Below are 84,445 nucleotides of genomic sequence, written 5' to 3'. Positions count from 1 at the left end.
TACGCATTCACTGCATGCAGCATTGGTACAACCTGAGCGATGGCGCGATGGAAGATGCTCTGTACGAAATCGCCTCCATGCGTCTGTTTGCCCGGTTATCCCTGGATAGCGCCTTGCCGGACCGCACCACCATCATGAATTTCCGCCACCTGCTGGAGCAGCATCAACTGGCCCGCCAATTGTTCAAGACCATCAATCGCTGGCTGGCCGAAGCAGGCGTCATGATGACTCAAGGCACCTTGGTCGATGCCACCATCATTGAGGCACCCAGCTCGACCAAGAACAAAGAGCAGCAACGCGATCCGCAGATGCATCAGACCAAGAAAGGCAATCAGTGGCACTTTGGCATGAAGGCCCACATTGGTGTCGATGCCAAGAGTGGCCTGACCCACAGCCTAGTCACCACCGCGGCCAACGAGCATGACCTCAATCAGCTGGGTAATCTGCTGCATGGAGAGGAGCAATTTGTCTCAGCCGATGCCGGCTACCAAGGGGCGCCACAGCGCGAGGAGCTGGCCGAGGTGGATGTGGACTGGCTGATCGCCGAGCGCCCCGGCAAGGTAAGAACCTTGAAACAGCATCCACGCAAGAACAAAACGGCCATCAACATCGAATACATGAAAGCCAGCATCCGGGCCAAGGTGGAGCACCCATTTCGCATCATCAAGCGACAGTTCGGCTTCGTGAAAGCCAGATACAAGGGGTTGCTGAAAAACGATAACCAACTGGCGATGTTATTCACGCTGGCCAACCTGTTTCGGGCGGACCAAATGATACGTCAGTGGGAGAGATCTCACTAAAAACTGGGAATAACGCCTTAAATGGCGAAGAAACGGTCTAAATAGGCTGATTCAAGGCATTTACGGGAGAAAAGATCGGCTCAAACTGAAAAAATGAAATGACTGAGTCAGCCGAGAAGAATTTCCCCGCTTATTCGCACCTTCCCTTATGGGCTAATGTGGCATAGACATAACACAACATTTAAGAGTGACTCCCAATACTTTGCATTTTTCATTCAATTGTTGAGCTTCATACTGATCAATAGAAAAATAGGCCCGCCACCTTATTGAACAAGCCTCTGCCCAAGGCAGAGGAGTACGGCGGCGTGAGTGACTATGGTGGGCATATCGTAAAGCTCCAACTGAAAACGTTGGCCTACCTTATCCCCGCTCGGTGAAGTGAAGGTGAAGTTGCGGGTCGCCAGCCTTGAGCCCATGACGGGCATTGCCTACAATGACCCACTTTTTATCACACTCAGGTCTATAAAATGAGCGACAACAAACCTGCACTGCCCGACCGTCTGGCGGCCAACCCGCGCAGCCCGCACCATGTGGCAGAGTGCTTCGAGCACGAGATCGGCATTCGCGTGAACGGCAAGGAGCGCACCAATGTCGAGGAGTACTGCATCAGCGAAGGTTGGGTGAAGATCCCCTCCCCCAAGGCCAAGGATCGCTACGGCAACCCCATGCTGATCACCGTCAAGGGCACCGTCGAGGCTTTCTACGCCTAAGCGGCCCTGACCGCGCGCCCCGCCGGGCCCGCCGCCATGCTGTTCAGAACACCGGCCTTGCGCCGGTGTTCTGCTGTTGAGGGCGGCCCAGGGTTACAGGCAGCCTCTCTTTCTTTGCTCTCTTTTGCCTTCCTGTTTCTTCCTTTCCTTCCCTTTCTTTCGCCTTTTCCTTTTCATCTGGGCCCTGATCCGGCTGGCGAGCCGCCTTTGGCATCCAGGCAGGGCGATGCTCTTGTCATCCCTGCCGGTTTACCCAGGCCATCACCGCATCACTCACCCTCGGGAGCGCGACTTGCCGCCCTGCCAGCGTTGCAGCGCAGCCCCGCCAGCACCAGCAGGATGCCGAGCAGATCGCTCGCGGCCAGCCGTCCGGCCAGGGCATCGAGCAGGGCCCCCCCCGCCAGCTGGCCCGTGACGATGAGCAGGGCGCAGGCCAGGGCGCCGATCCGGCCGATGGCCCAACTGCTGATGGCGACGAACAGCGCCCCCAGCACCCCGCCGAGCAGCAGCCAGGGATCGAGCCCGGCGAGCCGCTCCCAGGGTGCCCCCTTGAGGATGAGCAGGGCGCCGAGCAGCCCGAAGCCGAGCAGGTGGTTGGCAAGGGACGCCGTCATGGCGCCCCGGGCGCTGGCGAGGCGGCCATTGAGGGTGCGCGACAGGCTCACCGCCACGCCGTTCAGCAGTCCCAGCAGGATCAAGAGGGTCATGGTGTCTCTCCTAATGCAGCACGATAAGCAGGGCGCCGGCCATCACCAGCAGGGCGGCGAGCGCGTCCTTTCCCGAGGGGCGGCGGCGAGCCAGTCCGAGCCAGCCGAGGCCATCGCACAGGGCACCAAACAGCAGCTGGCCGAGCAGCAGCAAGGCCAGGGTGCCTGCCATGCCGAGGGGCGAGTTGAGGCACAGGGCCGCCAGCACCACGGTGAGCGCCCCCGGCAGACCACCGAGCCAGGCCCAGGGCGGGGCCGCCTCCGGCGTCGGGGGCCCTGGGGAGAGCCACCACAGGAGCCCGGCCACCAGGCTGCCGACCCCGTGGGCCAGCCAGCTCGCGAGCCAGGGGTCGGTGGCGCGGGACAGGGCGCCGTTCTGGGCGATCATCAGCGCCAGCAGCAGGCCGGCGGCGAAGGCGGCCAGGGCGCCCAGGGTCTGGCCAAGTGTCTGTCCGAGGGCGGGGCGGCCGGGGCCGCGGTCAACAAGCGGGGGGATCATGGGGTTGCTCCTTGGTTGAACTGACGAGCAGGGTAAATTGTTTTTGATTTGGGGATAATCTACCCTCATGGAACAACATTGTTTCCATAACGAGAACAACATGAACCAGGAAGCCTTCGCCCTGCTCCCCGCCTTCGTCGCCGTGGTGGAGTCGGGCACCTTCTCCGGCGCCGCCCGTCAGCTCGGTCTCAGCAAGTCGGTGCTGAGCAAGAAGGTGAGCCAGCTCGAGCAGGCCCTCGGCTGCCAGCTCCTCTATCGCACCACCCGCTCCCTCACCCTCACCGAGGCGGGGGAGCGCTACTTCGAGACGGTGCGCCATGCAGTACGCCTGGCCAGCGACGGGGAAGATGCCATCGGCGCCCTGCAATCGGCCCCCCGCGGCCTGCTGCGGGTGACGGTGCCCATGGTCTATGGCCGGCGCCACATCGCCCCCCTTGTCCCCGAGTTTCTCGCCCTTCACCCCGAGGTGCAGTTGCAGCTGGAGATGAGCGACGCCCGGCAGGATCTGGTGGCCGAGGGGTTCGACGTGGCGGTGCGCATCGGCGAGCTGGAGGATTCGAGCCTGGTCGCCCGCCGCCTCGCCCCCTGTCTCAGCACCCTGTGCGCCGCCCCCGCCTACCTGGCGCAGGCCGGCACGCCCCGCACCCCGGCAGATCTCGAGCGCCACAACTGCCTCTTCTACTCCCTGTTTCGCGGCGGCACCCAGTGGCGGCTGCACGGGCCCGAAGGAGAGGTGGCCATCACCCCCAGGGGCAATTTCGAGGTCAACAACAGCGATGCCATTCACACCGCGCTGCTGGCGGGGCTTGGCATCGGCAACATGCCGGACTTCATCGTGGCGCGGGATCTCGCCATCGGGCGGCTGGTGCCCGTCCTGCCAGACCATGCCCTGCCCGAGCACGGCATCTGGTGCGTCTATCCCAAGCGCCGCCACCTGCCCGCCAAGGTGGAGGCCTGGCTGGCCTTCCTGCAGGAGCGTCTGGGGCTGCGATGAGGGTGGCCATCGGGATAACCGGAACGGTTCACGTTTTTTTCATCGGGAAGGGAGTAGAGTAGGCAGCAAACCAAACATCTGTTTTTATTGGAAAAGCATTCAGGGGACGAGCCAAGGCATCGCGCCCCGCACCCCACAGGGAGCCCCATGATGAAGAAAACCGCGATTGCCCTGACCCTCACCAGCCTGCTGACGCTGCCGCTCGTTGTCTCATCCGATGCCTGGGCCGCCCCGGTGCGCTCCCTGCAAAAGGAGCAGAATTACGAGCAGTTCATCAGCAAGCGCCAGGTGGTGGATCAGCTGCTGGCAGACGCCGCCCGCATCTTCCACTCCCCTGCCCGGGTCTCCGATGCGGGCTTCACCGCCAAGATGCCGAGCAACATGGAGCAGGTGACCACCCTGCTGCTGGAGGCCCACCAGCTCGAGCCCTATCGCACCGATCTGCTCATCTCGGCGGCCAACGCCCAGATCTACAACGGCAACGTGGACAGGGCCATCGCCCTGTTCGAGCAGGCCCTCACCGCCGCCCCGGACGATCTGGACATCAACACCTATCTGGCCACCTGGCAGCGCTTCAAGGGCAACCAGGCCAAATCCGATGGCTATCTCAAGCGGGTCGGCGAGCTCAATGCCGGTCGCGCCGCCGACTTGCAGCGACTGTTCGCCACCGTGGACAGAGTGGTCGCCACCCCCCTCAAGGAGCGTCAGGGACGGGGCGAGAAGAAGGGGCGCCGCGCCATCGTCACCCTGGGCTATGCCCTCAATCCCGACGGCTCCATGCACGACATCCTGCTGGGACGCCTCGAGACCACCCGCGCCCTGGCCCAGGCCGATCCGGCGGCCCTCGTCATCCTCACCGGCGGCGTGCCCCAGAACCGCCAGACCGAGGGCAAGCTGATGGCGGACTGGCTGGCGAAAAAGGGCATCGACCGCTCCCGTATCATCGAGGAGAACTACGCCACCAGCACGGTGGAGAACGCCCTCTACAGCGGCTATGCCCTCGCCCGCCACGAGATTGAGTTCGCCACCCTGGTGAGCTCGGCGAGCCATGTGCGCCGGGGCCAGACCCTGCTGGAAATCGCCTGTTGGCAGAGCGGCCCGGCGAACATCCGCATCGACAGCGTCGCCTACCCGGACAAGCCCCTCTCGGCCCTGGCCAAGGCAAGCCCGGAGGAGCTGCTTGGCATCTACCGGGACGCCCTGCGCACCTATGGCCTGTGGAGCTACCGCTCGGCCCCGCTGGTGGAGCGCTGATCCCCCGGCATGGCGCCCAGCAAAAAGCCCGCCGGCTGGCGGGCTTTTTCATCATCTGACGGGCCTGGGTGTTGCCATCGGCCCTTGCGCTCCGGCCACCAGGGTGAAGCCCCGATGGCCGGTCTCAGCCCTTGAGCTCCAGCACGGTGGTGAAGCCTCCGAAGATCATGCGGGCGCCGTCAAACGGCATGGTCTGGTGCAGGGGATTGGCGGGGTCCATCCTGGGGTCCTGCATCATCTTGCCCATGGCGTCGTCCCGCACCGCCTTGCTCGGCCATTCCACCCAGGAGAAGACCACGGTTTCATCCTCCCTGGCCGCCACCGCCCGATAAAAGTCGGTCTGCTTGCCGTGGGGCACGTCGTCCCCCCAGCACTCCAGCACCCGGGTGGCGCCGTATTCGAGGAAGATGGGGTCAAACTGCCCCGCATGATCGATCAGGGCCTGCTTGTTGGCCGTCGGCACGGCGAGCACGAATCCGTCCACGTATGACATCAGAGGTTCCTCCTGTGAGTGAGGATCTCAGCATAGCAGCCGCCCTTCAGCCCGCGCTCTGCGCCGCCAGCCATCAAAAAGAGACCAGCCGCTCCAGATCGCTGCGGGTCAGGCGCTTGCTGTCCACCTTCACGTAGAGGGAGTGCTCCTCGCGTACCAGCAGCACGTCGCTCACCCCCTCGCAGGCGCGGATCCGCTGCTCCAGGGCCGGGGTGGCCTCGACCCCTTCCGGCAGCACGATGCGCAGGCTGCTCACATAGGGGGGCTCGGCCATGGTGAGGCTCACCCCGAGCCAGGCAAGGGCCAGGGCGGCGCAACCGCCAAACACCAGGGGGCCGCCCCCCAGGCTGTAGAGCAGGCCGCCGAGACTGCCGCCGATGGCGACCCCGAGGAACTGACTGGTGGAGTAGACCCCCATGGCGGTGCCCTTGTAGCCCGGCGGGGACTCCTTGCTGATGAGAGACGGCAGCAGCGCCTCCATCACGTTGAAGCCGATGAAGAAGAGCTGCAACCCGGCGAGCAGACCCCACAGCTGTTGGCCGCTCTGCCAGAGCACCAGCTCGGCGGCCAGCATCACCACCACGCAGCCGAGGAAGACCCGCTTCATCTGGCGGTGCTTCTCGGCATAGATGATGAAGGGCACCACGCTCACGAAGGCGATCAGCATGGTGACCAGATAGGCCTGCCACTGGCTGTCACGGGGCAGGCCCGCACGCTCCAGCAGGGGCGGCAGGGCCACGAAGCTCGACATCAGCAGGGTGTGGACGCAGAGGATGCCGAGGTTGAGCTTGAGCAGGCGAGGGTTGGTGAGCACGGTACGAAAGCTACCTCGCACCATGGCGGACTCGCGATTTTGCAGGTGGGCCGCCGGGGTCGGCACCACCCAGAGCACCATGGCGATGGCGGCCAGGGCCAGCAGGGCGATGAGCCAAAAGAGGCCGGACAAGCCCAGGGCATGGGTGATGAGGGGGCCGGTCACCATGGCGATGGCGAAGGTGATGCCAAAGCTCACCCCGATGAAGGCCATGGCCTTGGTGCGGTTCTGCTCGCGGGTGAGATCCGACAGGAGCGCCATCACGGCGGCGGAGATGGCGCCGCTGCCCTGCAGGGCGCGCCCGACGATGACCCCCCAGATGGCGTCGCTCAGGGCGGCGATGACGCTGCCAAGGGCAAACATCAGCAGGCCGCCGACGATGAGGGGCTTGCGCCCCACCTTGTCGGAGAGCAGGCCGAAGGGGATCTGGAACAGGGCCTGGGTCATGCCGTAGATGCCGATGGCAAGCCCGATGAGCGCCTCGGAGGCGCCCGCCAGGGACATGCCGTAGGTGGTCAGCACCGGCAGCACCATAAACATGCCGAGCATGCGCAGCGAGAAGACGGAGCCGAGCGCCCAGGTCGCGCGTCGCTCGCCCCTCGTCATGGTGAAATCATTCATGAGGGCCTCGATGAGTCAAAAAGAAGAGGAAAAGAAAGGGGTGACAGGCGCCCGGCCGCCCCGAAAAATCGGCGATGCCCCTCGCAGGGCGGCGCCCATAATAGCAGAGCCGGGAAGATTCCCGGCTCTGGATTTCATGCATTTCAGGGGTGCAGTTCACACTATCAGGGCAGCATGCTCACCAGCACCGGCGCTGCGTCCGGCTGGAAGTCCACCGACATCATTACGCTCAGGCAAGTAATGGTGACGATGGAGAACATGAACAGCTTGCGCGCCCAGAGGGAGTCGTCCACCGCCGCCTTGTAGCCCGACAGCGCCATCCCCAGCCACCAGACGCTCACCGCGGTGGCCACCACCAGATACTTGTAACCGGCGTAGCCGCCGAGGAACAGCATCAGGGTCGGCACCATGAACGCCAGGATGTAGAGGGTGATGTGGAGCTTGGCCACCGGGATCCCCTTCACCACCGGCAGCACCGGGATGTTGGCGGCCTGGTAGTCCTTGAAGCGGAAGATGGCGATCGCATAGGAGTGCGGCATCTGCCACAGGCTGAAGATCGCCAGCAGGATCAGGGCCCCCGAGTCGAACTGCCCGCTCACCGCGCAGTAGCCGATGACCGGCGGCGCGGCGCCGGAGAGGCTGCCGACCAGGGTGCCATAGACCGAGTGGCGCTTCATGTAGAGGCTGTAGACCCCCACATAAACCAGGAAGCCCAGCACCGCCAGCAAGGCGGCCAACGGATTGGCCGCAAAGTAGAGCAGTGCAATGCCCGCAACGCCCAGCGCCGTCGCATACCAGAGGGAGACACCGGGGGCGATGAGCCCCCGCACCAGGGCGCGGTTCTTGGTGCGCTCCATGATGCAGTCGATGTCCCGGTCGATGTAGTTGTTGAACACGCAACCGGAGGCCACCACCAGTGACACCCCCACCATGGTCAGGATGAACAGGGGCACATCCAGGCTCCCCTTCGAGGCCAGCAGGAATCCCCCGATAACCGAGATGAGGTTGCCAAAGATGATGCCCGGCTTGGTCACTTGCAGGTATTGCTTCATCATCATCAACCCGCTCAGTGAACCATCATGTTGATGTTGAGGTTGTACATGATCCACAGGGAACCCACGACCACGATGGCGATGATGAGCACGGTAAAGACCAGTGCCACCAGGTTCCAGCGCTCCTCGGAGGAGGTGTTCATGTGCAGGAAGTAGACCAGGTGTACGAAGATCTGCACCACCGCCATGGCCACCACGGTGCCGAGCACCACGGCGTGGGAGGCGGAGCCATCCATCACCATCCAGAACGGCACGGCGGTCAGGATGAGTGACAGCACGAAACCGATCATGTAGGACTTGACGCTGCCGTGGCTGGCGCCGTGATTGTCAACGGAATGACTCATTTACATGACCCCCATCAGATAGACCACGGTGAAGACGCAGATCCATACCACGTCGAGGAAGTGCCAGAACAGGCTCAGGCACATCAGGCGAGTGCGGTTGCGCTCGGTCAGCCCCTTCTTGGTGATCGACACCATCATCACGATGATCCAGACCAGGCCGCTGGTCACGTGGATACCGTGGGTCCCCACCAGGGTGAAGAAGGCAGAGAGGAAGCCGCTGCGATCCGGGCCCGCCTCGTGCACGATCAGGTGATGGAACTCGTAGATTTCCATCGCGATGAAGCCGGCACCCAGCAGGAAGGTGACGAACAGCCAGGTGTTGACTGCCGCGACCTTGTTCTTGTTCATGGCCAGCATGCCGAACCCGAAGGTGATGGAGCTCAGCAGCAGCAGCATGGTTTCGGCGAACACGAACGGCAGTTCGAAGATGTCCTTGCCGGTGGGGCCGCCGGCAGTGCCGTTGACCAGGACCGCATAGGTCGCGAACAGGGTCGCGAACAGGATGCAGTCACTCATCAGGTAGATCCAGAAACCGAATACCTTGGTGGCACCGGCATCGTGGTGCCCATCCTCATGGGCACCGTGAGAGTGATGTAGTACGTCAGTCGCCATGGAATTAAGCCACCTTGTTGATGTTGTCGAAATGCTGACCTTCGATGCGCTCGATCTCGTCAACCTGTACGTAGTAGTCCACATCGTCGTTGAAGCTGTGGATGATCCAGGTGGCGATCATGCCGATGAAGCCGGCGATGGCCATCCACCAGATGTGCCAGATCATGGCAAAGCCGAACACCACGCTGAAGGCGGCGATGATGACACCGGCACCGGAGTTCTTCGGCATGTGGATGGGGGCATACTGGGCAGGCTTCTTGTAAGCGCTGCCGTCAGCCTTGGCTTCCCAGAAGGCGTCCAGACCGGTGACCTTCGGCTCGATGGCGAAGTTGTAGAACGGCGGCGGAGAAGACGTCGCCCACTCCAGGGTACGGCCACCCCAGGGATCGCCGGTCAGGTCGCGGTTCTTCTCGCGGTCGCGAATACTGACCACGATCTGGATGACTTGGCACAGCACGCCCAGGGCAATCAGACCGGCGCCGCAGGCGGCGACCACCAGCCAGCCGTGGAACTCGGGATCGATGTTCTGGCTGACACGACGGGTCATGCCCATGAAGCCCAGCACGTAGAGCGGCATGAAGGCCACGAAGAAGCCGGTGATCCAGCACCAGAAGGCACGCTTGCCCCAGACGTCATCCAGCTTGAAGCCGAACGCTTTCGGGAACCAGTAGGTGATACCGGCGAAGCAGCCGAACACCACGCCGCCGATGATGACGTTGTGGAAGTGGGCGATGAGGAACAGGCTGTTGTGCAGCACGAAGTTGGCGGCCGGCACGGAGAGCAGTACCCCGGTCATGCCACCCACGGTGAAGGTGATGATGAAGCCGACGGTCCACAGCATGGGCGAGGTGAACTCGATGCGACCGCGATACATGGTGAACAGCCAGTTGAAGATCTTCACCCCGGTCGGGATGGAGATGATCATGGTGGTGATGCCGAAGAAGGCATTCACGTTGGCGCCGGACCCCATGGTGAAGAAGTGGTGCAGCCAGACGATGAACGACAGCACGGTGATCGCCACGGTCGCCCACACCAGGGAGGTGTAACCGAACAGCTTCTTCTTGCAGAAGGTCGCCACCACTTCGGAGAAGATCCCGAACACCGGCAGCACCAGGATGTACACCTCGGGGTGACCCCAGGCCCAGATCAGGTTGATGTACATCATCATGTTGCCACCCATGTCATTGGTAAAGAAATGGGTACCCAGGTAGCGGTCTGCGGTGAGCAGGGCGATGGTGACGGTCAGGATCGGGAAGGAGGCGATGATCAGGATGTTGGCACACAGGGCGGTCCAGGTGAAGACCGGCAGGCGCATCATGGTCATGCCAGGGGCACGCATGCGGATGATGGTGGCGAAGAAGTTCACGCCGGTCAGCAGGGTCCCCAGACCCGAAATCTGCAGACTCCATATCCAGTAATCGACCCCGACCCCGGGACTGAACTCCAGCCCCGACAAGGGCGGATAGGCCAGCCAGCCGGTCTGGGCGAATTCACCGACCCCGAGGGAGACGTTGATCAGCACCACGGCCGCGGCGGTGAACCAGAAGCTCAGGTTGTTCAGGAAGGGGAAGGCCACGTCACGGGCACCGATTTGCAGCGGCACCACGATGTTCATCAGACCGATCACCAGCGGCATGGCCACGAAGAAGATCATGATGACGCCGTGGGCGGTGAAAATCTGGTCGTAGTGATGGGCATTCAGGTAGCCTTCGCCACCCCCGGAGGCGATGACCTGCTGGCCACGCATCAGCACGGCGTCGGCAAAGCCACGCAGCAGCATGACCATGCCCAGAATGAGATACATGATACCGAGGCGTTTGTGGTCGACCGAGGTCAGCCACTCTTTCCACAGATATTGCCACTTGCCGTAGTAAGTGATGAGACCGGCGATGGCCAGGCCCCCCAGAATGATACCGGCTATCGTGACCATGATGATAGGTTCATGGTACGGAATAGCCTCGAGTGTCAATTTTCCAAACATCGATTATTCCTCGGATCCTGCTTTCACACTCTTGTCGGCCGACATGGCCATGTGTCCGGCATGGGCGTCATGGTTCATGGCCTGGTTCTCCATGGCGTCCTCTTGCGAGGCCTCATGGTTCATCCCTTCGTGGTCCATGGCACCCGCTTTCGGGGCGGCGTCATGGTTCATGGCCTCGTGGTTCATGCCCTCGTGATCCGCGGAGCCCGCAGCCGGGGTAGCGTGACCACCATGGGACATGCCGCCCATGAACTTGTTGATGATGTTGACGAACAGCTTGGGATCGGCGCTGGCGAAGTACTCCACCGGGTGGTTTTCGCTCTTCTTGGCCAGGGCATTGAACTCATCCATGGTGCTCAGGGCCTTGGAAGAGGCCTTCACCTTGGCTACCCAGGCGTCGAAACCGGCTTGGTCCTGGGTCGCGATGGCCTTGAACTTCATGCCGGAGAAACCGGCACCGCTGTAACCGCCGGAGATGCCCTTGTACTCGCCCGCCTCGTTGGCAATCAGGTGCAGCTTGGTCTGCATGCCGGCCATGGCGTAGATCTGGCCGCCCAGTTGCGGGATGAAGAAGGAGTTCATCACGGTGTCGGAGGTCACCCGGAAGTTGACCGGGGTGTTGACCGGGAAGGCCAGCTCGTTGACCGACGCAATGCCCAGCTCCGGATAGACGAACAACCACTTCCAGTCCAGGGAAATGACATCCACCTGAACCGGTTTGACGTCCGATTCCAGCGGCTTGTAGGGGTCGAGGGAGTGGGAAGTTTTCCAGGTGATCACCGCCAGGATGACGATGATGATGACGGGTACAGTCCAGACGACTGCCTCAATCTTGTTGGAGTGGGCCCAGTCCGGCGCATAGGTGGCACTGGTGTTGGACGCCCGGTATTTGTAGGCAAACGCCACCACCATGACAATCACGGGCACCACCACGATCAGCATCAAGCCGAGTGCGGTGAGTATCAGTGACTTCTGCTCCATACCGACCTGCCCCTTGGGGCTCATCAGTGCCATGTCGCAGCCACTCAGCAAGCTGGCGGTCGCGAGCAGCAGCAAAGCGCCCAAGCCCCTCTTCACATCAAAGAGTCTCATGCAATGTCCTCATCTTTTGAAGGCTTATTGGTATAAAAAAATGCAGCATTTTATTGCATCAGACCGGCATGTGAACAACATGAAAAATTAATCCCAAAAATGTTCAAAAGGTGATGGAAAGCGGTATCAGATGTTAATCCCTTGACAATGACCAATTTATTCAAGTTACACCGCGGCAATTCATCTTCCGTTAATCTCTCGCGCCACCAAAAGTGACCACCAATTAACCAAAAAGATCCATCTGGTCTGTTTTTAACCCGCCATTGCGATCAAAAAAGAGCCATACAGCCCCTTTTCGACTCACAGGTCATTTTTCCACACCTTGATCTGGATGGGTATTTTTCGGGGAAGATTAAAAAAATAATTAATCAAACGAATGTATGATTAACTTCCCGCCCCCCGACAACGGTCGCAACCCCTGGCGCCAGAAGGCACACTTCGTAACAAAACGGGCCCTTGTGCGGGCCCGTTGACAATCGTTTTCTCTCCCTCCCTCGGAGTCGGAGTCAGGAGTGATCGTGTTCCATCCGGGTCGCCACGGCGATCCGGTTCCAGGCGTTGATGGTGACCACCTGCACCAGACACTGGGCCAGCAGGGTTTCTCCCAGTTGGGCCAGCGCCGCCTCATAGGTCTGCGTCGTGAGCCCCTTGTCGGCGATCAGGGTCACCTCGTCGGTCAGGGCCAGCACCGCCCGCTCCCGGGCGTCGAACAGCGGCGACTCCTGCCAGGCGGCCAGCGCCAGCAGACGCTGGGCGCTCTCCCCGTGCTTCATCGCCACGTCGGCGTGCATCTCGATGCAGTAGGCGCAGCCGTTGATCATGGAGGCGCGCAACTTGATGAGCTCCTTGAGCGACAGGGGAATGTCGGTGCCCCCGAGGTAGGACTCAAGGCCCATCATGGCCGAGACGGCGGCGGGCACCTGGTTGGCGAGCTGGATACGGTGTGACATGGCAAGACTCCTGTGATGGACCCCGGATGGGGCGGTGAGCTGATTGTTCACTTTTTCATTGTTGATTAGAATATCGTCATAACCTGCAACAGTTTTGCGTTTATCGCAAAGGTGAATCCATGCTGGATCGCATCCGCATCCTGGCCCAGGTGGTGGAATCGGGCAGTTTCTCCCGTGCCGCCCGCGCCCTCAACCAGGCCCCCTCCTCTGTGACCCGTGCCATCGACGCCCTGGAGCAGCAGCTCGGGATCCCGCTCTTCAAGCGCAGCACCCGCCAACTGGTGCTGACCGAGCAGGGCGCCTATTTTCTCGCCCGCTCCCTGCCCCTGCTGGAGGAGGCGGATCAGCTGGTGCAATCCCTGCAACCCCTCTCGGTGGCGCCAGAGGGGCCGCTGCGGGTCTCGGTGTTCGAGAGCTTCGGCGCGTCCTGGCTCTCTCCCCGCCTGCCCGACTTCCTCGCCCGCTACCCCGGGGTGCGCCTGGAGGTTGCGCTGGACAACCGCATGGTGGATCTCGATGCCGAGAACGTGGACGTGGCGGTGCGCATCGGCAAGCCCGCCGACAGCAGCCTGCACACTCGCCATCTGCTCACCAACCGCTCGCTGCTGGTCGCCTCCCCCGCCTATCTGGCCCGCCATGGCGAACCCGCCCACCCCGCCGAGCTGGCCCACCACAACTGCCTCATTCGCGGGCATGGGCGCCAACGCCAGCACTGGTATTTCCAGCAGGGCACGGAGCGCGAGAAGGTGGCGGTGCAGGGCAACCTTGCCTCGGTCGGGGGCACGCCCCTGCTCTGCGCCGCCCTCGCGGGGTGCGGCGTGCTGCTGTCGAGCTGGATGGTGCAGCAAAGCATCGACGAGGGCACCCTGCTGCCGCTGCTGCCGCTGCTGCCAGAGTGGCTCGCCTCCCCCTACGAGGATCGCCAGGACGAGATCCACGCGGTGTTTCGTGGCGGCCGCTTCCTCAAACCCCAGACCCGCGCCTTCATCGACTTTCTGGTCGAGGCGATCAGGCCCTTGCAAGGGCCGCGCTGACCGCAACAGGGCCTCCTGGCGAAACCCTGAAAACGCAGACGCCGGGCACAGGGCCCGGCGTCTGGAAATGAGGGTCGCCACGGCGACCGCTCAGCGTGATTTTCGCCCGTCAGGGCTCGGGGAGAGCCCCCGGTAATCCCCGTAGGGGAAGATGTTGCGCAGGCGCTGGGCCACGGGCTCGGGGATGGAGCGGGAGAAGACCAGCCTCACCCCGTTGCCGTCCCGCAGGCCCAGGATGCGCCCGCGCACCGGCTCATGGTGCAGGATCTGGGTCGCCTGGGTCACAAAGCGCGGCGGCACCGAGCCCCGCTTCACCACCACCTTGCCCGGCGCGAGCCGGACCTCGAACAGGGCGCCGCGCCCCAGCGTCATCAACCACCCGATCAGGGCTATCGCCACCAACAGAGACAACCAGGCCATTGCGTCTTCCTCCCGTCAACCCGATGTTCGCCAGTATAACCGGGGGCGCCTCACCATGACCCGGCCGCCATCACGCTTTCACTCACTGCCGTGCCTTATCGGCGCCCCTTGCCCCAGGCCACCAGGGTATCCCGATAGAGGGCGAGCAGGGCCTGATCCCGCACCGCGACCCCGACCTGCTGGGCCGGGCAGTGGGCCCACTCGTCATGGGGATGGCGGGTGTCGTCAAATTTTTGCAGGGTATGGCCGATGGCGGGCCCCTCGGTGATGACCCGCACCGGCCCCTTGCGCAGGGTGAACAGTGCAGGATCGATCACATAGGCGATGGCGGAGGGATCGTGCACATGGCACCCCGCCATGCCGATGCGCTCGGAATAGAAGCGCAGGTAGAAGCGGCTGACATCCCACAGGAAGCGGCCCGGCTCCCCCGCATCGTCCCGCAGGGCATCCAGATAGTCGGCGGTGAAGATACTCTGCTGGGTGACGTCAAGCCCGATGATCACCAGGGGCCAGGGGGCGGTGAAGACCCGGTCCGCCGCATCGGGATCGTCGTGGATATTGGCCTCGGCATAGGGGGTCACGTTGCCGCGATGGCCGTTGACGCCAAAGGCGCCGCCCATCACGACCACTTCTTTCACCAGGGCGGCTACCTCGGGGGCCGCCTCGAGCGCCAGCGCCAGGTTGGTGAGGGGCCCGATGGTCACCAGGGTGATCTCGCCGGGGTGGGCCTTCACCGTCTCGACGATGTATTGCCAGGCCGGACGGGGATCCGGGATGAGGGTCACCTCCCCCGCCTGGACGTCACCAAAGCCGCTCGGGCCGTGCACCACTGTCGTCGGCCCCACGGGCTCGCGCAGCAGCGGCGCGGCGGCGCCCCGGGCCACGTCCGCCTTCATGCCATATTTTTGTTTGAGCCAGAGGGCGTTGCGGGTGCCGTTTTCGATGGTGGCATTGCCAAACACCGTGGTGATGGCGAGCAGGTCAATGGCGGGGTGCGCCTCGGCAAACAGAATGGCCATGGCATCGTCGATGCCGGGATCGGTATCCAGAATGATCTTGTGGGTCATGGGTCCTCCGTGAAACGAGCTGCCAGTGTAGCGGGCCGTCGCCGCTTTGACAGCACCGGGATCACAACCTCGGGGTTTCCTTTGCATCAGGCATCCTGGCGGGACCACTCGCCCCTGGGGTCAGGGCTGGAGGTCACTCGGAAGGGGCGACCACGGCCTCCTCTCCCCTGGCGGTGCGTTTCAGTTGCCCCATGAATTGCTTGAAATGGGGGAGAAACCCCTTGAACAGCTCCTCTTTGCGATGCTGCATCATGACTTCGCCAAACAGCTTCAGCCCGACGATAAACGCCTGATGTTCCTGCTCCGACATGGTCAGCTTCCCCTTGCTGAGCACCAGGATGGCAAAGATGTCGTCGTGATTCTGGCAGTCGAACTGCAACGGGGGCACCTCGCGGTCCAGCGCCTGGACCTGTACACGATAGCTGTGTGGCATCTTTCATCTCCTCTCGGGCTGGGCTTTTGCCCACATGGTTGATAAAATCAATTAAACCCTTTCAAGTTGACTTTATCAACCATGAAGTTGTCAAACCGCCTCTTCCGGATCCTCGATCAGTACAAAATCGCCATGACCCAGCATTTCCGGGCACAGCAGATCGCCCTTAGCCCCCTCCATTACAAGGTGCTGCAACTGATCCATGCGCTGGATCCCGCCACGCCGCAGCTCATCGCACAGCGGTCGGGCCGCGACAAGGCGCAGGTGACGCGCCTGCTGCAGGAGATGGAGAAACAGGGGCTCATCGAGAAGCGGCCCCATCCCACTGACAGACGCAGCATCTGTCTGGCCTTGACCCCGCTGGCCTGCGAGCGGGTCAGCCAGGGAGAGCAGCAGGCCGCACGGCTCGACGAACGGCTGTGTTCCCTGCTGACGCCGGCGGAGATAGCGCAGTTGCAGCAACTGCTGGACAAGATAGAAAAAGGGCTTGAGTCGACCGATTAGGGTCAGCGTCAGGGGGGCCACTGCCTGATTTGTGGCCAACCAGCGCGGCCTGTGCTGGCGGCGCCTTGTGAGCCACTCCCGGAGATGGTATCACTGGCCCCACTCTCCCCTTCCCGCCGAGGCGCCATCGTGATCACCCTGATTAAAGAGTCCGACCAGTTGAAAATGCCCTGGAAGAACAGGCAGGGCACCACGGCCCAGATCCTGATCTCCCCCCCTGGTTCGACCCTGGACAAGCTCGACTTTGACTATCGGCTGAGCTCGGCCCCCATCAAGGAAGCGGGGAGTTTCTCCCGCTTTCCCGGCTACCAGCGCATCCTGCTGCCCGTCAGCGGTGCCGGTTTCGTGCTCAACGGCCACCCCTACGCCACCTTCGAGGCGGCCCACTTCAGCGGGGATGACGAGACCCGCTGCGAGCTGCTGAAAAAAGAGGTGACGGATCTCGGGCTCATCTACCACCCGGCGCGCATCAGCGCCAACGTGCGGGTGCTGAACCTGCCCTTCCCCCTCAGCCTCACCCTGGAGGCGGACAAGTGCTACCTCTGCCACCTGCTGGAGGGCCAGCTCACCGTGCAGGGGCAACAGGTCGCACCGGGCGAGACCCTGGTGGTGCAGGGAGAGGAGAGCATCCGCTTCGAGTGCGGGAAGAAGACCACCCTCGCCTTCTTTACCCTGCAGCCCAAGCAGGCCGCTGTTTAACGCCGGGGGGCAAGGCCCCCGCTGTCGAGGCAGGCCTGCATGGTGTCATAGGGGGTATAGTGCCTGGTGCGGCTGTAGTAGGTGCCGCCCTTGGGGTGACAGATGCCGCTCCGGCTCTTCTTCACCGGGGGCTCGGCGGCCAGCGCGATGGCGCAGACCAACAGCAGGCAACAGCCGAGCACCCATTTGATGGCGTTTCTCACGACAACCTGTTCCTCTTGGGGGGGCATCAGGCCCGAAAGGCGCCTATCTTACCCTCTTCCGTCCCCCACTCACCCCGCGCCGGATCATGAAACGGGGCACGCCATCCCCAGGCGGACGCCCAAAGCTTGGCATGCCACGGCAAGTGGGCACAAAAAAGCCGGGATACCCCGGCTTTTTCCTGTCAGGCCATGGCGGCCTAGCCGACCTTGAAGGCCCCCTTCATCAGGGCGAAGTGGCCCGGGAAGGAGCAGAAGAAGGTGAGATCCTTGCCCGCCAGGCCGTCGGTCTTGAAGGTAACGCTGGTGCTCTCGCCGCCCCCCACCAGCTTGGTGTGGGCCAGGATCCTGGGGTCATCCTTGGGCAGGTAGTCGTGATCGACCCCGGCGCTCATGCCGGCGGTGGCGATGGCCTGATAGTCGGCGGTGTTGGCCAGCACCCAGTTGTGGCCCATGTTGGCCACCGGCAGCTTGCCCGTGTGATTGAGGGTCACCGTCACCTCCTTGCAGGTGGCCGGCACGCTCATCGCCGTCTGGTTGAACTGCATGGCGTCATTGCCTTCGATCACCAGTGCGCACTCGTCGGCCAGGACCGGGGTGGCGAGGGAGCCAAGAAGCAGCAGGGTTAACACCTTTTTCATCACGTTCTCCTTTGATTGACGAAGGATGACAGCACAGGCATCTCGCCCCCGTGGGCGCGACCCGCAAAGATGCTGTCAGGATCGATCTTCATTGTATTCAAATGTCACCGAAGGACGACCGCTTTTGGGCCAGCCTGCGGGCCCGGTCACTTCTTTTCTCCCGACCCCGGGCCCAAAGCGGGTTGATCACATCCCCGTCCCGCTTAATTATTTGCGGCCTTCCCGCCCACGGCCACTCGCCAACACCGCAGCCGTTGGCTAAGCTGCTCCCCCGTCGATGACTCCCGCGAGAATGAGAGATGAAGTTCCCCTTTGCGCCTGCGCTGGCGCGCACCCTGCTGCTCTCCCTGATCCTGCTGCTTGGCGCCTGCCAGCCGGCCCCGACCCAGACCCGCATCCAGGGCAATACCATGGGCACCTATTATGCGGTGACCCTGAGCGACCCCTTCCCCGGCGGACAGGGGGCACTGCATCAGGAGGTGGAGGCGCTGCTGGCACGCCTGAACAAGGAGATCTCCACCTATGATCCGGGCTCCCTCATCTCCCGCTTCAATCAGGGAACGGGGCAGCCCCCCCAGGTCATCCCGGCCACCATGGCGAAGATTGTGCAACAGGGCATTGACGCCGGGCACCTCACCCGGGGGGTTCTCGATGTCACCGTGGGCCCCCTGGTCAATCTGTGGGGATTCGGGCCGGACAAGCGCCCGGTCAGGCGGCCCAGCTCAGAGCAGATCGCCAAGGCGCGGGAGCGGGTCGGCATCGACAAGCTCACCCTGACCCCCGAGGGGGATCACTTCCTGCTCGGCAAGGCCATCCCAGACCTCTATCTGGATCTCTCCACCCTGGGCGAGGGTGCGGCCTCCGACGAGATAGCCGGGCTGCTGGAGCAAAAAGGGGTCCACAACTACCTCATCGAGGTGGCGGGGGCGGTGCGCAGCAAGGGGCACAACGACAAGGGCAATCCCTGGCGGGTGGCCATCGTCGAGCCCTCTGACAGACCGGGCGCCATCGAGGACGTGGTGACCCCGAACGGCATGGCGGTGAGCACCGCCGGCAGCTATCGCAACTATTACGAGCTCGACGGCAAGCGCTACTCCCACATCATCGATCCTGCCACCGGCGAGCCCGTGACCCACAAGCTGGTCTCCGCCACCGTCATCACCCCCACGGCCCTGGAGGCCGATGCCCTCGACACCGCCCTCATGGTGATGGGCCCCGAGCGGGCGATGGCCTTTGCCAGGGAGCACAAGCTGGCGGTCTATCTCATCGAGAAGACCGCCACGGGCTTTGCCGCCAGCCACACCCCCGAGTTTGCCCCCTATCTGGTGCGCAAGCAGCCCTGAATGACGAGGCCCCGCAGTGCGGGGCCTCGTTCACTGACCGCCTATTCGATGGGGATGCGGTGGGGCGCTGGGCTGGCCGCCTGCTTGGGCAGGCGCAGGGTGAGGATGCCGTTGTCAAAGCGGGCGCTCACCTGCTCTGGCGACACCTCCACCGGCAGCTCGACGCTGCGCGACACGCTGCCATAGTAGCGCTCGCTGCGCAGGGCCCGTTCATCCTTGCTCTGGCTGTCAAACTGGCGGATCTCCGCCTTCAGGGTCACCAGCTTGCCGTGCACGTCCACGTGGATGTCCTCCTTCGCCACCCCGGGCAATTCCGCCAGCAGCAGGTAGTCATCCCCGCTCTCCCGCAGATCCAGCTTGATCTGGCCGGGCAACGGGTCCCCGTGCAGGGGGCGGATGTAGAAGCCGGAGGCCATGTCGTGGAACAGGTCATCAAACAGGCTGGTGCGACTCGGTAGCAAACTCATCTGATCCCTCCTTGTGAGCGGGCAAGGGAGCAGACGGGCACCCTGCCCTCTGCTGCCTCCCGCATGCTGACGCTCTTCAAGTCTAAAAACCGGGACAGCGCCTGCCAGTGCCAACTCACCTTCCCTTGACCGGGATCAAAGGCAAGACACCCTTTTTTCACCCAAGGTCTGCGGGAAAAACCGGGGCCCCTCCCCATGTGCAATTGCCTGCCTGCGGACTTTGGTGGCACACTTCTCCCACCAGCCCGTAGCGCCTTGATGCCAGACAGATGCAGACACCGGACTCCGTACCCGAGAAGAAACCCCAGCCCAAGCCCAAGCGCATCCTGCTGGTCAACGAACAGCGTTCCTTCCAGATGATGATGAAGGCGATGCTGATCAACATCGGCATCAACCGCATCACCTACACCAACTCCGCCGACGAGGCGCGCCGCCGCTGCCAGAAAGAGAGCTTCGACATCTATCTGCTCGACTATGAGCTGGGGGCGGGCGAGAACGGCCGCCAGTTGCTGGAAAGCCTGCGGGATCAGCAACTCATTCCGCCCCAGAGCGTGGTGATCATGGTCAGCAGCGACGGCTCCCGCGCCATGGTGCTGAGCGCGCTGGAAGCCGAGCCCGACGAATACCTGATGAAGCCCTTCTCCCAGGAGCAGTTCTCGTTTCGCCTCAAACGCGCCCTCGCCCGTCGCCAGGCACTGGAGAGCGTCTTCAGCGCCCTCACCCGGGACGATCTGCCCGCCCTGGTGGAGGCCTGTGCCAAACAGGCGGACGCGGTGCCCCGCTTTGCCAACTTCTGCCGCTGCCTGCAGGCCGACACCCAGCTCAAGCTGGGCCAGGCCAAAGAGGCCCGCAGCCTGATGCGCCAGCTGCTGGCGGGGCAGGAGAACAGCTGGGCTCGCCTCACCCTGGGCAAGGCGTGCCATACCCTGGGTCTGCACGAGGAGGCGGTAAGCCACCTGCAAGCCACCCTGAAACACACCCCCCTGATGGTGGAGGCCTACCTCTGGCTCGCGGAGTCCCTGCTGGCGCTGGGCAATGACGAGCAGGCCCAGCAGGAGCTGCGCCGGGCGGTGGACATCTCTCCCCAGTCGGTGCAGCTCTCCCGCCGTCTGGCGGAGGTGTGCCTGCAACGGCACGACTACGCCCAGGCCAAGGACGTGCTGCTCGCCCTCATCGACTTGTCGCGCAACTCGATCCACCGCACGCCGCATTATCTCGGGGCCTATATCCAGACCCTCACCTTGTACGCCCTCAACAGCAACGACGGCTACCACATCGCCAACCTGCAAAAGCAGGTGAACTCCGCCCTGTCGCGCATCCGCGACTCCCTGATGATGTCGGAGTTCAACTACCCGGTGTTCGAGCAGATCTGCCAGGCCCGGGTGCGCATCGCCCTGGGGGAGCTGCTCAAGGGCAAGAAGATGCTCTATCGCGCCAACCAGAACTGGCTGGACGAGCCCGCCACCATGCCTCCGGCTCTCCTTGGCGAGACCATACTCGCCCTCTATCAGCTCGGGGAGTTCGAGTACGCCGAGAGCCTGCAACCCCTGCTGGCGGAGGATGAGGATCGGCTGCTCACCACCTGCATCCAGGTAACCCGGGATGACAAGACGGTGCAGGAGCGGCGCCAGCGCTATCAGCAGCTCAACGATCTGGGTATCAAGGCCTATCAGGCCGGAGAGCTGGAGCAGGCCCTCGGCCACTTTCGCGAGGCCCTGCGCCGGGCGCCCGCCAATACCGGCGCCGCCCTCAACAAGATCCAGGTGCTGCTGCAACTCATGCAGAAGAACCGCAAGAGCCCGGAGTTTGGCGCCGAGTGCAAGGAGACCCTGGAGGTGCTGGAGGGCATCCCCCTCAACCCCGCCCAGCAGGAACGTTTTCGCAAGCTGCGCCAGGAATATCATCAGCACAGCTGAATCCCCCTCCTCCCCTCACCTATGCTGATACTGACTCAGGGAAGGGAGGGGCAACACCATGGCAATGTGCCGATACCTGGTGGCCGATGGCCGCCACTGCACCGAAGAGGCAGGGGATCATGATCTCTGCCGCTGGCACGACCCCGCTGCGGCCCACAACACCCCTGATACCGCCGAGGCGCTGGAGCGCTATGTGCGCCAGGGAGGCCTGTGCCACGGCCTGCAACTGGCCCGTGCCGAGCTGGCGGATCTCAACCTGGTGAACAGGCAGGGTCCGGAGGGATTCTTGCTGGAGCAGTGCAACCTCTATCGCGCCAACCTGCGAGGGGCACACCTCTACGGCATTCGCATCAAGGGCGGCAGCCTGATGAAGGCCGACCTGAGCGAAGCGAACCTCCATTGCGCCACCCTCGACGACGTCAACCTGCTCGGCATCCGCTGGAAGAACACCCGCCTCGACAACCTGGAGACGGGCAAGCGGCTGATGCAGGACAGAAAGGGGCGCCGCGAGCGGGACCCGGCGCAGGCCCGCGTCTGGTTCAAGGAGGCGGAGGAGACCTACCGGGATCTGCGCAAGGCCTCCGAGGCCCAGGGCATCTTCACCATGTCCGGTCGCTACATCCAGCAGGAGCTCACCATGCGCCGCCTGCAGATGCCGTTCTGGTCCTACCGCCGCTTCGCCTCCTGGATAGTGGATCTCTTCTGCGGCTACGGCGAGGCCCCCATGCGGGTGGTGCTCTTCTCCCTGCTGCTCATCGTCATCTGCAGCATTTTTTACTTCTTCTGCGGCCTCAACTTCGCGGGCACCCACCTCATCTATCGCCCGGACGCCCCTCTGGAGCAGAACGCCATCTTCCTGATGGAGTGCCTCTACTACAGCGTGGTGACCTTCACCACGCTGGGGTATGGGGACTTCACCCCGGTGGGGTTGTCGCGGATCTTCGCCGCCTTCGAAGCCTTTACCGGCAGCTTCACGCTGGCACTGTTCGTGGTGGTGTTTGTCAAGAAGATGACCCGCTAGAAACCTGTCCACGATCTTGCTGGGAGGCCACTTCCAAGGCTCATGTGCTGCTCGCTTATGTGTCGCCAGGCGCTCCCATGTATACATATGTACTCAGGTTCCTCTGCTGCGCGTCACCTTGCTGACAGACTCTCGCGACAGATCGTGAACAGATTCCCGAGCCGCTGCGCCAGTCACAGCCCCCGAACTTGCATCCATCGCGGATTCCTAGTCCAATAAGCGACGAACAAAAACGACATGAGCACCCCGAACATGAAGATCATCTCTTTCAATATCAATGGCCTGCGCGCCCGTCTTCATCAGTTGCAAGCCCTTATCGACAAGCACCAGCCGGACGTGATCGGCCTGCAGGAGATCAAGGTGCACGACGAAGCCTTCCCGGTCGCGGATGTGGAGGCCATGGGCTACCACGTGGTCTTCCACGGCCAGAAGGGGCACTACGGGGTCGCCATCATGAGCAAGCAGGCTCCCATCGAGGTGCAAAAGGGTTTCCCCACCGATCCGGAAGATGCCCAGCGCCGCATGATCATGGCCAGCTTCAAGCGGGAAGACGGCTCCGTCATCAAGGTGATGAACGGCTACTTCCCCCAGGGGGAGAGCCAGGATCACGAGACCAAGTTCCCGGCCAAGCAGAAGTTCTATGAAGACCTGCAGCACTACCTCGAGACCCACCACACCCCGGACGACCAGATAGCGCTGATCGGGGATATGAACATCTCCCCCACGGATCTCGACATCGGCATCGGCGAGGCGAACCGCAAGCGCTGGCTGCGGGATGGCAAGTGCTCCTTCCTGCCCATCGAGCGGGAATGGATGGAGCGCCTCAAGGGGTTCGGCCTCACCGACACCTTCCGCGCCGCCAACCCCACCGAGTGCGAGCGCTTCTCCTGGTTCGACTACCGCTCCAGGGGCTTTGACGAGAACCGGGGCCTGCGCATCGACCTCATCATGGCCTCCGACGCCCTCAAGGACAAAGTGACCGAGACCGGCATCGACTACGAGCTGCGCGGCATCGACAAGCCCTCGGATCACGCCCCCATCTGGACCTGCTTCGCCTGATCCCCACGCCAGGCTCGCCCTCGCCAAAAGCCCCGGCCCCCGCCCATGCGGGGGCTTTTTTTGTTCACTGCCCCGCCCTTTCTTAATCCATGTCAATTCCCAGGCAGACGGCGCTTGCCAGGCCTTGACCTTCTCCTTTCGGCAAGGTTTAGATTCGGCCCATCCGTCACAGGGAAACCACCCATGCTCTCATCGAGATTGCCCACCACGTTCATCGCCCGGCTGTTGCTGGGGCTGATGCTCGTCTGCAATCTCACCCTGTGCATCGGCTGGCATGGGGCGGCCACCGCCCTGCCAAGTGACGCATCCGCATCCATCCTGGCTCCGGCGCAGTCCCCCTTGTCTCATGGACTGCACCAGAGCGAGCCTGTGCAGCACTCCGCCATGCACCAGGCCGACACAGCCTCCCTCTCCTGCCACGGCGGCCCCCAGAGTGAGGCGGCCCCGCCCGGGGAGGAGTGCCAGATGCAGAGCGGCGCCTTCGGCGCCACCAGTGCGCCGCCCCTGCTCGGCCTGCTGCTGTCACTGCTGCTGCTTCCTTTGCTGTTGCTCCCTTCGTGGCGCCTCGCCCCCCTGCTGGACAACTGGTTGCGGGATCCCTTCCTCCGCTCCCGCGGCACCCACCCTCCCTCCTGGCCGCGCCGACACCTGATGTTGTCGGTGCTGCGCCACTAGAACGATCTTCTCTCGCGGCAACAGCAAGCCTCGGCTTGCCCGTTTTCTGCCGCCTTGCCTGACCCTGCGCCCAGGCCAAACAGACCCGCTCGCAGGGAGCCGTGCGCGCTGATGCAGCTGCGCCCCGTTTGCCGCCTCGTGGTGATGCCCTGCCCGCGCACACCACCACACTGGCGGCCTGACAGAAGAGAAGAGATATCATGTCATTCCCCCCCGTTACCCGGTCTGCCTGCACGCGGCCGTGCCAGTCCCCCCTTCGCCTCCCGTGCTTCGGAGGCTTGTCATGAACAAGACGCTGTTGATGTCCGCCCTGCTGCTCGCCCTCGGCGCCGGTGGCGGCTACTGGGCTGCCAAACAGACCACCGCTGGCACTGCAGCCAAGGAGAAGACGCCCCTCTACTGGGTCAACCCCATGGATCCGCGCGACAAGCGCGATGCCCCCGCCAAAGACAACATGGGGATGGACTTCATCCCCGTCTATGAGGAAAAACAGGGCGGCTCACCGGGCACAGTCACCATCAGCCCGGAGATCCAGCAGAACCTGGGGGTGCGGCTCGCCAAGGTGGAGAAGATCCCCATCCACCAGCAGATCGAGACGGTGGGCTATGTCGGCTATGACGAGGACAAGCTGGAGGCGGTCAACGCCCGCATGGCGGGCTGGATCCGCACCCTCGCCATCAAGAGCGAGGGGCAGCAGGTGAGCAAGGGGAGCCTTATTTACGAGCTCTACGCCCCGGATCTGGTCAACGCCCAGCACGAGTATCTGCTCGCCCTCAACACCGCCAACCCGCTGCTGCTGCGCGCCGCCGAGGGCAAGCTCAAGTCCTTGCAGGTGCCGGCAGATCAAATCGCCACTCTCAAGCGCAGCCGTCAGGTGCAGGAGACGGTGCGCATCTATGCCCCCAGCAGCGGCTATGTCTCCGAGCTGAAAGTGCGCGAGGGCCAGTATGTGGAGCCCGCCGCAGCCCTCTTTAACATCAGCACCCTCCAGCAGGTGTGGGTCAGCGCCGAGGTGTTCGAGCGTCAGGCGGCCCAGCTGAAGGTGGGCGATCCGGTCACCATGACCCTCGACTATGCCCCCGGTCGCAGTTGGCAAGGTAAGGTGGATTACCTCTATCCGACCCTGGATGCCGCTACTCGCACCCTCAAGGTGCGGCTGCGCTTTGACAACCCGGACGAGTTTTTGAAACCCAATATGTTTGCCAAGGTGAGCATTCGCACCGGGCAGGGCGAACCCCGGCTGGTGGTACCGAGCGAAGCGGTGATCCGTACCGGCAGCCAGGACCGGCTGGTGCTAGCGCTGGGGGATGGCAGCTTCAAGTCGGTCGCCGTCACTCTGGGTCCCCAGTTTGGTGACAAGGTTGCCATCAAAGAAGGAGTTGAAGCGGGGGACAGCATAGTCCGCTCGGCCCAGTTCCTGCTCGACTCCGAATCGGCCATCGATTCGGACTTCCAGCGTATGACGGCGGTGCGCCCCGCCCAAGTGTGGACCCAGGGAGAGGTTGAAAGCATCGATCTGGCCAACCGCACCCTGATGGTGGCCCACCAGCCCATCCCCGAGTGGCAGTGGCCTGCCATGGAGATGGAGTTCACCGTCGCCGACAGGGTCGACATCAGCAAGCTGGCCGAGGGGCAGACCCTGCATCTGCAAGTGATGCAGGAGGGGGATGAGTACCGCATCACCACCATCCATCAGGAGCAAGCGCCGGCAAGCGGCGACGCAGCCAAGCCCGCAACGGATGAGATGGGCAAGATGGAAGGCATGGACCATAGCCAGCATCAGATGGCGATGCCCGAGATGGAGAAGAAGTCATGATCCCTGCCATCATTCGTTGCCTGACAGGCAACCGCTCTCGGCTCTCTGCACCAAATAAGCAAGGAGCCCAATCATGATCCCGTCGATTATTCGCTGGTCCGTGGGCAACCGCTTTCTGGTGCTGCTGTTGACCCTCATGCTCACCGCCTGGGGGCTCTGGTCGGTCAAACAGACCCCGGTGGACGCCCTGCCGGATCTCTCCGACGTGCAGGTGATCATCAAGACGGCCTATCCGGGCCAGGCGCCTCAGGTGGTGGAGGATCAGGTCACCTACCCGCTCACCACTGCCATGCTGGCGGTGCCAGGGGCGACCACGGTGCGCGGCTACTCCTTCTTCGGCGACTCCTTCGTCTATGTGCTCTTTGACGACAACACCGACCTCTACTGGGCCCGTGCCCGGGTGCTGGAGTACCTGAGCCAGGTCGCGCCCAACCTGCCCGCCTCCGCCCGCCCCCAGCTCGGCCCCGATGCCACCGGGGTGGGCTGGGTCTACCAGTACGCACTGGTGGACAGAACCGGCAAGCATGACCTGAGCGAGCTCACCTCCCTGCAGAACTGGTTCCTCAAGTACGAGTTGCAGACGGTGGATGGGGTCTCCGAAGTCGCCACCGTCGGCGGCATGGTGCGCCAGTATCAGGTGCGGGTCGACCCGGACAAGCTGCGCGCCTACGGCATTCCGCTCTCCCTAATCGAGACCGCCATCAAGCAGGGCAATCAGGAGACCGGCGCTTCCGTCATCGAGATGGGGGAAGCGGAGTACATGGTGCGCTCCAACGGCTATCTGAAAAGCGTGGAGGATCTGAAGCAGATCCCGCTCGGCACCACTGTGCGCGGCGCCCCGCTGCTGCTGGGCGACGTGGCGGATGTGGTCACCGGGCCCCAGAGCCGGCGCGGCTTGGCCGAGCTCAACGGTGAAGGGGAGGTGGTGGGCGGCATTATCGTCATGCGCTACGGCGAGAATGCCCAGCACACCATCGACGGGGTCAAGGCGCGGCTCGCCCAGCTGAAGAGCAGCCTGCCGGAGGGGGTGGAGGTGGTCACCGTGTACGATCGCTCCGACCTTATCCAGCGCGCCATCGACAACCTCTCCGGCAAGCTGGTGGAGGAGTTCGCGGTGGTGGTGCTGGTCTGCCTCGCCTTCCTGTTCCACCTGCGCTCATCCCTGGTGGTGGTCATCACCTTGCCCATCGCCATCCTGACCGCCTTTATCGTGATGCACCTGCAGGGGATCAACGCCAACATCATGTCGCTGGGCGGCATCGCCATCGCCATCGGCGCCATGGTGGATGGCGCCATCGTGATGATCGAGAACGTCCACAAACACATGGAGCGGGAGGCGCTCACCGACAAGAACCGCTGGCGCATCATCACCGAGGCGAGCATCGAGGTGGGGCCCGCCATCTTCTTCTCGCTGCTCATCATCACCATCAGCTTCCTGCCGGTGTTCGCGCTGGAGGCGCAGGAGGGGCGGATGTTCCACCCGCTCGCCTACACCAAAACCTACGCCATGGCCGCCGCGGCCGGGCTCGCCATCACGCTGGTGCCGGTGATCATGGGTTACTTCATCCGTGGCAAGGTGCTGGCGGAGCAGGCCAACCCGCTCAACCGCTGGCTGAGCCAGGGCTATGTGCCACTGCTCAAGGCCGTCCTGGCCCGCCCGAAAACCACCCTGGCCATCGCCGCCATGGTGACGGTGGCGGGCTTCTGGCCGCTCAAGTACCTGGGCTCCGAGTTCATACCGCCGCTGGATGAGGGGGACATCATGTATATGCCCACCACAGCGGCCAATATCTCGGTGGGCAAGGCGCGGGAGATTTTGCAGCAGACCGACAAGCTCATTCGTACCGTGCCCGAGGTGCAAAACGTGTTCGGCAAGGCGGGGCGCGCCGAATCGGCCACCGACCCTGCAGACCTGGTGATGATGGAGACCAGCATCCAGCTCAAGCCACGCGATCAATGGCGCCCCGGCATGACCCCGGAGAAGCTCAAAGAGGAGCTCGACTCCCTCATCCGCTTCCCCGGCCTCACCAACGCCTGGGTGCCCCCCATCAAGACCCGCATCGACATGCTGGCCACCGGCATCAAAACCCCGGTCGGCATCAAGATAGCGGGGCCCGATCTCAAGGTGATCCAGCAGCTCGGCCAAAAGCTTGAGCAGATCGTTGGCAAGGTGGAGGGCGCCTCATCGGTCTACGCCGAGCGGGTGGCCGGTGGCCGCTATGTGAAGGTGGATATCGACCGGCTGAAAGCGGCCCGCTACGGCCTCAATATCGCTGACGTACAGGCGGTGCTCGCCACCGCGGTGGGCGGCATGGAAGTGGGCCAGACCATCGAGGGGCGCGAGCGTTACCCCATCAACCTGCGCTACCCCCAGAGCTATCGCGACTCGGTGGCGAGCCTCGAGCTGCTGCCGGTAGTCACTCCGAGCGGCGCCCGCATCGCGCTGGCGGATGTGGCACGGGTTTACATCAGCGACGAGGCGCCCATGCTGCGCAGTGAAAACGCGCGCCTCAACGGTTGGGTCTACGTCGATATTCGCGGCCGCGACATCGGCTCTTTTGTGGCAGAGGCCAAGGCCGAAGTGGGCAAGCAGCTGGTGCTGCCGGCGGGCTACTCCCTCACCTGGTCCGGCCAATACGAGTACATGGAGAGGGCCAAGGCGCGCCTCGCCTACGTGGTGCCGCTCACCGTCGCCATTATCGTGCTGCTGCTCTATCTGGCGTTTCGCCGCTTCCAGGAGGTGTTGCTCATTCTCACCACCCTGCCGCTGGCGGTAGTGGGCGGGATCTGGACCCTCTGGCTGCTCGACTTCAACCTCTCGGTGGCGGTCGGGGTGGGCTTTATCGCCCTGGCGGGGGTGGCGGTGGAGACCGGCGTCTTGATGCTGGTCTACCTCAACCACGCCTGGGATGACCTCGTGGCCTGCGGCAAGCCGGACCAGGCGGGCCTGCACCGGGCGGTGATCCACGGCGCCGCCCTGCGCCTGCGCCCCAAGATGATGACGGTGGTGACCATCATCGCGGGCCTGCTGCCCATCATGTGGAGCCACGGTACCGGCTCCGAGGTGATGCAGCGCATCGCCGCCCCCATGATTGGCGGCATGGTGAGCGCGCTGGTGCTGACCCTCTTGGTGCTGCCCGCCGCCTACTACCTGTGGCGTAGCCGCAGCCTTGGCAAGACCGAACCCCGGCAAGCCGATTGACCCGACTTCACCACCGACTTTGAATAAACGACGAGGAAAAGATCATGAATTACAAGACGTTGACCCTGACATTGCTGCTCGGCCTTGCCACCAACACCAGCCTGCAGGCAGAGGAGATGATGAACCACCAGGGGCACGACATGGCGCAAATGGAGGGGATGAACCATGAGGGCCACGACATGGCCGCCATGCAAACCGAGCAGACCCTGATCAAGGGGACCATCACCCGCCTCGATGCCGCGAGCGGCAAGGTCGGGATCAGGCACGAGGCGATCACCAACCTCAAGATGCCTCCCATGACCATGGTCTTTCGGGTGGCCGATACGGACCTGCTCAAGGATCTGAAGGTGGGGGATGCGGTGCGCTTTCACGCCGAGAACCCGGCCGGCAAGCTCACCGTGACCGCCATCCAGAAACGGTAACCACTGCCTTGAGCCATAAAAACGGCGGGATTATCCCGCCGTTTTTATTTATGACATCACAAGATGTGGCTCTGTCAGCCGCGAATATGCGCGATAAAGGCGTCGATCTGTTCGCGGCCGCAGGCGGGGTTCATGAAGACCGCCTTCTCCCCGGCGATATAGGAGTACTTGCCGCGCTCGTCGTATTCCGAGTGTGCCACCGCCTCCACCCAGTTGGTGTAGAGCCCTACCTTGCCGCGTCCCTTGAACAGGCTGCGGTGATACTCGGTGTTGCGGGCCAGCCGCGCCTTGTAGGCCGCATCCGGGCTGCGGGCCAGCTCGAAGGCGAACTCCGCCTCGGGGTCCTGTACCCACTCGGGGTTGTAGATCTTGAAGCCGACACTGGGCCCCTGGTTCTCCTGGGCCACCAGCTTGACGTTGCCGAGCTGGCTTAACCGGAAGCGGAAGTAGTTGGCGTTTTGCAGGCAGTGGGCCAGCACGGTGCGATAGCCCTCCACCCCCAGGTAGTTGAGGGCCGCATAGGCACCGAACAGGCCGCTCGCCCCGCGGGAGCACTCGATGGTGGACTGCAGGTGGGTCTGACCCTGAATGTCCCGCTCAAAGTAGGAGAAGTTCTCCGGGTCGTTCTCCATCGCCTTGAGATCGCTCTGCTCCTTGATCATCACCAGGCTGGAGGTGTAGGGCACATAGCCCCACTTCTGGAAGTCGACGGTGAAGGAGTCGGCATATCTGAGCTCGGCGAAGCGGCTCACGTTGCGCTCGATCCCCGCCAGGGTGGCGGCGTTGATGGCCAGCGGGTTGGCGGCAAAGTCGTAGTCCAGGAAGAAGATCATCGACCAGCCGATGGCGGCGTCGACGTGGATGTGGGGCCTGACCGCCACCTCGAACCGCTCGCAGAGGCGATCCCGCAGCTCGACCACGGGTTTGACCCTATCCACCCCGAAGGTGTCGGTGGTGCCCATGGTGAGCATGATGGTGGGCACCACGTGTTTCAGGGCGAAGCAGGCGGTCAGGGTACGCTCGAGGTGGTCGAGATCGATGTCGTTGTTCTCGCCCACCTGGATGCGGATGGTCTTGTTCTCGATGTCCACCCCGAGCAGGGAGAGGTTGGTGATGTTGGAGTAGTGGCCGCCCTGGGAGTTGATGATGCGGTAATCCTGATAGTGGCCTAGCCCCTTGTGCTTGGCCTGTGGCAGGCTCTTGCGGATGCCGAGCAGGTAGCCGTAGAGGTTACAAAACGTCCCCCCCTGGGTGAAGATGCCGGTGGCGCGGGCCGGGTCGTAACCCGCCAGCAGCGCTATCTGGCGCACCACCTTCTTCTCCAGCTCCTCGGCCACCCCGGCGTATTCGGAGTAGACCAGGTTGGGATTGGCCAGAATACCCATCTGGGCGCCATAGATGGCGGGATCCGCCGACATGGTGATGACGTTCTCGACGCTGGAGGGGTTCTCCCAATCCTTTGACAGGGCGCCGGCAAACAGCAGCTCCGCCATGGGCTCCCCCGGCGTGCGCATGGTGGCCGGCACCGGCATGGTTTCGCAGAGATCCGCCAGACGGGCGCGGCCATCGGGCCAGGCATTGAGCCGCGCATCCGGCGCCAGTCCACGGGCGCGAAACTCGTTGAGGGTGGCAAAGCCGGGCTCGCGAAAGACCGGCCAGAGGTCGGGGTTGCGTGAGAAAAAGTGGGCTTTGACGGTGGCAAAACGGCGGGCGAATTCGGGGGAGACGGCGTTGACGCCCTCATCTTTCAGATAGACCAAGTGATTCATTTTTATACCATTGATACTGCTGAGGTGCGGTTTTTATACTCCAGTGACACCTCTATCAACAGAGACAATAACTAATGGTCTGCCCTACTTTTTGTCATGTTGGCGCCCTGACGGGCGCCGCGCCCTCTCTCCCCTCTTTTCCCCTGTTCATCTTGTGATCCTGGCCATGGGCAAGGTCAGCGCAGGGCGGTCAGCAGCCATGCCGAAAACCCTTCCAGCTCGGGGTTGGCCGAAAACGTCGCCCGCCACTGACGCAGCAACTCGTCGATGGCCTCGGGACGATAGGCCACCCCGGGCAGGCGTGCGGCCAGGTCATCCAGGGGCGCAGGGTCCAGGGTGTCGCTGAAGATCTGTGCCCGTCCTATCACCCCCTTCTCCACGTCGAAATGAAGCTCGACCCCGCCCCAGGGGAAGCGCTCGTCCAGTTGATGGCTGAACGCAGGCGCATGGCCGAAGTTCCACTCCCAGCTGCGCTGGCGGGCGAAGGTCTCGGCAAAGCCCGGCAGATCGGGCATCTGCTCAGGGGAGATGTGCTCGGGCTGCACCACCTCACCGTGATGGGCAAAGAAGGCGTCGCACAGGGCCTGCACCACCTGCTCATGACCCAGGCCAGGCAACAGCTCGCCAAGGTTCGCCACCCGGCTTCTCACCGAGCTGATACCCTTGGCCGCCAGCTTCTTGGGGTCGGGATTGAGGTAGTGGGCGAGGCGGCCGAGGTCAGCGTCCAGCAGCAGGGTACCGTGGTGAAAGCCGCGATCATGGGTCTCCCGGTAGGCCGAACCCGACACCTTGCGATCCCCGTCCGGGGTCGCCACCAGCAAGTCGTTGCGCCCGGAGGCAAAAGCACTCACACCGAGCCTGGCGAGGGCATCGATGACGATGGTGGTGGAGACGCTCTTGTCATAGCCGGGCTTGCCCGCCATGAAGGTGAAACAGCTGTTGCCAAGGTCGTGGAACACGGCGCCACCCCCGCTGCTGCGCCGGGCCAGGGTCACCCCGTCCTCTTCCATGCGGCGGGTATTGCACTCCTTCCAGGGGTTCTGGGCCCGGCCGATCACTACGGTATTGGCGTTGCGCCACAGGAACAGCACCCGCTGGTTCGGATCCATCTGACGGAAGATGCACTCCTCCACCGCCAGGTTGAACAGGGGATCGTGGGAGTCGGAGAGCAGCAGGCGCAAGGAAGACATGACAGGACCTTCTCGGGAAACAGGAAACGGATGACTACCATACCACCCTGAACGAAGGAAGGCGTCCCCCGACCGCCACAGGTCGACACCCGATACGGACAAGAGCATCAACTTCTGATACGACAGGAGAAGATAAGAGGGAATTGCCGAAAACACGCAATCTGTCATTAACAGGCGAGAAGAGAGGCGGCAGCCATCCCTCCTGGAATGACACCTAATGCCCTTGTCACCGGGCCGGTGACGGGTTGACAAGGTTTCAAAATGAGCCGTGACGCCCATTGACGTGATGAATGACACAAAAATGACTTTTAATGCCTCCCGCGCCCCATCTTATTGGGGCCTGCTCCCCTTGCGAATAACAGGAAATTGTTTGACTCTAGCCAGAAGAGCACCTCCCGAGAGAACAGCGGTATGACGGAGTCCGATGCATCTCGCCAGCCTGTACGCTGGCTTCTGCCCTTCTGGGTGATGATTGCCACCCTGACCACGGCTCCCCTCAGGGCGGATGAGCGCGTGATCCTGCAACTTCCCTGGCAGCACCAGTTCCAGTTTGCCGGTTACTACGCCGCCATCGCCAAGGGGTTCTACCGGGAGGCCGGTCTGCAGGTCACCCTGCGGGAGGCGGGGCCGGGCACCGACGTCATCAATGAAGTCACCACGGGTCGCGCCCAGTTCGGCATCCGCGGCAGCGATCTGCTGCTGGCCCGGGCAGCAGGTCGCCCTGTGGTGGTGCTCGCCGCCATGTTGCAGCACTCCCCCCTGATGCTCATCACCCTGGAGCGGCCGGATATCCAGACTCCGGGCGATCTGGCCAACAAGCGGCTGATGCTCGAACCCGGCTCCAACGAGCTGCTCACCTACCTGCATCGCTACACTCGCAGCCGGCAGTGGGAGACCCTGCCCTACGAGCGGGGGGTACAGGCACTGCTGAGGGGCCAGGCGGACGCCATCAGCGCCTACAGCACAACCGAGCCCTTCACCCTGCAGCAACAGGGCATTCCCTACCGGGTGTTCAGCCCCCGCGACATCGGGTACGACTTCTACGGAGACAACCTCTTCACCTCGGAGAGTGAGGTCATCAACCAGCAGGAGCGGGTCCAGCGCTTCTTGCAGGCCAGCCTCAAGGGGTGGCGCTATGCCATGGATCATCCCGAAGAGATGATCAACCTGATCCTGGAGCACTACCCCAGCGGGGCCGGGCGCGAGGCGCTCGCCTTCGAGGCCCGTGAAACCCGGGCCCTGATGCAGCCCGACATCATCGAGCCCGGCTACATGCAGCAGGATCGCTGGCAGCAGATCGCCCGCACCTACCAGGAGGCCGGGATGATCAAGGCGGTGCCCAACCTCACCCCCTTCCTCTACAACAGTACCCAGGCGAGCCTTCGCCAGCAGCGCCAACTGCTCGACAGGAGCGTGGCCATCGCCATGCTGATCTCCTTCTCCCTGCTGGCCCTGCTCGGCGTCTTCCTGCACCTCTATCTGCGTCTGCGGGAAGAGGCCAGTGACCGACAGCGGCTCACCCGGGAACTGGCCCAGCGCGAGCAGCACTACCGTTTCGTGGCGGAGAACAGCGGCGACGTGATCTGGACCATGGACACCGACAGCCTGCGTTTTCGTTACATCAGCCCCGCCATCGCGTCCCTGAGCGGCTATGAGCCCGCCGAACTCTTTGCCCTCTCCCTGCGCCAGCTGCTCCCCGATGAGTCCTGGAAACAGCTTCGCGACGGCATCACCGCCTCCCTCGAGGCCTGGCAACGGGGGGATCATGGGCAGACCCGGTGCGTCATCCACTCCCAGCTGCGCCACAAGCAGGGTCATCTGGTGGCCATCGAGACGGTAACCACCTTGCATGGCAGCGCCAGCACAAGACCGGACGCCATTTTGGGGGTGACCCGGGATGTCACCGAACGTTCGGCCCGGGAGGAGATGATGCGCCGCCTCGCCTTCTATGACCCCCTCACCGGCCTGGCCAACCGCCGCCTGCTGCAACAGCGGCTCAAGGAGACCCTGGAGCAGGCTCCCCAGCAGCCCCTGGCCCTGGTCTTCATCGATCTCGACCACTTCAAGCCCATCAATGACACCTTCGGCCACGAAACCGGCGACCTGCTGCTCAAGCTGGTGGCCGAGCGCATGGGGGAGTGCGTCAGGGAAGAAGATCTGGTGGCACGCCTTGGGGGGGACGAATTCGTCATCATGCTGCCCGATACGGATGCCTCGGCCCTCGCGGTCGCCGACAAGCTGCACCACTGCCTGCATCACCCCTTCCAGCTTGAGCAGCAGGCGCTGCGCATCTCCGGCAGCATAGGGGTCGCCCTCTATCCGGATCACGGCACCGACCCCAAGACCCTGATGCACCACGCCGATCAGGCCATGTATCAGGCCAAGCACCATGGCCGGGGCAGGGTCTGCCTGTTTTCCACCGGGCAGGATCCTCTCCCCGGCACCCTGCAATGGCAGCCCGCCCACGCATGCGGCCACCCCCGCATCGATACGGACCACCGCCAGCTCTACCTGCTGGCCAACCGCTTGCTCGAGCACATGCAGGATCCCGGCATCCATCCCGATGCCTTGCTGGCAGACATGGCGCAGATATTCGAGATGGCGCGCCAGCACTTCCTCCTCGAAGAGCAAGTCCTCGCGCAATATGGCTATGAGGAGCTGGCGGCCCATCGCCAGGAGCACCAGCATCTGCTGAAAAAAGCCGGTCAGCTGATGGCGGCCGCACAGGCGGGCACCCTTGGCAACGACGCCCTGCTCAACTTCATCATCCAGGAGCTGGTCGTGGGTCACATGAGCCAGGCGGATCGCCGTTATTTCCCCCTGATGAAAACCTGCGATGCCCGCGAGGCGGTGTGATGCCAGAAAACAGGGGGCACGTGCCCCCTGTGTTTACCTCTGACTTCGGCGAACGAGCAGGCTGTAGTAGAGCAGCGGGATCACCACCAGGGTGAGCAGGGTGGAAACCAGGATCCCGAAGATCAGGCTGATGGCGAGGCCATTGAAGATGGGGTCATCCAGGATGAAAAGCGCCCCTATCATGGCCGCCAGCGCCGTCAGCATGATGGGTTTGGCTCGCACCTGCGCCGCCGCAATCACCGCCTGCTCGAACGCCATGCCACTCGCCCGCTGCTGCTCGATGAAATCCACCAGCAGGATGCTGTTGCGCACGATGATCCCGGCCAGCGCAATCATCCCGATCATCGAGGTGGCGGTGAACTGGGCCCCCAGCAGGGCGTGACCCGGCATCACCCCGATGAGGGTGAGCGGAATGGGGGCCATGATGATGAGCGGCACCAGATAGGAGCGGAACTGGGCCACCACCAGCAGGTAGATGAGGATCATCCCCACCCCGTAGGCCAGCCCCATGTCGCGGAAGGTCTCGTAGGTTATCTTCCACTCCCCGTCCCACAAGAGGGCCACCTCCCCCAGCTTGTCGGGCTGATGCACGTAATACTGTGGCAGCGAGATGTCGGCACCGGCGGCAAACATGCCGTAGAGCGGGCTGTCGGCATGGCCGCCCATGTCAGCCACCACCATCACCATGGGCTGCATGTTCTTGTGCATGAGGTAACTGGGGGCGACCTCGTCACGACGGCTCACCAGCTCGGAGACCCGCACCAGCTGGCCGCTCTGGCTGCGCACCTTGAGAGCCAGGATGCCGGTCAGATCCCGCTTGTCACCGGGGGCGAGCTCGATGCGGATCGGCACCGGATACTTGGCGCCTTGCCCTTGCAGCCAGCTCACATCCTGATAGCCCACGCCCCCGTTGAGGGTCGCCACCAGATCCCCGAGATCGACCCCGAGCAGGGCCGCCTGGGCGCGATCCACCACCAGCCGCCACTTGGGCTGGGGGTCGGTCAGATAGATGTCCACGTCCACCAGATCCGCCGTGGCCACAAAGCGGGCCTGTACGGCGCGGGCAGCGGCTTCACGGGCGGCCTGCGTCGGGCCATACACTTCCGCGACAATGGGCGACCAGACAGGCGGTCCCGGGGGCACCTCCACCACCTTGAGGTTGCCCCCTGCCGCACTGGCGATGGCCTGCAAGGGCGCACGCACCGACCGAGCAATCTCGTGACTGCTGCGATCCCGTTCATGCTTGTCCACCAGATTGACCTGAATATCACCCACGTTGGCGCCGCTGCGGATGAAGTAGTGGCGCACCAGCCCGTTGAAGTTGATGGGGGCGGCGGTGCCGGCGTAGATCTGGTAATCCTTCACCTCGGGCACCCTGGCAAGCTCCCGACCCACCGCCAGCAGGGTGCGCTCGGTCTGCTCCAGGGTCGCCCCCTCCGGCATGTCGAGCACCAGCTGGAATTCCGACTTGTTGTCGAAGGGGAGCATCTTGAGCACTACCCACTGCACCATGGGCATGGCGGCGGCAGCCCCGACCAGCAGCAACACCACCAGCCAGAGCTTGCGTCTGGCGCGCTTGGCGCCATCACCGATCAGGAAAGGAGTCATCAGCCGGTGAAAGAGACCTGCCTTAGCCTCACCGTGGGCGACATGCCCCTCGCGCTTGAGCAGGTGATTGGCCAGCCAGGGGGAGAAGATAAAGGCCACCAGCAGGGAGATAAGCATCCCCATGCTGGCATTGATGGGGATGGGGCTCATGTAGGGGCCCATCAGGCCGCTGACGAAGGCCATGGGCAGCAGGGCCGCGATGACGGTCAGGGTCGCCAGTATGGTCGGCCCCCCCACCTCGTCCACCGCGCCCGGAATGAGATCCTTGAGCGACCCCTTGCCCAGGCCGCGATGGCGGTGGATGTTCTCCACCACGACGATGGCGTCATCCACCAGGATGCCGATGGAGAAGATAAGGGCAAAGAGGGACACCCGGTTGAGGGTAAAGCCCCATGCCCAGGAGGCGAACAGGGTCAGCGCCAGGGTGATGACGATGGCGACCCCCACCACCAGCGCCTCGCGCCACCCCATGCTCACCAGCACCAGCAATACCACCGCCGTGGTGGCAAAGATGAGCTTGCCGATGAGGGTGTTGGATTTGGTCTCGGCGGTGACGCCGTAGTCACGGGTCACCGTCACCTCGACGCCAGCCGGGATGAGCCGGTTCCTGAGGCTCTCCACCCGTGCCTCCACCCGCTTGGCCACCTCCACCGCGTTCTGCCCCGGCTGCTTGCCGATGGCCAGGGTCACCGCCGGGTAGCTGGCTTGCCCCTGCCCCATCCAGCTGCGCTGGACCGGGGTCTCTTCCCCAAGCGCCACCCGGGCCACCTCACCGAGGTAGACGGGCTTGCCGTCGTGCAACCCCACCACCAGCTCGCGGGCCTCCTGCTCGCTTTGCAGGAACTGCCCCACCTGCACCTTGATTTCCCGGTTATCCTGCACCACGGCCTGCTCGCTGCCCACCCGGTTGGCGGCCGCAAGTCGCTGGCTCAGCTCGCCCCAGCTGATGCCATGGGCGCTGAGGGCCGCCGGATCCGGCATCACCCGCAGCACGGCGCTCTGGCTGCCCAGCGTGTAGATATCGCGGGTACCGGGAATGCGCTTGAGTTCGGTCTCCAGCTCGTGGGCGACCCGGGTCAGATCGGAGGCCCCCAGCTGCTTGCTCCAGAGGGTCAGACTGACGATGGGAACATCATCGATCCCCCGGGGTTTTACCAGTGGCTGACCGACTCCGATCCCCTGTGGCAACCAGTCGCGGTTGGAGTCGAGCTGGTTGTTGAGATCCACGATGGCCTGCTCCCGGCTCACGCCTACCTTGAACACCACCACCAGCAGGGCGCCATCGGGTTGGGAGAAGGAGTAGAGGGTATCTATCCCCTTTATCTGGGAGACCACCTGCTCGGCAGGGGTGGTGACGAGGGACTCCACCTCTGCCGGGCTGGCTCCCGGGAAGGGAATGTAGACGTCGGCGAAGGTGACATCGATCTGGGGCTCCTCCTCCTTGGGGGTCACCAGCACGGCAAAAAAGCCGAGCAAGAGCCCCACCAGCGCCAGCAGCGGGGTGATGGCCGAGCCCTGAAACAGGGCCGCCAGCCGACCCGCCGGCCCCAGGTGGCCATGGTTGTCGTTCAGATCGCTACTCATGGGGCACCTCCTGTTGACGGGTCCAGGCATCGGGGGCCAGGGTGTCACCGCCCTTGAGACCCGCCAGGACCTCGCACAGCCCAGCCTCGCAGTGGCCGACCCGCACCGGGGTCAGGGCCCAGCCCTCCCCCTCTTTGAGGTAGACGCCGTTGAACTCCCCCTGCCGCAGCAGGGCGGGCTCCGGCACTTGCAACACCTGACGCTCACCCTGTTTGAGCTGCACCTTGAGCCACATGCCAGGCAGCACCCCTGCCGTGTTCGGCGGCAGATCGAGGCGCAGCCGGAAACTGTGGCTCTGGCTGTCGGCGTAGTTGAAGCGGAGCAGCTTGACGGGAGTCACGGCCTTGCCACCGGGCAGCAGCACCTGCACATCCGACGGCTGGCCGGCGAGAGCCAGTGCGGACTGGGGCAGCTCCAGCTCCACCCTCAGCTCGCCAAGGGAGAAACCGGATAGCAGCGGCGTACCGGGGGCCACCGTCTCCCCCAGCTCCACCAGCCGCCTGGTCACCACCCCGGCGTAGGGGGCGAGGATACGGGTATAGCCGTAGGCTTCCCGGGCCTGGATGAGGGCGGCCTCGGCGGCATTGACCTCGGCGCGGGCGGCCCGATCCGTTGCCTGGGCGTTGTCGAGCTGGGCCCGGGTGATCACCCCCTTGGCGATGAGGGCCTGATAACGGGTGAGCTGGCGCTCGGCCTCCACCTGCTGGGCCTGGGCCCTGGCCACCCGCGCCTCGGCGCCGGTCACGGCGGCAGACTGCTCCTTGCCGCTTATCTCGAGCAGGGGCTGCCCGGCCTGTACCTCGTCGTTCACATCCACCAGCATGCGGGAGACGCGGCCACTGGTCTGGGCCGCGACCGTCCCCTGATGAATGGCGCTCACGGTACCGCTCAGGGTGAGCCAGTCGGTGACCGGCTGTGGCGCCACTGTCAGCAAGGGCTCTGGCTCCCCTTCCGCGGCCAGGGCGGATGTCATGGTCTGCGATGTCATCACCATCAAGGTGATCCCCAGCAACCGGATCTTTTCCATCATTACTCTCCTTCCCTGGCATCATCAGTCACTTCACGGGATCAGGCGGTATGGGACTGGCGCACCTTATCCTTTCCCCGAGCTGGCGCCTTGGTCAGCACCCTGGCCAGCCCTCTGTCAAACAGCAAGATCCCGGCCACCATGGCCGCGATAAACAACAATATCATGGGCTGTCCGCTGGAAATGAGACTCAAGGCAGGCCCAGGACAGATGCCCACCAATCCCCAGCCGATACCAAACAGCGCAGCCCCGCCAATCAGGCGGCGATCCAGCACGGGAGCGGGAACCCGGACCATGGGCTCCCCCAGCAGGCTCAGACGACGGGGTTTCACCAGCAGGAAGTAGCCCGGCATGAAGACAGCCAGGGCGCCCCCCATCACGAAGGCCAGGCTGGGATCCCAGGCACCGGCCAGATCGAGAAACCCGGTGACCCGCGCCGGATCCATCATCCCGGAAAGGGCCATTCCCAGCCCGAACAACAGACCCGCAAACACACTTGTCAGCAATTTCATGGCAATCAACCCGTCAAAACATGTGGTGAGTAAAGAACACGGTCGCCACGCCCATCCCCATAAAGGTGAGCGTCGCCACCACGGAGCGCGTCGACAACCGCCCCATGCCACAGATGCCGTGGCCGCTGGTACAGCCATTGCCAAGGCGGGTGCCGATGCCCACCAGCAAACCAGCCAGCAGCACCACTGGCCAACCGGGCAAGGTGGTAAATGCGGGCATGCTGGCCCAACCCAGAGTCAGCGCCAGCCAAGCCCCCGCCCCGAGCCCCAGCAGAAACAGCACACGCCACGGCGCGCGGTGTTGCAAGGCACCGGCCAGAATGCCGCTGATCCCGGCCACCCGGCCGTTGAACAACATCAGGATCAGGGCCGCGAGCCCCGCCAGCATGCCGCCGCCCAGAGAGAGCAGCCATTGGCTTTCCATCATCAAGATTCCTTATTTTCTGAGTGACAAAAGTGGGTTTGCAGCGCCGCCAGCACATCGGCGGCGGCCTCGCTCACCAACGAGTAGTAGATCTGCTGGGAGACCTTGCGCGAGCGGATAAGGCCCTGGCGCTTCAATACCGACAGTTGCTGGGAGAAGGCCGACTGCCCGAGCTGGCTGTGGGCCAGCAGCTCCCCGACCCCCTTCTCCCCTTCCACCAGCTGGCAGAGCACCATCAGGCGTTCAGGATGAGCCAGCGCCTTGAGCAGGCCGGCGGCGGCAGTCGCATGTCGGTTCATCTCGTCGAAGTGGCTCATAAGATTAAATTAGCAATTGCTGATATTTGTTCTATTGTATAAAACAACTCTAAATTAGCAATCACTAAACAAAAAGGGGAGACGAGAAATGACCATCGATAACGGAGTCAGAGTGGTCGCGGGTGGCATGTTGCTGCTGTCGCTGCTGCTCACGGCCTGGGTCCACCCGGGCTTTGTCTGGTTGAGCGTCTTTGTCGGGGTCAACCTGATCCAGAGCGCGTTCACCGGGTTCTGTCCCGCCGCCGCCGTGCTCAGGCGAATGGGGCTCAAGTAGGCAGGCGGACATATTGGCTCACAGGAGCCGTGTAATAGAGCGGAGGCTCATTATGGCAACCATCATCATCATCGGGGCAGGGTTGGGGGGCATGTCGGCCGCCTACGAGCTCAAGGCCGAACTCGGCAAGCAGCACGACGTCATCCTGGTGAACGACAAACCCGACTTTGAATTCAACCCTTCGAACCCGTGGATTGCGGTCCGGTGGCGAGAGCGCAAGGATATCTCCCTCCCCATAGAGCCTCATGTGAAGAAGAAGGGGATCCGCTTCATCCACGCCGCCCTGACCGGGTTGCAACCCCTCGAACAGCAGATCCGCCTCTCCGATGGCCAGCACCTGCACTACGACTTTCTGGTGCTCTGCACCGGCCCCGCACTCGCCTTTGAAGAGGTGCAGGGAGCAGGCCCGACGGCGGGCGGCACCGCCAGCGTCTGCACCCTCTCCCACGCAGAGGAGTGCCTGCACAGTGTCAACGGGCTGCTCGACGAACCGGGTCCGGTGATCGTCGGTGCCATGCCCGGCGCCTCCTGCTTCGGCCCGGCCTACGAATACGCCTTCATCCTCGATCGCCACCTGCGCGACAAGAAGGTGAGAAAGGACGTGCCCATGACCTTTGTCACCAGCGAACCCTACATCGGTCACCTCGGCCTCAACGGCCTGGGGGATTCCAAGGGCATGCTGGAGAGCGAGCTGCGCATGCGCGACATGCAATGGATCTGCAATGCCCGCACCGTGGCGGCCAGGGATGGGGTGATGACGGTGGAGGAGCTGGATGAAGATGGCAACGTCAAGCGCACCCACAGCCTCCCCTACAAGCATGCCATGATGCTGCCCGCCTTCGCCGGCATCAGCCCCCTGCGGGGCCTCGAGGGGCTGGTCAATCCCCGCGGGTTCGTCATCGTCGACGAACACCAGCGCAACCCTGTCTTCCCGCAGATTTACGCCGCCGGGGTCTGCATCGCCATCCCGCCCCAGCACAAGACGCCGGTACCGACCGGGGTGCCCAAGACCGGCTACATGATCGAGGCCATGGTGCGCACCCTGAGCCACAACATCAAGGCGGAGCTGGACGGCCAGCCCCCGGTCACCCGGGCGGTGTGGAATGCCATCTGTCTGGCGGACATGGGGGACACAGGGGCCGCCTTCGTGGCCATGCCGCAGATCCCGCCGCGCAACGTCGCCTGGTTCAAGAAAGGGAAGTGGGTCCACCTGGCCAAGATAGCGTTCGAGAAGTATTTCCTGCACAAGATGCAGGTGGGCGACACCGAACCCATCTATGAAAAACTGATGCTCAAATACCTGGGCATCGACAAGACCCGGTAACCCCCCAAGGGCCCGCCGGTGAAGGGAAGAGGGCTACCTTCACCGGCGCTTTCATCTCTTTTTTATTATGTTTCAATATGTTGCTATCAAGGGCTCGGGGTTTACCCAGGCAGCCGTATCGGCTACCATGTCGCCTCTTTATCACTAGCGGAGACCATCGGTGGGCAACTCATCAAGTGACAGACGCACGCCGACCCTCGTCGTCGGCACCCTGGTCGCGAGCTAGCCGCAGGTTATTCTCTGCCGCGACTCGCCACCCTGCGAGAAGTGGATCCCTCTTTTCCCCGCTTTTCACACTTGACGTCAGGTGACGCGGACTCATCCCCCGACACCTTGCCTGCATAGTTTCTGCTTCCCAAAAGGAGGCTGCTATGCGCTTGATTTCAAACAACTCTGTCGCTGACAAATCCCCTTCCCTGCTGAGCAGACTGGGACGGGGCCTGCGACCACTCTGGCAACGTGGCAGACGGCGTCAGCACCTCTATCGGCTGCACATCCGCTGCGAAGACAGAGCCGACATGGAGCAGGTGCTGGCGGCGGTGAGCCACACCCTGCAACCGGCCGGACTCAGTCCTCTGCAGTCCATGAAGCCCGGGCGCGGTGAAGGCCGCGTGCTGGTGCTGAGCCTCTACTGCACGCCGCCCCAGCGCCGCTATCTGGTGCAGTTCATCCACCAGGTCGGGGCTGTCCACCCGGTACGCTGGGAACTGCGCCCCCGCGCCGGGGACGACGCCACCAGGCATTGACCCTCGAATGAGGCGGGTCCTTCCCGGGCAACCGTGAAGGCCCTCTTCCCTGCTCTGCGCCATCCCGCCCCGTCAGGAGGCGGGTCGCGCCCTTGCATTCACCACGATGTCGACCTTGCCCCCCGTCTCTCACGCAACCCGGGGGCGAAGGCTGGTCGGCATCCCCAGAAGGAGACCCTTCATGAGAATGTGGCAACAACTCGATTTTCTCGCCCTGCTCGACACCCTGGCCAGCCTGCTGCTCGCCTTCGTGCTGGGCAGCCTGGTCGGCCTGGAGCGCCAGTACCGCCAGCGCACCGCCGGCCTTCGCACCAACGTGCTGGTCGCCGTGGGGGCGGCCCTGTTCGTCAACCTGGCCCAGCGCATCTATGACCTGCATGGTGGCAGTTACGGGGTCGTCCACGTGGTGGCCTACATCGTCTCCGGCATCGGTTTTCTCGGCGCTGGCGTCATCATGCGCGAGTCCGGCAACATCCGGGGCATCAACACAGCGGCCACCCTGTGGGGCGTGGCCGCTGTCGGGGCCGCCTGCGGCGCCGGGTTCGCCCTGGAGGCCATCCTCGGCGCCCTCTTCGTGCTGGCCGCCAACACCCTGCTGCGCCCCCTGGTCAACCAGATAAACCGTGACCCGGTGGACAACATGGACACCGAAGTGACCTATCACGTGACCGCTCTCATCGGCCGCGCTCACCAGAAGGAGGTACTGCCCTGGCTCGAGCAGATGCTGGAGCAGGCCCACTACCCCCTGAGCGAGCTCGACATCACCCCCTTCGGCGATCAGGATCTCGAGATCTCGGCGGCGCTGCTCGCCACCGCCATCGATGGCACCAAGCTCGATGCCCTGATGAACACGCTCGGGGAGCACCCTCACATCAAGCAGATCTTCTGGCGGGCCAGCATCACCGATTGACGCCCTCATACCAGACGCAGCACAAAAAGCCCCGCCGGATCCGGCGGGGCTTTTTCACAGGAAAGGGAAGCCGTGTGCCTAGCGGCGGCTGCGCCAGCGCACCCTGGGGTTGATGACCTGGGCGGTCTGGGCAGGGGGATTGCCCGCGATGAGTTGCTGCATCATCTCGAAGGCGGCCCGGGCCAGGGCCGGGCAATCCTGGGCCACGGAATCGATGCGCATGGGGATGCAGTCGAGCAGATCGTGATCGTCGAACGTACACAGGCGCATGCCGGTCTCCATCAGTTCCGCCTCGTTGAGGTAGCGCAGCACCCCCTCCAGCAGGGTGAAGGAGGCGGTAAAAAGCCCCTTGGGCGGCGCCCCGAGTTCGTCCACCAGCTCGGCCATCAGCTGATAACCCGAGCTCGGCTGGTAGTCACGGTGGCGGACCCGGTCTGAAGTGGCCTCCAGCCCGGCCCGGTGCAATCCGAGCTCGTAACCCGCCAGCCGGTGGCGGCTGGGGGAGAGATCCAGCAGACCGCCGAAGTAATAGATCTCCTCCCCGCAATCCTCGGCCATATCCTGCACCAGCTCGGCGGTAGCCTTGCAGGCGTCCGAGATCACCATGGGCAGGCGCGACTCACCGATGTGGCGGTCGAGCTGCACCACCGGCAAGCGGTCGTGGATGCGGGCATAGATGTCGTCACTGTGGCCGCTGGAGGCGACGATGAGGCCATCCACCTGACGGCTGATGAGGTTGTCCACCACCCGCTGCTCCAGGGTGGGGTCATCCTCGGAGCAGGCGATGAGCAGCTGGATCCCCGCCTCCCGACAGCGGGCCTCCAGGGCACGGGCGATGCTGGCGAAGCCGAAGTTGGTGAGGTCAGGGATCACCAGCCCCCAGGTGTAGCTGCGCACCTCCCGCAGGGAGCGGGCATGGATGCTCGGCTGATAGTGGCACTCGTCCGCCACCGCCTGGATCCGCTTGCGGGTATCGTCGGCGATGCGGTATTCCGCACTCTTGCCGTTGAGCACCAGACTGGCGGTGGCCTTGGAGACCCCCGCAAGCGTGGCTATCTGGGCAATCGTGATCCGTTTCTTCTTCTCCACCTGACCTCCCGGCACACTGAGACCGGGCTATTGTACTAGGCAGGTCGCCAGCGGCCAGTGATCGAGGCAAATTTTGCTGCCATCACCACCGCAACGTGCGGAAAGTACTGGGTTTTCGCCGGGGAAGTAACGGGTCGACAAGCTCTGGCGACCGCCATCGACGAAGCACTCCAGGCTGGAGCGGTCACACAAGACGGTGATCTTGCCCCCAAGCCAGGGGGCGCTTCGCTCCTCCCACTCCCCGCTCTGCCAGTTCTGGCGCCGCAGGACAAGACGCCCCGGCAGCCAGCACAGCTCGACCACGGCCCCGAACCCGAGGCGCCCTTCACCGCACAGCGCCAGATCGAGCCAGGCCGAGTCGATGGCCAGGGCAGGCAGCTCATCCGGCGCCCCCTCGAAGCGGGTCTGCACCCCTTTCAGGGCGCCCAGCTCTGCCACCGGCCGCTGGCAGAGCCACTCATCCTGCCAGAACAGCTCCCGCGGGCAGCTCATCTGGTGGATCCAGCCGTGTTCGAGAGTGGGCTGGCTCATCTCGTTCTCCTCCGGCAAGCCCAGCCAGCCGAACAGCAGGCGCCGCCCCTGACTGTCCTGGGTAGTCTGGGGGGCATAGAACTCGAATCCCCTGTCCAGCTCGTGGAAAGCCCCGTGGGCGAAGTGCGTCCCGTCGAAGTCACCCGCCAGCCAGCCACACTGGTAGAGGTTGCGATAATCCTCTCCCTGCGGGGCAATCCCCTGCGGGCAGCTGATCAGCACATGGCGATCTCCCAGGGGGAAGAGGTCCGGACACTCCCACATGTAGCCAAACTCCCCGAGACCGCCGCGCCCGCTGCCGGCGATGGGGCCCACCAGCGTCCAGGCATCCAGGGTGTCACCGCGATAGAGCAGCACCTCACCCCGATCGTCCAGGGTACGAGCCCCCAGCACCATCAACCACTGCCGACCGTCGTGCCACACCTTGGGGTCGCGCACATGGCCGCTGAAGCCTGCGGGCAGGTCCAGCACGGGTCCCAGCTTCTCGAAGCCGCCCTCACCGTCGGCACGGGCCAGACACTGGTAGGCGGTGCGGCTGCCGTCCGGGTATTTGACGTTGCCGGTATAGATGAGGGTCAGACGCCCCTGCTCGTCGCTCACCGCCGAGCCCGAATAGCAGCCGTGACTCTCATAGGCCTCGGTGGGCAGCAGCGCCACCGGCTCGTGCTGCCAGTGCAGCAGATCGGTGGAGGTGACATGCCCCCAGCCCTTGTTGCGGTGCTCGCAACCGAGCGGGTTCCACTGGTAGAAAAGATGGTAGCACCCGTCGTACTCGATGAAGCCGTTGGGATCGTTGAGCAGCCCCACCGGGGCTGCCAGATGCCAGCGGGGCCGATGGGGATCGGCCGCCGCCTTGAGCTGTCCAGCCAGCAGGGACCGGACAACCTGGTTCAGGAGATGGCTTTCCTTCATCACTCCACCTTGTACTTGAGCAGGTAGGAGGCGGCGAAAGCGGCGCCAAAGGCGATCACCAGACCGATGACGTAGTGGATGAGGCTCATGGGCTGGACGATGGCCATGCCCGGGATGCCGGTCAGGCCCACCGCCGTCATGCCGACCTTGGCCGCCACCACGTAGGCGCCGCCGCAGGCCCCGCCGAACAGACCGGCCAGGAAGGGCTTGATGTAGCGCAGGTTGACCCCGAAGATCGCCGCCTCGGTGATGCCGAGCAGGCAGGACATGGCCGCCGGCACCGTGATGGCCTTGATCTTCACATCGCGGGTCTTGAAGTAGACCGCGAGGCAAGCCCCACCCTGGGCCACGTTGGCCATGGCCCAGATGGGCAGCAGGAAGTTGACGCCGATGGCAGGGTTGGCCAGCAGCCCCGCCTCGATGGCGTGGAAGCTGTGGTGGATGCCGGTGATGACGATAAGGGAATAAGTCCCGCCAAACACCAGACCCGCCAGCCAGCCTGCCTGCTCATAGAGGGCGCTCAGACCGAACGAGATGCCATCCCCCAGCACCCGCCCGGCGGGGCCGATGAAAAGCAGCGCCACGAAGCCGGTGATGATGACGGTCAAAAACGGGGTGAGGATGAGATCCAGGGCGTCAGGGATGCGCTTGCGCAGCTGCTTCTCCAGGTGGGACATGAACCAGACCGCCAAGAGCACCGGGAAGACGGTGCCCTGGTAGCCGATCATGGCGACATCCAGGCCGAAGAAGTCCATGGTCTTGAAGCCCCCGGCCACGCCCCAGGCGTTGGTCAGGGCCGGGTGGGTGAGGATGCCGCCAAGGGTCGCCCCGAGGTACGGATTGCCGCCAAACTCCCGCGCCGCCGTAAAGCCGATGAGGATCGGCAGGATGATGAAGGCTGCCGAGCTGAACATGTCGAGCATGACGAACAGGGCGCTGTCGGCGTTGACCCAGCCGTAGGTGCGCACCATGCCGAGCAGCCCCATCAGCAGACCGGAGGCGACGATGGCCGGAATGATGGGCACGAAGATGTTGGAGAGGGTCCGCGCCAGACGCTGGGCCACGTTGAGCTTGGCCGTCGCCATGTCGGTCAGCTCCGCCTTGCTGGCGGTGCCGGTCCCGGTCAGGGTGACGAACTCCGCATAGACCTTGTTGACCAGGCCGGTGCCGAAAATGACCTGGATCTGGCCGGCGTTGCTGAAGCACCCCTTGACCCCCTCCAGCTTGTCGATGGCGGCCTTGTTCACCTTGCTGTCGTCCGCCAGCACCAGCCGCAGCCGGGTGGCGCAGTGGGCGGCGCTGACGATGTTCTCCTTGCCCCCGAGCAGGGGCACCAGATCCTGGGCTATCGCACTGATATTCATATTCTTCCTCTTATGACCCGCCACGCTGGCGGGCCCTTGTCACATGAGAGTAGGGGCTGTCGAGCCGGGCTTCTAGCCGCAGATCAACTGCCGTCTGCGCCTGATCGCAAAAATTCATCCAGCCGGGTGCGGGTGGGCAGTGCCGTCATCGCCCCCTTGGCGGTGGTGGCGAGCGCCCCGCAGCCGTGGGCCTGAGCCAGAATGGCGGGCAGCTCGGCCAGCGTCGGCAGCGAGGTCCGTTCGGCCAAGGCCGCCAGCAGCCCGGCGACAAAGGCGTCCCCCGCCCCCGTGGTATCGAGTGGCGTCACTTTGGGCCCCACCCACTCCAGCAACTCGCCACCCAGACGGGCCACCACGCCCCCCGCCCCCCGGGTCACCAGCACCAGTGCCGGGCCTGAAAGAGTGGCAAGCCCCGCCGCCAGATCGTCCAGACCGCTCAGCAGTTGCAGCTCCTCCACCGAGAGCTTGACCACGTCTGCGAGGGCCATGGCCTCGCGCACCACGGGCAGCATCTCGGCAGGGTTGCCCCACACCTCTGGCCTCAGGTTGGGGTCGAAGCAGACCCGCCCCCCGACGGCCCGGATGGTCGCCATGGCTTGCAGGCAACTGCTGCGCACCGGCTCGTTGGCGAGCGCAATCGAGCAGGTCAGCAGCCACTGCCCGGCCTGGAAGACCGGCAGATCGGCGTGGCTCAGGAATTGATCGGCGCTCGGGCGCACCATGAAGGTGAAGCTGCGCTCCCCCGCTTCATCGAGATCCACCAGCACCGTGCTGGTGCGATGGGTCGGATCCTGGATCAGGTGGCGAATGTCGACCCCCTCCCTGGCCAGGGTCTCCCCCATGAAGCGGCCGAAGGGATCCGCGCCGACCCGGCCAATGAAAGCCGACTCCCCGCCGAGCCGGGCAACGCCCACCGCCACGTTGGCCGGTGCGCCACCCGGACACTTGAGGTAGTGCTGCTCCCCTTCCGGGATCAAGTCCACTACCGCATCCCCCATTACCCACACACGATTCGTCACCTTGTTGCTACTCCACTGCTGCACAGGATTTGCCGGGGTCAGCCCCGGGTTCTGGGTCCGCATTATCAGCTAAACCGTTTTAGCTAACCAACAGATCCCGGGGCCGCCTGCCATTTTTGTGATCGGGATAACGAACTAGAACCAGGTTTCCATCTGCACGCCAAAGTTCCACTCGCCCCCGGCGGTGAAGTTGCTCTGGCCCATGGCATCGGAGCTGGCGTAGTTGTCGAGCTCGGAGGACCAGTCCATCCAGGTGGCGAACACCCGAAGCTCGGGCCGCTCGAAGAAGCCGGCGGTCTGCGCCTTGAAGGTCGGCGCGAAGGTAAGCTTGGTGAAATCGCCGCTCACCGCCTGACGACCCTTGTAGCCCTTGGGATCGAGGTCCATGTACTGCCAGGTCGCCTCGTAAACCAGCTCGACGTTCTGGCTCAGCACCTGGGCCAGGCGGCCATTGAGGGTCACCCAGCGGTACTCGTCCCCTTTCACGTAACGATCCTGGCTGTGCTCGGCCAGCAGGGCCGGGGCCACACGCCAGCGGGGCGCAAGATCGGTGGCGCCAAACACGGCGACCCGCACCGCATCGGCATCCGGCAGCAGCTCGCTGTCGGAGCCCAGCCCCTTGAGCTCGGCACCCAGACCGTGGCCATACAGCACCGCCGCCTTGGAGAAACCGGGGTTGATGCCAAAGAAGCTGTCGGCGTGGTAGGCCACCAGGGTGTGGGCACCCTTGTTCGCCGCTTCGCTGCCCGCGCCGCCGTCGTTGATGCGCGCCTCGTTATCCTTGGCGGAGAGGCCGTTCAGCATCCACTGCCAGTTGCCAACGCGGTTGTTCATGGTGAGGATGTAGCTCTCGATGTCGGAGAGACCGCTCGCGCTGATGTCGCCGTAGTCGCGCCCGTAGAGGGAGAAGTTTGCCTTCCAGCTGTCGGCCAGCTGCACGTCGTAGACGCCGCCGCCGGTACCGGCCAGGAAGACCACGTCCGAGTCGAGCCAGTGGATGTCGAAGTTGTCCCGGTCAAAGCGCTTGCCCGCCCAGAGCACCGAGTGCTGGAAAGGACCGCTGAAGCTCGCCAGATCGCCGATTTCGGCAAACACCTGGCGGGTGTTGAGGCTGGAATCGCTGGCGGTCCAGTCGTTGCTGGTCTCCACCCCGTCCGCCAGCATCAGCTTGTAGCGGGCCCAGCTGCCATCGTCGAAGGTCTGGGTCTTCAGCAGGTTGGCCTCCATGTAGGTGTCATCCTCGTTGCCAAGGCGACCCACGGCGCCGCCCACCGAGCCGGCCGGGGTGATGTAGGGGCCGCCGCGGCCACCATTGCCGTTGCCGTTCACCAGCAGGCCCGAGCGGGCATAGCCGTGGAACTCGAAGCCCTGGGCACCGGCGGTCTGCTTGTCCACCTTCTCGCTCTGGGCCTTGGCCACGGCGGCGGTCTCGCGGGCTTCGCTCGCCTTGCTCTGGGCCTCGTCGGCCCGCGCTTCGGCAGCGGTGGCGCGCGCCTCGGCTGCCTGCACCCGCGCCTCCAGCGCCGCCAGACGAGCCTCGATACCACCATCCGCCGCCCACAGCGGGCTGCTCATTCCCAATCCCAGCGCCACGGCCAGCGCCAACTTGCTCTTGAACATCGTCATCGTCCTCACCTGTCTTCTGTCGCCCGTCCGGGCTCTGTTGTTGTTGACGAGCCGAGGATAGCTAAACCGCTTTAGCTGACTCAATATGCCAGCTAAACCGTTTCAGCAGGAGTGTGAGCGGGATAACATTTGTACAGGGGGAATTGGTGGAAGTTGTGAGGAGGATCCCTCATCGGGATCCACTCAATAAGGGAGGATCCAGGCCAGATGGCGGGCAAAAAAAAAGCCGGCACATCCGTGCCGGCTTGGGTAACGCGGGTCGCGTTTATTTAGTCAGGTCGTCGAAGAAGCGTTTCACCCCTTCGAAGAAGCCTTCGGATTTCGGCTTGTGAGTCTTGGCAGCGGCGCCGCTGAAGGAGTCGTCCAGCTGGCGCAGCAGATCTTTCTGGGTCTCGGTCAGCTTGACCGGAGTCTCGATCACCACCTTGCACATCAGATCCCCCACCTGGCCGGAGCGCACGGACTTGACGCCCTTGCCCCGCAGGCGGAACAGCTTGCCGGTCTGGGTCTCCGGGGTCACCTTGAGCTTGACCCGGCCATCCAGGGTCGGCACTTCAATCTCGCCGCCGAGCGCCGCCGTGGTGAAGCTGATGGGCACTTCGCAGTAGAGGTCGTTGCCGTCACGGACGAAGATCTCGTGCTCGCGCACGTGAACCTGTACGTACAGATCCCCCGCCGATGCGCCGGTTTCCCCCGCTTCCCCTTCGCCGGAGAGACGGATGCGATCCCCGGTATCGACCCCGGCCGGGATCTTGACCGACAGGGTCTTGGTCTTCTGGTAGCGCCCTTCCCCATGGCACTTGCGGCACGGATCCTTGATGATCTTGCCGCGACCGTGACAGTGGGGGCAAGGCTGCTGCACCGCGAAGAAGCCCTGGCGCATCTGCACCTGGCCGGAGCCGTGGCAGGTGGGGCAGGTCTGGGCCTGGCTGCCGGTATGGGCACCGGAGCCGTTGCAGACTTCGCAGTGGACCTGGGTCGGGATCTTGATCTCCTTGGAGACCCCGCGCACCGCCTCTTCCAGCGTCAGCTCCATGTTGTAGCGCAGATCGGCGCCACGGGCCGGGCCGCGACGACCGCCCCCGCGACCACCGAAGATGTCGCCAAACACGTCGCCGAAGATGTCGCCGAAATCGGCACCACCGCCAAAGCCGCCGTGGCCGCCACCCTGGCTCGGATCCACCCCGGCATGACCGTACTGGTCATAACGGGCACGCAGGTTCTCGTCGGTCAGGACCTCGTAGGCTTCCTTGACCTCTTTGAACTTCTCTTCAGCCCCGGCATCACCCTGGTTGCGATCCGGGTGATACTTCATGGCCAGACGCTTGTACGCCTTCTTGATCTCGCGCTCGTCGGCACCTTTCGACACCCCGAGCACTTCGTAGAAATCGCGCTTCGACATACTCATCCTGTTGCTATATCAGCAGTTACGCAGACGGGCGTTGGTTACCCAACGCCCGTAAATTCATTGACGAATCTGCTCACACTCTTGCTACGAAGCCGTGATCAAGGCTCATGTGCTGCTCGGAATCCTCACGTATATCTATACGCTCCGGTTCCTGCGCTGCTCTTTACCTTGCTGACGGCCTCTCGCGACAGACCGTGAACAGATTCTGAGCCGATGGGCGAAGCGGACTTCGCCCATCCGGGTCGGGCTTACTTCTTGTCGTCTTTCACTTCTTCGAACTCGGCGTCGACCACGTCGTCGTCAGCCTTGGCAGAAGAGGAGGACTGACCGGCGTCAGCACCGGCGGCGCCTTGCGCCTGAGCCTGCTGCTGGGCAATTTCCATCAGCTTCTGGGACGCTTCCAGCAGCGCTTGCTGCTTGGCTTCGATGGCAGCCTTGTCGTCACCCTTGATGGCGGATTCCAGCTCGCTCAGGGCAGTCTCGATCTTGGTCTTCTCGTCGGCAGGCAGGGCTTCACCGGCTTCGGTGACCTGCTTGCGCACGGAGTGGACCAGACCGTCAGCCTGGTTGCGGGCCTGCACCAGCTCTTCGAACTTCTTGTCCTCGGCCGCGTTGGCTTCGGCTTCGCGTACCATGCGTTCGATCTCGTCATCAGACAGACCGGAAGAGGCCTGGATGGTGATCTTCTGCTCCTTGTTGGTCTCCTTGTCTTTCGCGGAGACGTGCAGGATGCCGTTGGCATCGATGTCGAAGGTCACTTCGATCTGCGGCAGACCGCGCGGTGCCGGGCGGATGCCTTCCAGGTTGAACTGGCCCAGGGACTTGTTGTCGCTGGCGCGCTTGCGCTCACCCTGCAGCACGTGAATGGTCACGGCAGACTGGTTGTCTTCGGCGGTGGAGAACACCTGGGACTTCTTGGTCGGAATGGTGGTGTTCTTCTCGATGAGCGCGGTCATCACGCTGCCCATGGTCTCGATCCCCAGGGAGAGCGGAGTCACGTCCAGCAGCAGTACGTCGGTCTTGTCACCGGACAGCACGGCACCCTGGATGGCAGCCCCCATGGCCACGGCTTCGTCCGGGTTGACGTCTTTGCGCGGCTCTTTGCCGAAGAAGTCGGCCACGGTCTTCTGAACCAGCGGCATACGGGTCTGACCGCCCACCAGGATGACGTCGTCGATCTCGCCAACCGCCAGACCGGAGTCTTTCAGGGCGACACGAACCGGCTCCAGGGAGTCTTTCACCATGTCTTCCACCAGGGATTCCAGCTTGGCGCGGGTCACCTTGATGTTCATGTGCTTCGGACCGGTGGCATCTGCTGTGATGTACGGCAGGTTCACGTCGGTCTGCTGGGCAGAAGAGAGCTCGATCTTGGCTTTTTCGGCGGCATCTTTCAGACGCTGCAGGGCCAGCTGGTCGTTGCGCAGGTCAATGCCCTGCTCGCGCTTGAACTCGTCAACCAGGTAGTTGATGACGCGGTTGTCGAAGTCTTCACCACCCAGGTGGGTGTTACCGTTGGTCGCCAGTACTTCGAAGGTGGTTTCCCCTTCGACTTCGTCGATCTCGATGATGGAGATATCGAAGGTACCGCCACCCAGGTCGTATACGGCAACCTTGCGCTCGCCCTTGACCTTGTTGACGCCGTAGGCGAAAGCCGCAGCAGTCGGTTCGTTGATGATGCGTTTTACATCCAGACCGGCGATGCGACCGGCATCCTTGGTGGCCTGACGCTGGGCGTCGTTGAAGTAGGCCGGTACGGTGATAACGGCTTCGGTCACCGGCTCGCCCAGGTAGTCCTCGGCGGTCTTCTTCATCTTTTTCAGCACTTCGGCAGAGATCTGCGGCGGTGCCATTTTCTTGCCTTTCACTTCAACCCAGGCGTCACCGTTGTCGGCCTTGGCGATGGCGTACGGCATGATTTTCAGGTCACGTTGTACTTCGTCATCTTCGAAACGACGGCCGATCAGACGCTTGATGGCGAACAGCGTGTTCTTCGGGTTGGTGATGGCTTGGCGCTTGGCCGGCTGACCAACCAGGATTTCGCCGTCATCGGCATAGGCAATGATGGACGGAGTAGTACGGTCGCCTTCCGCGTTCTCGATCACGCGAGCATGGTCGCCATCCAGAATAGCGACGCAGGAGTTGGTAGTACCCAGGTCAATACCGATGATTTTACCCATTTGACGAATCTCCAAATACTTTGAATAAACTGGCGAGGGGCTCGCCTTGATACGTTAACGGCTAGGTGGGGCCTGCCACTGTGGCTTTCAAGCTCCCGGCATCAAATTTTTTGTGCCGCCGTGGCCTTGCAACCTATATGGGGTCTCAAGTCGGCGCTTCAAGTCCGGCCCTGAAAAAACCTGCATACAGACCACCTGACAGCCAAATGACGCCAGACACGTTTTTTGGCGCCACATCCAACAAAAAGCCCGCCAAGCGGCGGGCTTGGTGAGAACAGCGTGATCAGTCAGCGGACTTGGAGACCATCACCATGGCCGGGCGGATGACGCGGCCATTGAGCTCGTAGCCCTTCTGCATCACGGCGATCACTGTGTTCGGCGCCACGTCGGCACTGGGCACCATGCTCATGGCCTGGTGGGCATTGGGGTCGAACGGCTGGTTGGTCGGGTCCAGCGCCACCAGGCCAAACTTGGCCACGCCGCTCTGCATGGATTTCAGGGTCAGCTCGACCCCTTCAATCATCGGCTTGAGAGTGTCGTTCTCCTTGTCCGCCAGCTCGATGGCGCGCTCCAGGTTGTCCAGCACCGGCAAGAGCTCTGCCGCGAACTTCTCCAGTGCAAACTTGTGGGCTTTCTCCACGTCCTGAGCGGCACGGCGACGCAGGTTCTCCATCTCGGCGACGGCGCGAATGGCGCGCTCGCGCTCTTCCAGGGAAGCCTGCTGGGCCGCCTCCAGCTGGGCCTCCAGCTCGGCGATGCGGGCCTGCTCGGCTGTCACTTCACTGTCTACATCGGTCGGCTCGACTGGCTGGGCTTCCACTTGCTCCATCGCTTCAACCTTTTGTTCTTCGTGGCTCATGACATCTCCAATATTCAGGGGTTGCGTGTGAGGGTGGCTGGCGTTCAGACAAGCGACACGCGCCAGCAGACCCTGTGTTGGCGCTATTATGGGGACACAGCCCCGGCTTTCAAGGGGAAAAGGGCAGATCGGGCACAATGGCGCCCATCCGCGTGCCAGGCAGCCCCTTTTCGGGGCCGATTGCACCAACCGCCACGGAGGCAGACAAATCCCCGGCAAAGCGCGGTATACTCCCCCCAAGACTCTCCCAGACCCGATAACCTATGGATTCTCCGTTCAAAACCGTTGCCCTCATCGGCAAGCCCCATCACGAGGGGGCCAACCAGACCCTGACCGGCCTGTATCAGTACCTGACCAGCCGTGGCTTTCGCGTGCTGCTGGAGAGCCGGGTGGCCCATACTCTGGGGCTGCTCGGGGAGAACGTGATGGATCTGGTGCAGCTCGGCGAGCAGGCGGATCTCGCCATCGTCGTCGGCGGTGACGGCAACATGCTGGGGGCCGCCCGGGTGCTGTCACGGTTCGATGTGGCGGTGATCGGGGTGAACCGGGGCAACCTCGGCTTCCTGACCGATCTCTCGCCCCAAGATTATCTGCTGCCCCTGGAGCAGGTGCTCTCGGGTCACTTCAAGAGCGAGCATCGCTTCCTGCTGGAGGCCGCCGTCTATCGCCACGGGGAGCGCAAGTCGAGCAACCTCGCGGTCAACGAGGCGGTGCTTCACCCGGGCAAGATCGCCCACATGATCGAGTTCGAGGTCTACATCGACGGCAGCTTCATGTACAGCCAGCGCTCGGACGGCATCATAGTGGCGACACCCACCGGCTCCACCGCCTACTCCCTGTCGGCAGGGGGCGCCATTCTCACCCCCAAACTCAACGCCATCACGCTGGTGCCCATGTTCCCGCATACCCTGAGCAGCCGCCCCATCGTGCTGGATGCGGACAGCGAAGTGCGGCTGCTGGTCTCGCCGGACAACCAGGACGACGCCATGCAGGTGAGCTGCGACGGCCAGGTCACCCTGGCGGTCCACCCGGGAGACGAGATCCTCATCAAGAAGAGCAGCCACAAGCTTCATCTGGTGCATCCGCTGGATTACAGCTACTTCCACGTGCTGCGCAACAAGCTCGGTTGGGGCAGCAAGCTCTTCTAGCCAGGCACCACCGGTGGCGAGGGTCTACCCCTCGCTGCTTTCGACCAGCCGAGGCGGTGCCGGCTCGAATGCCAGATGCACCCCGTTTCGCCCCGCTTCCTTCACCCGGTACATGGCAGCATCGGCTTTGGTCAGCATCAGTGCCAGGTCAGCCTCGGCACTGGCGCACACAACCCCCATGCTCACCGTAACCCCCTCGCACGGCAGGCAAGCCCCCTGCCGGGAGCCCGTCTCTATCTGGCGGCGGATCCGGTCACAGATGTCGCGGGCCATCTGGCCGCTCACGCCCCCCATGATGATGGCAAACTCCTCGCCACCGATGCGCCCCACCAGATCATCCTTGCGTACCTCGGCCACCAGCACCCCGGCCACATAGCGAATGACCTCATCCCCGCAGCCGTGACCAAACTGGTCGTTGACCCGCTTGAAGTGATCGATGTCCAGGACCACCACGCAGCGCGTCTGGCCAGGCGTAGTACCCTCTCCGTGCCTGAAGAGGCCGCGCCGATTGAGCACCCCGGTGAGGGGATCCCGCTCCGAGAGCGCCAGCAATGCCTCCTCCGTCTCCACATAGGCCACCAGAGGCAGCAACAACACCGAGCCGATGGTCAGCACCATGTGCATGAAGAAGATGAGATCGAGCCAACCTCCGTCCCCCATCCGCTCTTCGACTCCCAGCAAGAGCAGCCCCCCCTGGCTCAGCAGGATGGTGAAATGCAGCAGGTAAATGAGCGCCACCGCATGGAGCACCCGCTTCTGTTGCCGGCCGAGAGAGACGATGAGGCAGGCGCACCACAGGTACAACATCGATTCCATCAGAGCCAGCACAATGCGCACGGGGGCGAGGCTGGACAATCCCAGATAGAGCAGCAGCAACACCGCCACGCCTCCCCCCACGGCACGGGGATGCCATGCGCGCTCGTAAAGCGCACAAAAACCGGCGAGCAACAGCAGGATGCTCATGAGCGAGACCAGGCCGCCGACCCGGATGCCCAGCGCCGGATGGCCGCCCAACACCCCCAGACTGAGCAGCAGGATGGAGAGGGAGAAGAGAAAAGCGGAGAGGGACCAGTACAGAAAGTTGCCTCGACCCGGCTTCAGGGAGTGGATGAATAGCATGATCAGCCCCGACATCAGGTTGATTGCCAGGGAGATCAGCAGCAGGGTCGGGGTATGGATCATCGTGACGCATCCTTGCGAAGAGGTCTGTGCACAGCCCAGGCTCAACCAGGACTGGTTCGAGTGTGTCTCAGCCAGCCACTCACCACAAGAGAGCGCCTCAAGGTGGCTTCTCGAATCACCTCAGCCCATGCCAGGTACGCAGGTTGATTTTGCAGGCCATCGGATCGGCGTCACCCCCATGCCGCGGCCTTGACATCCTTGCCCTCCCCCTGTTTCGCAAAAATCCTCCCTGCCCACTTTACTGTATATAAGACCAGTATATACTGTATGCATACACAGTAATGTTGGCCCATACAGGATGAGACCATGCTGACCCAGCTGACCGTCAACAACTTCGCCATCGTCAAGTTTCTCGAGCTCGATCTGCAACCGGGGATGACCTGCATCACCGGGGAGACCGGCGCGGGCAAATCCATCGCCATCGATGCTCTGGGGCTGTGCCTGGGGGAGCGCGCCGAAGCCAGCATGGTGCGCCCGGGCAGCGACAAGACCGAGGTGAGTGCCCGCTTCCTGCTGGAGGGAAATCCTGCCGCCCGGGCCTGGCTCGCCACCAACGAGCTTGAAAATGACGGTGAGTGCATCGTCCGGCGGGTACTGTCCGCCGAGGGGCGCTCTCGCAGCTATATCAACGGGGTTCCCGTCCCCCTCGCCCAGCTCAGGAACCTGGGTCAACTGCTGGTCAACGTCCACGGTCAGCACGCTCACCAGATGCTGCTCAAACCCGATTACCAGCTCGCCCTGCTGGACGGCTACGCCGGTCATCATTTGCTCCTCGACGATGTGCGCCGCCACTACCAGCAGTGGCGCCAGTTGCAAAACGAGCTCAACCGGCTCAAGGCCGAGCAGCAGCAGCGGGAAGCCCGCCGTCAACTCATCGAATACCAGGTGCAGGAGCTGGACGAATTTGCCCTTCAGCCGGGAGAGTTTGAAGAGATTGAAGAGGAGCATCAGCGGCTCGCCAATGGCACCGAGCTGATGCAGGAGTGCGGGTATTGCCTCGATCTGCTCTATGACAATGAAGAGACCACCATCGCCGGTCTGCTGCAAACGGCGGTGGACAGGGCCGAGACCCTGGTCGGCATGGACAGCCGGCTGGGCAACGTGCTCGGCATGCTCAACGAAGCCCTGATCGGCGTACAGGAGAGCCACAGCGAGCTGCGCAGCTATCTCGACCGGCTGGAACTGGATCCAGAGCGCTTCAACGAGCTGGAGAGCCGCCTCTCCAAGGCCATCAACCTGGCACGCAAGCACCATGTCAAACCGGCGGAGCTGGCCCACTACCATCAGGAGCTGGCCAGCGACCTCGCACGCCTGCACTCCGACGAAGAGCGACTCGAGGGGATGGAGGACGAGCTGGCCTCGGCCCGCCAGGCCTTCGTGCAGGCCGCCGAGGCCCTGAGCCAGAGCCGCCAGCGCTATGCCGAGGAGCTGGGCGCGAAGGTAAGCGCCAGCATGCACGAACTGGCGATGCCCGATGGCCGCTTCGCCATCGAGGTGCGACCCGATGCCCAGAGCAGCCTCTCGCCCCTTGGCATCGATCGGGTGGAGTTCATGGTCACCACCAACCCGGGTCAGCCCATCCAACCGCTCGGCAAGGTGGCTTCCGGCGGCGAGCTGTCGCGTATCAGCCTCGCCATCGTGGTGATCAGTGCACGCAAGATCTCCACCCCGACCCTTATCTTCGACGAAGTGGATGTGGGGATCAGCGGCCCGACCGCCGCCGTGGTGGGCCGCCTGTTGCGCCAGCTCGGCGAATCCACCCAGGTGATGGTGGTCACCCACCTGCCCCAGGTGGCAGGCAAGGGTCACCAGCACATGGTGGTGAGCAAACACACCGACGGCAAGACAACGGAAACCCAGATGCAGGCGCTCACCCCGGGCGCCCGGCTCAACGAACTGGCCCGCCTGCTGGGGGGCGATCAGATCACCGATAACACCCTGGCCAATGCCCGTGAGTTGCTCGCAAGCTGACCACGGGGCGGGCGGGACATCCTCCCGTCCATGTCGCCCCTTTTAGATTGACCGAGTCATCATCGCGGTGGCCAGTTGAAGCCTCTTGCCGACGGCGCCGGCCTGGTTGACCGATGCCGTGAACCGCAAGCAAGAAAGAGGGGCTGCCCTGGCTAATCCGCGGCACGTGTCTTGATGCTCAATCTGAGCCTGTTAGCCTGGTCATCACCCAGTCGGGCTTCCATCGCCATGGTCAGAACGCCACTCATCTTCGTTGCACTCATTCATATATCGAACGGACCCACTCCTTCATTTTCCATTCAACTCAGTCTGTTATGATGATGTAAACGGACTCGGTACCTTCAGTTGCCATCGACAGAAGGTGACGCTTGATGCAAACACACCGGGTTCGTTTGAGCTGACATTTCGCGGGAAGGGAGAATGGGAGCGCGCTTCCGCCGTCTGACCCGCACCTGCCAAGGAGAACTGCTTATGAGCCCGACCAATATTGTGCTGTTGCTGGAAGGCAAGGATTACGAGCAGGAGACACTGGCCAAGGCGAGCCGTCTGGCACAAGGGCTGGGCGCCAACCTGACCTTGTTGCACCTGACCCACAGCAGCAAGACCCGTCGCAATAGTCTGTCCCTGTCACAAGAGGAGCGCAGCGCCCAGGGCACCCTGGATGCCAAGGCGATCATCAGTGAACTCATCACCCAGCTGTCTCATCCGGTGGATTACCAGTGTCTGGTGGTGGATGACGTGGTGCCGGATCTCCAGCACTGGCTGGCCGCCCACCCCGCCGATCTCTTGCTGGTCGGCAGCCGTCATCACTGGATGGAGGGCTCGCTGGCCCGCCTGCTCCTCTACAAACTGCCCCTCGATATCCAGATCTGCCACGAGCCTCACGCCGCCTTGCTCAAAGCCGTCGGTTGATGCCACAAGACCCGCTCCCTGAGCGGGTCTTCTTGTTTCTGACGCCCGCCGTCATCCTCCCCCAGCTTGGCCTCCTCCAGTGCGTCACCGCCAGAACCACACGATTTCTTACACATTGCTCGCTTCTTTTTGAGGGCCATTTGCTGCACGATATGGCCCTTGCACGCCTTCGCTCGTTTCGTTCAGGTGATAAATGAAAGCTCTTCGAAAACCCGGCAAGCTCGCCCTGCTCGCCCTTGTGCTGATCCCTCTCGTCACCTGGCTGGCCTGGCCAGGCAACACACCGGACCCGGTACTGACCGCAACGGTAACCCGCCAGGATGTGGAGCAGACGGTGCTCGCCAGTGGCGTACTGCAGGCAATCGAGCAGGTGGATGTGGGGGCCCAGGTCTCGGGTCAGGTCACCTATCTCGCGGTGGAAGCGGGTCAACAGGTCAAACAAGGAGAGCTGCTGGCGGAGATCGATCCCCTGATCGCCCAGAACAACCTCAAGACCGCCGAAGCGGAGCTGGCCAGCCGCCGCGCCCAGCTCAAGATCAAGCAGGCACAGCTCAAACAGAACGAGCTTGCCTGGCGCCGCCAGCAGCAAATGTTTCGGCAGGAAGCGAGCTCTCGTGCGGATCTGGAGAGCGCCGAAGCCCAGCTTGCCGTCACCCGGGCCGAGCTGCAAAGCGCCCAGGCCGACATCGACAACGCCATCATCAAGGTGGAGCGCGCCAAGACGGAGCTCGGCTACAACCGCATTCAGGCCCCCATGGATGGTACCGTCGTCTCCATCGTCACCCGGCAGGGGCAGACTCTGGCCGCCAGCCAGACGGTACCGACCCTGCTCAAGCTCGCCAATCTCGACACCATGACGGTCAAGGCCCAGATCTCCGAAGCGGACGTCACCCGTGTCAAGGCGGGCATGCCGGTCTATTTCACCCTGATAGGGGATCCGGATACTCGCTACCACGGTACCCTGCGCACGGTCGAGCTGGCCCCCACCAACATCAATGAGCAGACGGCCAGCACCACAGCCACCAGCAATGCGGCCATCTACTACTATGCCCTGTTCGATGTGCCCAACCCCGGCCATCAGTTGAGGGTCGCCATGACGACCCAGGTCACCATCGTACTCGGCGAGCGCAAGCAGGTACTGGCCATTCCCCAGACCGCCCTCGGCAAGAAGACTGGCGACAACGAGTACGAGGTCAGCCTGCTCAAGGCAGGGGACCAGAGAGAGACCCGCCGCATCAAGACCGGCATGAAGGATGACATCAAGATTGAGGTGGTGAGCGGCCTGACCGAGCAGGAGAAGGTGATCCTGGAGCAGGGCAAGCCGGCACTGCACGATGAAGGGGAGATGGTGCCGTGAGCGAGCCCCTGATCCGTCTCAAGGGCATCGAGCGGCGCTACCAGAGCGGAGAGCACGAAGTGACCGTGCTGCACCCGCTGGATCTCGCCATCGATGCCGGGGAGATGGTGGCCATCGTCGGCGCCTCCGGCTCCGGCAAATCGACCCTGATGAACCTGCTGGGCTGCCTCGATCGCCCGAGCGGGGGCCAGTATCTGTTTCGCGGCCAGGACACCGCGACCCTGGATGCCCTCTCCCTGGCACGGCTGCGCTGCCACCACTTCGGCTTCATCTTCCAGCGCTATCACCTGCTGCCCCATCTGGACGCGGCCGCCAACGTGGAGATCCCCGCCATCTATGCCGGCACTGCCCGCCTTGATCGCCAGGCCCGAGCCCGCACCTTGCTGACCCGCCTGGGACTGCAGGATCGCAGCCACCACAGACCCGGCCAGCTCTCCGGCGGTCAGCAGCAGCGGGTCAGTATTGCCCGGGCGCTCGCCAACGGCGGCGAGGTGATCCTGGCGGACGAACCCACCGGCGCTCTCGACAGCCAGAGCGGCAAGGAGGTGATGGCCATCCTCAAGGAGCTGCACGCCCAGGGCCACACCATCATTCTGGTGACCCACGACATGGCGGTGGCAAGCCATGCGGATCGCATCATCACCCTGCGTGACGGGCGGGTAGTGGAGGACAGCGGCCATCGGGCGACCGATGACAACGCAGCCTCCCCATCCGGGGCGCAGGCCCACCCGCTGCCAGGTGACGGCAGCCAGCTGGCCCCTCCCTCTGTCGGGCAAGATGCACAGGGCACAGGAGCCGTCGTCCGCACCGCAAGCCGGGGCTGGGATCGCTACCGGGAGGCGGGGCGCATGGCCCTGCACGCCATGCTGGCCCATCGCATGCGCACCTTCCTCACCATGCTCGGCATCATCATCGGCATCGCCGCCGTGGTCAGCGTGGTGGCGCTGGGTCAGGGGGCGCGCGCCAAGGTGATCGACGACATCAACGCCATGGGCACCAACACCATCGACATCTTCCCCGGCAAGGACTGGGGAGACGAGAAGGCCGCCAGCATCCAGACCCTGAACGAGCGGGATCTCGACGCGCTGCTCGGCCAGCCCTATCTGGAGGGGGCCAGCCCCCAGATAGCGACGTCGGGCCAGCTTCGCTATCGCAACAAGACCAGCAGCGGCAGCGTGATCGGGGTCGGCAACGACTTTTTCCGGGTCAAGGGGATGACGCTCACCCAGGGGCGCCTGCTCGATGAGCGGGACATTCGAAACCGGACGGCAGTCGCCGTGGTGGATGGCAAGACCATAGAGAGCCTGCTTGGCAAGGTGGACCCGGTCGGCCAGGTGGTGCTGGTCGGCACCCTGCCGGTGCGCATCGTGGGGGTGGTCACCCAGGAGACCGGCTTTGGCCGCAGCAGCCAGTCGGTCAATGTCTGGCTCCCCTACAGCGCCGTCATGAGCCGTCTCCTCTCCCAGCAGCACTTCACCCAGATCACCATCCGGGTCAAGGACGGCGTCCAGTCCGCCCTGGCCGAGCAGGCGGCAGTCGCCCTGCTGACCCAGCGCCACGGCGTGAAGGACTTCTTCACCTTCAGCAGCGACAGCATCGTCAAATCGGTGGAGAAGACCACCGCCACCCTGACACTGCTGGTCTCCGCCATCGCGGTGATCTCCCTCATCGTCGGGGGCGTCGGGGTGATGAACATCATGCTGGTCTCGGTGGTGGAGCGCACCCGGGAGATAGGGATCCGCATCGCCGTCGGCGCCCGCCAGTCCGACATACTGCAACAGTTCCTCATCGAGGCGGTGATGGTCAGCCTGCTGGGGGGGCTGCTCGGTATCGGCCTCGCCCTGCTCATCGGCGCTCTCTTCTCCCTGCTCGTGGAAAGCTTCCAGATGCGCTTCTCGCTCTTCTCCATCCTGATGGCCTTCGGGTGCTCCTCCCTCATCGGGATCCTGTTTGGTTACCTGCCCGCCCGCAATGCGGCCAGGCTCGATCCGGTGGAGGCACTGGCGAGGGAATGACGATGCACAACCTATCAAGGCTCGGGCTAAGCCTGATGCTCACCGCCAGCCTCGGTGCCTGCAGCCAGCAGAGCACCTATCACAGACCCGATCTCGACGTGGCGCCAGCATGGCAGCAGGAGAGCCGGGGTCTCACCTTGCAGCAGGCAGGCCCCTGGTGGCAGGGATTCCAGGATCCTGCGCTCGATCGCCTGGTCGAGGCGGTGCTGGCCGCCAACCCGGACATGCGGGTGGCCGGGCTCAAGCTCAAGAATGCCCTGCTCGGCGCCGATCTGGCTGACACCAACCTCACCCCCTCGGTCAGCGCCAATCTCGGGGCCAGCGGCACCAAGAACATGAAAGATGGCAGCGCCAGCAGCAACCTGGGCCCCTCCCTCAACCTCAGCTACGAAGTGGATCTCTGGGGCAGACTGGCCGCGGCAAGGGATCAGGCGAGCTGGGAGGCACAAGCCAGCGAACAGGATCTGGCCGCCACCCGGTTGCTGCTCATCGGCAAGACCCTGGAGCAATACTGGCAACTGGCCTACCTCGGCTCGGCCATTACCCTGGGCACCCAGCAACTGGCCAATCTGGAGCGCATTGAACGCCTGACCCACGCCAAATACGAGGCGGGCGCCGTGACCCGACTCGATCTGGTACAGGCCAGCCAGCAGAAGGCGGGCAAGCAGGCGGAGCTCGCCACCCTCACCCAGCAACGGGCACAGGCGGGCAATGCTCTTCGCCTGCTGCTGGGCCGCAGCAGCGGGCCGCTCGCTGACGCTCCCGACGCCCTGATCATAGGCCCGATCCCGTCCCTGGCGGCCGGCATTCCCGCCGATGTGCTGGCCCGGCGGCCCGATGTGCGCGCCGCCGAACTCAGGTTGCGCAAGACCCTTGCGAGGGGAGATGAGATCCGCACCGGCTTTTATCCCACCCTGAGCCTGACCGGCGGTGCCAGCACCACCTCGGATACCCTGACCCAGGTGCTGCAAAATCCAGTCGGCACCCTGGGCGCCACGCTGGCGCTCCCTTTCCTCGAGTACAACAAGACCCGGCTCTCCATCGCCAGCGCCGACATCGACTACCAGATTGCCGAAACCGAGTTTCGCAAGCAGCTCTATACCGCGCTGCTGGAAGTGGAGGATGGCCTGGCCGCCCGTCAGCAAGGGGATCAGCGGCTGCGCTATCTGGAGCAGCAGAGGGCCTATGCCCGGGAGGCCGAAAGGCTCGCTGGCGCCCGTTTTCTGGCCGGTGCCACCGGGGTGCAACCCTGGCTGGATGAGCAGAACCGCCTGTGGGATGCCGAGCTCGCTCTGCTGGCACAGCAGCAGGCCCAGCTCAACAACATGGCAGGCATCTATCGGGCGCTGGGGGGAAGCGATCGAACCTGACCCAGGCAGAGAGTGTGAGATCGCGATGGACATCCCTAGGAGGTCAATCGCGACCCATTCTGCCCACAAACCAATTGATAATAGTTTTCATTTCCTCAAAAATGGGCGCCATCATCAGCCAGGAGTATGCCCATGTCTCAACCCGCCCCGGCCAATCGCCCCCGCCTGCTCACCGTCAAGCATGTTCAGGATGTGAGCCCGCACCTGCGCCGAATCTGCCTGACCAGCCCCGAGCTTGTGGACTACCCCTTCAGCTGTGGCGGTGCTCATGTCAAGATCATGCTGCCCAGACCGGATCAGCGCGAGATAGTGTTGCCCACCCCCACCGACAAGGGGCCTCGCTGGCTCGATCCCGCCCAGAAACCCGTCATTCGCACCTTCACCATACGCGCGTTTCGCCGAGAGGCGCTGGAGCTCGACATCGACTTCGCCCTGCACGGCGAGGCCGGCCCCGCCAGTCGTTTCGCCCTGCACGCCAAACCGGGTGACAAGCTCGCCATCTCGGGCCCGGGCGGTCCCGACCCCATGCTGCAAACGGCCGAGCACTATTACATGGCGGGGGATCTCACCGCCCTGCCCGCCATCAGCGCCATGGTGGAGGTGATGCCGGCCCATGCCCTCGGCCATATCGCCCTGCTGGTCCCCCATCAGGACGACGTGCAGGATCTGTCGCTGCCGGCCGGCGTCGACCTGCGCTGGTTCGTGGGCAATCCGGAGCAGGCCGCGACCTTGGTGGCGCATTTCACCGCCCAGCCTATGGTCGCCGAGGGGAGCTATTTCTGGTTTGGCGGGGAAGAGAGCTTGGTCGTGCCGCTGCGCCGCCACGTCAGACGCGCCCTGGATGCCGAGCGCCAGCGGGTCTACGCAGTCCCCTACTGGCGCAGCGGCAAGGATGAAGACGCCTACCATCAGGACAGGCACGCCGTGATGGACAGCTGATCCCCTCTTTATCTTGTGACTGGCGGGCTTCTTCCCTCGGGGAAGCGGCCTGCTTTTGCTGCGGTTCCCCCGCCATCGTTCTCTCTCCCCCCATCTTCGCCTGGCGATTTCATTGCACTTGCATTTGAGACAAACACCAAGATAATGACAATCATTCTCAACAACTGCGATGAGCCGTGAATCTGTCTGCTCCCAACAGGATGCCGCATACGGGTTCCCCATCGCACACATGCACAGCAAGGTAACTCCAGATGGCAGTTTTGAATTCGGTCATGCGCGCCTTCGCCATAGAGGCGCTACCCACCCCTGCCGAGCTGCTGGCGCAGCACCCCTGTCCGGCCGACATGGCCCGGCACATCGACAACCAGCGCCATCAGGCACGCCGGATCCTGGCAGGTGAAGACGATCGCCTGCTGGTCGTGATTGGCCCCTGCTCCATCCATGATCCCGTCGCGGCCCTGGACTATGCCGGACGGCTGGCACGACTCGCCACCGCCTATGAAGACAGCCTTCAGATAGTCATGCGCGCCTATTTTGAAAAGCCGCGCACCACGGTGGGCTGGAAGGGGCTGGTCTTCGATCCGCACCTGGACGGCAGCAACGACATCAATCGGGGATTGCATCTGGCACGCCAGGTGCTGCTCGACATCAATGGACTGGGGCTCGCCACCGCCACCGAATTCCTCGACACCACCAGCTTTCTCTATCTCGCCGATCTCGTCAGCTGGGGCGCCATCGGGGCACGCACCACGGAGTCTCAGGTCCACCGGCAATTGGCCTCCGCACTGCCCTGCCCCGTGGGATTCAAGAACGGTACGGACGGCAATATCCGGGTCGCCATCGATGCCATCCAGGCCAGTACCACCTCCCATCTCTTCACCGCCCCCGGCAGCCAGGGCGGCATGGTAGTGATCAAGAGCGAAGGCAATCCCGACGGCCATATCATTCTGCGTGGCGGCACCCTGCCCAACTACCACCAGAGCGATGTGGCGGAGGCAGCAGACCGCCTCACCCGCCAGGGACTCCCCCCTCGCCTGATGGTGGATTGCAGCCATGGCAACAGCCAGAAGCTGCACACGAACCAGCTGAAGGTCGCCAAAGAGCTCTGTCGCCAGCTGAGCGAAGGGAGCCAAGCCGTCGCTGCCGTCATGGTCGAGAGCTTCTTGCTGGGAGGAAACCAGAAACCGGCTCCTCTGGGTGAACTGCAATACGGTCTGTCAGTGACCGATGCCTGCCTCTGCTGGGAAGAGAGTGAACACCTGCTTGCCATGCTGGCAGAGGCGGTCCAGGCCCGTCGCCGCACCCGGAGAAAATACACACACGCCGTTCAGTCTGAACTCGGACAACCCGTCATCTAGCATTCGGTTTATTTGTTTGCCACCAATCCGTGTCTGCCTCATCCGCACATTGTCCGGCATCGTGCGGATATATCGCAGAAGAGCGGTGTCAAACAGACCATAAATAGAGGGGATAAATTAATAGGCGGTGGGCGTCATGCATCAGCATGAAAAAGAGACGGGCCGCTCAGGCATACAGATGAGGATCCACCGCCGCTATTTCATTCTGTCACAGCAGGTATCCATGATCGTTTCTCACAAGGGACGAAGAAACACGGGCTGTATGAGTCCTCAGTGCGTATAAGTGGCGAGGTGGCGTGGAAGATGATGCGCCACCTTTATTGGGCACATGATGGTTATGGCTATTCCAGACGAGGCTCTCCAATTAACCGGAGTAACCTGCGCAATTGGGTTTTACTGCGACATCCTCTGAACCCTGAAAATAATAATGCCGCCCTGCAGGCGGCATTATCGAGATCCGGATCCGGCGATCAGATCAGGAAATCGTTCAGATCCTTGCCCAGCGCAACTTGCTCGGCGATGGCCTTGGGCATACGACCCTGACCGGTCCAGGTCTTCTCCTGACCGTCTTCCTGGTACTTGTATTTCGCAGGACGGGGAGCACGCTTGCTCTTGGTGGTGCCCGCCGCAGCCGGAGCCGCCACGCTGCCGATCAGCTCACGGGGATCGATACCAGCCTGTTGCAGCATTTCGGTGAATTCATTCAGTTTGCGCTGACGCTCTTCCTGTTCGGCACGTTCCTGTTCAACGGACTCGGCACGCTCGTTATATACCAGGTCAAACTTTTCTTTCGCTTCTTGCAGTTGCTCAAACGGCAGTTCACGAATGGCAGCGCGCAAGCTGCGAATGTTCAGCAGAACCTTCAGAAACTCGTTCATTACTTCCTCACAGAATTATTTTTGTATGTCACAGGGATAACACGATTTGAGAATAGCATGCCCATTGGATAACAACATAATGTTTTTATACCATCCGGCAGCGCGCTGACACCATATGGACATTATTCACCGTGGTTAATTCCCTGCCTGATACTTATTGGGAATACCCTCACGGACTTTATTTTCTATTTTCCCCGGTTAATCTCTGGTTCACCTCATCCGTTGCACACGCTGTTATCTCTTACCCGCGTCGCTCTGCGCCAGGTCATTTAGCAGCAGTGTCGGCACTTATTGTACAAATAGTGCGCTCATGGCCATGACCTTCGCGGACAATAAACCAGGTCCCGTTTCAGGATGCCCCTTGCGCCTGATCCTGTATCCAGCGGATGAATGCCTGGATCTTGGGACACTGGCGATGAGGGAGGGTCGCCAGGTAATAACGCGGCTCGCAGCGCACCGCCATATCCGGGAAGGGCATCACCAGCGCTCCGCTCGCCAGCGCCTGGCTTGCCAGCTGCCTGCGCCCCATGGCGACACCGGCGTGGTGGGTGGCGGCAAGGATCGCCAGATCCGCTCGATCAAATCCCATGTGTGACGAGCAGGCCTCCAGGGAGAGATGCCAGTGGCTCCCCCAGGTGCGCCACTCGTCGCTGTCGGTGTCCAGGCCCCAGGCCTGCCTGTCATGGAGCAGGCGGCACTGCTGCAGATTCCCCACCTCCCCCATCAGACCGTGGTCGCTGGCGTATTGAGGGCTGCACACCGGCACCATGAATTCATCCATCAGGGGGTGAATGGCCAGGCCCGTCGGGGTTCTGGCGTCGAAGTTGAGGGTCAGATCGATGCCGTAGCCGTGCAGGTTTATATGCTCGTTGCCCGTCAGCAGGTTGAGCTCGATGTGAGGATGCAGGCGGGAAAAATCGGCGAGCCTTGGCACCAGCCAGCACTGGGCGATGGAAGGGCGCGAGTGCAGCGTCAGGGAGCCCGACAGCGCCTGCTCCCTGATCTCCAGCACCTTCTGATTGATGAACTCCAGGGAGGAGGTGAGCGCCCAGAAGATGCGCTGCCCCTCCGTGGTCAAGGCCACCTTGCGGTGAAAGCGCTGGAACAGCAAAAACCCGAGCGCCTCTTCCAGGGCCGAGATGCGGTGGCTCACCGCGCTTGGGCTCAAGGAAAGCTCGTCGGCGGCGAGCGCAAAGGAGCCGTGGCGGGCCGCTGCCTCGAAGGTGTGGAGCCTGGCGAGCTGATGGCTGCTGAGCAGCTTGCTCCTCACCCCCGGGTGCTCATCGCGTTGCATGGTTGGGCCTCCCTCTCTTTTATCTGGCAGATGATACCAGAAGGGCGAGGTTTGCATTCACCAGGAAGACCCAACTCACCCGTATGCGAAGACACAGCAGGGTAGATGACCATTTGCATCAACTGTGCTCATCCAAGCGACGCGTTTTATCATTTGTCACGGCAACGCTGGCGCCGTTCAATGGGATGATTCCGTCACCACCCCGAGAGGCTTTCATGACACACACCGACATTGCCGGGCTCATCGCCCGCTTCCCCCTGCTCGAACCGCTGATCGCCCTCACCCCTGTGACCTGGTTCAATCCGGGGGCCACCTCCCTAGCGGAAGGATTGCCCCATGTGGGGCTCACCCGGCACGATGTGGCCGCCGCCTCCGCCCGGCTCGCCCGCTTCGCCCCCTACCTGTGCGAGGCCTTCCCCGAAACCCGCGCCAGCCACGGCATCATCGAGTCCGGGATCGCCGCCATCCCGACCCTGCAGGGGACCCTCAATGGGCGCTATGGCGTCGAACTCACCGGCAGGTTGCTGCTCAAACAAGACAGCCACCTGCCCATCTCCGGCTCCATCAAGGCGCGCGGCGGCATCCACGAGGTGCTGGCCCATGCCGAACACCTGGCCATCCAGGCTGGGCTGCTGCGCGAGACGGATGACTATCGCACGCTGTTTTCGGACGAGTTCCGCCACTTCTTCGGCCAGTACAGCATCGCGGTGGGGTCGACCGGCAACCTCGGCCTCTCCATCGGCATCATGAGCGCCCGCCTCGGCTTTCGCGTCACCGTCCACATGTCCGCCGATGCGCGGGAGTGGAAGAAGCAAAAGTTGCGCGAACATGGCGCCATCGTAGTGGAATACGCCGACGATTACGGGGTGGCGGTGGAACAGGGACGCAAGGAGGCCGAACGCGATCCCAACTGTTTCTTCATCGATGACGAGCACTCCCGCACCCTGTTCCTCGGCTATGCGGTGGCGGGCGAGCGGGTGAAAAAGCAGTTCGACGAGATGGGCATCAGGGTGGACGCCGACCATCCGCTCTTCGTCTACCTGCCTTGCGGCGTCGGCGGTGGCCCGGGCGGGGTGGCCTTTGGTCTCAAGCTGGCGTTCGGGGACAACGTGCACTGCTTCTTCGCCGAGCCCACCCACTCCCCCTGCATGCTGCTCGGGGTCCACACCGGGTTGCACGATGCCATTGCGGTGCAAGACCTTGGCATCGACAACCTCACCGCCGCCGACGGCCTCGCGGTGGGACGCGCCTCCGGTTTTGTCGGCCGCGCCATGGAACGCCTGCTTGCGGGCTTCTACACCCTGAGCGATCAGGAGATGTACGACCTGCTGGGGCTCCTGGCCCGGGATGAAGAGATCCGGCTCGAGCCCTCGGCACTGGCGGGCATGGCAGGCCCCTGGCGAGTGGCCGCCAACCTTGAGTGGCAGAGTGGGCAGGGACTGGATGCAGCCAAGATGGCCGGGGCCACCCACCTGGTGTGGGCCACCGGCGGCGGCATGGTGCCCGCCGAGGAGATGGAAAAATACCTGGCCTGCGCCCGGATCTGATCTTTTTTTCGCCCCCGTGACCCGCCGACCTGGCGGGTTTTTCTGCTGCGAGATCAGCAAGATGGCACCTCAGCCCTCGCCCCCATGACACAGACGGCCAGACTGCTGGACAGCCTGATTTGTTATCCAGCCCCACCGACTGGTTATTTTGTGATACGATAGAGACCGTTTTTTGACATCTGCGCCCCGTTGTCCCCTTTTTCCGGTGAGATAACCACCGGATCCGGCGACCAACACCTGCCGGGCGCAGCACAACATGTGCCCAGTTCGAATCGCTCCTGCGCGACCTTGACGCCAGGAGCACTCCCCTCTGGGCACCTTAGATAAGGAGATCGGGCGATGAAACAATATCAAAGCTGGTTGGGACAATATCTGATGAGCCGCCGTGACGGAGACCACGCCATGGCATCCGAGCTCGCCAGCTCCATCTGCGAATTCTGGCAGGCCCGTGGAGATGAGGCCGAGACCAGCAAATGGCAGCAGATCTACGAGCAGCACGTGGAAAAAACCACCTGACGACCTGCTCTCCTCCATAAAAAAACCGGCGCTCATGGCGCCGGTTTTGCATTTCAACGACCCGGATCACATCTGGTCGATCATGTCCTGGGCGAACTGGGAGCAGGAACGCAGGGTGGCCCCTTCCATCAGACGCTCGAAGTCATAGGTGACGGTCTTGTTGGCGATGGCCGCTTCCATCCCCTTGACGATGAGGTCAGCCGCCTCGGTCCAGCCCAGGTGGCGCAGCATCATCTCGGCAGAGAGGATGAGGGAGCCCGGGTTGACCTTGTCCTGGCCAGCGTATTTCGGCGCGGTGCCGTGGGTGGCTTCGAACAGGGCAACGCCGTCGCCGATGTTGGCGCCCGGCGCGATGCCGATGCCGCCGACCTGGGCCGCCAGCGCGTCAGAGATGTAGTCGCCGTTGAGGTTCATACAGGCAATGACGTCATACTCGGCCGGGCGCAGCAGGATCTGTTGCAGGAAGGCATCGGCGATGACGTCCTTGACCACGATGGTCTTGCCGGTTTTCGGGTTCTTGAAGGAGCACCAGGGGCCGCCGTCGATGAGCTGGGCATCGTACTCTTTCTGGGCCAGGGCATAGCCCCAATCCTTGAAGGCACCTTCGGTGAACTTCATGATGTTGCCCTTGTGCACCAGGGTCACGGAGTCGCGATCGTTGTCGATGGCGTACTCGATGGCGGCACGGACCAGACGCTCGGTACCGGCCTTGGACATGGGCTTGATGCCGATGCCGCAGGACTCGGGGAAGCGAATTTTCTTCACGCCCATCTCGTTTTGCAGGAAAGCGATCACCTTCTTGGCTTCATCGCTGTCTGCCTTCCACTCGATGCCGGCGTAGATGTCTTCGGCGTTCTCGCGGAAGATCACCATGTCGGTCAGCTCGGGGTGCTTGACCGGGCTCGGGGTCCCTTCGTAGTAACGGACCGGGCGCAGGCAGACGTAGAGATCCAGCTCCTGGCGCAGGGCCACGTTGAGGGAGCGAATACCGCCGCCGACCGGGGTGGTCAGCGGGCCCTTGATGGCCACGCAGTATTCACGAATGAAATCCAGGGTTTCGGCCGGCAGCCAGGCACCTTCGCCATAGACATGAGTCGACTTCTCGCCGGTATAGATCTCCATCCAGGCGATCTTGCGCTCGCCTTTGTAGGCTTTCTCGACCGCAGCATTCACCACATTCAACATGGCCGGGGTCACGTCCACACCGATACCATCCCCTTCGATAAACGGAATGATGGGATTGTGGGGAACCTGCAGCTTGCCGCTGGCATCGACTGTGATTTTCTGGCCCTGGGTCGGGATAACTACTTTGCTTTCCATCGGCATCTCCTAACTTCCGTTTGTTATCAATCTGATCGTTGCGCGCGGCCATCTTAAGCCCATCCATTTGCATAATCAAATAGCGGGCGTGCATGTCAGACCATAGTCGGGGAGTGGATCACAGTGCGCCTGAGGATCCCCTCCTCCCTCGCCGCCCTCAGGTCCTGACGAGGCGCAGGCCCCGTCCATCCGGGCCTCTTCCTCTCTTGATGACAGCCTCTCCCTGCCCTCGCCGCCCCGAAGGCGCCACTCCCCCAAATCCCGTTCGCCTTTACATCGTCGTAACCCCTTTGGCGAGGCAAGGCGCGCCGGGGGACAGGCTGCCGGATCCGGACTAGGCTCTTTGCCAGTGATCGGGGCGCCCGGGGCGTGGCCGATCATGAAGAGAGCACGACAACAAGGAGAACACCATGTTTATCGTCACCAACCGGATGGTCAACGAGCAGGGCAAGACCCCCAGCGAGATCTTTGGCGAAAAACCCGCAGAGGGCCCCAACGAACTGCGCCTCGCCGAGGCCCGGCGTCAGGGCAAGCAGTGGCAGCTGGACCTGCTGCCGGATCAGATCACCGCCGAGATGGCCGCCAGCGTCGGCCTTGACCCCGACCTCCCCCACCCGGCCAGCGCCTATGTGGCGCGCAAGCTGCTGGAGCGCTGCGCCGGGACCGGCAGCACGGCCAAGCAGAAGCTCAAGACCGGCAAACACCTGCTGCTGTTCGTACACGGCTTCAACAACGATCTTGACGATGTGCTGGAGCGGGCCGCGGGGCTCGAGGCCCGGTACGGCGTCGAGGTGCTCTGCTTCAGCTGGCCCGCCAATGGCGGCGGCGCCCGGGGCGTGCTGAGCTACAAGAGCGACAAGCGCGATGCCCTGGCCTCGGCCGGTGCCCTTGACCGGGTGCTGGAGAAGATGAAGGGGCTGATCGACGAGTTCAACGGCCAGTATGTGACGCAACTGGAAGAGAAAGCCCAGAAGAAGTTCGCCGACAACGGCGAGGCCTGGGATCGCTACTTTGCCAAGGAGGTGAACAAGCGCTGCCCCTTCACCATCAACCTGCTGCTGCACAGCATGGGCAACTACCTGTTCAAGCACCTGCTGGGCAGCACCACCTACCACGCCAACCAGCTGCTGTTCGACAACATCATCATGGCCGCCGCCGACACCAACAACGAGCTTCACGCCCAGTGGGTCGATCGCATCCAGTGTCGCAACCGCCTCTACATCACCATCAATGAGCGCGATGGTGCCCTGATGGCATCGCGCATGAAGATGGGGGAGCAGCAAAAGGCGAGGCTCGGCCACTACACCCGGCGACTGGATGCCAGAACGGCCACCTACGTGGACGTGACCAATCAGCCCCATGTGGGGGACTCTCACGCCTACTTCGAAGGGGATGCCCTCGCCAACGAGAAGGTGCTGCGCTTCTTCCACACCGTCTTCAACGGCGGCACCGGCGAGCGCACGGAGCTGTTCGATGCGGCCCAGAACCTCTATCGCCTCTAGCCACTGCGCAAAAAAACCACCGCCCCGAACAGGGCGGTGGTTTTTCATTATGCGCTCACTCGGTGGCCACAAGGCCGCCAGGGGCTAGTGTTCTGCCGCTTCCGGCTGGGGCGCTTCGCTGCGCTCCCGTTGCAGTTCATCGACCCTGGCCTGCCATCTGTCCTGGGCCTGTTTTTGCCCCTGGGACTCGAATTCCTGGCGCATGGTGTCGATTTTTTGGTCAAGTTTTTCCATCAGGATGTCTCCTTACATCTCGGGTTACACACTGGCTGACGGCACTGTTTGGCCAACCTGCTCACCCGATTGGACACCAGGTTTTCCCCAATTGTCCAACAAAATAAACGATTGATTATGCAAAAACCAATCTAGAAAATGGGTTAAAGCTCCTTATGAAACCCCATCACCCACCCTGAAAACGCCTGATAAAAACACTATTTTTACCATTGATATCAATATCTTGATATTTATCACTCGCTCAATGACGCCCTTGAGATCGGCATGACGAATGTATGCACATTTTTTTTCACAAAAACGCCCCGCTCTCCGGATTCTGCGACCGGAAGGCCCCCTTTTCCATCCAAAAATACGATGGGTTATGACACAACCCATCTCTTTAATGGATAGATAATCCCCAATCCCGGCCCTGCGGCTTGCCAACCCGACCATCAGCAGGTTCGCTTGTTACCCATCCGGGCATATCCCGCCCCACTCCCGCCCCGATAAAATGAAGCCGCACCACGCCTGCTGAGCGGGTTGTTGCCGCCCTCATCCCCTCTCGTCGGAGTCATGACATGGATCTCTTCTGGTGGTTTGCCCTGCCCGTCGCCGCAGGCACCTTCTATGGGTGCTATTTCTGGAACCAGCGCCATGCCCAGCCCGACTGGCTGCGCCTGCCCACCCGCGCCGACTACCTGCACCAGCATCCCGAATGCGCCATCGACCATGAACTGGGGGCGCGCTGCTGCGCCTGCGGCTCCGACAAGGTGCTGGGCCACCCCCAGACCGGCTGGCCTGATCATCGCTTTCGCCACACCTGCCTCGCCTGCGGCAAGGCGCTCTTTCGCACCGAAGAGCCCCCTGTATAAGCATCCACATTCGCCCTTTTTGTATGGCGATGTATGGCGATGGCAGATGCTGACACCCGCGAAGCAGCAAAGAGCACGCGCTCGGGACAGGGAGATGGCGCAGGCGTCCTGACAGGGAGAGCGCCGACCAGGTCATAATGGGTTGTCGTTTGTGACCCTCTTTCGTACTATTGCCCGCCACTGCAAACCCCCTTTTCCGGCCCGGGCGTCACGCACGGCGCGGGCCCACAAACGGATAGCGATCCCATGACATCTCTGACCCACTGCTCGGTGCTGGCGATGACGCTGGTTGCACTGCCCGCTCTCGCCTCCGGCGACGGTGACGGGTGCGGCTTCTGGCTCACCGACTGCCCTCTCCCCACCTATCCGCTCTATCTCAACGAGAACGACACCCGGGGCAACCTGCTGATGCTGCTGGGGGATGCCCAGCATCACCCCCTCCCCTTCACCCTGCCGGCGGATCCGCTGAACGAACGCAGCCAGCCGCTGTTCTACCTCACCCGCCTCCCCCAGCCGGAGGAGGTGGAGGACCCGGCGCTGCGCGAGCAGCTCGGCAGCCGGCTGGCCGCCTACGACCCGTCCCTCCCCCCGCTGCTCGAGCACTACGCGGGCCACGACTCCCTCTACGGCCACGCCATCTCCAACTCCCTCTCCTCGGTCAGCGCGTTTCTGGACGCCCTCGAGCAGAGCGAGGTGCCCGCCCCGGAGCGCACGTCGCTGCTGCGAAGCCGTCTGCTGATCCTGGGGCAGCAGGAGAGCCCCGCCCCCGCGACCGAAATGAGCAGTGCTGCCCTGGAGTGGCAGGGGTATCTGCAGGCCGCCCGACACTTCTACGAGAGCCGCTTCGAGGAGGCCCGCGCAGGCTTTGCCGCCTTGCAGCAGGCCAAGGCCCCCTGGGTGGCCGAAAGCGCGACCTACATGGTGATGCGCACGGAGATCAACCTCGCGATGAAGGAGGCGAAGGACGAATACGGCGATCAGGACGTGACCAGGAGCGACAAGGAGGCCCTTCGCCGCGCCATGGCCCAGGGTCAGGCCTATCTGGCGGCCTACCCGCAAGGGCGCTACGCCAGCTCGACCAGAGGACTGTTCAGACGCATCCAGTGGATGTCCGGTGATCTCGGCGCCCTGCGGGATGCCTATGACGAGGCCATGGCAACCCGCCAGCCCTTGCCGGCGCTGGAGGCCCTGGTCAACGAGATCGATCTCACCCTGCTCAGTGGCGATGCCTATCGCCATCAGGCGGCCTATCAGGACTCGGCCCAGCCGGCGCTGCTGTTCGTCAATGCCCTGCGGGGTCTCAGACCGACCTATGAGCGGCCGCGGGACTGGCAAGATGCCCAGCTGGACGACGCCATCACGCAACTGCAAAAAACCGGTCACCAGGCGCAGGCGGCCTATCTCAAGGCCTACGCCCTCTTTTTGGACAAGCAGTTCGAGCAGGTGCTGGCCCTGCCCTCCCCGGGGCAGGAGGACGCCACCCTGGCATTCAGCCACCAGATGCTGCGCATCTGGGCCTGGCAGGGCATGAAGGCCTTCGACAAGGCCGAGCAGGCCCTGATGGCACTGGTGGCCTCCCCCCTGGGTCAGGCCCAGCAGGCGTTCGTGGAGAACGTGCTGGCGGATCACTGGGTGCGCACCGGCAACACGGCGGCCATCTTCCAGCCGGGCAGCCCCATCACCCAGCTGCGCATCCGAGCGGCCGTGCTCAAGCAGGAGGCCGACCCCGCTCTGTTGCGCCAGCAAGCCAGTCAGGGCCCGAGCGCGGCGGAGCGGCAGATTGCGCTCCATACCCTGCTGGTGCGGGATCTCATCGCCAGCGACCCGGCCACCTTCTTGCAGGATGTGGCCCTCATCCCCGCCGATTACAAGGAGGCGACCCCTCCCGCCGACGCGCCCTGGGAACCCGTGCCCAACGGGGATGTGCGCCTCTCGGCGTTCCAGTGGCGCGGAGAGGGGACGCCCCAGGGCTACCACTGCCGGGATCTGACCCAGACCCTTGGCACCCTGGTGCAGCGCCCCGACGATGGTCATGCCCTCAACTGCTTCGGGGAGTATCTGCGCAGCCGGGATCCCCATATCGACCTGTGGCAGGATCGCGAGATGATCTGGGGGCTGGCGCAAGACGAGCGCCCCACGTTCCCGAGTCGCCTCGCCCTCTATCAGGCCGTGATGACCAACCCCAAGGCAGAGCCCGAAGACAAGAGCTATGCCCTCTATCGCGCCATCCAGTGCTATGCCCCCTCCGGCTACAACAGCTGTGACAGCCAGGAGATCCCCAAACGCACCCGGCAGGCCTGGTTCAACACCCTCAAGCAACGCTATGGCAACTCGGTGTGGGCCAGATCCCTCAAATACTACTGGTGAGCCATGAACAGACGCTCTGAACGCGCCCTGCTGGCGCTGCTGCTGACGGCCCTGGCCACCCCCCTTGAGGCCAGTGTCGATGCCAGCGCCTATGACGCCTTCTGGCTCTGGTCCGCCACCCGCCACCAGCCGGTACTGGAACAGGCCAGCACCCTCTATCTGCATCAGGGGGAGATCCTGGACAGGCCCGGCGGCCCCCGCTTCGTCAAGCTGGGGCGGGTTCCCTCCCCTCTCAAGGCCGGGCAGGTCTGGCTGGTGGTGCGTGTCAACGCCCTCCCCCTCTCCCCCGCCCACGAGCAGGTGCTGGTGCGCCTCTACGAGGGGTGGCGCGCGGCCGGGGCCAGGGTGGCGGGCATCCAGATCGACTTCGATGCGGCGACCCGCCAGCTCGATCGCTATGGCAACGCCCTGCAACAACTGCGGCGCGTCCTGCCTCCCGAGTGCAAGCTCAGCGTGACGGGGCTGCTCGACTGGGCGAAAACGGGGGACGTGGCAGAGCTCAATCGCCTGCCCGTGGACGAGCTGGTGATCCAGACCTATCAGGGCACGCGCACGGTGCCGGGCTATCAGGCCTATCTGCCCGCCATGGCACACCTGACCATCCCGTTCAAGGTAGGGCTGGTGCAGGATGGGGAGTGGGATCCCGCCTGGCAGACAACACTTGCCGCCTCCCCCCACTACCGGGGCGAGGTGGTCTTCCTGCTCAACCGTCCGGCGCCGATCCCGGGGACCAGCAGGGCGATATCCTCCTTCACACCCCTGCCCCTTGATCCAGCGCCGATAGCGGGCATTGCCACGCAGGGTCTGCCACTGCTGGCAGGCCAGCGCCAGGGCGGGTGCGACCTTGGGGCGGCTCGGCTGGCCACGCCCGAGGCGCCGCAGCTGGTATTTCACCATCGCCATGTAGCCCACCGAGGCCAACACCTTGTTGCGCCAGGGGATGGGGCGCAGCTCGGCGCTGGCCGCCTGCTCCCGGTGCCATCTGGCGGGCAGATCCGGTGCTATGGCCAGCGCGGTGGCCATACCGACGACCGCCACTCCGCTGCCAAGCACCTGCTCCACCACCGGATAGCGGCGAATTCCCCCGGTCACCATCACGGGCATATGGGCAACAGAGACGATCTCCCGAGCGAACTCCAGAAAATAGGCCTCCCGCGCCAGGGTACGGCCATCCCGGGCCTGGCCGTGCATGGCGGGCGCCTCGTAACTGCCGCCGGAGAGCTCCACCAGATCCACCCCGAGCGGGTTGAGCATCTCCACCACCGCCCTGGCATCCTCGGTGCTGAAGCCGCCACGCTGAAAGTCGGCGGAGTTGAGCTTGACCGACAGTGAGAAGCACTCCCCCACCTGCTCACGTATCCCCTGCACTATCTCCAGCAGCAGGCGGGCACGATTCTCAAGGCTGCCGCCCCAACGATCGCGACGCTGATTGGTAAGCGGCGAGAGGAACTGGCTCAACAGATAGCCGTGGGCGGCGTGGATCTGCACCCCGTCAAAGCCCAGATCCTGTGCCAGCCGCGCCGTGTGGATAAAGCGCGCCTTCACCTCGGCAATATCGCGCTCGCTCATGGCCCTGGGCGGGGCGAACTGCCTGGAGAAACTGCCGAGCGCCATGGGCACGGCGGAAGGGGCCAGGGTGGGCTGCCCCAGCGCCGCCGGCATCTGGCGACCGGGGTGGTTGATCTGCATCCAGATCTGGCCCCCGCCGCTTTTGGCCGCCGCAGCCCAGGCCCTGAAACGCTCGCCTATCTGTGGGGATAGCGCCGGGGAATCGAGCACCACGCCCCCAGGCCCCGTCATGGCGCGCCCGTCCACCATCACATTGCCAGTGATGATAAGGCCGGCGCCCCCCACTGCCCAGGTGCGATAGAGCTGGATCAGCGCCTCCGAAGGGGCATGGTCACGGTCGGCCATGTTCTCTTCCATGGCGGCCTTGGCGAGGCGGTTGATAAGCTGGCTGCCACTCGGCAGGGTCAGGGGAGTAAAGGGGTTCATGGCAATCTCCTCGGTAGTGAGGGCCCCACCATAAGTTTGAAGCCGACTTGAAGGTCAAGCCCCTTTGTCGGGATGCCGCTGCGATGGGGGAAATACTATCCAGCCGCACCGCCCTTGCTCAGGGCCGTTGACATTCAAGCGGACTTTAACCCTAGAATTCCCCAGACCCCGCCCCCTCAGTCATTGACATGGCGGGCCCATCAACCCGCAGCCCGGGAGGCAAGATGAAGATCGGTGAACTGGCCAGACAGACCGGCATGGCGGCCTCGGCCATCCGCTTCTATGAAGCCAGGGGCCTGCTCAGCCGGGTGCGGCGGGGTGCCAACGGCTATCGCGACTACCCGCCCGAAACGGCGCAGTTGCTGGCCATCATCGGCCAGGCCCAGCAGGCGGGCTTCTCCCTCGACGAGATCAAGCAGCTGGTACCCGCCGACATCAGCTCCTGGCAGCACGCCCCGCTGCTGGCGGCGCTCAAGGCCAAGGTGAGCGATATCGAGGCGCTGGAGGCAAGGCTTGCCCACAGCAAGCAGCAGTTGCAGGCCCTGATCCAGCTGGTTGAAGCCAAACCGGGCGAGATGCCGTGCGAGGAGAACGCCGCCCGGGTGCTGGCCAGCATGGGCATTGCCTCCCCCGAGGGCGCCGCCAAGGCCACCACATCGGTCAAGCCCGCCATCGTTTCGCGCGGCGCTCACCGTCACAAACAGGGAGAGAGATAAGGATGACGTTTGTCGAGATGGACCCCGCTCACCTGCCGCTTGCCCTGCTGCTGGAGGCCGATCCCGCCGCGTCGCGCATCGCCGCCTACCTGCCCGGGGCCTGGGGCTTTGCCGCCCTGGCGGACAACGAGGTCGTGGGGGCCTGCGTGGCGGGCCTGGTGGGGGAGCAAACCGCCGAGATCTTCAACATCGCCGTTGCCCCCAACCGCCAGCAGCAGGGCATCGGCTCCGGCCTGCTGCGCTTCGTGCTGGAGAACCTGACCGGGAAGGGGATAGGCCGCGTCGAACTCGGTACCGGCAGCTTCGGCCACCAGCTCACCTATTACCAGCGCCACGGCTTTCGCGTCCATGCCGTCGTGAAGGATCACTTCCTCATCCACTATCCCGAGCCCCTGATGGAGCACGGCATCCAGCACAAGGACATGCTGCGCCTCTCCCTTGCACTGGCGCCGGACACCGCCTCCCCCTGACCCGAGAGGGTGAGCCCCGCTCTCCCCCTGATGGCCGCCCCCTGTGGTACACTCCGCCATCCCCTGTTTTTGGTAGGCATGCGATGAAATCAGCCCGTCCCCGTCTCTCCCTCTCCGCCCGCCCTGACGCAGGCCGCACGGCCAGCGGGCCTACCACTGTGCCCCCATCCCAACGCCGGGAGGCCCGGCACCCAGGGAGGGTCAATGAGCGCAAACCGGCCCCCGCCCCGGCGGATCGCAAGCTGCTGCTCCTGAACAAGCCCTATATGGTGCTCTGCCAGTTCACCGACGAGGCGGGCCGCGAGACCCTCAAGGATTACATCAAAGAGCCCGGCATCTATGCCGCGGGCAGGCTGGATCGAGACAGCGAAGGGCTCTTGCTGCTCACCAACGACGGCAAGTTGCAGGCACGCCTCACACAGCCGGGAGAGAAGACCCCCAAGACCTACTGGGTGCAGGTGGAAGGCATCCCGATCGAGGAGAAACTGGCCGCCCTGCGCGCCGGTGTGGAACTCAACGACGGCATGACCCTGCCCGCCGGGGCGCGCATCATGGATGACCCTGCGGTGTGGCCACGCAACCCGCCCATACGCGAGCGCAAAGAGATCCCCACCTGCTGGCTGGAGATAACAATCGTGGAGGGGCGCAACCGCCAGGTGCGGCGCATGACCGCCCACATCGGTCACCCCACCTTGCGCCTCATCCGCTACGCCATCGGGGAGTGGACCCTCGATGGGCTGGCGCCGGGAGAGAGCCGCGCCCTGCCCGCCCCCGATCTGGCCCCCGCGCCACGACCAGCCGCCACGCAAGGCAAAGCACGGGCATCCGCCGCAGCGGGGGGCACTGGCCGCCGCGCCCCCCGCACCGCCCGGCCAACAGATCAGGATCCACCCCAGGGGCGGGAGCGCCGCGGGGCAGACCCGCGCCCCGGCAATCGCAGCGGCGGGCGCACCACCGCCCGCCGTCCGGCTCGCCCCAAGCCCTCTGAATGAAGGCGACAACGGATCTGCATCGAGCGCCCCTGCCGGGGCACAGCCAACAAGACAAGGAGTCCTTATGAGCGATCACCCACCGCTGCCCACCCGCCTCACCGTGGCCGCCCTGGTGCACTGGCAAGGGCGTTTCTTGCTGGTGGAAGAGGAGATTGCGGGCAAGCGCCGCTTCAACCAGCCCGCCGGCCACGTGGAGCCGGGAGAAGACCTCATCCAGGCGGCCTGCCGCGAGCTGAAAGAGGAGACGGGGCTGACCGCCGCCCCCACCGGCTGGCTCGGGGTCTACCTCTTCAAACCGGCGGACAGCGAGGCCACCTTTGTGCGCACCGCCGTCATCTTCGACCTTGAAAAGTCGCCCGGTCAGCACCATCCAGAGGATCCCGACGGTGACGTACTGGCCTGTCACTGGCTCAGCCTGGAGGAGATTGCCGAGTGCAAGCCCGCCCTGCGAAGCCCCCTGGTGTGGCAGTGTATCCAGGACTATCTGGCCGGCACCAGGCTGCCGCTGTCGGCCCTCAAGGCCTTTATCTAAGCGCCATTGGACGCTCTTTTTGACGCTATGGGGCCGAGACAAGAAAAACGATTTCCCGCCACCGGGCTTCCAAGGGGAACGGCGGCAGGGAGATGTGACCGGGGGCGCAAAACTCTGGTAGAATACGCCCCGTTTAAACGAACTGGTAACTTCGACTAATGACAGACAACAGCCAAATCAAGGTGATCGTCGGCATGTCCGGCGGCGTGGATTCTTCCGTCTCGGCCTACCTGCTCCAGCAGCAGGGCTATCAGGTCGAAGGCTTGTTCATGAAGAACTGGGAAGAAGACGACACGGACGAGTACTGCTCTGCCGCCCAGGATTTGGCTGATGCCAAGGCCGTCTGCGACAAGCTGGGGATGAAACTCCACACCATCAACTTCGCCGCCGAATACTGGGACAACGTCTTCGAGCACTTCCTGGAAGAGTACAAGGCGGGTCGCACCCCGAACCCGGACATCCTGTGCAACAAGGAGATCAAGTTCAAGGCGTTCCTGGAATTCGCCGCCGAAGAGCTGGGGGCCACCTACATCGCCACCGGCCACTATGTGCGCCGTGACGACAGCACCGGCCGCCCTCGCCTGCTGCGCGGCCTCGATACCAACAAGGATCAGAGCTACTTCCTCTATACCCTGAGCGAAGCCCAGGTGGGTCAGAGCCTGTTCCCGGTCGGGGATCTGGAAAAACCCGAGGTGCGCCGCATCGCCGAGCAGCTGGATCTCATCACCGCCAAGAAGAAAGACTCCACCGGCATCTGCTTCATCGGTGAGCGCAAGTTCAAGGACTTCCTGGCCAAGTTCCTGCCCGCCCAGCCCGGTCCCATCGAAACCGTAGACGGCAAGATCATCGGCGAGCATCAGGGGCTGATGTACCACACCCTGGGCCAGCGCAAGGGGCTTGGCATCGGCGGTCGCAAAGATGCCACCGAAGAGGCCTGGTACGTGGTGGACAAAGAGGTGGAGCGCAACACGCTCGTGGTGGCACAAGGGGAACACCCCCGTCTCTACTCCGACGGCCTGGTCGCGAGCCAGCTGCACTGGGTGGATCGCACCCCCATTCGCGCGCCGCGCCGCTGCACCGTCAAGACCCGTTATCGTCAGGAAGACATCCCCTGCCTGATCCAGCCCATCGACGATGAGACCATCCGGGTCATCTTCGACGAGAAACAGGCTGCGGTGACCCCGGGCCAGTCCGCCGTCTTCTACGACGGGGAAGTGTGTCTGGGCGGCGGCATCATCGAACAACGTTTCAGCCATCCGGTCTAAGGGCTGGGCGCTCACGAGCGTCCGCGCTGTACTCCCTTCTCCCCTCGCGGGAGAAGGGTTGGGGATGAGGGGGTAACCACCCTCACCCTGACCCTCTCCCTGAGGGAAAGGGGACAAAGAAAAACAGTACCAGGCAGCGATACATGATTGGCAACGTCCAGGCCGGATCATGGCATCGGCCGGTGAAAGAACAGAACAGGGCCGTGAAGACATGGCCGACACATTCCAGGCCGGATCATGGCATCGGCCGGTGAAAGAACAGAACAGGGCTGTGAAGACATGGCCGACACATTCCAGGCCGGATAATGGCATCGGCCGGTGAAAGAACAGAACAGGGCTGTGAAGA

The 84,445-nt window shown here is 63.5% G+C and carries 74 protein-coding genes and 2 pseudogenes; 39 read left to right on the top strand and 37 right to left on the bottom strand.

Annotation, left to right across the window (positions count from 1 at the left end; translation table 11 throughout):
- Both AB5Y70_RS06965 and AB5Y70_RS06960 read left to right on the top strand, forming a co-directional pair.
- Nucleotides 1-800, top strand: an 800-nt coding sequence (locus AB5Y70_RS06965) for an IS5-like element IS5 family transposase (RefSeq protein ID WP_324051901.1), incomplete at its 5' end; no start/stop codon positions are given.
- Between the two features lie 467 nt (nucleotides 801-1,267).
- Nucleotides 1,268-1,510 carry a DUF3297 family protein gene (locus tag AB5Y70_RS06960; protein ID WP_010673692.1) on the top strand — a complete coding sequence of 81 codons (243 nt, stop codon included), beginning with the start codon at nucleotides 1,268-1,270 and terminating at the stop codon, nucleotides 1,508-1,510.
- Between the two features lie 269 nt (nucleotides 1,511-1,779).
- On the opposite strand, the gene AB5Y70_RS06955 is transcribed toward AB5Y70_RS06960, so the two are convergent.
- Together AB5Y70_RS06955 and AB5Y70_RS06950 are read right to left on the bottom strand one after the other, a co-directional pair.
- Nucleotides 1,780-2,217, bottom strand: coding sequence for a DMT family transporter (locus AB5Y70_RS06955; protein WP_010673691.1), 438 nt, complete (start codon nucleotides 2,215-2,217; stop codon nucleotides 1,780-1,782).
- 10 nt (nucleotides 2,218-2,227) lie between these two features.
- A complete protein-coding gene (locus AB5Y70_RS06950) occupies nucleotides 2,228-2,716 on the bottom strand; it encodes a DMT family transporter (RefSeq protein ID WP_010673690.1) in 489 nt (162 codons plus the stop codon).
- A gap of 100 nt (nucleotides 2,717-2,816) precedes the next feature.
- Between AB5Y70_RS06950 and AB5Y70_RS06945 the strand changes: the two genes are divergently transcribed.
- Both AB5Y70_RS06945 and AB5Y70_RS06940 read left to right on the top strand, forming a co-directional pair.
- On the top strand, nucleotides 2,817-3,710 hold the full coding sequence (locus AB5Y70_RS06945) for a LysR family transcriptional regulator (protein ID WP_010673689.1): 894 nt from the start codon (nucleotides 2,817-2,819) through the stop codon (nucleotides 3,708-3,710).
- A gap of 150 nt (nucleotides 3,711-3,860) precedes the next feature.
- A complete protein-coding gene (locus AB5Y70_RS06940) occupies nucleotides 3,861-4,964 on the top strand; it encodes an ElyC/SanA/YdcF family protein (protein ID WP_010673688.1) in 1,104 nt (367 codons plus the stop codon).
- A gap of 124 nt (nucleotides 4,965-5,088) precedes the next feature.
- Here the strand turns inward: AB5Y70_RS06940 and AB5Y70_RS06935 are convergent, their stop codons facing one another.
- The 8 genes from AB5Y70_RS06935 to AB5Y70_RS06900 all read right to left on the bottom strand — a co-directional run bounded on the left by AB5Y70_RS06935 (nucleotide 5,089) and on the right by AB5Y70_RS06900 (nucleotide 12,923).
- The gene (locus AB5Y70_RS06935; protein WP_010673687.1) at nucleotides 5,089-5,457 is read right to left on the bottom strand and encodes a DUF1428 domain-containing protein; all 369 of its coding nucleotides are present in this window, start codon (nucleotides 5,455-5,457) and stop codon (nucleotides 5,089-5,091) included.
- A 73-nt stretch (nucleotides 5,458-5,530) separates the two neighbouring features.
- Nucleotides 5,531-6,892, bottom strand: coding sequence for an MFS transporter (locus AB5Y70_RS06930; RefSeq protein WP_010673686.1), 1,362 nt, complete (start codon nucleotides 6,890-6,892; stop codon nucleotides 5,531-5,533).
- A 164-nt stretch (nucleotides 6,893-7,056) separates the two neighbouring features.
- Nucleotides 7,057-7,950 (bottom strand): heme o synthase, encoded by an 894-nt coding sequence (gene cyoE, locus AB5Y70_RS06925; RefSeq protein WP_010673685.1) that lies wholly within the window; start codon nucleotides 7,948-7,950, stop codon nucleotides 7,057-7,059.
- Between the two features lie 8 nt (nucleotides 7,951-7,958).
- Nucleotides 7,959-8,288, bottom strand: a complete 330-nt coding sequence (locus AB5Y70_RS06920) for a cytochrome o ubiquinol oxidase subunit IV (RefSeq protein ID WP_010673684.1) — start codon at nucleotides 8,286-8,288, stop codon at nucleotides 7,959-7,961.
- Nucleotides 8,289-8,984, bottom strand: a complete 696-nt coding sequence (locus tag AB5Y70_RS06915; RefSeq protein ID WP_080560441.1) for a cytochrome o ubiquinol oxidase subunit III — start codon at nucleotides 8,982-8,984, stop codon at nucleotides 8,289-8,291.
- Entirely contained in the window at nucleotides 8,905-10,881 is a 1,977-nt protein-coding gene (cyoB, locus tag AB5Y70_RS06910) for a cytochrome o ubiquinol oxidase subunit I (protein ID WP_041211612.1), read from the bottom strand. Before cyoB ends, AB5Y70_RS06915 begins: the two co-directional genes overlap by 80 nt.
- 3 nt (nucleotides 10,882-10,884) lie before the next feature.
- Nucleotides 10,885-11,973 (bottom strand): cytochrome o ubiquinol oxidase subunit II, encoded by a 1,089-nt coding sequence (cyoA, locus tag AB5Y70_RS06905; protein WP_319882053.1) that lies wholly within the window; start codon nucleotides 11,971-11,973, stop codon nucleotides 10,885-10,887.
- Nucleotides 11,974-12,479: 506 nt separating this feature from the next.
- Complete coding sequence (locus AB5Y70_RS06900) at nucleotides 12,480-12,923, bottom strand: carboxymuconolactone decarboxylase family protein (protein ID WP_010673680.1); 444 nt, start codon at nucleotides 12,921-12,923, stop codon at nucleotides 12,480-12,482.
- A gap of 119 nt (nucleotides 12,924-13,042) precedes the next feature.
- Here AB5Y70_RS06900 and AB5Y70_RS06895 point away from each other — a divergent pair, with 119 nt between their 5' ends.
- Nucleotides 13,043-13,957, top strand: a complete 915-nt coding sequence (locus AB5Y70_RS06895; protein WP_319882054.1) for a LysR family transcriptional regulator — start codon at nucleotides 13,043-13,045, stop codon at nucleotides 13,955-13,957.
- A 90-nt stretch (nucleotides 13,958-14,047) separates the two neighbouring features.
- Here the strand turns inward: AB5Y70_RS06895 and AB5Y70_RS06890 are convergent, their stop codons facing one another.
- The 3 genes from AB5Y70_RS06890 to AB5Y70_RS06880 all read right to left on the bottom strand — a co-directional run bounded on the left by AB5Y70_RS06890 (nucleotide 14,048) and on the right by AB5Y70_RS06880 (nucleotide 15,877).
- Nucleotides 14,048-14,377, bottom strand: coding sequence for a DUF3634 family protein (locus tag AB5Y70_RS06890; RefSeq protein WP_039039207.1), 330 nt, complete (start codon nucleotides 14,375-14,377; stop codon nucleotides 14,048-14,050).
- A 95-nt stretch (nucleotides 14,378-14,472) separates the two neighbouring features.
- A complete protein-coding gene (locus tag AB5Y70_RS06885) occupies nucleotides 14,473-15,444 on the bottom strand; it encodes a nucleoside hydrolase (RefSeq protein ID WP_041213226.1) in 972 nt (323 codons plus the stop codon).
- Between the two features lie 133 nt (nucleotides 15,445-15,577).
- A complete protein-coding gene (locus AB5Y70_RS06880) occupies nucleotides 15,578-15,877 on the bottom strand; it encodes a DUF3861 domain-containing protein (RefSeq protein ID WP_010673676.1) in 300 nt (99 codons plus the stop codon).
- Nucleotides 15,878-15,958: 81 nt separating this feature from the next.
- On the opposite strand from AB5Y70_RS06880, the gene AB5Y70_RS06875 reads away from it, so the two are divergent.
- A complete protein-coding gene (locus tag AB5Y70_RS06875) occupies nucleotides 15,959-16,381 on the top strand; it encodes a MarR family winged helix-turn-helix transcriptional regulator (protein ID WP_010673675.1) in 423 nt (140 codons plus the stop codon).
- A gap of 129 nt (nucleotides 16,382-16,510) precedes the next feature.
- A complete protein-coding gene (locus tag AB5Y70_RS06870; RefSeq protein ID WP_029314060.1) occupies nucleotides 16,511-17,080 on the top strand; it encodes a HutD family protein in 570 nt (189 codons plus the stop codon).
- Here the strand turns inward: AB5Y70_RS06870 and AB5Y70_RS06865 are convergent.
- Together AB5Y70_RS06865 and azu are read right to left on the bottom strand one after the other, a co-directional pair.
- Nucleotides 17,077-17,283 (bottom strand): hypothetical protein, encoded by a 207-nt coding sequence (locus AB5Y70_RS06865; protein ID WP_029314058.1) that lies wholly within the window; start codon nucleotides 17,281-17,283, stop codon nucleotides 17,077-17,079. The two genes, AB5Y70_RS06870 and AB5Y70_RS06865, sit on opposite strands and share 4 nt — an antisense overlap.
- Nucleotides 17,284-17,480: 197 nt before the next feature.
- Complete coding sequence (gene azu / locus AB5Y70_RS06860) at nucleotides 17,481-17,921, bottom strand: azurin (protein WP_010673672.1); 441 nt, start codon at nucleotides 17,919-17,921, stop codon at nucleotides 17,481-17,483.
- Nucleotides 17,922-18,220: 299 nt separating this feature from the next.
- Between azu and AB5Y70_RS06855 the strand changes: the two genes are divergently transcribed.
- Nucleotides 18,221-19,264 carry an FAD:protein FMN transferase ApbE gene (locus AB5Y70_RS06855; RefSeq protein ID WP_010673671.1) on the top strand — a complete coding sequence of 348 codons (1,044 nt, stop codon included), beginning with the start codon at nucleotides 18,221-18,223 and terminating at the stop codon, nucleotides 19,262-19,264.
- 41 nt (nucleotides 19,265-19,305) lie between these two features.
- Here AB5Y70_RS06855 and AB5Y70_RS06850 read toward each other — a convergent pair whose 3' ends face one another.
- A complete protein-coding gene (locus AB5Y70_RS06850) occupies nucleotides 19,306-19,731 on the bottom strand; it encodes an Hsp20/alpha crystallin family protein (protein WP_010673670.1) in 426 nt (141 codons plus the stop codon).
- A 269-nt stretch (nucleotides 19,732-20,000) separates the two neighbouring features.
- On the opposite strand from AB5Y70_RS06850, the gene AB5Y70_RS06845 reads away from it, so the two are divergent.
- The 7 genes from AB5Y70_RS06845 to AB5Y70_RS06815 all read left to right on the top strand — a co-directional run bounded on the left by AB5Y70_RS06845 (nucleotide 20,001) and on the right by AB5Y70_RS06815 (nucleotide 29,842).
- Nucleotides 20,001-21,647, top strand: coding sequence for a response regulator (locus AB5Y70_RS06845; RefSeq protein WP_010673669.1), 1,647 nt, complete (start codon nucleotides 20,001-20,003; stop codon nucleotides 21,645-21,647).
- Between the two features lie 58 nt (nucleotides 21,648-21,705).
- Nucleotides 21,706-22,668, top strand: coding sequence for an ion channel (locus AB5Y70_RS06840; protein ID WP_029314056.1), 963 nt, complete (start codon nucleotides 21,706-21,708; stop codon nucleotides 22,666-22,668).
- Between the two features lie 252 nt (nucleotides 22,669-22,920).
- Complete coding sequence (gene xthA / locus AB5Y70_RS06835) at nucleotides 22,921-23,727, top strand: exodeoxyribonuclease III (protein ID WP_010673667.1); 807 nt, start codon at nucleotides 22,921-22,923, stop codon at nucleotides 23,725-23,727.
- Between the two features lie 183 nt (nucleotides 23,728-23,910).
- Nucleotides 23,911-24,402, top strand: a complete 492-nt coding sequence (locus AB5Y70_RS06830; protein WP_010673666.1) for a hypothetical protein — start codon at nucleotides 23,911-23,913, stop codon at nucleotides 24,400-24,402.
- A gap of 283 nt (nucleotides 24,403-24,685) precedes the next feature.
- Nucleotides 24,686-26,218 (top strand): efflux RND transporter periplasmic adaptor subunit, encoded by a 1,533-nt coding sequence (locus AB5Y70_RS06825; RefSeq protein ID WP_010673665.1) that lies wholly within the window; start codon nucleotides 24,686-24,688, stop codon nucleotides 26,216-26,218.
- Nucleotides 26,219-26,291: 73 nt separating this feature from the next.
- Complete coding sequence (locus AB5Y70_RS06820) at nucleotides 26,292-29,420, top strand: efflux RND transporter permease subunit (protein ID WP_049637058.1); 3,129 nt, start codon at nucleotides 26,292-26,294, stop codon at nucleotides 29,418-29,420.
- A 44-nt stretch (nucleotides 29,421-29,464) separates the two neighbouring features.
- Entirely contained in the window at nucleotides 29,465-29,842 is a 378-nt protein-coding gene (locus tag AB5Y70_RS06815; protein WP_010673663.1) for a copper-binding protein, read from the top strand.
- A gap of 74 nt (nucleotides 29,843-29,916) precedes the next feature.
- Here AB5Y70_RS06815 and AB5Y70_RS06810 read toward each other — a convergent pair whose 3' ends face one another.
- Entirely contained in the window at nucleotides 29,917-31,611 is a 1,695-nt protein-coding gene (locus AB5Y70_RS06810; RefSeq protein WP_010673662.1) for a pyridoxal-dependent decarboxylase, read from the bottom strand.
- 176 nt (nucleotides 31,612-31,787) lie between these two features.
- Nucleotides 31,788-32,801 carry a lipoate--protein ligase gene (locus AB5Y70_RS06805; RefSeq protein WP_010673661.1) on the bottom strand — a complete coding sequence of 338 codons (1,014 nt, stop codon included), beginning with the start codon at nucleotides 32,799-32,801 and terminating at the stop codon, nucleotides 31,788-31,790.
- 468 nt (nucleotides 32,802-33,269) lie between these two features.
- On the opposite strand from AB5Y70_RS06805, the gene AB5Y70_RS06800 reads away from it, so the two are divergent.
- Complete coding sequence (locus AB5Y70_RS06800) at nucleotides 33,270-35,657, top strand: diguanylate cyclase (RefSeq protein WP_155418867.1); 2,388 nt, start codon at nucleotides 33,270-33,272, stop codon at nucleotides 35,655-35,657.
- Nucleotides 35,658-35,690: 33 nt separating this feature from the next.
- Here AB5Y70_RS06800 and AB5Y70_RS06795 read toward each other — a convergent pair whose 3' ends face one another.
- The 5 genes from AB5Y70_RS06795 to AB5Y70_RS06775 are packed head-to-tail and all read right to left on the bottom strand — an operon-like array spanning nucleotide 35,691 to nucleotide 41,129.
- A complete protein-coding gene (locus AB5Y70_RS06795; RefSeq protein WP_010673659.1) occupies nucleotides 35,691-38,849 on the bottom strand; it encodes an efflux RND transporter permease subunit in 3,159 nt (1,052 codons plus the stop codon).
- Complete coding sequence (locus AB5Y70_RS06790) at nucleotides 38,842-39,876, bottom strand: efflux RND transporter periplasmic adaptor subunit (RefSeq protein WP_029314053.1); 1,035 nt, start codon at nucleotides 39,874-39,876, stop codon at nucleotides 38,842-38,844. Before AB5Y70_RS06790 ends, AB5Y70_RS06795 begins: the two co-directional genes overlap by 8 nt.
- Before the next feature lie 41 nt (nucleotides 39,877-39,917).
- The gene (locus AB5Y70_RS06785) at nucleotides 39,918-40,388 is read right to left on the bottom strand and encodes a YeeE/YedE family protein (RefSeq protein ID WP_049637057.1); all 471 of its coding nucleotides are present in this window, start codon (nucleotides 40,386-40,388) and stop codon (nucleotides 39,918-39,920) included.
- Nucleotides 40,389-40,401: 13 nt separating this feature from the next.
- Nucleotides 40,402-40,815: a YeeE/YedE family protein gene (locus AB5Y70_RS06780; RefSeq protein WP_049637056.1), complete on the bottom strand. Its 414-nt coding sequence runs from the start codon at nucleotides 40,813-40,815 to the stop codon at nucleotides 40,402-40,404.
- Nucleotides 40,815-41,129, bottom strand: a complete 315-nt coding sequence (locus AB5Y70_RS06775) for a helix-turn-helix transcriptional regulator (protein WP_049637055.1) — start codon at nucleotides 41,127-41,129, stop codon at nucleotides 40,815-40,817. The genes AB5Y70_RS06780 and AB5Y70_RS06775 overlap by 1 nt, the downstream gene beginning before the upstream one ends.
- Before the next feature lie 88 nt (nucleotides 41,130-41,217).
- On the opposite strand from AB5Y70_RS06775, the gene AB5Y70_RS06770 reads away from it, so the two are divergent.
- The 4 genes from AB5Y70_RS06770 (at nucleotide 41,218) to AB5Y70_RS06755 (ending at nucleotide 44,383) form a co-directional block, all read left to right on the top strand.
- Nucleotides 41,218-41,403: a DUF2892 domain-containing protein gene (locus tag AB5Y70_RS06770; RefSeq protein ID WP_049637054.1), complete on the top strand. Its 186-nt coding sequence runs from the start codon at nucleotides 41,218-41,220 to the stop codon at nucleotides 41,401-41,403.
- Nucleotides 41,404-41,455: 52 nt separating this feature from the next.
- Nucleotides 41,456-42,727 carry an NAD(P)/FAD-dependent oxidoreductase gene (locus AB5Y70_RS06765; protein WP_049637053.1) on the top strand — a complete coding sequence of 424 codons (1,272 nt, stop codon included), beginning with the start codon at nucleotides 41,456-41,458 and terminating at the stop codon, nucleotides 42,725-42,727.
- A gap of 371 nt (nucleotides 42,728-43,098) precedes the next feature.
- A complete protein-coding gene (locus AB5Y70_RS06760) occupies nucleotides 43,099-43,473 on the top strand; it encodes a hypothetical protein (RefSeq protein WP_041213245.1) in 375 nt (124 codons plus the stop codon).
- Between the two features lie 181 nt (nucleotides 43,474-43,654).
- The gene (locus tag AB5Y70_RS06755) at nucleotides 43,655-44,383 is read left to right on the top strand and encodes an MgtC/SapB family protein (RefSeq protein ID WP_041213246.1); all 729 of its coding nucleotides are present in this window, start codon (nucleotides 43,655-43,657) and stop codon (nucleotides 44,381-44,383) included.
- Nucleotides 44,384-44,461: 78 nt separating this feature from the next.
- Here AB5Y70_RS06755 and AB5Y70_RS06750 read toward each other — a convergent pair whose 3' ends face one another.
- The 8 genes from AB5Y70_RS06750 to grpE all read right to left on the bottom strand — a co-directional run bounded on the left by AB5Y70_RS06750 (nucleotide 44,462) and on the right by grpE (nucleotide 55,368).
- A complete protein-coding gene (locus AB5Y70_RS06750) occupies nucleotides 44,462-45,472 on the bottom strand; it encodes a substrate-binding domain-containing protein (protein ID WP_049637052.1) in 1,011 nt (336 codons plus the stop codon).
- Nucleotides 45,473-45,499: 27 nt separating this feature from the next.
- On the bottom strand, nucleotides 45,500-46,915 hold the full coding sequence (locus tag AB5Y70_RS06745) for a sucrose-6-phosphate hydrolase (RefSeq protein ID WP_049637051.1): 1,416 nt from the start codon (nucleotides 46,913-46,915) through the stop codon (nucleotides 45,500-45,502).
- Nucleotides 46,915-48,279 carry a sucrose-specific PTS transporter subunit IIBC gene (locus AB5Y70_RS06740; RefSeq protein WP_041214803.1) on the bottom strand — a complete coding sequence of 455 codons (1,365 nt, stop codon included), beginning with the start codon at nucleotides 48,277-48,279 and terminating at the stop codon, nucleotides 46,915-46,917. The genes AB5Y70_RS06745 and AB5Y70_RS06740 overlap by 1 nt, the downstream gene beginning before the upstream one ends.
- Before the next feature lie 83 nt (nucleotides 48,280-48,362).
- Nucleotides 48,363-49,322 carry an aminoimidazole riboside kinase gene (locus AB5Y70_RS06735; protein WP_202007512.1) on the bottom strand — a complete coding sequence of 320 codons (960 nt, stop codon included), beginning with the start codon at nucleotides 49,320-49,322 and terminating at the stop codon, nucleotides 48,363-48,365.
- 111 nt (nucleotides 49,323-49,433) lie between these two features.
- On the bottom strand, nucleotides 49,434-50,924 hold the full coding sequence (locus tag AB5Y70_RS06730) for a carbohydrate porin (RefSeq protein ID WP_080767822.1): 1,491 nt from the start codon (nucleotides 50,922-50,924) through the stop codon (nucleotides 49,434-49,436).
- 265 nt (nucleotides 50,925-51,189) lie between these two features.
- Complete coding sequence (dnaJ, locus tag AB5Y70_RS06725; protein ID WP_010673647.1) at nucleotides 51,190-52,326, bottom strand: molecular chaperone DnaJ; 1,137 nt, start codon at nucleotides 52,324-52,326, stop codon at nucleotides 51,190-51,192.
- A 254-nt stretch (nucleotides 52,327-52,580) separates the two neighbouring features.
- Nucleotides 52,581-54,509 carry a molecular chaperone DnaK gene (gene dnaK / locus AB5Y70_RS06720; protein ID WP_010673646.1) on the bottom strand — a complete coding sequence of 643 codons (1,929 nt, stop codon included), beginning with the start codon at nucleotides 54,507-54,509 and terminating at the stop codon, nucleotides 52,581-52,583.
- Between the two features lie 283 nt (nucleotides 54,510-54,792).
- Nucleotides 54,793-55,368, bottom strand: a complete 576-nt coding sequence (gene grpE, locus AB5Y70_RS06715; RefSeq protein WP_029314044.1) for a nucleotide exchange factor GrpE — start codon at nucleotides 55,366-55,368, stop codon at nucleotides 54,793-54,795.
- Nucleotides 55,369-55,631: 263 nt separating this feature from the next.
- On the opposite strand from grpE, the gene nadK reads away from it, so the two are divergent.
- Nucleotides 55,632-56,516 (top strand): NAD(+) kinase, encoded by an 885-nt coding sequence (gene nadK / locus AB5Y70_RS06710; RefSeq protein ID WP_010673644.1) that lies wholly within the window; start codon nucleotides 55,632-55,634, stop codon nucleotides 56,514-56,516.
- A 24-nt stretch (nucleotides 56,517-56,540) separates the two neighbouring features.
- Here nadK and AB5Y70_RS06705 read toward each other — a convergent pair whose 3' ends face one another.
- A complete protein-coding gene (locus AB5Y70_RS06705; protein ID WP_319882055.1) occupies nucleotides 56,541-57,698 on the bottom strand; it encodes a GGDEF domain-containing protein in 1,158 nt (385 codons plus the stop codon).
- Nucleotides 57,699-58,004: 306 nt separating this feature from the next.
- Between AB5Y70_RS06705 and recN the strand changes: the two genes are divergently transcribed.
- From recN to AB5Y70_RS06670, 7 genes are all read left to right on the top strand, one after another.
- Nucleotides 58,005-59,669: a DNA repair protein RecN gene (gene recN, locus AB5Y70_RS06700; RefSeq protein ID WP_010673642.1), complete on the top strand. Its 1,665-nt coding sequence runs from the start codon at nucleotides 58,005-58,007 to the stop codon at nucleotides 59,667-59,669.
- 471 nt (nucleotides 59,670-60,140) lie between these two features.
- On the top strand, nucleotides 60,141-60,581 hold the full coding sequence (locus AB5Y70_RS06695; RefSeq protein ID WP_010673640.1) for a universal stress protein: 441 nt from the start codon (nucleotides 60,141-60,143) through the stop codon (nucleotides 60,579-60,581).
- Between the two features lie 193 nt (nucleotides 60,582-60,774).
- On the top strand, nucleotides 60,775-61,938 hold the full coding sequence (locus AB5Y70_RS06690) for an efflux RND transporter periplasmic adaptor subunit (RefSeq protein ID WP_010673639.1): 1,164 nt from the start codon (nucleotides 60,775-60,777) through the stop codon (nucleotides 61,936-61,938).
- Nucleotides 61,935-63,953: a MacB family efflux pump subunit gene (locus AB5Y70_RS06685; RefSeq protein WP_010673638.1), complete on the top strand. Its 2,019-nt coding sequence runs from the start codon at nucleotides 61,935-61,937 to the stop codon at nucleotides 63,951-63,953. Before AB5Y70_RS06690 ends, AB5Y70_RS06685 begins: the two co-directional genes overlap by 4 nt.
- Nucleotides 63,950-65,323, top strand: coding sequence for an efflux transporter outer membrane subunit (locus AB5Y70_RS06680; protein WP_041201474.1), 1,374 nt, complete (start codon nucleotides 63,950-63,952; stop codon nucleotides 65,321-65,323). The genes AB5Y70_RS06685 and AB5Y70_RS06680 overlap by 4 nt, the downstream gene beginning before the upstream one ends.
- Before the next feature lie 132 nt (nucleotides 65,324-65,455).
- On the top strand, nucleotides 65,456-66,262 hold the full coding sequence (locus AB5Y70_RS06675; RefSeq protein ID WP_239053864.1) for a siderophore-interacting protein: 807 nt from the start codon (nucleotides 65,456-65,458) through the stop codon (nucleotides 66,260-66,262).
- 251 nt (nucleotides 66,263-66,513) lie between these two features.
- Nucleotides 66,514-67,620, top strand: coding sequence for a 3-deoxy-7-phosphoheptulonate synthase (locus tag AB5Y70_RS06670; RefSeq protein ID WP_010673635.1), 1,107 nt, complete (start codon nucleotides 66,514-66,516; stop codon nucleotides 67,618-67,620).
- A 470-nt stretch (nucleotides 67,621-68,090) separates the two neighbouring features.
- Here AB5Y70_RS06670 and AB5Y70_RS06665 read toward each other — a convergent pair whose 3' ends face one another.
- Together AB5Y70_RS06665 and dsdC are read right to left on the bottom strand one after the other, a co-directional pair.
- Entirely contained in the window at nucleotides 68,091-68,498 is a 408-nt protein-coding gene (locus AB5Y70_RS06665) for an H-NS family nucleoid-associated regulatory protein (RefSeq protein ID WP_010673634.1), read from the bottom strand.
- Nucleotides 68,499-68,847: 349 nt separating this feature from the next.
- Nucleotides 68,848-69,792, bottom strand: coding sequence for a DNA-binding transcriptional regulator DsdC (gene dsdC / locus AB5Y70_RS06660; protein ID WP_010673633.1), 945 nt, complete (start codon nucleotides 69,790-69,792; stop codon nucleotides 68,848-68,850).
- 215 nt (nucleotides 69,793-70,007) lie between these two features.
- On the opposite strand from dsdC, the gene dsdA reads away from it, so the two are divergent.
- Nucleotides 70,008-71,339, top strand: coding sequence for a D-serine ammonia-lyase (gene dsdA, locus AB5Y70_RS06655; RefSeq protein ID WP_010673632.1), 1,332 nt, complete (start codon nucleotides 70,008-70,010; stop codon nucleotides 71,337-71,339).
- A gap of 339 nt (nucleotides 71,340-71,678) precedes the next feature.
- Complete coding sequence (locus tag AB5Y70_RS06650) at nucleotides 71,679-71,855, top strand: hypothetical protein (RefSeq protein ID WP_010673631.1); 177 nt, start codon at nucleotides 71,679-71,681, stop codon at nucleotides 71,853-71,855.
- A gap of 66 nt (nucleotides 71,856-71,921) precedes the next feature.
- Here AB5Y70_RS06650 and icd read toward each other — a convergent pair whose 3' ends face one another.
- Nucleotides 71,922-73,175, bottom strand: coding sequence for an NADP-dependent isocitrate dehydrogenase (gene icd, locus AB5Y70_RS06645; RefSeq protein WP_010673630.1), 1,254 nt, complete (start codon nucleotides 73,173-73,175; stop codon nucleotides 71,922-71,924).
- A 410-nt stretch (nucleotides 73,176-73,585) separates the two neighbouring features.
- Between icd and AB5Y70_RS06640 the strand changes: the two genes are divergently transcribed.
- On the top strand, nucleotides 73,586-74,677 hold the full coding sequence (locus AB5Y70_RS06640; RefSeq protein WP_010673629.1) for an alpha/beta hydrolase: 1,092 nt from the start codon (nucleotides 73,586-73,588) through the stop codon (nucleotides 74,675-74,677).
- A gap of 84 nt (nucleotides 74,678-74,761) precedes the next feature.
- On the opposite strand, the gene AB5Y70_RS06635 is transcribed toward AB5Y70_RS06640, so the two are convergent.
- Nucleotides 74,762-74,911: a hypothetical protein gene (locus AB5Y70_RS06635; protein WP_010673628.1), complete on the bottom strand. Its 150-nt coding sequence runs from the start codon at nucleotides 74,909-74,911 to the stop codon at nucleotides 74,762-74,764.
- 557 nt (nucleotides 74,912-75,468) lie between these two features.
- Between AB5Y70_RS06635 and AB5Y70_RS06630 the strand changes: the two genes are divergently transcribed.
- The 3 genes and pseudogenes from AB5Y70_RS06630 to AB5Y70_RS06620 form a co-directional block, all read left to right on the top strand.
- Nucleotides 75,469-75,762 (top strand): hypothetical protein, encoded by a 294-nt coding sequence (locus tag AB5Y70_RS06630; protein ID WP_010673627.1) that lies wholly within the window; start codon nucleotides 75,469-75,471, stop codon nucleotides 75,760-75,762.
- A gap of 246 nt (nucleotides 75,763-76,008) precedes the next feature.
- On the top strand, nucleotides 76,009-78,129 hold the full coding sequence (locus AB5Y70_RS06625) for a hypothetical protein (protein WP_010673626.1): 2,121 nt from the start codon (nucleotides 76,009-76,011) through the stop codon (nucleotides 78,127-78,129).
- A gap of 3 nt (nucleotides 78,130-78,132) precedes the next feature.
- A pseudogene (locus AB5Y70_RS06620) lies at nucleotides 78,133-78,657 on the top strand (DUF3142 domain-containing protein); the annotation flags it as partial.
- Nucleotides 78,658-79,164: 507 nt separating this feature from the next.
- On the opposite strand, the pseudogene AB5Y70_RS06615 reads toward AB5Y70_RS06620, so the two are convergent.
- Nucleotides 79,165-80,055 (bottom strand): annotated as a pseudogene (locus AB5Y70_RS06615) (NADH:flavin oxidoreductase/NADH oxidase family protein); the annotation flags it as partial.
- 293 nt (nucleotides 80,056-80,348) lie between these two features.
- Here AB5Y70_RS06615 and AB5Y70_RS06610 point away from each other — a divergent pair.
- The 5 genes from AB5Y70_RS06610 (at nucleotide 80,349) to mnmA (ending at nucleotide 84,099) form a co-directional block, all read left to right on the top strand.
- A complete protein-coding gene (locus tag AB5Y70_RS06610; protein ID WP_010673623.1) occupies nucleotides 80,349-80,840 on the top strand; it encodes a MerR family transcriptional regulator in 492 nt (163 codons plus the stop codon).
- 2 nt (nucleotides 80,841-80,842) lie between these two features.
- Nucleotides 80,843-81,310, top strand: a complete 468-nt coding sequence (locus AB5Y70_RS06605) for a GNAT family N-acetyltransferase (protein ID WP_029314039.1) — start codon at nucleotides 80,843-80,845, stop codon at nucleotides 81,308-81,310.
- Between the two features lie 83 nt (nucleotides 81,311-81,393).
- On the top strand, nucleotides 81,394-82,302 hold the full coding sequence (locus AB5Y70_RS06600; RefSeq protein WP_010673621.1) for a pseudouridine synthase: 909 nt from the start codon (nucleotides 81,394-81,396) through the stop codon (nucleotides 82,300-82,302).
- Nucleotides 82,303-82,366: 64 nt separating this feature from the next.
- Complete coding sequence (locus tag AB5Y70_RS06595) at nucleotides 82,367-82,834, top strand: NUDIX hydrolase (protein WP_010673620.1); 468 nt, start codon at nucleotides 82,367-82,369, stop codon at nucleotides 82,832-82,834.
- 158 nt (nucleotides 82,835-82,992) lie between these two features.
- On the top strand, nucleotides 82,993-84,099 hold the full coding sequence (gene mnmA, locus AB5Y70_RS06590; RefSeq protein WP_010673619.1) for a tRNA 2-thiouridine(34) synthase MnmA: 1,107 nt from the start codon (nucleotides 82,993-82,995) through the stop codon (nucleotides 84,097-84,099).
- Nucleotides 84,100-84,445: the final 346 nt, after the last annotated feature.

The organism is Aeromonas sp. s1(2024) (assembly GCF_040908005.1).
Lineage (GTDB): Bacteria > Pseudomonadota > Gammaproteobacteria > Enterobacterales > Aeromonadaceae > Aeromonas > Aeromonas caviae.
Note: the sequence above shows the minus strand (reverse complement) of the source record. Positions and strands in the feature narration are given on the sequence as shown.

Bases quoted from the DNA above. Each gene is read 5' to 3' on its own strand.
- AB5Y70_RS06930 (WP_010673686.1), bottom strand. From the start codon at position 6,892: ATGAATGATTTCACCATGACGAGGGGCGAGCGACGCGCGACCTGGGCG.
- AB5Y70_RS06770 (WP_049637054.1), top strand. From the start codon at position 41,218: ATGACCATCGATAACGGAGTCAGAGTGGTCGCGGGTGGCATGTTGCTG.
- AB5Y70_RS06880 (WP_010673676.1), bottom strand. From the start codon at position 15,877: ATGCCACACAGCTATCGTGTACAGGTCCAGGCGCTGGACCGCGAGGTG.
- AB5Y70_RS06745 (WP_049637051.1), bottom strand. From the start codon at position 46,915: ATGAAGGAAAGCCATCTCCTGAACCAGGTTGTCCGGTCCCTGCTGGCT.
- icd (WP_010673630.1), bottom strand. From the start codon at position 73,175: ATGGAAAGCAAAGTAGTTATCCCGACCCAGGGCCAGAAAATCACAGTC.
- AB5Y70_RS06950 (WP_010673690.1), bottom strand. From the start codon at position 2,716: ATGATCCCCCCGCTTGTTGACCGCGGCCCCGGCCGCCCCGCCCTCGGA.
- AB5Y70_RS06790 (WP_029314053.1), bottom strand. From the start codon at position 39,876: ATGGAAAAGATCCGGTTGCTGGGGATCACCTTGATGGTGATGACATCG.
- AB5Y70_RS06785 (WP_049637057.1), bottom strand. From the start codon at position 40,388: ATGAAATTGCTGACAAGTGTGTTTGCGGGTCTGTTGTTCGGGCTGGGA.
- AB5Y70_RS06875 (WP_010673675.1), top strand. From the start codon at position 15,959: ATGAAGTTGTCAAACCGCCTCTTCCGGATCCTCGATCAGTACAAAATC.
- AB5Y70_RS06805 (WP_010673661.1), bottom strand. From the start codon at position 32,801: ATGTCTTCCTTGCGCCTGCTGCTCTCCGACTCCCACGATCCCCTGTTC.
- AB5Y70_RS06920 (WP_010673684.1), bottom strand. From the start codon at position 8,288: ATGAGTCATTCCGTTGACAATCACGGCGCCAGCCACGGCAGCGTCAAG.
- azu (WP_010673672.1), bottom strand. From the start codon at position 17,921: ATGAAAAAGGTGTTAACCCTGCTGCTTCTTGGCTCCCTCGCCACCCCG.
- AB5Y70_RS06780 (WP_049637056.1), bottom strand. From the start codon at position 40,815: ATGATGGAAAGCCAATGGCTGCTCTCTCTGGGCGGCGGCATGCTGGCG.
- AB5Y70_RS06695 (WP_010673640.1), top strand. From the start codon at position 60,141: ATGAGCCCGACCAATATTGTGCTGTTGCTGGAAGGCAAGGATTACGAG.
- AB5Y70_RS06595 (WP_010673620.1), top strand. From the start codon at position 82,367: ATGAGCGATCACCCACCGCTGCCCACCCGCCTCACCGTGGCCGCCCTG.
- AB5Y70_RS06670 (WP_010673635.1), top strand. From the start codon at position 66,514: ATGGCAGTTTTGAATTCGGTCATGCGCGCCTTCGCCATAGAGGCGCTA.
- AB5Y70_RS06675 (WP_239053864.1), top strand. From the start codon at position 65,456: ATGTCTCAACCCGCCCCGGCCAATCGCCCCCGCCTGCTCACCGTCAAG.
- AB5Y70_RS06855 (WP_010673671.1), top strand. From the start codon at position 18,221: ATGAAGTTCCCCTTTGCGCCTGCGCTGGCGCGCACCCTGCTGCTCTCC.
- AB5Y70_RS06610 (WP_010673623.1), top strand. From the start codon at position 80,349: ATGAAGATCGGTGAACTGGCCAGACAGACCGGCATGGCGGCCTCGGCC.
- AB5Y70_RS06935 (WP_010673687.1), bottom strand. From the start codon at position 5,457: ATGTCATACGTGGACGGATTCGTGCTCGCCGTGCCGACGGCCAACAAG.
- AB5Y70_RS06740 (WP_041214803.1), bottom strand. From the start codon at position 48,279: ATGAATATCAGTGCGATAGCCCAGGATCTGGTGCCCCTGCTCGGGGGC.
- AB5Y70_RS06815 (WP_010673663.1), top strand. From the start codon at position 29,465: ATGAATTACAAGACGTTGACCCTGACATTGCTGCTCGGCCTTGCCACC.
- AB5Y70_RS06940 (WP_010673688.1), top strand. From the start codon at position 3,861: ATGAAGAAAACCGCGATTGCCCTGACCCTCACCAGCCTGCTGACGCTG.
- dnaK (WP_010673646.1), bottom strand. From the start codon at position 54,509: ATGGGTAAAATCATCGGTATTGACCTGGGTACTACCAACTCCTGCGTC.
- AB5Y70_RS06775 (WP_049637055.1), bottom strand. From the start codon at position 41,129: ATGAGCCACTTCGACGAGATGAACCGACATGCGACTGCCGCCGCCGGC.
- AB5Y70_RS06680 (WP_041201474.1), top strand. From the start codon at position 63,950: ATGACGATGCACAACCTATCAAGGCTCGGGCTAAGCCTGATGCTCACC.
- AB5Y70_RS06705 (WP_319882055.1), bottom strand. From the start codon at position 57,698: ATGATCCATACCCCGACCCTGCTGCTGATCTCCCTGGCAATCAACCTG.
- AB5Y70_RS06850 (WP_010673670.1), bottom strand. From the start codon at position 19,731: ATGAGTTTGCTACCGAGTCGCACCAGCCTGTTTGATGACCTGTTCCAC.
- recN (WP_010673642.1), top strand. From the start codon at position 58,005: ATGCTGACCCAGCTGACCGTCAACAACTTCGCCATCGTCAAGTTTCTC.
- cyoA (WP_319882053.1), bottom strand. From the start codon at position 11,973: ATGAGACTCTTTGATGTGAAGAGGGGCTTGGGCGCTTTGCTGCTGCTC.
- AB5Y70_RS06900 (WP_010673680.1), bottom strand. From the start codon at position 12,923: ATGTCACACCGTATCCAGCTCGCCAACCAGGTGCCCGCCGCCGTCTCG.
- AB5Y70_RS06635 (WP_010673628.1), bottom strand. From the start codon at position 74,911: ATGGAAAAACTTGACCAAAAAATCGACACCATGCGCCAGGAATTCGAG.
- AB5Y70_RS06840 (WP_029314056.1), top strand. From the start codon at position 21,706: ATGGCAATGTGCCGATACCTGGTGGCCGATGGCCGCCACTGCACCGAA.
- AB5Y70_RS06955 (WP_010673691.1), bottom strand. From the start codon at position 2,217: ATGACCCTCTTGATCCTGCTGGGACTGCTGAACGGCGTGGCGGTGAGC.
- AB5Y70_RS06795 (WP_010673659.1), bottom strand. From the start codon at position 38,849: ATGAGTAGCGATCTGAACGACAACCATGGCCACCTGGGGCCGGCGGGT.
- AB5Y70_RS06800 (WP_155418867.1), top strand. From the start codon at position 33,270: ATGATTGCCACCCTGACCACGGCTCCCCTCAGGGCGGATGAGCGCGTG.
- AB5Y70_RS06810 (WP_010673662.1), bottom strand. From the start codon at position 31,611: ATGAATCACTTGGTCTATCTGAAAGATGAGGGCGTCAACGCCGTCTCC.
- AB5Y70_RS06625 (WP_010673626.1), top strand. From the start codon at position 76,009: ATGACATCTCTGACCCACTGCTCGGTGCTGGCGATGACGCTGGTTGCA.
- AB5Y70_RS06630 (WP_010673627.1), top strand. From the start codon at position 75,469: ATGGATCTCTTCTGGTGGTTTGCCCTGCCCGTCGCCGCAGGCACCTTC.
- AB5Y70_RS06600 (WP_010673621.1), top strand. From the start codon at position 81,394: ATGAAATCAGCCCGTCCCCGTCTCTCCCTCTCCGCCCGCCCTGACGCA.
- dnaJ (WP_010673647.1), bottom strand. From the start codon at position 52,326: ATGTCGAAGCGCGATTTCTACGAAGTGCTCGGGGTGTCGAAAGGTGCC.
- AB5Y70_RS06825 (WP_010673665.1), top strand. From the start codon at position 24,686: ATGAACAAGACGCTGTTGATGTCCGCCCTGCTGCTCGCCCTCGGCGCC.
- AB5Y70_RS06640 (WP_010673629.1), top strand. From the start codon at position 73,586: ATGTTTATCGTCACCAACCGGATGGTCAACGAGCAGGGCAAGACCCCC.
- cyoE (WP_010673685.1), bottom strand. From the start codon at position 7,950: ATGATGATGAAGCAATACCTGCAAGTGACCAAGCCGGGCATCATCTTT.
- AB5Y70_RS06915 (WP_080560441.1), bottom strand. From the start codon at position 8,984: ATGTGGACTACTACGTACAGGTTGACGAGATCGAGCGCATCGAAGGTC.
- AB5Y70_RS06890 (WP_039039207.1), bottom strand. From the start codon at position 14,377: ATGGCCTGGTTGTCTCTGTTGGTGGCGATAGCCCTGATCGGGTGGTTG.
- AB5Y70_RS06605 (WP_029314039.1), top strand. From the start codon at position 80,843: ATGACGTTTGTCGAGATGGACCCCGCTCACCTGCCGCTTGCCCTGCTG.
- AB5Y70_RS06845 (WP_010673669.1), top strand. From the start codon at position 20,001: ATGCAGACACCGGACTCCGTACCCGAGAAGAAACCCCAGCCCAAGCCC.
- AB5Y70_RS06730 (WP_080767822.1), bottom strand. From the start codon at position 50,924: ATGACGATGTTCAAGAGCAAGTTGGCGCTGGCCGTGGCGCTGGGATTG.
- AB5Y70_RS06650 (WP_010673631.1), top strand. From the start codon at position 71,679: ATGAAACAATATCAAAGCTGGTTGGGACAATATCTGATGAGCCGCCGT.
- AB5Y70_RS06945 (WP_010673689.1), top strand. From the start codon at position 2,817: ATGAACCAGGAAGCCTTCGCCCTGCTCCCCGCCTTCGTCGCCGTGGTG.
- dsdA (WP_010673632.1), top strand. From the start codon at position 70,008: ATGACACACACCGACATTGCCGGGCTCATCGCCCGCTTCCCCCTGCTC.
- dsdC (WP_010673633.1), bottom strand. From the start codon at position 69,792: ATGCAACGCGATGAGCACCCGGGGGTGAGGAGCAAGCTGCTCAGCAGC.
- AB5Y70_RS06830 (WP_010673666.1), top strand. From the start codon at position 23,911: ATGCTCTCATCGAGATTGCCCACCACGTTCATCGCCCGGCTGTTGCTG.
- grpE (WP_029314044.1), bottom strand. From the start codon at position 55,368: ATGAGCCACGAAGAACAAAAGGTTGAAGCGATGGAGCAAGTGGAAGCC.
- AB5Y70_RS06820 (WP_049637058.1), top strand. From the start codon at position 26,292: ATGATCCCGTCGATTATTCGCTGGTCCGTGGGCAACCGCTTTCTGGTG.
- AB5Y70_RS06765 (WP_049637053.1), top strand. From the start codon at position 41,456: ATGGCAACCATCATCATCATCGGGGCAGGGTTGGGGGGCATGTCGGCC.
- AB5Y70_RS06690 (WP_010673639.1), top strand. From the start codon at position 60,775: ATGAAAGCTCTTCGAAAACCCGGCAAGCTCGCCCTGCTCGCCCTTGTG.
- nadK (WP_010673644.1), top strand. From the start codon at position 55,632: ATGGATTCTCCGTTCAAAACCGTTGCCCTCATCGGCAAGCCCCATCAC.
- xthA (WP_010673667.1), top strand. From the start codon at position 22,921: ATGAAGATCATCTCTTTCAATATCAATGGCCTGCGCGCCCGTCTTCAT.
- mnmA (WP_010673619.1), top strand. From the start codon at position 82,993: ATGACAGACAACAGCCAAATCAAGGTGATCGTCGGCATGTCCGGCGGC.
- AB5Y70_RS06755 (WP_041213246.1), top strand. From the start codon at position 43,655: ATGAGAATGTGGCAACAACTCGATTTTCTCGCCCTGCTCGACACCCTG.
- AB5Y70_RS06895 (WP_319882054.1), top strand. From the start codon at position 13,043: ATGCTGGATCGCATCCGCATCCTGGCCCAGGTGGTGGAATCGGGCAGT.
- AB5Y70_RS06960 (WP_010673692.1), top strand. From the start codon at position 1,268: ATGAGCGACAACAAACCTGCACTGCCCGACCGTCTGGCGGCCAACCCG.
- cyoB (WP_041211612.1), bottom strand. From the start codon at position 10,881: ATGTTTGGAAAATTGACACTCGAGGCTATTCCGTACCATGAACCTATC.
- AB5Y70_RS06665 (WP_010673634.1), bottom strand. From the start codon at position 68,498: ATGAACGAGTTTCTGAAGGTTCTGCTGAACATTCGCAGCTTGCGCGCT.
- AB5Y70_RS06885 (WP_041213226.1), bottom strand. From the start codon at position 15,444: ATGACCCACAAGATCATTCTGGATACCGATCCCGGCATCGACGATGCC.
- AB5Y70_RS06760 (WP_041213245.1), top strand. From the start codon at position 43,099: ATGCGCTTGATTTCAAACAACTCTGTCGCTGACAAATCCCCTTCCCTG.